Origin of the sequence: Pseudomonas sp. LH21 (assembly GCF_036549575.1) — a bacterium.
GTDB lineage: Bacteria > Pseudomonadota > Gammaproteobacteria > Pseudomonadales > Pseudomonadaceae > Aquipseudomonas > Aquipseudomonas peradeniyensis.
Genome location: NZ_CP144367.1, coordinates 1785143 through 1900485 on the forward strand (window position 1 = coordinate 1785143; position 115343 = coordinate 1900485).

General features: G+C 65.8%; 86 protein-coding genes, 1 other RNA gene and 1 pseudogene (2 of these 88 running past the window's edge). 34 read left to right on the forward strand and 54 right to left on the reverse strand.

Features of this window, described 5'->3' with window-relative positions; all coding sequences use genetic code 11:
• Positions 1-657, reverse strand: partial view of an ion transporter gene (locus VUG52_RS08345; protein WP_050706611.1) — the 5' portion only. The gene continues 165 nt to the left of window position 1, outside the view; only the first 657 of its 822 coding nucleotides appear in the window; the start codon lies at positions 655-657; its stop codon lies beyond the left edge, outside the window.
• A 165-nt stretch (positions 658-822) separates the two neighbouring features.
• Between VUG52_RS08345 and VUG52_RS08350 the strand changes: the two genes are divergently transcribed.
• Complete coding sequence (locus VUG52_RS08350; RefSeq protein ID WP_082337807.1) at positions 823-1596, forward strand: RHS repeat-associated core domain-containing protein; 774 nt, start codon at positions 823-825, stop codon at positions 1594-1596.
• Here the strand turns inward: VUG52_RS08350 and VUG52_RS08355 are convergent.
• From VUG52_RS08355 to gcl, 6 genes are all read right to left on the reverse strand, one after another.
• The gene (locus tag VUG52_RS08355) at positions 1589-2455 is read right to left on the reverse strand and encodes an urea transporter (RefSeq protein ID WP_050706610.1); all 867 of its coding nucleotides are present in this window, start codon (positions 2453-2455) and stop codon (positions 1589-1591) included. The two genes, VUG52_RS08350 and VUG52_RS08355, sit on opposite strands and share 8 nt — an antisense overlap.
• Before the next feature lie 183 nt (positions 2456-2638).
• Positions 2639-4054, reverse strand: a complete 1416-nt coding sequence (gene pyk, locus VUG52_RS08360) for a pyruvate kinase (RefSeq protein WP_062574708.1) — start codon at positions 4052-4054, stop codon at positions 2639-2641.
• Positions 4051-5325, reverse strand: coding sequence for a glycerate kinase type-2 family protein (locus VUG52_RS08365; RefSeq protein WP_028692834.1), 1275 nt, complete (start codon positions 5323-5325; stop codon positions 4051-4053). The genes pyk and VUG52_RS08365 overlap by 4 nt, the downstream gene beginning before the upstream one ends.
• A gap of 217 nt (positions 5326-5542) precedes the next feature.
• A complete protein-coding gene (locus tag VUG52_RS08370; RefSeq protein WP_050706606.1) occupies positions 5543-6436 on the reverse strand; it encodes a 2-hydroxy-3-oxopropionate reductase in 894 nt (297 codons plus the stop codon).
• A gap of 172 nt (positions 6437-6608) precedes the next feature.
• Positions 6609-7391, reverse strand: a complete 783-nt coding sequence (hyi, locus tag VUG52_RS08375) for a hydroxypyruvate isomerase (protein WP_236180593.1) — start codon at positions 7389-7391, stop codon at positions 6609-6611.
• Positions 7392-7445: 54 nt separating this feature from the next.
• Positions 7446-9221 (reverse strand): glyoxylate carboligase, encoded by a 1776-nt coding sequence (gene gcl / locus VUG52_RS08380; RefSeq protein ID WP_050706604.1) that lies wholly within the window; start codon positions 9219-9221, stop codon positions 7446-7448.
• 257 nt (positions 9222-9478) lie between these two features.
• Here gcl and VUG52_RS08385 point away from each other — a divergent pair, with 257 nt between their 5' ends.
• Positions 9479-9919, forward strand: coding sequence for a GlcG/HbpS family heme-binding protein (locus VUG52_RS08385; protein WP_028692837.1), 441 nt, complete (start codon positions 9479-9481; stop codon positions 9917-9919).
• A gap of 121 nt (positions 9920-10040) precedes the next feature.
• On the opposite strand, the gene VUG52_RS08390 is transcribed toward VUG52_RS08385, so the two are convergent.
• Positions 10041-10652 (reverse strand): TetR/AcrR family transcriptional regulator, encoded by a 612-nt coding sequence (locus tag VUG52_RS08390; RefSeq protein ID WP_331832696.1) that lies wholly within the window; start codon positions 10650-10652, stop codon positions 10041-10043.
• Positions 10653-10784: 132 nt separating this feature from the next.
• Here VUG52_RS08390 and VUG52_RS08395 point away from each other — a divergent pair, with 132 nt between their 5' ends.
• The gene (locus VUG52_RS08395; RefSeq protein WP_062574707.1) at positions 10785-11699 is read left to right on the forward strand and encodes a DUF808 domain-containing protein; all 915 of its coding nucleotides are present in this window, start codon (positions 10785-10787) and stop codon (positions 11697-11699) included.
• A gap of 92 nt (positions 11700-11791) precedes the next feature.
• Here the strand turns inward: VUG52_RS08395 and VUG52_RS08400 are convergent, their stop codons facing one another.
• The 7 genes from VUG52_RS08400 to puuE form a co-directional block, all read right to left on the reverse strand.
• On the reverse strand, positions 11792-12574 hold the full coding sequence (locus VUG52_RS08400) for an outer membrane protein OmpK (RefSeq protein ID WP_050706601.1): 783 nt from the start codon (positions 12572-12574) through the stop codon (positions 11792-11794).
• 350 nt (positions 12575-12924) lie between these two features.
• Positions 12925-13710 (reverse strand): outer membrane protein OmpK, encoded by a 786-nt coding sequence (locus VUG52_RS08405; protein WP_023629830.1) that lies wholly within the window; start codon positions 13708-13710, stop codon positions 12925-12927.
• Between the two features lie 141 nt (positions 13711-13851).
• The gene (locus VUG52_RS08410) at positions 13852-15207 is read right to left on the reverse strand and encodes a nucleobase:cation symporter-2 family protein (protein WP_028692843.1); all 1356 of its coding nucleotides are present in this window, start codon (positions 15205-15207) and stop codon (positions 13852-13854) included.
• Positions 15208-15401: 194 nt separating this feature from the next.
• The gene (locus tag VUG52_RS08415; RefSeq protein ID WP_050706599.1) at positions 15402-16721 is read right to left on the reverse strand and encodes a urate hydroxylase PuuD; all 1320 of its coding nucleotides are present in this window, start codon (positions 16719-16721) and stop codon (positions 15402-15404) included.
• Between the two features lie 56 nt (positions 16722-16777).
• Positions 16778-17281 (reverse strand): ureidoglycolate lyase, encoded by a 504-nt coding sequence (locus VUG52_RS08420; protein WP_050706598.1) that lies wholly within the window; start codon positions 17279-17281, stop codon positions 16778-16780.
• A 47-nt stretch (positions 17282-17328) separates the two neighbouring features.
• Complete coding sequence (gene uraD, locus VUG52_RS08425; RefSeq protein ID WP_028692845.1) at positions 17329-17844, reverse strand: 2-oxo-4-hydroxy-4-carboxy-5-ureidoimidazoline decarboxylase; 516 nt, start codon at positions 17842-17844, stop codon at positions 17329-17331.
• A complete protein-coding gene (puuE, locus tag VUG52_RS08430) occupies positions 17844-18770 on the reverse strand; it encodes an allantoinase PuuE (protein ID WP_028692846.1) in 927 nt (308 codons plus the stop codon). The genes uraD and puuE overlap by 1 nt, the downstream gene beginning before the upstream one ends.
• A 377-nt stretch (positions 18771-19147) precedes the next feature.
• Here puuE and uraH point away from each other — a divergent pair, with 377 nt between their 5' ends.
• A complete protein-coding gene (gene uraH / locus VUG52_RS08435) occupies positions 19148-19501 on the forward strand; it encodes a hydroxyisourate hydrolase (RefSeq protein ID WP_028692847.1) in 354 nt (117 codons plus the stop codon).
• A gap of 275 nt (positions 19502-19776) precedes the next feature.
• On the opposite strand, the gene VUG52_RS08440 is transcribed toward uraH, so the two are convergent.
• Positions 19777-21126: an NCS2 family permease gene (locus VUG52_RS08440; RefSeq protein ID WP_198742761.1), complete on the reverse strand. Its 1350-nt coding sequence runs from the start codon at positions 21124-21126 to the stop codon at positions 19777-19779.
• A gap of 358 nt (positions 21127-21484) precedes the next feature.
• On the opposite strand from VUG52_RS08440, the gene VUG52_RS08445 reads away from it, so the two are divergent.
• Entirely contained in the window at positions 21485-22240 is a 756-nt protein-coding gene (locus VUG52_RS08445; protein WP_028692849.1) for a GntR family transcriptional regulator, read from the forward strand.
• Between the two features lie 149 nt (positions 22241-22389).
• Entirely contained in the window at positions 22390-23088 is a 699-nt protein-coding gene (gene aqpZ, locus VUG52_RS08450; protein WP_050706595.1) for an aquaporin Z, read from the forward strand.
• A gap of 47 nt (positions 23089-23135) precedes the next feature.
• Here the strand turns inward: aqpZ and guaD are convergent, their stop codons facing one another.
• The 4 genes from guaD to xdhA form a co-directional block, all read right to left on the reverse strand.
• Positions 23136-24440, reverse strand: coding sequence for a guanine deaminase (gene guaD, locus VUG52_RS08455; RefSeq protein WP_050706594.1), 1305 nt, complete (start codon positions 24438-24440; stop codon positions 23136-23138).
• 10 nt (positions 24441-24450) lie between these two features.
• Entirely contained in the window at positions 24451-25296 is an 846-nt protein-coding gene (xdhC, locus tag VUG52_RS08460; protein ID WP_050706593.1) for a xanthine dehydrogenase accessory protein XdhC, read from the reverse strand.
• A 152-nt stretch (positions 25297-25448) separates the two neighbouring features.
• Complete coding sequence (gene xdhB, locus VUG52_RS08465; protein WP_050706592.1) at positions 25449-27848, reverse strand: xanthine dehydrogenase molybdopterin binding subunit; 2400 nt, start codon at positions 27846-27848, stop codon at positions 25449-25451.
• Complete coding sequence (xdhA, locus tag VUG52_RS08470) at positions 27841-29295, reverse strand: xanthine dehydrogenase small subunit (RefSeq protein WP_050706591.1); 1455 nt, start codon at positions 29293-29295, stop codon at positions 27841-27843. Before xdhA ends, xdhB begins: the two co-directional genes overlap by 8 nt.
• Positions 29296-29567: 272 nt before the next feature.
• On the opposite strand from xdhA, the gene VUG52_RS08475 reads away from it, so the two are divergent.
• The 7 genes from VUG52_RS08475 (at position 29568) to VUG52_RS08505 (ending at position 40406) form a co-directional block, all read left to right on the forward strand.
• Positions 29568-30227 (forward strand): GntR family transcriptional regulator, encoded by a 660-nt coding sequence (locus VUG52_RS08475; RefSeq protein ID WP_050706590.1) that lies wholly within the window; start codon positions 29568-29570, stop codon positions 30225-30227.
• Positions 30228-30230: 3 nt separating this feature from the next.
• A complete protein-coding gene (smc, locus tag VUG52_RS08480; RefSeq protein ID WP_262951128.1) occupies positions 30231-33719 on the forward strand; it encodes a chromosome segregation protein SMC in 3489 nt (1162 codons plus the stop codon).
• A gap of 348 nt (positions 33720-34067) precedes the next feature.
• Positions 34068-34958, forward strand: a complete 891-nt coding sequence (zipA, locus tag VUG52_RS08485; protein ID WP_262951129.1) for a cell division protein ZipA — start codon at positions 34068-34070, stop codon at positions 34956-34958.
• Between the two features lie 288 nt (positions 34959-35246).
• Positions 35247-37589 (forward strand): NAD-dependent DNA ligase LigA, encoded by a 2343-nt coding sequence (ligA, locus tag VUG52_RS08490; protein WP_262974320.1) that lies wholly within the window; start codon positions 35247-35249, stop codon positions 37587-37589.
• 188 nt (positions 37590-37777) lie between these two features.
• Positions 37778-37874: signal recognition particle sRNA small type (ffs, locus tag VUG52_RS08495), an RNA gene on the forward strand.
• Between the two features lie 163 nt (positions 37875-38037).
• A complete protein-coding gene (locus VUG52_RS08500) occupies positions 38038-38433 on the forward strand; it encodes a hypothetical protein (protein ID WP_050706586.1) in 396 nt (131 codons plus the stop codon).
• 23 nt (positions 38434-38456) lie between these two features.
• Positions 38457-40406, forward strand: coding sequence for a hypothetical protein (locus tag VUG52_RS08505; RefSeq protein WP_050706585.1), 1950 nt, complete (start codon positions 38457-38459; stop codon positions 40404-40406).
• Between the two features lie 30 nt (positions 40407-40436).
• Here VUG52_RS08505 and VUG52_RS08510 read toward each other — a convergent pair whose 3' ends face one another.
• Positions 40437-40841: a helix-turn-helix domain-containing protein gene (locus VUG52_RS08510; RefSeq protein WP_050706584.1), complete on the reverse strand. Its 405-nt coding sequence runs from the start codon at positions 40839-40841 to the stop codon at positions 40437-40439.
• Positions 40842-40925: 84 nt separating this feature from the next.
• On the opposite strand from VUG52_RS08510, the gene VUG52_RS08515 reads away from it, so the two are divergent.
• Positions 40926-41432, forward strand: coding sequence for a DUF2938 domain-containing protein (locus VUG52_RS08515; protein ID WP_050706602.1), 507 nt, complete (start codon positions 40926-40928; stop codon positions 41430-41432).
• A gap of 358 nt (positions 41433-41790) precedes the next feature.
• Here the strand turns inward: VUG52_RS08515 and VUG52_RS08520 are convergent, their stop codons facing one another.
• Positions 41791-42549 (reverse strand): substrate-binding periplasmic protein, encoded by a 759-nt coding sequence (locus VUG52_RS08520; protein WP_050706583.1) that lies wholly within the window; start codon positions 42547-42549, stop codon positions 41791-41793.
• Positions 42550-42680: 131 nt separating this feature from the next.
• On the opposite strand from VUG52_RS08520, the gene dnaX reads away from it, so the two are divergent.
• From dnaX to recR, 3 genes are all read left to right on the forward strand, one after another.
• Positions 42681-44747, forward strand: coding sequence for a DNA polymerase III subunit gamma/tau (gene dnaX / locus VUG52_RS08525; RefSeq protein ID WP_050706582.1), 2067 nt, complete (start codon positions 42681-42683; stop codon positions 44745-44747).
• A gap of 64 nt (positions 44748-44811) precedes the next feature.
• The gene (locus VUG52_RS08530; protein ID WP_011533041.1) at positions 44812-45147 is read left to right on the forward strand and encodes a YbaB/EbfC family nucleoid-associated protein; all 336 of its coding nucleotides are present in this window, start codon (positions 44812-44814) and stop codon (positions 45145-45147) included.
• A gap of 88 nt (positions 45148-45235) precedes the next feature.
• On the forward strand, positions 45236-45838 hold the full coding sequence (gene recR / locus VUG52_RS08535) for a recombination mediator RecR (protein ID WP_050706581.1): 603 nt from the start codon (positions 45236-45238) through the stop codon (positions 45836-45838).
• A 242-nt stretch (positions 45839-46080) separates the two neighbouring features.
• On the opposite strand, the gene VUG52_RS08540 is transcribed toward recR, so the two are convergent.
• From VUG52_RS08540 to ccoN (VUG52_RS08615), 16 genes are all read right to left on the reverse strand, one after another.
• Complete coding sequence (locus tag VUG52_RS08540) at positions 46081-46629, reverse strand: adenine phosphoribosyltransferase (protein WP_050706580.1); 549 nt, start codon at positions 46627-46629, stop codon at positions 46081-46083.
• 52 nt (positions 46630-46681) lie between these two features.
• Positions 46682-47416 (reverse strand): Crp/Fnr family transcriptional regulator FnrA, encoded by a 735-nt coding sequence (fnrA, locus tag VUG52_RS08545; RefSeq protein ID WP_011533044.1) that lies wholly within the window; start codon positions 47414-47416, stop codon positions 46682-46684.
• Positions 47417-47603: 187 nt separating this feature from the next.
• The gene (gene hemN / locus VUG52_RS08550) at positions 47604-48986 is read right to left on the reverse strand and encodes an oxygen-independent coproporphyrinogen III oxidase (protein WP_050706579.1); all 1383 of its coding nucleotides are present in this window, start codon (positions 48984-48986) and stop codon (positions 47604-47606) included.
• A 160-nt stretch (positions 48987-49146) separates the two neighbouring features.
• The gene (locus tag VUG52_RS08555; protein WP_050706578.1) at positions 49147-49830 is read right to left on the reverse strand and encodes a sulfite exporter TauE/SafE family protein; all 684 of its coding nucleotides are present in this window, start codon (positions 49828-49830) and stop codon (positions 49147-49149) included.
• Positions 49823-50035, reverse strand: a complete 213-nt coding sequence (ccoS, locus tag VUG52_RS08560) for a cbb3-type cytochrome oxidase assembly protein CcoS (RefSeq protein ID WP_050706577.1) — start codon at positions 50033-50035, stop codon at positions 49823-49825. Before ccoS ends, VUG52_RS08555 begins: the two co-directional genes overlap by 8 nt.
• Positions 50017-52488: a heavy metal translocating P-type ATPase gene (locus tag VUG52_RS08565; RefSeq protein WP_220689987.1), complete on the reverse strand. Its 2472-nt coding sequence runs from the start codon at positions 52486-52488 to the stop codon at positions 50017-50019. Before VUG52_RS08565 ends, ccoS begins: the two co-directional genes overlap by 19 nt.
• Positions 52489-52636: 148 nt before the next feature.
• Entirely contained in the window at positions 52637-53167 is a 531-nt protein-coding gene (locus VUG52_RS08570) for a FixH family protein (RefSeq protein ID WP_050706575.1), read from the reverse strand.
• Between the two features lie 15 nt (positions 53168-53182).
• Positions 53183-54598 carry a cytochrome c oxidase accessory protein CcoG gene (gene ccoG, locus VUG52_RS08575; RefSeq protein WP_050706574.1) on the reverse strand — a complete coding sequence of 472 codons (1416 nt, stop codon included), beginning with the start codon at positions 54596-54598 and terminating at the stop codon, positions 53183-53185.
• A 304-nt stretch (positions 54599-54902) separates the two neighbouring features.
• A complete protein-coding gene (gene ccoP, locus VUG52_RS08580; RefSeq protein WP_050706573.1) occupies positions 54903-55880 on the reverse strand; it encodes a cytochrome-c oxidase, cbb3-type subunit III in 978 nt (325 codons plus the stop codon).
• Positions 55877-56068: a CcoQ/FixQ family Cbb3-type cytochrome c oxidase assembly chaperone gene (locus VUG52_RS08585; RefSeq protein WP_031315534.1), complete on the reverse strand. Its 192-nt coding sequence runs from the start codon at positions 56066-56068 to the stop codon at positions 55877-55879. The genes ccoP (VUG52_RS08580) and VUG52_RS08585 overlap by 4 nt, the downstream gene beginning before the upstream one ends.
• 5 nt (positions 56069-56073) lie before the next feature.
• Positions 56074-56682, reverse strand: coding sequence for a cytochrome-c oxidase, cbb3-type subunit II (gene ccoO / locus VUG52_RS08590; protein WP_023631369.1), 609 nt, complete (start codon positions 56680-56682; stop codon positions 56074-56076).
• Positions 56682-58124 carry a cytochrome-c oxidase, cbb3-type subunit I gene (gene ccoN, locus VUG52_RS08595; protein ID WP_050706572.1) on the reverse strand — a complete coding sequence of 481 codons (1443 nt, stop codon included), beginning with the start codon at positions 58122-58124 and terminating at the stop codon, positions 56682-56684. The genes ccoO (VUG52_RS08590) and ccoN (VUG52_RS08595) overlap by 1 nt, the downstream gene beginning before the upstream one ends.
• A 558-nt stretch (positions 58125-58682) precedes the next feature.
• Positions 58683-59624 carry a cytochrome-c oxidase, cbb3-type subunit III gene (gene ccoP / locus VUG52_RS08600; RefSeq protein ID WP_050706571.1) on the reverse strand — a complete coding sequence of 314 codons (942 nt, stop codon included), beginning with the start codon at positions 59622-59624 and terminating at the stop codon, positions 58683-58685.
• Entirely contained in the window at positions 59621-59815 is a 195-nt protein-coding gene (locus tag VUG52_RS08605) for a cbb3-type cytochrome oxidase subunit 3 (RefSeq protein WP_011533056.1), read from the reverse strand. Before VUG52_RS08605 ends, ccoP (VUG52_RS08600) begins: the two co-directional genes overlap by 4 nt.
• Before the next feature lie 5 nt (positions 59816-59820).
• The gene (gene ccoO, locus VUG52_RS08610) at positions 59821-60429 is read right to left on the reverse strand and encodes a cytochrome-c oxidase, cbb3-type subunit II (RefSeq protein ID WP_028692880.1); all 609 of its coding nucleotides are present in this window, start codon (positions 60427-60429) and stop codon (positions 59821-59823) included.
• A gap of 13 nt (positions 60430-60442) precedes the next feature.
• Positions 60443-61867, reverse strand: a complete 1425-nt coding sequence (ccoN, locus tag VUG52_RS08615) for a cytochrome-c oxidase, cbb3-type subunit I (RefSeq protein ID WP_050706570.1) — start codon at positions 61865-61867, stop codon at positions 60443-60445.
• A gap of 49 nt (positions 61868-61916) precedes the next feature.
• Here ccoN (VUG52_RS08615) and VUG52_RS08620 point away from each other — a divergent pair, with 49 nt between their 5' ends.
• Positions 61917-62609 (forward strand): alpha/beta family hydrolase, encoded by a 693-nt coding sequence (locus VUG52_RS08620; protein ID WP_331832701.1) that lies wholly within the window; start codon positions 61917-61919, stop codon positions 62607-62609.
• A gap of 102 nt (positions 62610-62711) precedes the next feature.
• On the opposite strand, the gene ppnP is transcribed toward VUG52_RS08620, so the two are convergent.
• Together ppnP and VUG52_RS08630 are read right to left on the reverse strand one after the other, a co-directional pair.
• Positions 62712-62996 carry a pyrimidine/purine nucleoside phosphorylase gene (gene ppnP, locus VUG52_RS08625; RefSeq protein ID WP_050706568.1) on the reverse strand — a complete coding sequence of 95 codons (285 nt, stop codon included), beginning with the start codon at positions 62994-62996 and terminating at the stop codon, positions 62712-62714.
• A 73-nt stretch (positions 62997-63069) separates the two neighbouring features.
• Positions 63070-63621 carry an exonuclease domain-containing protein gene (locus VUG52_RS08630; protein WP_050706567.1) on the reverse strand — a complete coding sequence of 184 codons (552 nt, stop codon included), beginning with the start codon at positions 63619-63621 and terminating at the stop codon, positions 63070-63072.
• A 188-nt stretch (positions 63622-63809) separates the two neighbouring features.
• Between VUG52_RS08630 and VUG52_RS08635 the strand changes: the two genes are divergently transcribed.
• Positions 63810-64610 (forward strand): substrate-binding periplasmic protein, encoded by an 801-nt coding sequence (locus tag VUG52_RS08635; protein ID WP_050706566.1) that lies wholly within the window; start codon positions 63810-63812, stop codon positions 64608-64610.
• A gap of 187 nt (positions 64611-64797) precedes the next feature.
• Here VUG52_RS08635 and VUG52_RS08640 read toward each other — a convergent pair whose 3' ends face one another.
• The gene (locus VUG52_RS08640) at positions 64798-65325 is read right to left on the reverse strand and encodes an RNA polymerase factor sigma-70 (RefSeq protein ID WP_050706565.1); all 528 of its coding nucleotides are present in this window, start codon (positions 65323-65325) and stop codon (positions 64798-64800) included.
• Between the two features lie 319 nt (positions 65326-65644).
• Between VUG52_RS08640 and VUG52_RS08645 the strand changes: the two genes are divergently transcribed.
• The 3 genes from VUG52_RS08645 to VUG52_RS08655 all read left to right on the forward strand — a co-directional run bounded on the left by VUG52_RS08645 (position 65645) and on the right by VUG52_RS08655 (position 83731).
• Positions 65645-78592, forward strand: coding sequence for a non-ribosomal peptide synthetase (locus VUG52_RS08645; RefSeq protein ID WP_262951147.1), 12948 nt, complete (start codon positions 65645-65647; stop codon positions 78590-78592).
• 148 nt (positions 78593-78740) lie between these two features.
• A complete protein-coding gene (locus VUG52_RS08650; protein WP_331832702.1) occupies positions 78741-83300 on the forward strand; it encodes an RHS repeat-associated core domain-containing protein in 4560 nt (1519 codons plus the stop codon).
• A gap of 11 nt (positions 83301-83311) precedes the next feature.
• Positions 83312-83731 (forward strand): hypothetical protein, encoded by a 420-nt coding sequence (locus tag VUG52_RS08655; protein ID WP_262951150.1) that lies wholly within the window; start codon positions 83312-83314, stop codon positions 83729-83731.
• Positions 83732-83970: 239 nt separating this feature from the next.
• Here VUG52_RS08655 and dsbG read toward each other — a convergent pair whose 3' ends face one another.
• Genes dsbG through dsbD form a run of 3 tightly spaced genes read right to left on the reverse strand, consistent with a single transcriptional unit; the run spans position 83971 to position 87279 of the window.
• Positions 83971-84729, reverse strand: a complete 759-nt coding sequence (gene dsbG, locus VUG52_RS08660; protein WP_050706562.1) for a thiol:disulfide interchange protein DsbG — start codon at positions 84727-84729, stop codon at positions 83971-83973.
• Between the two features lies 1 nt (position 84730).
• Positions 84731-85561 carry a TlpA family protein disulfide reductase gene (locus VUG52_RS08665; RefSeq protein WP_050706561.1) on the reverse strand — a complete coding sequence of 277 codons (831 nt, stop codon included), beginning with the start codon at positions 85559-85561 and terminating at the stop codon, positions 84731-84733.
• Complete coding sequence (gene dsbD, locus VUG52_RS08670) at positions 85561-87279, reverse strand: protein-disulfide reductase DsbD (protein WP_262951152.1); 1719 nt, start codon at positions 87277-87279, stop codon at positions 85561-85563. The genes VUG52_RS08665 and dsbD overlap by 1 nt, the downstream gene beginning before the upstream one ends.
• Positions 87280-87479: 200 nt before the next feature.
• On the opposite strand from dsbD, the gene VUG52_RS08675 reads away from it, so the two are divergent.
• The 3 genes from VUG52_RS08675 to VUG52_RS08685 all read left to right on the forward strand — a co-directional run bounded on the left by VUG52_RS08675 (position 87480) and on the right by VUG52_RS08685 (position 91111).
• On the forward strand, positions 87480-88163 hold the full coding sequence (locus VUG52_RS08675; protein ID WP_050706559.1) for a response regulator: 684 nt from the start codon (positions 87480-87482) through the stop codon (positions 88161-88163).
• A complete protein-coding gene (locus VUG52_RS08680; RefSeq protein WP_050706558.1) occupies positions 88160-89482 on the forward strand; it encodes an ATP-binding protein in 1323 nt (440 codons plus the stop codon). Before VUG52_RS08675 ends, VUG52_RS08680 begins: the two co-directional genes overlap by 4 nt.
• A 228-nt stretch (positions 89483-89710) precedes the next feature.
• The gene (locus VUG52_RS08685; protein WP_050706557.1) at positions 89711-91111 is read left to right on the forward strand and encodes an aspartate aminotransferase family protein; all 1401 of its coding nucleotides are present in this window, start codon (positions 89711-89713) and stop codon (positions 91109-91111) included.
• Positions 91112-91289: 178 nt separating this feature from the next.
• Here the strand turns inward: VUG52_RS08685 and VUG52_RS08690 are convergent, their stop codons facing one another.
• Positions 91290-92222, reverse strand: a complete 933-nt coding sequence (locus VUG52_RS08690; RefSeq protein ID WP_050706556.1) for a siderophore-interacting protein — start codon at positions 92220-92222, stop codon at positions 91290-91292.
• A gap of 135 nt (positions 92223-92357) precedes the next feature.
• Between VUG52_RS08690 and pvdP the strand changes: the two genes are divergently transcribed.
• From pvdP to VUG52_RS08720, 6 genes are all read left to right on the forward strand, one after another.
• On the forward strand, positions 92358-93980 hold the full coding sequence (gene pvdP, locus VUG52_RS08695) for a pyoverdine maturation tyrosinase PvdP (protein WP_050706555.1): 1623 nt from the start codon (positions 92358-92360) through the stop codon (positions 93978-93980).
• A gap of 248 nt (positions 93981-94228) precedes the next feature.
• Positions 94229-95245, forward strand: a complete 1017-nt coding sequence (locus VUG52_RS08700; RefSeq protein WP_050706554.1) for a WD40/YVTN/BNR-like repeat-containing protein — start codon at positions 94229-94231, stop codon at positions 95243-95245.
• Positions 95242-97635: an efflux RND transporter permease subunit gene (locus tag VUG52_RS08705; protein WP_050706553.1), complete on the forward strand. Its 2394-nt coding sequence runs from the start codon at positions 95242-95244 to the stop codon at positions 97633-97635. The genes VUG52_RS08700 and VUG52_RS08705 overlap by 4 nt, the downstream gene beginning before the upstream one ends.
• 108 nt (positions 97636-97743) lie before the next feature.
• Positions 97744-98034, forward strand: coding sequence for a DUF5629 family protein (locus tag VUG52_RS08710; RefSeq protein ID WP_050706552.1), 291 nt, complete (start codon positions 97744-97746; stop codon positions 98032-98034).
• Positions 98000-99130, forward strand: a complete 1131-nt coding sequence (locus VUG52_RS08715; RefSeq protein WP_052896053.1) for a lactonase family protein — start codon at positions 98000-98002, stop codon at positions 99128-99130. Before VUG52_RS08710 ends, VUG52_RS08715 begins: the two co-directional genes overlap by 35 nt.
• 270 nt (positions 99131-99400) lie before the next feature.
• The gene (locus VUG52_RS08720; protein WP_167388412.1) at positions 99401-99577 is read left to right on the forward strand and encodes a hypothetical protein; all 177 of its coding nucleotides are present in this window, start codon (positions 99401-99403) and stop codon (positions 99575-99577) included.
• 157 nt (positions 99578-99734) lie between these two features.
• Here VUG52_RS08720 and VUG52_RS08725 read toward each other — a convergent pair whose 3' ends face one another.
• From VUG52_RS08725 to VUG52_RS08765, 9 genes are all read right to left on the reverse strand, one after another.
• The gene (locus tag VUG52_RS08725; protein ID WP_262951157.1) at positions 99735-100328 is read right to left on the reverse strand and encodes a glutathione S-transferase; all 594 of its coding nucleotides are present in this window, start codon (positions 100326-100328) and stop codon (positions 99735-99737) included.
• The gene (locus tag VUG52_RS08730; RefSeq protein WP_331832704.1) at positions 100325-103969 is read right to left on the reverse strand and encodes an AAA family ATPase; all 3645 of its coding nucleotides are present in this window, start codon (positions 103967-103969) and stop codon (positions 100325-100327) included. Before VUG52_RS08730 ends, VUG52_RS08725 begins: the two co-directional genes overlap by 4 nt.
• Complete coding sequence (locus VUG52_RS08735; protein WP_262974330.1) at positions 103966-105204, reverse strand: exonuclease SbcCD subunit D C-terminal domain-containing protein; 1239 nt, start codon at positions 105202-105204, stop codon at positions 103966-103968. The genes VUG52_RS08730 and VUG52_RS08735 overlap by 4 nt, the downstream gene beginning before the upstream one ends.
• A gap of 96 nt (positions 105205-105300) precedes the next feature.
• A complete protein-coding gene (locus VUG52_RS08740) occupies positions 105301-106926 on the reverse strand; it encodes a BatD family protein (protein WP_262974331.1) in 1626 nt (541 codons plus the stop codon).
• Complete coding sequence (locus VUG52_RS08745) at positions 106923-108641, reverse strand: vWA domain-containing protein (RefSeq protein WP_262974332.1); 1719 nt, start codon at positions 108639-108641, stop codon at positions 106923-106925. The genes VUG52_RS08740 and VUG52_RS08745 overlap by 4 nt, the downstream gene beginning before the upstream one ends.
• The gene (locus VUG52_RS08750; RefSeq protein ID WP_050706545.1) at positions 108638-109714 is read right to left on the reverse strand and encodes a vWA domain-containing protein; all 1077 of its coding nucleotides are present in this window, start codon (positions 109712-109714) and stop codon (positions 108638-108640) included. Before VUG52_RS08750 ends, VUG52_RS08745 begins: the two co-directional genes overlap by 4 nt.
• Complete coding sequence (locus VUG52_RS08755; RefSeq protein ID WP_186714802.1) at positions 109707-110201, reverse strand: DUF4381 domain-containing protein; 495 nt, start codon at positions 110199-110201, stop codon at positions 109707-109709. The genes VUG52_RS08750 and VUG52_RS08755 overlap by 8 nt, the downstream gene beginning before the upstream one ends.
• Positions 110198-111142 (reverse strand): DUF58 domain-containing protein, encoded by a 945-nt coding sequence (locus tag VUG52_RS08760; RefSeq protein ID WP_050706543.1) that lies wholly within the window; start codon positions 111140-111142, stop codon positions 110198-110200. The genes VUG52_RS08755 and VUG52_RS08760 overlap by 4 nt, the downstream gene beginning before the upstream one ends.
• Before the next feature lie 3 nt (positions 111143-111145).
• Positions 111146-112105: an AAA family ATPase gene (locus VUG52_RS08765; RefSeq protein WP_050706542.1), complete on the reverse strand. Its 960-nt coding sequence runs from the start codon at positions 112103-112105 to the stop codon at positions 111146-111148.
• A 599-nt stretch (positions 112106-112704) separates the two neighbouring features.
• On the opposite strand from VUG52_RS08765, the pseudogene VUG52_RS27230 reads away from it, so the two are divergent.
• From VUG52_RS27230 to VUG52_RS08780, 3 genes and pseudogenes are all read left to right on the forward strand, one after another.
• Positions 112705-112804, forward strand: a pseudogene (locus VUG52_RS27230) (transposase); the annotation flags it as partial.
• 292 nt (positions 112805-113096) lie between these two features.
• Complete coding sequence (locus VUG52_RS08775) at positions 113097-114635, forward strand: ShlB/FhaC/HecB family hemolysin secretion/activation protein (protein WP_276556390.1); 1539 nt, start codon at positions 113097-113099, stop codon at positions 114633-114635.
• A gap of 33 nt (positions 114636-114668) precedes the next feature.
• On the forward strand, positions 114669-115343 hold the start of the coding sequence (locus VUG52_RS08780; protein WP_262974334.1) for a DUF2341 domain-containing protein. It continues 1131 nt past the right edge of the window; only the first 675 of its 1806 coding nucleotides appear in the window; its start codon is at positions 114669-114671; the stop codon falls past the right edge of the window.

The window sequence follows — 115343 nt, forward strand, 5'->3', positions numbered from 1 at the left end:
ACCGGTGATCATCACCAGCGATGACAGCACCTGCCCCAGCGGCGTCTTCGGCACGATATCGCCGAAGCCCACGGTGGTCAGGGTGACGATGGCCCAGTAGATCCCTTTGGGGATACTGGTAAAGCCGTGCTCCGGCCCTTCGATCACGTACATCAATGTGCCGAATACCGTGACCAGGGTCGACACGCTGACCAGGAACACGATGATCTTCTGCTTGCTGCCCTGCAGCGCCGCCAGCAGGTAGTGGGCTTGCTTCAGGTAGGGGCTGAGCTTGAGCACGCGGAAGATCCGCAGCATGCGGATAACGCGGATCATCAGCAGGTACTGGGCGTCGCTGTAGTACAGGGCGATGATCCCGGGCACGATCGCCAGCAGGTCGACCAGCCCGTAGAAGCTGAAGGCATAGCGCAGCGGCTTGGGCGAGCAGTACAGGCGGGTGATGTACTCGGCGAGGAAGATCGCCGTGAAACCCCACTCGATGCCGGCCAGCAGCCCGGCGTAGTTCTGGTGAACATCGTCGATGCTGTCGAGGATCACCGTGACCAGGCTGGCGAGGATGATCAGCAGGAGGATCTTGTCGAAGCGACGCCCGGCGACGGTGTCGGTCTGGAAGACGATGATGTAGAGGCGTTCGCGCAGGGAGGGCGGGGTGGACATGGGGCGGGTTCCGAAAGCGTGAACAGCAAGCGTAGAAGGTTGCTGCCGTTGGTTGCAACGTCTTGAGCCGCCAGGGCGGCCTGGTAGAAATGCCAGTTTTGCGACTTGCCGGGTTGGCGCACCATGGGCCTGAAAAGCAACCTACCTGGAGATGGAGTTCTTGGCATGTCTGAGCGGATCAATGATTTGAAGGTGCCCGCCTGCGCGCTGCTTCAGTGTGATCTGGCAGGTTCAGTGTTGAGCGCACACGGAACGGCGCAGCGAATGCTGAGCTACACGGCCTATGGATACTTGGCTGACCCGGTGCGCAAGGGCGCGGTTGGTTTCAATGGGCAGTTGCTGGAAGGTGACGTGCACGGCTATCTGCTGGGGAATGGACACAGGCTCTATTATCTACCGTTTATGCGTTTTTCAAGCCCAGACGCCCTCAGTCCATTTGGAGAAGGGGGGCTAAATGCTTATGCCTATTGTGAAGGTGAGCCGGTTAACAACTTTGATCCTGATGGGAAATTCAGTATCAAGAAATTGTTTTTTGGGAAAACAGATCTTACTAAGAAGATGAAATATGCCGGGATTTCAAGCGATTTGAAACCTTACCTGAAAGCACGCTTGAATCTAGGTGAAACAGTCGAGTTCTATCACGCGGGCAAGGATAGAAAAGGTGGGGTGGACTTCAGAATGATCGGGGGCAAGGCCATCACTAGGCTGCGACCTAAGGAGGTTTCTGGTTCTGAGGAGTTTTATCGGAAGGGGGATTTATTTATCATTAATCCTACCGATCAAACATATGGGTTGATGCGCGGCCTTGGGTTTAAACCGGCCCCGGAAGGACCGATTCCAGAAGTAACTGGTACTGCTTCAAAACAAGATTTTGTATATTCGCGCGATTTGACCTATGTTCAGGATAAAATGGGGGCGAATCGTAATAATTCTAAGTGATTTGAGGTATGCGCTTACTTGTCTTTATGAGTGTCATGATTAGGTTCAGGAGCCAGCAAGCAATCACGAACGGTGCAGTCAACCCGGCAATGGGCAACAACTTGAACAGCGGCTGCAACAGCAGCGCCAGTGCAATCGCCAGTAGGGGTACCCAAGGCTTCTCACCCTGGCGACTGAAGGCCAGCGCGGCCAGCGTCGCATTGAAGCCATACAGTCCCAGCCAGGCCCCTTGTGCCTCGCCCGCCAGCAACGCGACACCACCACCGATGGCCGAGCCGATCAGCGCCCAGGTGGCGGCATAGGGATTGGCGAAGTACATGCCGATGACAATCAGCAGGCCGGCCATGGGCTTGTCGAGCAGGAAGATCTGCCCCACGCCGCGCAGCAGGGCGTACACCGGATCGGCCTCGACATAGCTATTGGCCGACGGCTCGGCCAGCAGCAAGGTGGCCCAGCCCAGCAGCACGAAGGGCGCGGTGTAGGCGACCAGCAGCTTGCCGCCGCGCTTGCGCCACTGGTGGGTGAGCATGCTCGACAGGCCGCCGACGGCGATGATTAGCGGCGGCAGGATCGCCGACCAAGGCAGCACGGCGCTGATCAGGATGCCGATCAGCACGCCGTTGTAGCAGTACAGCCCGGCCTGGCGGTCGGCGCGGTCGTAGCCACGACGCTGGGCGGTGAGCAGGCCGGCGAGGGCGCCGAGCAGGGCGCCGCCGACCAGGTTCGGCGCGGTCAGCAGGATGGCCAGCAGGCAGCACAGGCCGCACAGGGGATTGCGCAGCAGCAGCACCTGGCTGAAGCCGTTGAGCAAGGCCGTGGCCCAGTCGGGGCACGGGTTAACGAAATTCTTGGTGTACATGGGCAGTCGGCAAGGTGAGTGGGGGAGCGGTGGGCCTCTTTGGGCCTCGGTTTTCCGCAGGTTCGGTGCATCGGGAGGGCTTTGCCCTCCTTTCGCGGCACAAGGCCGCTCCTACAAGGGATCGCGGTCTCCTGTAGGAGCGGCCTTGTGCCGCGAAAGGGGCGCAGAGCGCCCCCGGCGATCTCAAACCAAGGTCTCGATCCGCAAGGTGTTAGTCGAACCCGGCTTGCCGAAAGGCACACCGGCGGTGATCAGCAGCGTGTCGCCACGGCTGGCCATGCCTTGTGCCTGGGCGATCTCCAGCGCCGTGGAGACCACTTCGTCGACCTGGCGCAGACGGTCGTTGACCACCGAATGCACGCCCCAGGTCACGCTCAGGCGGCGCGCGGTGTTGAGGTTCGGCGTCAGGTTGAGGATCGGCGCCCGTGGCCGCTCGCGGGCGGCGCGCAGGGTCGAGGCGCCCGACTCGCTGTAGTTGACCAGCACCGCCACCGGCAGGATGCCGCTGATGCGACGGATCGCGCAGCTGATGGCATCGGACACCGTGGCTTCGGCCTTGGGCCGGCCGACGTCGAGCTGGGCCTGGTAGTCCGGGCCGTTTTCAACCTGGCGGATGATCTTGCTCATCATCTGCACCGCTTCCAGCGGATAGTCGCCCGAGGCGGTCTCGGCCGACAGCATCACCGCATCCGCGCCTTCGGCCACGGCGTTGGCCACGTCGGTGACTTCGGCGCGGGTCGGGGCCGGGGAGAAGCGCATCGATTCGAGCATCTGGGTGGCCACCACCACCGGCTTGCCCAGCTGGCGGCAGGTGCCGATGATGCCTTTCTGGATCTGCGGCACGCTCTCGGCCGGCACTTCCACACCCAGGTCGCCACGGGCGACCATGATCGCGTCGGACAGCTCGGCGATGGCCTGCAGCTGCTCGACCGCCGAGGGCTTCTCGATCTTGGCCATCAGGTAGGCGCGCTCGCCAATCAGCTGGCGCGCCTCGACGATGTCTTCAGGACGCTGGACGAACGACAGCGCTACCCAGTCCACGCCAAGCTCCAGGCCGAAGGCCAGGTCGCGGCGGTCCTTTTCGGTCAGCGGGGAGAGGTCCAGCACCGCCTGGGGCACGTTGACGCCCTTGCGGTCGGACAGCTCGCCACCGGCCAGCACTTCGGTGTCGATGGCGTCGCCGTGCTTGGCGGTGACGCGCAGGCGCAGCTTGCCGTCATCCAGCAGCAGGTCCATGCCCGGCTCCAGCGCGGCGATGATCTCCGGGTGCGGGAGGTTGACCCGGCGGCTGTCGCCCGGGGTCTTGTCCAGGTCCAGGCGCAGGGCCTGGCCGCGTTGCAGCTGGACCTTGCCGTCGGCGAAACGACCGACCCGCAGCTTCGGACCCTGCAGGTCCATGAGGATGCCCAGCGGGTAGTTGAGCTGCTGCTCGACTTCGCGGATCCACTGGTAGCGCAGGGCGTGGTCGGCGTGCTCGCCGTGACTGAAGTTGAGGCGGAAGATGTTCACCCCGGCCTCGACCAGTTGGCGGATGTCATCGATGCCTTTGATCGCAGGCCCTAGGGTGGCGAGGATTTTGACTTTTTTATCAGGCGTCATGATTGCGGAGTCTCGAGGATCAGGATGGCACGGAAGTCGTTGACGTTGGTGCGGGTCGGCTCGGTGACGATCAGCGCGTCGAGCGCGGCGAAGTAGCCATAGCCATTGTTGTTGTCCAGCTCATCGCTGGCCGACAGGCCCAGGGCCTCGGCGCGAGCAAAGCTGTCCGGGGTCATGAAGGCGCCGGCGTTATCCTCCGAGCCGTCGATGCCGTCGGTGTCGCCGGCCAGGGCGTACACGCCCGGCAGGCCCTTGAGGCTTTCGGTAAGGCTGAGCAGGAACTCGGCGTTGCGTCCGCCACGGCCATTGCCGCGCACGGTGACGGTGGTCTCGCCGCCGGAGAGGATCACGCAGGGGGCCTTGAGCGGTTGGCCGTGCAGGACGATCTGCCGGGCGATGCCGGCATGCACCTTGGCCACCTCGCGCGACTCGCCCTCCAGGTCGCCGAGGATCAGCGGGCTGAAGCCGGCCTGGCGGGCTTTCACCGCGGCGGCCTCCAGCGACTGCTGGGGCCTGGCGATCAGCTGGAAGTGGCTGCGGGCCAGGGCCGGATCATCGGCCTTGACGGTTTCGGAGGCCGGGTTGTTGAGCCAGTCGATGACGGCCTTGGGCGCGTCGATGTTGTAACGCTTGATGATCGCCAGGGCGTCGGCCGAGGTGCTTGGGTCGGCCACGGTGGGGCCGGAGGCGATGACCGTGGCGAGATCGCCCGGCACGTCGGAAATCGCGTAGGTGTAGACGGTGGCTGGCCAGCAGGCCTTGGCCAGGCGGCCGCCCTTGATCGCCGAGAGGTGCTTGCGCACGCAGTTCATCTCGCCGATGGTGGCGCCGGATTTCAGCAGGGCCTTGTTGATCTGCTGCTTGTCGGCCAGGGTCAGGCCTTCGGCGGGCAGGGCCAGCAGGGCCGAGCCGCCGCCGGACAGCAGAAAGATGACGCGGTCGTCTTCGCTCAGGTTGCTGACCAGGTCGAGCACGCGCTTGGCCACGGCCAGGCCTGCGGCATCGGGGACCGGATGGGCGGCTTCGACCACCTCGATCTTCTGGCAGCTAGCGCCATGGCCGTAGCGGGTGACCACCAGGCCGGAGACTTCGCCTTGCCAGCTTTTCTCGACCACTTCGGCCATGGCCGCGGCAGCCTTGCCGGCGCCGATGACGATGACCCGACCGCTGCGGTCGGCGGGCAGGTGGGGTTCGAGGACCTGGCGGGGGTGGGCGGCGGCGATGGCTGTGTCGAACAGCTCGCGCAGGAGTTTTTGTGGATCGACCGACATGGCAGGCTCCCAGATTCTTGTTGTTTTGCACAATCGAAAACGCCCCTGGAACTGCCTCCGTGCAGGCTGAACCAGGGGCGGGTGTTGCTCGGTTTCACCTGATGGGCCTGTGGTTGCAGGTTCATCGGTGTTGGCTTCTTCGCGGGGCAAGCCCGCTCCTACACGGACCACGCATTTCTGTAGGAGCGGGCTTGCCCCGCGAAGAGGCCGGTACAGGTTATTTCTCGTCGCGGATCGAGAAGTTGGCCATGTGCTCCAGGCCCTTGATCAGCGCCGAGTGGTCCCAGTTGCCGCCGCCCAGCGCCACGCAGGTGCTGAACACTTGCTGGGCGTTGGAGGTGTTGGGCAGGTTGATGCCCAGTTCCTTGGCGCCTTGCAGGGCCAGGTTCAGGTCCTTCTGGTGCAGGTTGATGCGGAAGCCCGGGTCGAAGGTGCCCTTGATCATGCGCTCGGCGTGCACTTCGAGGATCTTCGACGAGGCGAAGCCGCCCATCAGCGCTTCACGCACCTTGGCCGGGTCTGCGCCGTTCTTGGCGGCGAACAGCAGCGCCTCGCCGACGGCCTGGATGTTCAAAGCGACGATGATCTGGTTGGCCACCTTGGCGGTCTGGCCGTCGCCGTTGCCGCCGACGCGGGTGATGTTCTTGCCCATGGCTTCGAACAGCGGCAGGGCGCGCTCGAAGGCTTTCGGGCAGCCGCCGACCATGATGCTCAGGGTCGCGGCCTTGGCGCCGACTTCGCCGCCGGACACCGGGGCGTCCAGGTAGGCGGCGCCGGTGGCCTTGATCTTCTCGGCGAAGGCCTTGGTGGCGGTGGGGGAGATCGAGCTCATGTCGATCACCACCTTGTTCGGGCCGACGCCTTCGACGACGCCGTTCTCACCGAACAGGACGCTCTCGACCTGCGGGGTGTCCGGGACCATGACGATGATGAACTCGGCTTCCTGGGCCACTTCCTTCGGGTTGGCCAGGGCCACGGCGCCGGCGGCGATCAGGTCGGCCGGTGCTGCGTCGTGGTGGGTGGAAACGAAGATGCTGTGACCTGCCTTTTGCAGGTTCTGCGCCATGGGCTTGCCCATGATGCCGGTGCCGAGGAAACCGATTTTAGCCATGAGAGTTCTGCCTCTTTGTATTTGTATGAACAGGCGACCAGGCCCCTGTAGGAGCGGCCTTGTGCCGCGAAAGGGGCGCGTAGCGGCCCCACGATCTCAATCACGCTGGACGATTGCCGGGGCTGCTGCGCAGCCCTTTCGCGGCACAAGGCCGCTCCCACAGCGTGCCGTCTTAAATTGCGTTATGGGTCTTCAGCCAGCCCAGGCCCGCCTCGGTGGTGGTCTTGGGCTTGTACTCCGCGCCCACCCAGCCCTGGTAGCCGATGCGGTCCAGGTGCTCGAACAGGAAGCGGTAGTTGATCTCGCCGGTGCCCGGCTCGTGGCGGCCCGGGTTGTCGGCCAGCTGCACGTGGTTGATCAGCTTCAGGTTGGTTTCCAGGGTGCGCGCCAGGTCACCTTCCATGATTTGCATGTGGTAGATGTCGTACTGCAGGAACAGGTTGTCGCTGCCCACCTCGGCCTGAATTTCCAGGGCCTGTTTCGTGGTGTTCAGGTAGAAGCCCGGGATGTCGCGGGTGTTGATCATTTCCATGACCAGGCGGATCCCGGCGCCCTTGAGCTTGTCGGCGGCGTAGCGCAGGTTGTCGACGAAGGTCTTGCGCACGGTAGCGCAGTCCAGGCCTTCGGGGCGGATGCCGGCCAGGGCGTTGACCTGGGTGTTGCCCAGCACCTTGGCGTACTCGATGGCCTTGTCGACGCCGGCGCGGAACTCTGCGACGCGGTCCGGGTGGCAGGTGATGCCGCGCTCACCTTTGGCCCAGTCGCCGGCGGGGAGGTTGAACAGCACCTGGGTCAGGCCGTGGGCGTCGAGCTGCTGCTTGATCTCGGCGGCGCTGAAATCGTACGGGAAAAGGTATTCGACACCGCTGAAACCAGCGTCGGCGGCGGCCTTGAAGCGGGCCAGGAAGTCCTGTTCGGTGAACAGCATGGACAGGTTGGCGGCGAAGCGAGGCATAAGTCGTCTCCTTGCGTTGAAGACCCCCGCGCAAGGCGCGGGGGCGTCAGGCGATCAGTCCAGCAGCGAGATGGCGGTCGGCGCGTCGTTGCCGACCAGGGCGAGGTCTTCGAACTCGTTGACCGCGTTGATCTCGGTGCCCATGGAAATGTTGGTCACGCGCTCGAGAATCACTTCGACCACCACCGGCACGCGGAACTCTTCGGCCATCTTCTGCGCCTTGAGCAGGGCAGGGGCGATGTCGGCCGGTTCGAACACGCGGATGGCCTTGCAGCCCAGGCCTTCGACCACGGCGACGTGGTCGACACCGTAGGTGGCGGCGTCGGTGGCGTTGATGTTCTCGAATGCCAGTTGTACACAGTAATCCATGTCGAAACCACGCTGGGCCTGGCGGATCAGGCCGAGGTAGGCGTTGTTCACCAGCACGTGGACGTACGGCAGGTTGAACTGCGCGCCCACCGCCAGTTCTTCGATCATGAACTGGAAGTCGTAGTCACCGGACAGCGCGACGACCTTGCGCTTCGGATCGGCCTTGACCACACCGAGGGCGGCCGGGATGGTCCAGCCCAGTGGGCCGGCCTGGCCGCAGTTGATCCAGTGGCGTGGCTTGTACACGTGCAGGAACTGCGCGCCGGCGATCTGCGACAGGCCAATGGTGCTGACGTAGCAGGTGTCCTTGCCGAACACCTGGTTCATCTCTTCATACACGCGCTGCGGCTTGACCGGCACGTTGTCGAAGTGGGTCTTGCGCTGCAGGGTGGCCTTGCGCTGCTGGCAGTCTTCCAGCCAGGCCTTGCGGCACTTGAGCAGGCCTGCGGCTTTCCACTCGCGGGCTACTTCCAGGAACACGTCCAGTGCCTTGCCGGCGTCGGAAACGATACCCAGGTCCGGGGTGAATACGCGGCCGATCTGGGTCGGCTCGATGTCCACATGCACGAACTTGCGGCCTTCGGTGTAGACGTCGACGGAACCGGTGTGGCGGTTGGCCCAGCGGTTGCCGATGCCGAACACCAGGTCGGACTTGAGCAGGGTGGCGTTGCCGTAGCGGTGCGAGGTCTGCAGGCCGACCATGCCGACCATCAGTTCGTGGTCGTCCGGGATGGTGCCCCAGCCCATCAGGGTCGGGATTACCGGCACGCCGGTCAGTTCGGCGAACTCGACCAGCTTGTCGCTGGCGTCGGCGTTGATGATGCCGCCACCGGCCACCAGCAGTGGGCGCTCGGCGTCATTGAGCAGGGCCAGGGCTTTCTCGGCCTGTACGCGGCTGGCTTGTGGCTTGTGTACTGGCAGCGGCTCGTAGGCGTCGATGTCGAATTCGATCTCGGCCATCTGTACGTCGAACGGCAGGTCGATCAGCACTGGGCCCGGGCGGCCGGTGCGCATTTCATAGAAGGCTTTCTGGAAGGCGTAGGGCACCTGGCCTGGTTCCAGGACGGTGGTTGCCCACTTGGTCACCGGCTTGACGATGCTGGTGATGTCGACGGCCTGGAAGTCTTCCTTGTGCAGGCGTGCGCGCGGTGCCTGGCCGGTGATGCAGAGGATCGGGATGGAGTCGGCAGAGGCGCTGTACAGGCCGGTGACCATGTCGGTGCCGGCAGGGCCGGAGGTGCCGATGCACACACCGATGTTGCCCGGGTTGGCGCGGGTGTAGCCCTCGGCCATGTGCGAGGCACCTTCGACGTGGCGAGCGAGGACGTGATCGATGCCACCGACTTTCTTCAGGGCCGAATACAGCGGGTTGATGGCAGCCCCCGGAATGCCGAACGCGGTATCTACACCTTCACGGCGCATGACCAGAACGGCTGCATCGATTGCTCTCATTTTGCTCATGGTTTGTGCCTCATCGATTTTGTAATTGTATACAACTTGTGTTGCGGCAGAGTGTATTCATGCTCGGCGCAAAAGGTCAATCCATTTTCGTCGGCGGCGTTGACTGAGCGGTCATTGGGCGATGAGGCGGCATTTCGTCGCACTTGGCAGGACTGATTCAAATAATTGTATACAAAGCGTGTCTTCGTTGTGTTCTATTCTGTCTACTGGTTTTCAACTGCCCTCAGGGCTTCTCACAACAAGAAGAGGACCTTTTCATGAACGCATTGACCCTCAAAGACGCTGTCGGCGTGGTGAACGCCGCGCTGGCCGCGGGCCGCAAGATCAACGCCGCGCCGCTGACCGTGGCGGTGCTGGATGCCGGCGGGCACTTGCTGGCGCTGCAGCGCGAGGATGGCGCCACCCTGCTGCGTCCGCAGGTGGCCATCGGCAAGGCCTGGGGCGCGGTGGCCCTGGGCAAGGGCTCGCGCCTGCTGGCGCTGGATTCGCAGCAGCGGCCGGCGTTCTATGCCGCGCTGAACGGGCTGGGCGAGCGGCCGGTGGTGCCGGTGCCGGGCGGGGTGCTGATCCGTGATCGGGACGGCAAGGTGCTGGGGGCTGTCGGGATCAGCGGGGATACCTCGGATATCGACGAGCAGTGCGCGATCAGTGCGATCGAAGAGGTGGGGCTGACGGCGGATGCGGGGGTGGCCGCCTGATTCTCTATTGACGCTGCTGGCCCTTTCGCGGGTAAACCCGCTCCACAGGTTCATCACAATGTCGAAGGTTGTGGTGATCCTGTGGGAGCGGGTTTACCCGCGAAGGGGCAAGCGCGTTGGTTCAGGCCGTCTCGGGCTCGCAGCCCTTCAACACCAGGCGGATGATGGTCTCCGCCGCCGCGTCATAGTCGCTGTCGGCCAGCTTGGCCTTGCCGGTCACCACGGCGATCTGCCAGTCGAAATCCGCGTAGGTCTGCGTCGCCGCCCAGATGCTGAACATCAGGTGGTGCGGATCGACGTGGGCGATCTGGCCGCGCTCGATCCAGCGCTGGATGCACTCGATGTTGTGGCGGGCCTGCTCGTTGAGCTGCTCGACCTGGTGCGGCGACAGGTGCGGCGCGCCATGCATGATCTCGCTGGCGAACACCTTGGAGGCGTGGGGCAGGTCGCGGGAGATGCGGATCTTCGAGCGGATGTAGGCGCTGAGCACCTCTTTCGGATCGCCGTCGGCGTTGAACGGCGTCGAGGCCTGCATGATCGGCGCGATGATGCTCTCGAGCACCTCGCGGTAGAGGTTTTCCTTCGACTTGAAGTAGTAATACACGTTCGGCTTGGGCAGGCCGGCCTTGGCCGCGATGTCGCTGGTCTTGGTGGCGGCGAAGCCCTTGTCGGCGAATTCTTCACTGGCCGCGCGCAGGATCAGTTCCTTGTTGCGCTCGCGAATGGTGCTCATTGTCAGGGGTCTTCCTGTTGTCTGGCCCCCTGCAATGGGGTCCGGCATGGTAGCACCCGCCCGGACGAGCGCTCAAGGCAGCGTCTTTGGGCTAGAATCCCGGCCATACGAACCTACTGGAAACATTTTGACATGGCAGGAAGCAGCTTACTGGTATTGATCGACGATATCGCTACGGTACTCGACGATGTCTCGTTAATGACCAAGGTCGCGGCAAAGAAGACCGCAGGGGTGCTGGGTGATGACCTGGCGCTCAACGCCCAGCAGGTCACCGGCGTGCGCGCCGAGCGCGAGATCCCGGTGGTGTGGGCGGTGGCCAAGGGCTCGCTGGTGAACAAGGCGATCCTGGTGCCGGCGGCGCTGTTGATCAGTGCGTTCATTCCCTGGGCGGTGATTCCGCTGCTGATGGTCGGTGGCGCCTACCTGTGCTTCGAGGGCTTCGAGAAGCTGGCGCACAAGTTCCTGCACAGCAAGGCCGAGGATGAGGCGCAGCACGAGGCGCGCAAGGCGGCTGTGGCGGACGAGCAGGTCGACCTTGTGGCTTTTGAGAAGAGCAAGATCAAGGGCGCGGTGCGCACCGATTTCATCCTCTCCGCCGAGATCATCGCCATTACCCTGGGCACCGTGGCCGATGCGCCGTTGAGCCAGCAGATCATCGTGCTGTCAGGGATCGCGATCGTCATGACCCTGGGGGTGTATGGCCTGGTGGCCGGCATCGTCAAGCTCGATGACCTGGGGCTGTGGATGACCAAGAAAGCCTCGGCGCTGAGCCAGGCGGTGGGCAACGGCATCCTGCGCGCCGCGCCGTACATGATGAAGAGCCTGTCGGTGATCGGCACCGCGGCGATGTTCCTGGTCGGCGGCGGCATCCTGGTGCACGGCATCGCGCCGCTGCATCACGCCATCGAGGCGTTCAGCGAAGGGCGGGGCGGGGCGTTGACCGGGGCGCTGCTCAATGGTGTGGCAGGGGTGATTGCGGGGGCGGTGGTGCTGGCGGTGGTGAGCGTCGTCGGCAAGCTGTGGCAGGCGCTACGCCCTGCGCATTGAGTAGCGCAGGGGCGTGGGAGCGGGCTTGCCCCGCGATAGCGATCGCGGGGCAAGCCCGCTCCCACGTCAGACAGAGCCTGAGCGCTGTGTGATCAGAAGTGCACTTTCACCAGGAAGCTCATGGTGTTCTGATCGGTGGTAAAGGCATCGCTGTCCTTGATGCCGTACTTGTTCTTCCAGTAGTCGTACTCGATACCCACGTACAACTGCTTCTCGCCCAGGTGCAGCGCCTTGCCCAGGTCGTACTTGACCTGCGGGTTGAAGTGCAGGTTGGCCTGATAGGTGCCGCGACGGTTCTCGTCGTTGTCGACCACCCAATCCATGAAACCGTCGATCAGGATGTCGGACGAGCCCACGGGGATGGTGTAGGACCAGACCGGGGTGATCTGCCAGACATTGTCGCCCGGACGGCTGCCGTCGGTGGTGCGCTGGTAGAAGTTCAGCTGGAAGTAGTCGAAGCCGGGGATGGCCAGGTCGAAGCCGGGGCCGATCAGGTACGACTCGGTGTCACCTTCGCCGAACTCGTAGGTCATCGCCAGCAGCACGTCCTTCACCGGGCCGAACTCAATCTTCTGGTCGAAGATCTTGCCGAACGACAGGCGTGGGCTGAACTCGCCGTAGTAGGTGTTGGGGCCGTTGTTGGCGTCCTTCTTGCCCTGGTAGAAGATCTTGTCGAGGAAGAAGAAGTTGTCGCCGTACTTCCACGCATCGGCGTGCTCGAAGGTCACGGTCTGCTGGATCTCGGGGTTGACCTTGAAGTTCTTGCCCCACAGGTAGGTCAGGCTGTTGTTCTGCCATTGCAGCAGGTCGCCGGCTTGGCTGGCGCCGCAGGCCAGCAGGCCACCGGCGAGGATCAGGCTATTAACGGTACGCATTGCGAGTGTCGCTCCCTTGATTGGATCTGTTGTCAGCGCTCGGGCGCTGTTCTTGTCTTTTGGGTCAGCTTTTTTCAATTGGCCACAGCTGTTTGGCAAGAGCTGCGCCAACTTTTCCACGTTGGGCACAACCATCCTGCTCGACGTCTTTCTGAACGGATGAAATGGGTATTTCACGCTGGCAACACGTTGGCCAACCGCCCGGAAACATTGACTGAGCGGTCAGCAAACGCGGGCGGGATCCTTCCCGCCCCGATCGAGGGGGCGCGCAGATTACTCACTTGCGCGCCGGGCCTCAAGTGCTCCGTCCTGGAGCACGGTGGTGAAAATTTGGGCGTTCGGTCAGTTTTTCAGAAGTGCACCTTCACCAGGGCGCTGGCCACGCTCTGGTTGCTGTCCACGTTGCCGTGGCTGTCGATGCCGTACTTGTCCTTCCAGTAGCTGTATTCGAAGCCGACGTAGAGCTGCTTGGCACCCAGGTTCAGGGCCTTGCCCAGGTCGTACTTGACCTGCGGGTTGAACTGCAGGTTGGCGTGGTAGGTGCCGCGACGGGTCTGGTCGTTGTCGACCACCCAGTCGATGTAGCCGTCGATCAGGATGTCGGACTTGCCCACCGGGATGGTGTACGACCAGGCCGGGGTGATCTGCCAGACGTTGTCGCCGGGGCGGCTGCCTTCGGTGTTGCGCAGGTAGAAGTTCAGGGTGAAGTAGTTGAAGCCGGGCACGTTCAGGTCGAAGCCGGGGCCGATCAGGTAGGCCTCGTTGTCGCCCTCGCCTCGTTCGTAGGTCATGGCCAGCAGCACGTCCTTGATCGGACCGAAGGCCAGGTTGCGCTCGAAGATCTTGCCGAACGACAGGCGCGGGCTGAATTCGCCGTAGTAGGTGGTCACGCCTTTGCCGGGGTCGGCCTTGCCGTTGTAGAAGATCTTGTCGACGAACAGGAAGGTGTCGCCGTACTTCCACTTGTTGGCATGTTCGAAGGTGATGGTCTGCTGGATGTCGGGGTTGACCTTGAAGTCCTTGCCGTACAGGTAGGACAGGCTTTCGCCGTGCCATTGCAGCCATTCGCCGGCGTGGGCGGGGAGGGTGGCCAGCAGGCTGCTGCCCAGCAGGACGGACGTGGTGATGCGCTTCATGTTGTGATTCCCGGACTTATTGTTTTTGTAAGGGCTTTTTCGGCGCGCAAGCGCCCCGGGCGGCCCATTCCGGCGGGCCGACGGTCCAGCGTTACCGCGTGGTTGGAACGGGGCGGCCGGCACGGCGCCGCCCCTGGTCACTCAATGCTGGTGACAGGCATCGTTGTGCGCGGCGCGGTCGGCGCCGCCGAGGATGTTGAACAGCAGGTTCAACACCAGGGCGCTGAGGGTGGCCATGGCGATGCCACTGTGGGTGATGGGCTCCATCCACTGTGGCATCTGCGCGAAGAACTCCGGCCGCACCACCGGGATCAGGCCGAAACCGACGCTGACCGCGACCAGCAGCTGGTTGCGCCGGTCGGCGATATCCGCTTCCTGGAGGATCTTGATCCCGGTGGCGGTGACCATGCCGAACATGGCGATGGACGCGCCGCCCAGTACCGCAGGTGGGATCGAGGCGATCAGGAAGGCCGCCTTGGGCAGCAGGCTGAGCAGGATCAGCAGCGCGCCGGCCATCACCGTGACGTAGCGGCAGCGAACCCCGGTCATCTGCACCAGGCCGATGTTCTGGGCGAACGAGGAGTGGGTGAAGGTGTTGAAGAAACCGGCGATGAACGACGCGCCAGCGTCGCACAGCAGGCCGCGTCGCAGCATACCCGGCGTGACTTCACGATCGGTCACCTTGCCCAGGGCGAGGAACATGCCCGTGGACTCGACGAAGATGATCACCACCACCAGGCACATCGACAGGATCGGCGCCAGGCTGAAGGTCGGCATGCCGAAGTGCAGGGGGGTGACCACCTGCAACCACGGCGCCTCGCTCAGGCCAGACAGGTCGACCATGCCGATGGAACCGGCGAGCACATAGCCCAGGCCCATGCCCACCAGTACCGACACATTGACCCAGAAACCGCGCATGAAGCGGTTGATCAGCAGGATCACCGCCAGAACCAGGCCGGCGACCATCAGGTAGATCGGCGCGCCGAAGGCTTGCGCCTCATGGCCGCCGCCGGCCCAGTTGACCGCCACCGGGAACAGCGACAGGCCGATGGAGGTGATGACCGTGCCGGTCACCAGCGGCGGGAAGAAACGCACGACCTTGGACATGAACGGCGCGATCAGCATGCCGAAGAACCCGGCGGCGATGGTCGCGCCGAAGATCCCCTGCAGGCCGACACCGGGCATGCCGGCCATGGCCACCATGCTGCCGACCGCGGCGAAGCTGGCGCCCATCATGACGGGCATGCGGATGCCCACGGGGCCGATACCGAAGGATTGGATGATGGTGGCAACGCCGGCGACCAGCAGGTCGGCGTTGATCAGGAAGGCGACTTCTTCGCGGGACAGGCCCGCCGCCTGGCCGATGATCAGCGGCACCGCGATGGCGCCCCCGTACATCAGCAGAACGTGTTGCAGACCCACCAGGATCAGCTGGAACAAGGGCAGGGGCTGTCGTGGCGGCGCAACAGGGATGTACGCCTTGGGTGACTCGGACATGCAGCACCTCGAGTTTTGTTTTTATTCTCGGATCCAAGCGGGCGGCTTCATGTGGCAGGCTCCGGTGAAGGAGGCTGGGGACCCGCGTGAAGCCGAACGCTCGATGCTTGCTTGTTACGTAGAGCTTGGAAGCGAGGCCGGGAGTACCGGCCTCATCGCGGGGCAAGCCCGCGCCCACGCAGTCGTGGGGTGTATCAGTTGACCCGCGCGCCGTTGGCGATCCAGTCGCCGACCAGCTTGCGCTCCTCGACGGTCATCTGGGTGATGTTGCCTAGCGGCATGATCTGGCTGGCGACGGCCTGCGCCTGGATGCGCGCGGCCTGGGCCTGGATCTGCTGCGGGGTGTCGAACATCACGCCGCCAGGAGCGGCGCTGAACAGCGGGCTGGTCGGCTTGGCCGAGTGGCACACGGTGCAGCGTTCCTGGATGACGGTGTGGATCTTGTCGAAGCTGCCGGTGGCCGCCTGGGCCGTGGCCTGGGCTGGTTCCGCAGCCGGTGCCTGGGCAGGCTTGGCGGCCTCCTCGGCGCGCAGCTCGGCGGCGGTCTTGCCACCGACGGCGGTGGCTGGCAGCGGCTGGTACTCGACCTTGGCGGCGGCTTGTTCCGGGGCGGTCGGCAGCGGCTTGGGACCGGTCACGTAGGCCAGGCAGATCATCGCCAGGGCACCGACGGGGAGGGTCCAGGCGTACTTGTTGCTGTCGTGGCGGGTGTTGAAGTAGTGACGGATCAGTACCGCGGCCACCGCGATCCCGGCCAGGATCAGCCAGTTGTACTGGCTGCCGTAGGTGCTCGGGAAGTGGTTGCTGATCATGATGAACAGCACCGGCAGGGTGAAGTAGTTGTTGTGGCGCGAACGCAGCAGGCCCTTGGCCGGTAGCACCGGGTCGGGGGTCTGGTTGTTCTCGATCGCCGCCACCAGCTGGCGCTGGGCCGGCATGATGATGCGGAACACGTTGCCGACCATGATGGTGCCGATGATCGCGCCGGTGTGCAGGTAGGCGCCACGGCCGCTGAACACCAGGCTGAAGCCCCAGCAGGCGGCGATGATCAGCACGAACAGCACGGCGCCCAGCAGGGCCGGCTGCTTGCCCAGGGGCGAGTCGCACAGGAAGTCGTAGATGAACCAGCCGGCAACCAGCGAACCGATACCGATGGCCACGCCTTCGGCACCGCTCAGGGTACTGCCGGGCGCCAGCAGGTAGAGGCTCGGGTTCCAGTAGAACACCACGCACAGCAGGGCGATCCCGGACATCCAGGTGAAGTAGGCTTCCCATTTGAACCAGTGCAGGTTCTCGGGCATTTTCGGCGGCGCGAGCTTGTATTTCTCCAGGTGGTAGATACCACCGCCGTGGATGGCCCAGAGGTCACCCGACAACCCATCGCGCGGGTTGCTTCGGTTCAGGTGGTTCTCCAGCCAGACAAAGTAGAACGATGCACCGATCCAGGCGACACCGGTGATCATGTGAACCCAGCGAATGCTCAGGTTCAGCCATTCGTGAAGGTGTGCTTCCACAGTATGTACCTCTCGCCGGCCACCCTCAGGGCGGACCTTGGATGACCGACCTTTTCTTATTGGTGGGGATTGAGGATCAACATCTGTTCCTCGGGGAAGTAATGCTCATCGCAGTTGTTGCCAGAACCACTGCGATCAACCACCAGGAAGTCATCCCGCTTTTCGATCGTCAGCACCGGGTGGTGCCAGACGCCGCGATGGTAATTAACGCCCTGCCTGCCATTGCTGCGGAAGGCTCGGACCAAGCCTGATACAGGTGCATCGCCAACTGGCGCGACCACGATCAGAAAGGGGTTGCCGAGCAGCGGGATGAAAGCCTGGCTGCCCAGCGGATGGCGTTCCAGCATGCGTACGGTCAGCGGCATGTCCAGCGCGTCGGCGCGGAAGATGCTGATGATCGCCTTGTCCTCGGGCTCGGCGGTCTCGACCGTGGCGAGCTTGTGGAAGCGCATGGTCGAGCCGTTGTTGATCATGAAGTGGTCGCTGCCGTCGGTTTCGATCACGTCACCGAAGGGGGCGAAGGCTTCTTTGCTCAGGGGCTCGATCATCAGGGTGCGCATGCGGGTCTCTCTTATATGTTCGTTGTACTGAAAAGTTCGGCTGTCGCTTACAGCTGCAGCAGGCGGAACAGGGCGATCAGGTTGATCTGCGCCAGGGCTTCCTTGAACTCGGCATCCTGGTCGTTGTGGATGCGCTTTTCGAAGGCGGCGAGGATCTGGTGCCGGTTGCTGCCCTTGACCGCCATGATGAACGGGAACTGGAACTTGGCCTTGTAGGCGTCGTTCAGCTCGGTGAAGCGGGCGAACTCCTCGGCGGTGCACTGGTGGATGCCGGCGCCGGCCTGTTCATTGGTGCTCGACTCGGTCAGCTCGCCCTGGATGGCGGCCTTGCCGGCCAGGTCCGGGTGAGCGTTGATCAGTGCCAGTTGCTCGGCATGGCTGGCGCTGAGCAGGATGTCGCTCATGCGCTGATGCAGCGCCTCGATCTCGTCCAGCTCGGCCAGCTGGCCCAGGTCGTAGGCTTTCTCGGCGACCCACGGCGAGTGCTCGTAGATGTCGGCGAAGGCAGCGACGAAGGCGGCGCGCTCGAGGGTGGAAGGCTTGAGGGTCTTGAAGGCGGTCATCAGGCGTTCTCTTTCTTGTACGGGTGGGTGGCGTGCCAGTGGCGGGCGATGTCCGCGCGACGGGCGAACCAGACCTGCTCGTGGCTCTTGGCGTAGTCGACGAAGCGCTTGAGCGCGGCCAGGCGCGCCGGGCGGCCGACCAGGCGGCAGTGCAGGCCGATCGATAGCATCTTCGGTGCCTCGGCGCCTTCGGCGTAGAGCACGTCGAAGGCGTCCTTCAGGTACTGGAAGAACTGCTCGCCGCAGTTGAAACCCTGGACCTGGGTGAAGCGCATGTCGTTGGTGTCCAGGGTGTAGGGGATCACCAGGTGCGGCTTGTCGGTGGGGTTGTTCGGTTCCCAGTAGGGCAGGTCGTCGTCGTAGGTGTCGCTGTCGTAGAGGAAGCCGCCTTCCTCCATCACCAGGCGCCGGGTGTTCGGGCCGGTGCGGCCGGTGTACCAGCCCACCGGGCGCTCGCCGGTGATCTCGGTGAGGATGCGGATGGCCTCGAGCATGTGCTCGCGCTCCTGGGCCTCGTCCATGTACTGGTAGTCGATCCAGCGGTAGCCGTGGCTGCAGATCTCGTGGCCGGCCTCGGCCATGGCGCGGATCACGTCGGGGTGGCGCTGGGCGGCCATGGCCACGGCGAAGATGGTCAGTGGCACGCCGCTGTCCTTGAACAGCTTGAGCAGGCGCCAGACCCCGGCGCGGCTGCCGTATTCGTAGAGCGACTCCATGCTCATGTTGCGCACGCCCTGCAGCGGCTGGGCGGCGACCATTTCGGAAAGGAACGCTTCGGACTCCTTGTCGCCGTGCAGGATGTTGCGCTCGCCACCTTCTTCGTAGTTGAGCACGAAGGACAGTGCAATGCGGGCATTCCCCGGCCATTGCGGATGAGGTGGGTTGTTGCCGTAACCGATCAGGTCGCGTGGGTAGTCAGCGCTCACTGCAGTCTTCCTTCTTGTTCGTTAATGCGGTGGGTGGGCGGGCCGCGTCGGGATGTCGCACCACCGGATGGGCTGATTGTATACAACTTCTGAAATCTTTTGTAAGCCTGTTTTTCCGCATTTCTTCCCATTTGTCGCGTGAGAATGGCTTGCAAGAAACCTGCCCGATTGGTCAGTTAATGATGTGGGGTGCGTGATGGCGCGTGTCTTTGCGACTGGCGGCCTGTTCTGTAGAGGTTGCGCGGGAGGGGATAAAAAATTGTGTACAATCTATCGGTAAACTGTCTTAATGACGTCATTCCCGCACGCCGCAGGCCCCGTGCCCGGTGATTGCCGTGTATTTTTTGCCCACGCATACGACAAGAGGCGACAAGCAAATGGGACGATTGACCACACACGTACTGGACGCCGCGCATGGCTGCCCGGGCAGCTCGATCAAGGTCGAGCTGTACCGCGTCGAAGGCCAGCAGCTGGAGCTGGTGAACACCGCCCTGACCAACAGCGATGGCCGCGTCGACGCGCCGCTGCTGCAGGGCGACGACTACCGCACCGGCGTCTATCAACTGCAGTTCAGCGCCGGTGACTACTACCGCGCCAAGGGCGTGAAGCTGCCGGACACCGCGTTCCTCGACGTGGTCGTGCTGCGCTTTGGTATCGACGAGCAGCAGGAGCACTACCACGTGCCGCTGCTGATCTCGCCGTACAGCTATTCGACCTATCGTGGAAGCTAGTTGGTCGCTAGAAGAATCTTCGTAGGTCCTTGGCCCGCTCTCACACTGGCGGGCTTTTTTTCGCCTGCTTTTTTACATCTCGGGTGCGACCTGCCCTGTAGGAGCGGCCTTGCGCCGCGAATGGGCTGCGTAGCAGCCCCGGCAATGTTGCATGATGCCCAGATCCTGGGGCCGCTGCGCAGCCCATTCGCGGCGCAAGGCCGCTCCTACAGGGGGATCGTCATTAACAGGCAAAAAGAAAGGGCGCCGAGGCGCCCTTGGTTGTTGCTGTGGGGTCAGAGGAATACGAACTTGGCAATGAAGATCAGGCATAGCACCCACAGGCTCGCCGAGATCTCCTTGTACTTGCCGGTACCCGCCTTCAGCGCCACGTAGCTGATGAAGCCCAGGGCAATGCCGTCCGCCACCGAGAAGGTCAGCGGCATCATGATCACCGTGACGATCGCCGGAATGCTGTCGGTGGCTTCGTCCCACTCGATATGCGCCATGCTGCCCATCATCAGCATCGCCACGTAGATCAACGCGCCGGCGGTGGCATAGGCCGGGATCATCCCGGCCAGCGGGGCGAAGAACATCGCGGCAACGAACAGCAGGCCGACCACCACGGCCGTCAGGCCGGTACGCCCACCCGCCGCCACGCCCGCGGCACTTTCCACGTAGCTGGTCACCGGCGGCACGCCGACCACCGCGCCGAACACGCTGGAGGTACTGTCGGCCTTCAGCGCCCGCGACAGGTTCTCGATGCGCCCGTCCGGCGCCACCAGGTTGGCACGCTGGGCCACGCCCATCAGCGTGCCGGCGGTGTCGAACATGTGCACGAACAGGAACGCCAGCACCACGCTGATCATGCTAACGTTGAACACCCCGGCCACGTCCATGGCCATCCAGGTCGGCGCCAGGCTCGGCGGCATCGACATCACCCCGCCGAACTTGACCAGGCCCAGGCCCCAGCCGGCCAGGGTGACGCCGATGATGCTGATCAGGATCGCACCGAACACCCGCTTGTAGCTGAGAATGGCGATCGACAGGAAGCACACGGCCGCCAGCAGCGGGCCGGGCTCATGCAGCGAGCCCAGCTTGACCAGGGTGGCCGGGCTGTCGACGATGATGCCGGCGGTCTTCAGGCCGATCAGCCCGAGGAACAATCCGACGCCGGCCCCCATGGCATGGCGCAGGCTTACCGGGATGCTGTTGAGCAGCCACTCGCGCACCCGCGAAACGGTCAGGAACATGAACAGCACGCCCGAGACGAACACCGCCCCCAGCGCCGTTTCCCAGTTGTAGCCCATGGTGCCGACCACGGTGTAGGTGAAAAAGGCGTTGAGGCCCATGCCCGGCGCCAGGCCCACCGGCCAGTTGGCGTACAGGCCCATCAGCAGGCAGCCGAGGGCGGCGGCGATGCAGGTGGCGACGAAGGCTGCACCGTGGTCGATGCCGGCGTCGGCCATGATGTTGGGGTTGACGAAGATGATGTAGGCCATGGTGATGAAGGTGGTCACCCCGGCGATCAGTTCGGTCCTGACGGTCGTGCCGTGTCGCTTGAGTTTGAAAATCCGCTCCAGCCAGCCCGATTCGAGCGGTGGGGCGAGATCCAGCGTAGGTGCTTCGGATTTGCGGCTTTCCACAGCGAGTACTCCTCAAGTCTTTCTTGTTGTTCGAAGCCTGGTCCTGAGCCGATGCACTTGGGGGCTTCGCGAGGGAGGGTGTGGCAGACGTCCGACCATTTTGTTGACTTCTGGGTCAGGAAGTTGCTCGCAGGATTATGCTTTTGTGTACAAATAAAGCAAATAATGTTTTATCTTTTGTGCGTACAAACGGTCGTACAACGGCTATATAGGTAAAAGGCCACCTGCAGAAACGGGTCAGCCTGTGTACAATGGCGCCATACCTTGGCCCATTATCTTCTTTCCGGACTTGCCATCCCCCCGTCGACGGGCATTACAGTCACGGTCCGACTGGCAGATCCCTTGTGCTCGAGCGCCCATGAACGAACAGCTGCAACCTCTGAAAAAACCTGCGCGTACCGGCAAGGCCGGTCGCAGCGGTACCCAGGACGACATCGTCTACGCGCACATCTTCGAGGCGATCCTCGAGCAGCGCCTGGCCCCGGGCACCAAGTTGAGCGAGGAAGCACTGGGCGAGATCTTCGGCGTCAGCCGCACCATCATCCGCCGCGCGCTGTCGCGCCTGGCTCATGAAAGCGTGGTGCTGCTGCGGCCGAACCGCGGCGCGGTGGTGGCCAGCCCTACGGTGGAAGAGGCGCGCCAGGTGTTCTTCTCTCGGCGCATGGTCGAGCGCGCCATCACCGAACTGGCCGTGCAGCACGCCACCGCCGAGCAGCTCAACGAACTGCGCCAGATGGTCCGCGAGGAGCGCGACAGCTTCTCCCGCGGGGACCGCGGCGCCGGTATCCGCCTGTCCGGCGAGTTCCACCTCAAGCTGGCCGAGGCCGCAGGCAATGCGCCGCTGGTGAGCTTCCAGCGCAGCCTGGTGTCGCAGACCTCGCTGATCATCGCCCAGTACGAAAGTGGCAACCGCTCGCACTGCTCGTACGACGAGCACATGCAACTGATCGACGCCATCGAGGCCCGTGACGCCGAACAGGCGGTGAGCCTGATGATGCACCACATGGACCATATCGACAGCAAGCTCAACCTCGACGAGGAGAGCGCCTCGGACGATCTGCACGCGGTGTTCTCGCACCTGCTGAAAAAGCCCAAGGCCACCGCCAAGGGTTGATCGTTTGCCTGCATGAACCAGGGGCCGCTTTGCGGCCCCTGGTCGTTTCTGGCCACCGGCCAAAGCTCTGCTAGATTTCTCTTCAGCAAACCTTCATCAAGCAGTTGGGCTTGCGCAGTCGTTGCGTCCAATTACTTGAGGAATGCTCCATGAGTTCGTCCCTGGGTGTGCGCATGGGTGCCGAGTTGGTCGGCACGTTCTGGTTGGTCCTCGGCGGGTGCGGCAGCGCGGTGCTGGCCGCAAGCTCCCCGGTCGGCATCGGTGTCCTCGGTGTCGCCTTCGCCTTCGGCCTGACGGTCCTGACCATGGCTTTCGCCATCGGTCATATCTCCGGTTGTCATCTCAACCCCGCCGTGTCGTTCGGCCTAGTGGTGGGCGGGCGCTTCCCGGCCAAAGAGTTGCTGCCCTATGTGATCGCCCAGGTGATCGGCGCGATCCTCGCCGCGGCGGTGATCTACTTCATCGCCAGTGGCAAGGCCGGTTTCGAGCTGGCCAACGGCTTGGCATCGAACGGCTACGGCGAGCACTCGCCCGGCGGCTACACCTTGGCGGCAGGCTTCACCAGCGAAGTGGTGATGACCGCGATGTTCCTGGTGATCATCATGGGCGCCACGGACGCACGGGCACCGGCGGGGTTCGCGCCGATCGCCATCGGCCTGGCGCTGACCTTGATTCACCTGATCTCGATCCCGGTGACCAATACTTCGGTGAACCCGGCGCGCAGCACGGGGCCGGCGTTGTTCGTCGGTGGCTGGGCCGTGCAGCAGCTGTGGCTGTTCTGGGTGGCACCGCTGATCGGCGCGGCGATTGGCGGGGCTTTGTACCGCGGGTTGGCGAAGCAGCCCTAGCCGCTTATCGCGGGGCAAGCCCGCTCCCACGGAGCCCCGCGATCTTGTCAGCGCTGGTGCACGCAACGCCCGGCGGCGTAGGTCTCGCGTACGGTGCGGTCGTCGCCCAGGGTGGTGAGCACGAACAAGGTCTCCTCGATGTTCTTCGACTGCTGCAGACGGTAGTCCAGCAGCGGCGTGGCCTTGTAGTCGAGCACCACGAAGTCGGCGTCATTGCCCGGGCGCAGGCTGCCGATGCGGTCGTCCAGGCGCAGGGCGCGGGCGCCGCCGAGGGTGGCCAGGTACAGCGACTTGTACGGGTGCAGGCGCGCGCCTTGCAACTGCATCACCTTGTATGCCTCGTTCAAGGTATTGAGCAGCGAGAAACTGGTGCCGGCGCCGACGTCGGTGCCCAAGCCCACGTTGACCTTGAAACGCTCGGCCTGGGGCAGGTTGAACAGGCCGCTGCCCAGGAACAGGTTGGAGGTCGGGCAGAAGGCGATGGCCGAGCCGGTCTCGGCCAGGCGCTGGCACTCGTCGTCGCACAGGTGCACGCCGTGGGCGAACACCGAGCGCTCGCCGAGCAGCTCGAAATGGTCGTAGACGTCCAGGTAGCCTTTCTGCTCGGGGAACAGCGACTTGACCCAGTCGATCTCCTTGAGGTTCTCCGACAGGTGGGTGTGCATGTACACGCCCGGGTGCTCCTTGAGCAACTGGCCGGCCACGCTCAACTGCTCCGGCGTGCTGGTCGGCGCGAAGCGCGGGGTGACCGCGTAGTGCAGGCGGCCCTTGCCGTGCCAGCGCTCGATCAGCGCCTTGCTGTCGCGGTAGCTGGATTCGGCGGTGTCGGTCAGGTAGTCGGGGGCGTTGCGGTCCATCATCACCTTGCCGGCGATCATGCGCAGGTCGAGGCGCTCGGCCTCCTCGAACAGGGCATTGACCGACTCCGGGTGCACGCTGCCGAACACCAGGGCGGTGGTGGTGCCGTTGCGCAGCAGCTCCTTGAGGAAGATCTTCGCCACCTGGTCGGCGTGGGCCTTGTCGGCGAACTGCTTCTCGCAGGGGAAGGTGTAGGTGTTCAGCCAGTCCAGCAGTTGCTCGCCGTAGGAGCCGATCATGCCGGTCTGCGGGAAGTGGATGTGGGTGTCGATGAAGCCCGGGGTGATCAGGGCGTCCTGGTAGTGCTGCACCGGGATGTCGGCGTCGAGGGTCGGCAGCAGCTCGCTGGCATGGCCCAGGGCGCTGATGCGGCCGTTGTCGACCACCAGCAGGCCATCTCCATAGTATTCGCAGGACGCCTCCAGGCCGACTTCGGCAGGATCGGCGATGCTGTGCAGGATGGCGGCTCGGTAGGCTTTGCGGGTTGCGCTCATGGGGCTCTCGTCAAAGTGTCTGGCTGCGTCGCGAGGATGGCAGCAACTGGGCGATGGGGCCTGAGTTGGCGGCAGCGTCGTGCTGGCCGAAGCAGGCGTTGTAGGTGGCAATGATCTCGGCGGCGATGGACACGGCGATCTCGATCGGCAGCTTGCCCTTGACCTCGGCCAGGCCCATCGGGCAGCGCATTCGCGCCATCAGGGCGTCGTCGAAACCGCGCTCGCGCAGGCGGTGCTCGAACTTGACGCGCTTGGTCTTCGAGCCGATCAGGCCGAACCAGGTGAAATCGTTGCGCTTGAGGATCGCGGCGGTCAGTTCCAGGTCCAGCTGGTGATTGTGGGTCATGACGATGCAGTAGCTGCCGGCGGGCAGGTCGGCGACTTCGTCGACCGGCTCTTCGCTGACGATCCGGCTCACCCCGTTGGGGATGACGTCGGGGAACTCCTGCTCGCGCGAGTCGATCCAGCGCACCCGGCAGGGCAGCGCGGCGAGCAAGGGTACCAGAGCGCGGCCGACATGGCCCGCGCCGAATACCGCGATCTCGGCCTGCACGCCGGTCATCGGCTCGAACAGCAGCACGGTGGCGCCGCCGCAGCACTGACCGAGGCTGGCGCCAAGGCTGAAGCGCTCCAGGTGTGGGGTGCTGCGGTGTTCCTCGAGCATCTGCCGGGCAATGTGCAGGGCCTTGAATTCCAGGTGGCCGCCGCCGATGGTGTCGTACAACGCGCTGGCGCTGACCACCATTTTCGAGCCGGCGTTGCGCGGCGTGGAGCCGCGTTCCTCGATGATGGTCACCAGGACGCAGGGTTCGCCGCGGGCTTGATGGTCGGCGAGGGCGTTGATCCATTGGTGCATGTCTTCAATCCTCCTCTGTCCCCAGTGTAGGAGCGGCCTTGTGCCGCGAAAGGGCTGCGTAGCAGCCCCAAAATCTTCATTGCGGCACAGATCCAGGGGCCGCTGCGCGACCCTTTCGCGGCACAAGGCCGCTCCTACACAGTGGCGCGGCGTCAGTGCGTCACCGGTTCCAATTCCTGTTCGGCAGGCTGCTGCGCAGCCACCGCCTTGCGCATCTGTTCGCACCCCCACAGCACCCGCTCCGGCGTCGACGGCGCGTCGATGTTCGGCTGCACGCGGTAGTCGGCGATGCTCGCCACCGCGTCCTTGATCGCGCACCAGGCGGCGATGCCGAGCATGAACGGCGGCTCGCCCACGGCCTTGGAATGGAACACCGTGTCCTCGGGGTTCTTGCGGTTCTCCACCAGCTTGACGCGCATGTCGATCGGCATGTCGGCCACCGCCGGAATCTTGTAGCTGGCCGGGCCGTTGGTCATCAGCTTGCCCTTGGCGTTCCACACCAGCTCCTCGGTGGTCAGCCAGCCCATGCCCTGGACGAAGCCGCCCTCGACCTGGCCGATATCGATGGCCGGGTTCAGCGAGTCGCCGACGTCGTGCAGGATGTCGGCGCGCAGCATCTTGTACTCGCCGGTCAGGGTGTCGACGATCACTTCCACACAGGCGGCGCCGAAGGCGAAGTAGTAGAACGGCCGGCCACGGGCCTGGGAGCGGTCGTAGAAGATCTTCGGCGTGCGGTAGAAACCGGTGGTCGACAGCGACACCTGGGCGAAGTAGGCCTGCTGCACCAGTTGCTCGAAGCTGACGATCTGGTCGCGCACGCGCACATGGCCGTTGCGGAACTCGACGTCTTCCTCGGTGACGTTGTAGTGCCGGGCAGCGAACTCGGTCAGACGCTTCTTGAGGATCTCGGCGGCATTCTGCGCTGCCTTGCCGTTCAGGTCGGCGCCGCTGGAGGCGGCGGTCGGCGAGGTGTTGGGTACCTTGTCGGTGTTGGTGGCGGTGATCTGGATACGGTTGAAGTCGACCTGGAACACCTGGGCCACCACCTGGGCCACCTTGGTGTTCAGGCCCTGGCCCATCTCGGTGCCGCCGTGGTTGAGGTGGATGCTGCCGTCGGTGTAGATGTGGATCAAGGCACCGGCCTGGTTGAGGAAGGTGGCGGTGAACGAGATGCCGAACTTCACCGGGGTCAGTGCCAGGCCCTTTTTCAGTACCGGGCTGTTGGCGTTGAAGCGGCGGATCGATTCGCGGCGCTCGTGGTAGTCGCTGCTCGCCTCGATCTCGGCGGTCATCTCCTCGAGCATGTTGTGCTCGACGGTCTGGTAGTAGTGGGTGACGTTGCGCTCGGTCTTGCCGTAGTAGTTGGCCTTGCGCACCGCCAGCGGGTCCAGCGCCAGGTGGCGGGCGATATGGTCCATCACCTGTTCGATGGCAACCATGCCTTGCGGGCCGCCAAAGCCACGGTAGGCGGTGTTGGACGCGGTGTTGGTCTTGCAGCGGTGGCCGTGCACCGTGGCGTCGCCCAGGTAGTAGGCGTTGTCGGAGTGGAACATGGCGCGGTCGACGATCGAGCCGGACAGGTCAGGCGAGTAGCCGCAGTTGCCGGCCAGGTCGAAATTGATGCCGTGCAGGCGACCGCTGTCGTCGAAGCCGACGTCGTACTCGACGTAGAACGGGTGGCGCTTGCCGGTCATCATCATGTCTTCGACGCGGGGCAGGCGCATCTTGGTCGGCTGGCCGGTCAGGCGCGCGATCACCGCGCACAGGCAGGCGGGGCTGGCGGCCTGGGTTTCCTTGCCACCGAAACCACCGCCCATGCGGCGCATGTCGACGACGATCTTGTGCATCGGCACGTCGAGCACCTCGGCGACCAGCTTCTGCACCTCGGTGGGGTTCTGCGTGGAGCAGTAGACGATCATGCCGCCGTCTTCGCTGGGCATCACCGAACTGATCTGGGTCTCCAGGTAGAAGTGCTCCTGGCCGCCGATGTGCAGGCTGCCCTGGATGCGGTGCGGGGCACTGGCCAGGGCCGCGTCCGAATCACCGCGCTTGTGGGTGTGGCTGTCGAGCACGAAGTGTTTCTTGCGCAGCGCCTCGACCACATCGAGCACCGGTTCCAGGTCCTCGTATTCGACGATCGCCGCCATCGCCGCACGGCGGGCGGTGTCCAGGTCGCGGGCGGCCACGGCGAGCACCGGCTGGCCGAAGAACTCGACCTTGTCGATGGCCAGCAGCGGGTCGCCGGCTACCACCGGACCGATGTCCTTGAGCCCCGGGATGTCTTCGTGGGTGATGGCGATGCGTACGCCTTCGAACTGGTAGCAGGGCGTGGTGTCGATGCGCAGGATGCGCGCATGGGCGCGGTCTGCGGTGCGCGCATAGACGTGCAGCTGGTTGGGGAATTCCAGGCGGTCATCGATGTACACCGCCTCGCCCGCCACGTGTTTGTCGGCGCTGTCGTGCTTGAGGCTGCGGCCGACCCCGGTGGTCAGGTCCTGGCTGAACAGTGCGGCCATCTCGGCCTGGCTCTTGACGGCGTGATGGTTAGACATAGGCGGTCACCCGGGTTTCGATGTGCGGCGTTTGCAGTTCGATGAAGTACTTGCGCAGCAGGTTCTGCGCGGTCAGCAGGCGGTACTCGCGGCTGGCGCGGAAGTCGCTGAGCGGGGTGAAGTCCTCGGCCAGGGCCTGGCAGGCGCGCTCGACGCTGGCCTGGTTCCACGGCTTGCCGCGTAGCGCGGCCTCGCAGGCGCGGGCGCGTTTGGGGATCGCCGCCATGCCGCCGAAGGCGATGCGCACGCCGCTGACCGCGCCGTTCTCGATGCTCAGGTTGAACGCCGCGCACACGGCGGAGATATCGTCGTCCAGGCGCTTGGACACTTTATAGGCGCGGAACGCCCAGTCGTTGCTCGCGCGTGGCACGATGATCTTCTCGATGAACTCGCTGTCCTGGCGCGCCGTGATGCGGTAGTCGATGAAGTAGTCTTCCAGGGCCAGGGTGCGCTGGCGCTCACCCTGGCGCAGGACGATCTGCGCGTCCAGGGCGATCAGCAGGGGCGGCGAGTCGCCGATCGGCGAGGCGTTGCCGATGTTGCCGCCCAGGGTGCCCTGGTTGCGGATCTGCAGCGAGGCGAAGCGGTGCAGCAGGTCGCCGAAGTCGGGGTATTCCTCGTTGAGCGCGGTGTAGCAGTCGGTCAGCGGGGTGGCGGCGCCGATCTCCAGGTGGGTGGCGGTCTTGTCGATGCGCTTGAGCTCGGCGACATGGCCGACGTAGATCATCACCGGCAGGGTGCGGTGGAACTGGGTGACCTCCAGCGCCAGGTCGGTGCCGCCGGCCAGCAGACGCGCCTCGGGGTGCGAGCTGTAGAGGTCGGCCAGGTCGGCCACGGTCAGCGGCACCAGGCAGCGCTTGTCGCCGCTGTTGAGCTCGCCGGTCTGTTGCGGGGCGATGGCCTTGAGGCGGGCGATGGTCTGCGCCTGCTGGGCGTCGAACTGGTCGCGGCAGGGGCGGGCGCAGCTCTGCTCGGCGGCTTCGAGGATCGGCCGGTAGCCGGTGCAGCGGCACAGGTTGCCGGCCAGGGCCTCCTGGGCCTGGTGCAGGTCGTGGCCCTCGCTGTTCTTCTGCAGGGCGAACAGCGACATGACGAAACCGGGGGTGCAGAAGCCGCACTGCGAACCATGGCAGTCGGCCATGGCTTTCTGCACGCTGTGCAGCTCGCCCTGGTGTTTGAGGCCCTCGACGCTGATCAGCTGCTTGCCGTGCAGGGAGGACACGAACGTCAGGCACGAGTTGAGGCTGCGGTAGCGGATAGTGTCGCAGCCCTGGTCGTCCTCGACGAGTTCGCCGACGACCACGGTGCAGGCGCCGCAGTCGCCGCTGGCGCAGCCTTCCTTGGTGCCGGGTTTGCCCAGGTGCTCACGCAGGTATTGCAGCACCGTCATGTTCGGGTCCAGGGCGTGCTCGCTGCGCAGCTCCTGGTTGACGAGAAACTGGATCACGGGGGAGGGCCTCGCAATGGTTTTATTGTTGTTCGGGCGGACTCTAAGCAACGCTTGACCCTGAGGTCAATAATTTTCTGACTCAAAGGTCAAGATTTCGCCCAGAGGCCTTCCGAACCGCTTCATCGAGCCTTTCTCCAAGCATAGTTCGCGCCGAGTGGGAAAGTTGACCCGCCAGTCGCACAAAGCGCGTCGCGCCGCTGCGCGGGCACGGGACAAGTGCGCTACAATCGCGCCCTTGTGCACAGCTACCCAGATCGCGAAGGAAAACCATGACGTTCAAGGCGCCGGACAGCCTCTCCGAGCAAATTGCCCACTACCTGGCCGAGCGGATCATCCGCGGCGAACTCGCACCCGGCGAGCGCATCCAGGAGCAGAAGGTCACCCAGGCCCTCAACGTCAGCCGTGGCTCGGTGCGCGAGGCGCTGCTCATCCTCGAACGCCGCCACCTGGTGGCGATCCTGCCGCGCCGCGGCGCCCATGTGACCGAGCTGGACGAGAACAGCGTGCGCAGCCTGTGTACCCTGATGGGCGAGTTCTACATCCTGCTGGGCAACGCCGTTGCCCAACATTGGCGCAGCGACAGCGACCTGCGCCCGTTCCTGGACATCCAGCAGCGCCTCAAGCAGGCCCACGCCGCCAAGGACATCAAGGCCTTCGTCGGCGACAGCTTCGCGGTGATGCGCGCCGCCTATCCGTTCGCCAACAACCCGTACCTGCAGGAAACCGTCGAGAACCTGCAGCCGGCCATGAGCCGTGCCTACTACCTGGCCCTGGACCAGCGTCAGGCCAACATGGTCGATTACCTGGAGCTGTTCGCCCGCCTGCTCGAAGCCGTGGTCGCCCGCGACCTGCCGCGCATCCGCGAGGTGCTCACCGCCTATTGCCAGCGCAGTTGCGAACTGGTGCTGGCGGCGCTGGCGCGGGTCTGATCGATGCGCCTGAAGTGCATCCGCCTGGCCGGGTTCAAGTCCTTCGTCGACCCGACCACGGTCAACTTCCCCAGCAACATGGCGGCCGTGGTCGGCCCCAATGGCTGCGGCAAGTCCAACATCATCGACGCGGTGCGCTGGGTGATGGGCGAAAGCTCGGCCAAGAACCTGCGCGGCGAGTCGATGACCGATGTCATCTTCAACGGCTCCACCAGCCGCAAGCCGGTCAGCCAGGCCAGCATCGAGCTGGTGTTCGACAACAGCGACAACTCGCTGGTCGGCGAGTATGCCGCCTATGCCGAGATCTCGATCCGTCGCAAGGTCACCCGCGACGGGCAGAACACCTATTACCTCAACGGCACCAAGTGCCGGCGCCGTGATATCACCGATATCTTCCTCGGCACGGGCCTGGGGCCGCGCAGCTACTCGATCATCGAACAGGGCATGATCTCCAAGCTGATCGAGGCCAAGCCCGAGGAGCTGCGTAACTTCATCGAGGAGGCGGCGGGTATCTCCAAGTACAAGGAGCGCCGCCGCGAGACCGAGAACCGCATCCGCCGCACCCAGGAGAACCTGGCGCGCCTGACCGACCTGCGCGAAGAGCTGGAACGCCAGCTCGAACGCCTGCACCGCCAGGCCCAGGCCGCCGAGAAGTACCGCGAGTACAAGGCCGAGGAACGCCAGCTCAAGGCGCGCCTGGCGGCCCTGCGCTGGCGCGACCTGGATGAGCGGGTACGCCAGCGCGAGACGGTCATCGGCGACCAGGAGATCGCCTTCGAGGCGCTGGTGGCCGAGCAGCGCAACGCCGATGCCAGCATCGAGCGCCTGCGCGACGGCCATCATGAGCTGTCCGAACGCTTCAACCAGGTGCAGGGCCGCTTCTATTCGGTGGCCGGCGATATCGCCCGGGTCGAGCAGAGCATCCAGCACGGCCAGCAGCGCCTGCGCCAGTTGCAGGACGACCTCAAGGAGGCCGAGCGCAGCCGCCTGGAAACCGAATCGCACCTGGGGCACGACCGCACCTTGCTGGCGACCCTCGGTGAAGAGCTGGCGATGCTCGAGCCCGAGCAGGAGCTGACCCTGGCCTCGGCCGAGGAGGCCGCCGCGACCCTGGAAGAGGCCGAGCTGGGCATGCACGGCTGGCAGGAACAGTGGGACAGCTTCAACACCCGCTCCGCCGAGCCGCGTCGCCAGGCCGAAGTGCAGCAGGCGCGCCTGGCGCAGCTGGAGGCCAGCCTGGAACGCCTGGCCGAGCGCCAGCGCAAACTGGGTGAAGAGCGTGACCAGCTCGGCGAGGATACGCAGGATACCGAGACCAGCGACCTGGGCGAACAGCTGGCCGGCAGCGAGTTGCTGCTCGAAGACCTCCAGTTGCAGGAGCAACAGGTGGTCGAGCAGCTGGAAACGTTGCGCGAGCAGATGCAGCAGGCCAGCCAGGTGCAGCAACAGCAGCAGGGTGACCTGCAGCGCCTGGGCGGGCGCCTGGCGTCCCTCGAAGCCTTGCAGCAGGCCGCGCTGGAGCCGGGTGTCGGGGCCGCCGACTGGCTGCGCGCCCAGGGCCTGGAACAGCGCCCACGGCTGGCCGAGGGGCTGCGGGTCGAGCCCGGCTGGGAGCTGGCGGTGGAAACGGTGCTGGGCGCCGATCTGCAGGCGGTGCTGCTGGATGACTTCACCGGCCTGGAGTTCGCCGCGCTGGAGCAGGGCGAGCTGCGCCTGCTGATGGCGGGGGGAGAGGGCACGGCCGTCGCCGGCAGCCTTCTAGACAAGGTAGAAGGACGCGTCGACCTGTCGCCCTGGTTGGGCCAGGTCATGCCGGTGGAAACCCTGGAGCAGGCCCTGGCCCGGCGGGCCTCGCTGGGCGCCGGGCAGAGCCTGGTCAGCCGCGACGGCTATTGGGTCGGTCGGCATTTCCTGCGGGTCAGTCGAGGAGGCGAGGCCCAGGGGGGCGTGCTGGCCCGTGGCCAGGAGATCGAGCGCCTGGGCCAGGAGCAGCTGGAGCAGGAGGCCTTGCTCGAGCAGCTCGACGAGCAGTTGCAACGCCTGCGCGAGCAGCAGCTCGACCTGGAGGAGCAGCGTGAGCAACTGCGCCGTCGAAGCCAGGACGAAAGCCGTCAGCACGGCGAGCTCAAGGCGCGCCTGTCCGCCGGCCGCGCCCGTGCCGAACAGCTGGAGCTGCGCCGCCGGCGCCTGCAGGAAGAACTGGCCGAGCTGCAGGAGCAGCGCGCCCTGGAGCACGAGCAACTGGGCGAGGCGCGCCTGTTGCTGCAGGAAGCCCTGGAACTGATGGCCCAGGACACCGAACAGCGCGAGCTGCTGATGGCGCGCCGCGACACCCTGCGCGAAGGCCTCGACCGCATCCGCCAGGAAGCCCGCCAGCACAAGGATCACGCCCACCAGCTGGCCGTGCGCCTGGGCTCGCTGCGCGCCCAGCACGACTCGACCCGCCAGGCCCTCGAACGCCTGGAACAGCAGGCCGCACGTCTGAGCGAGCGCCAGGAACAGTTGAACCTGAACCTGGAGGAGGGCGAGGCACCACTGGAAGAATTGCGCCTCAAGCTCGAGGAGCTGCTGGAACGACGCATGAGCGTCGACGAGGAAATGCGCCAGGCGCGCCTGCACATGGACGAGGCCGACCGTGAGCTGCGCGATGCCGAACGGCGCCGCACCCAGGCCGAGCAGCAGTCGCAATTGCTGCGCGGCCAGCTGGAACAGCAGCGCCTGGAGTCCCAGGGGCTGGACGTGCGACGCAAGACCTTGCAGGAACAACTGCTCGCCGACGGCTACGATCTTCAGGGCGTGCTCGCCACGCTCGAGGTCGATGCCAGCGAGCAGGGCACCGAGCAGGCGCTGGAGCAGCTCGAGGCGCGGATCCAGCGCCTGGGCGCGATCAACCTGGCGGCCATCGAGGAATATGAACAGCAGTCCGAGCGCAAGCGTTACCTGGACGCCCAGGACGCCGACCTGGTCGAGGCGCTGGAGACCCTGGAAAACGTCATCCGCAAGATCGACAAGGAAACCCGCAATCGCTTCAAGGATACCTTTGATCAGATAAATGCCGGATTACAGGCACTTTTCCCAAAAGTTTTCGGTGGCGGCAGCGCTTATCTGGAACTGACGGGCGAAGATCTACTCGATACAGGGGTGACGATCATGGCGCGCCCGCCGGGCAAGAAGAACAGCACTATCCATCTGCTGTCCGGCGGCGAGAAGGCACTCACGGCCCTGGCCCTGGTGTTCGCCATCTTCAAGCTGAACCCGGCGCCGTTCTGCATGCTCGACGAGGTCGACGCGCCGCTGGACGACGCCAACGTCGGGCGCTATGCCCGTTTGGTGAAGGAAATGAGCGAGACCGTGCAGTTCATCTACATCACCCACAACAAGATCGCCATGGAAATGGCCGACCAGCTGATGGGGGTGACCATGCACGAGCCGGGCTGTTCACGTCTTGTAGCAGTCGATGTGGAAGAGGCGATGGCCATGGTCGATGCCTAGGGTCTGTACGAAATGTGTCTGCGCGAAGGTCAGACAAGGCGAAACGGGGGGAGGAAGCGGAGTGTACTGGAGTACATGAGCATTCCGAGCCCCGTTTCAACGCAGTATGGGCGAGTGCAGATACATTTCGGACAGAGCCTAAGGGGTAAAGAAAGGGTGTGAACGTGTAGGCAAAAGCCTCAGCAGACGCGACAGACGGTGTAAAGTTGCCTTTGGTCGTGCTAGCTTAATGTCACTTGTTTTTTGCGTGGGTAAAACGCCTGTCAGAACATAGAGTTGGCGCCACGTGTTAAAGGCCTTTGAAGCCTTTGTTTTCAAGCATATTTTTTTATAGAGGCACGGGATTACATGGAAATCGGTCTGCGCGAGTGGCTGATCGTCATCGGCATCATTGTCATCGCCGGTATTCTTTTCGACGGCTGGCGCCGCATGCGCGGCGGCAAGGGCAAGTTGAAGTTCCGTCTGGACCGTAGCTACGCCAACGCCCCGGACGATGACAGCGGCAGCGCCGAGGTGCTCGGCCCTGCGCGTGTGCTGGAAACCCACAAAGAACCCGAGCTGGACGAGTCCGACCTGCCGTCGGTGAGCGCCCCTGCGCGCGAACGGGAGCGCGAGCGCGAACCCAAGCCGGCCAAGGCCAAGCGCGGCAAGCGCAACCACAGCGAGCCGCAGCAGGGTGACCTGAACCTGGCCGCCGAGCCCCGCGAGCCCGACCTGTTCGAGGGTGGCGACGACGATTTCGCCGCCGACAATAACCGCGCCAACGGTTTCACCGCGCCGAGCACGCCGGCCAAGGAGCTGCCGCCGGCCGAGGAAGTGCTGGTGATCAGCGTCATTTCCCGTGACGAGGGTGGCTTCAAGGGCCCGGCGCTGCTGCAGAACATTCTCGAAAGCGGCCTGCGCTTCGGCGAGATGGACATCTTCCACCGTCACGAGAGCATGGCCGGTCACGGCGAAGTGCTGTTCTCCATGGCCAACGCGGTCAAGCCCGGCGTGTTCGACCTGGACGACATCGACCACTTCAGCACCCGTGCGGTGAGCTTCTTCCTCGGTCTGCCTGGCCCGCGTCATCCCAAGCAGGCCTTTGACGTGATGGTGGCCGCCGCCCGCAAGCTGGCCCACGAGCTCAACGGTGAACTCAAGGACGACCAGCGCAGCGTGCTGACCGCCCAGACCATCGAGCACTACCGCCAGCGCATCGTCGAGTTCGAGCGCCGCGCCCTGACCCAGAAACGCTGATGTGTACGAGCGGGTGGATCCAGCCTCGATCCGCGCCGCGATGATTCAAGCAAAAGAGCAGCCAGGGGCTTAATGCCAGTCAGTTAAGCCAATTGGGGTCGCTGCGCGACCCTTCGCGGGTAAACCCGCTCCCACAGGTACAGCGCTCGATTCAGCGTTTGCGCGATCCTGTGGGAGCGGGTTTACCCGCGAAGGGCTGCAAAGCAGCCCCAATAAGTGCGATGAAGCGCTAACTGACTGGCATTAAGCCAGGGGCTGCTCTTTTGCTTTGCAAGAGAAGACGACCCCATGAACGCCGAATCCCGAATCCATGCCCTGCGCGCCGAACTTGACCAGCACAACTACCGCTACTACGTGCTCGACGAACCCAGCGTGCCCGATGCCGAGTACGACCGCCTGTTCAACGAGCTCAAGGCGCTGGAGGCCGAGCACCCGCACCTGGTGACCCCGGACTCGCCGACCCAGCGCGTCGGTGGCGCGGCGTTGGCGGCGTTCAGCCAGGTCCGTCACGAAGTGCCCATGCTCAGCCTGGGCAACGCCTTCGAGGAAGACGACCTGCGCGATTTCGGTCGCCGCGTGGTGGAAGGCCTGGACCTGCCGGGCGGCGACCAGGCGGCGGTGGACTACAGCTGCGAGCCGAAGCTCGACGGCCTGGCGGTGAGCCTGCTGTACCGTGATGGCCAACTGGTGCAGGGCGCCACCCGCGGCGACGGTACCACCGGCGAGGACATCAGCGCCAACGTGCGCACGGTGCGCAACATCCCGCTCAAGCTGCAGGGCGAGGGCTGGCCGGCGGTGCTGGAGGTGCGTGGCGAGGTGTACATGAGCAAGGCCGGTTTCGACCGGCTCAACGCCGCCCAGGCCGAGGCCGGCGGCAAGACTTTCGCCAACCCGCGCAACGCCGCGGCCGGCAGTCTGCGCCAGCTGGACTCGAAGATCACCGCCAGCCGCCCGCTGGAGTTCTGCTGCTATGGCGTCGGCCAGGTGTCGGAAGCCTTTGGCGACAGTCATATCGGCATCCTCGAGAAGCTCAAGACCTGGGGGCTGCCGATCAGCCGCGAGCTGCGCCATGCCTCCGGTATCGATGAGTGCCTGGCCTACTACCGCGATATCGGCGCCCGCCGCAACGGCCTGCCCTATGAAATCGATGGCGTGGTGTTCAAGGTCAACAGCCTGGCCTCCCAGCGTGAACTGGGCTTCCGCGCCCGTGAGCCGCGCTGGGCGATCGCCCACAAGTTCCCGGCCATGGAAGAGCTCACCGAGGTGCTCGACGTCGAGTTCCAGGTCGGGCGCACCGGCGCCGTGACTCCGGTGGCGCGGCTCAAGCCGGTCAAGGTGGCCGGCGTGACCGTGTCCAACGCCACCCTGCACAACATGGACGAGATCGCCCGGCTGGGCCTGCGCATCGGCGACACGGTGATCATTCGCCGCGCCGGCGATGTGATCCCTCAGGTGATGCAGGTGGTGCTCGACCGCCGTCCGCAGGACGCCCGGCCGGTCGAGGTGCCCACGCAGTGCCCGGTGTGCGGCTCGCAGGTCGAGCGCACCCAGCTGGTCAAGCGCAGCAAGGGCAAGGAAACCACCAGCGAAGGCGCGGTGTACCGCTGCGTGGGGCGCCTGAGCTGCGCCGCCCAGCTCAAGCAGGCGATCATCCACTACGTGTCGCGCCGGGCCATGGACATCGACGGCCTGGGCGAGAAGAGCGTCGAGCAGCTGGTCGACGAGAACCTGATCCGCTCGCCGGCCGATCTCTACCACCTGACCTTCGACCAGGTGGTGGCGCTGGAAGGCTTTGCCGAGGTGTCGAGCAACAAGTTGCTGGCTGCTATCGAGGCGAGCAAGCGCCCGAGCCTGGCGCGCTTCATCTATGCGCTGGGCATCCCCGATGTCGGCGAGGAGACCGCCAAGGTGCTGGCCCGCTCCCTGGGCAGCCTGGCGCGGGTGCAGGTGGCGTTGCCGCAGGTGCTGACCTACCTGCCGGATATCGGCCTGGAAGTCGCCCACGAGATCCACAACTTCTTCGAGGACGCGCACAACCGCGAAGTCATCGCGCAGTTGCTGGCCTGCGGCATGCAGTTGCAGGACGAGGGTGAGCTGGCCGCCGAGTTCGCCGCCAGCACCACGCTGGCCGGCATGCTCGCCAAGCTCGACATCCCTTCGGTCGGGCCGACCGGTGCCGAGAAGCTGGTAGACAAGCTGGGCACCCTGGACAAGATCATCGCCGCCGATGGCATCGACTTGCGCCAGGCCCTGAATACCAAGGCCGCTGACAGCGTGCGCGAGTTCTTCAAGGTCGAGGCCAACCAGCAGCTGGCCCGTGCCATCGAAGCCCAGTTGCTGGAATTCGGCATGCACTGGTCGTGCGAGAAGAAGTCCGCCGAGGGATTGCCGCTGGCCGGCCAGACCTGGGTGCTGACCGGCACCCTGGAGCGCATGAGCCGCGATATCGCCAAGGAGAAGCTGGAAAGCCTGGGGGCCAAGGTGGCGGGTTCCGTGTCCGGCAAGACCCACTGCGTGGTCGCCGGCCCCGGCGCTGGCTCCAAGCTGGCCAAGGCCGCCGAGCTGGGCGTTGAGGTGATGGACGAGGAGGCGTTCGTGGGCTTCCTGGCGGAGCGTGGTATCAGCGTCTGAACCCGCAGGCCTTATCGCGGGGCAAGCCCGCTCCCACGGGTGATGATGCGTGGGAGCGGGCTTGCCCCGCGATAGTTTTGCCACAAGTCCTTGAGAAATGATGGTTTTTTCACGATCAAAGGTTGTAACTTCGCCCCGGCGCTGTACAATGGCGCGGCTCGTCAGCTGACGAGCCGTCGTGGTGGCCCCATCGGTCCCCCCGCATTGATTACCCGTTAACCTGGTCAGGCCCGGAAGGGAGCAGCCATAGCGGGAACATCGAGTGCCGGGGTGTGGCTGGTGGGGCCGCCTCCATTTTGGGCGCAGGGATTTTCCGGCGTACCTGTCAGGCGTCACCCATCAGACGCGTTTCTTTACACCCTCGCACTGTTTTCCGCCTGCACGATTCCGCGCAGCGCCTTATCATGCATCCCATCGTGTCAGCACATTCGGCCAGGAGATAGCGACCGTGGAACATGTCGACGACCTCACCCGCCAGAAGATCCGCGAGTGGCAGCTGCGCCGCCTGGAAATCAAGGACCAGATGGCCGCCAGCCCCGAGCGTGTGCTGGAGCTGTCGCAGGTGCTCGACCAGATGGAAGAAGAGCATGAGCGCATCCTCGAGGCAGCGGTCGTGCCGGTGGCAGCAACGGCTGACGCGGCGGCCTTCGAGCTGCAGGTGCAGGTGTCGGCGCACTCGGTGCGTGACTTGCGCAAGCTGCTGGAACTGGCCCTGCATGAGCTCGATGGCGTACTCGACGCACCGCAGGCGGGTGTCAGCTATCCCGGCGACATGGCCGGGTCGTTGGGGGCCTACCGCTTCGAACTGGTGGTGGGGCAGGCCGCTGAATCCGACAAACCTTGAGTGATCCCCGGACCCGTACCGACATGCAGCCCGAGCACTTCGACTTTTCCCATCCGGTGTACCTGCCGGTCAGCGCAGAGGTATGCCAGGCCTTGCTGCAGGCCGAGGGCGCGCCTGCGCTCGATGCCTTGGGCGACCCTGAGCTGGCGGCCGTGCTGGTGATCCAGAACCTGGCCCAGGCACCGGGCCAGGTCGATGCGCGGGCGGCGGAAAAGGTGCTCGGCAAGCTGTTGGCGTGGGCGGTCGATGGCAGGCACTCGCCTGGCGTGGACTTGCTGTCCGAGGCCCGTCGGCTGTTCGATGCGCGCAAGCTCTATTTCGGCCTCGAGGTGATCAAGGGTTCCAAGCTGCGCCTGCTCGATGCCGAACAAGTGCAGGCGCGGGAGTACCTGCTGGCGGACGGCAAGTGGGATTTCGACTACCGCATTCGCCTGCATCACAGTGACAACCCGTTCAGCCAGCGGGTGACCACCGGCTTCGACACCGAGCGCTGGCTGACCGTCGAGCAGGACAAGCTGCTCAAGGTCATCCAGGCCAATCTCGATGAGGACATCCATGTGCAGGGCTATGCCGGGATAGGCAAGAGCTACCTGCTCGGCGCGCTGATGGAATGCCTGCCCCGTGGCCGGGTGCTGGCCCTGGCGCGCACGCCGGCCAAGCTCGGTACCCTGCGTCGGCGCATGGGGCTGGATACCCAGGCCAAGGTCGGCATGACCTTCGGCCAGTTCGCCCGGGCCCTGCTCAAGGATACCCGGCCGGTTCCCGCCCGGACGGCACAGCGCGGTCCTGGCAAGCGCCGGCTGGCCGAAGAGCTGGGGATCGTCGGGCTGCGCCAGTACGACGCCGAGCACGCCCTGGATATCTGCCTGGAAGTGCTGCGCAACTATTGCGAGTCGCGGGACTACAGCCTGTCCAGCCGCCACCTGCCGCATTTTCGCCAGGCGCTGTCCGGCCTCGATGCCCAGGTGCTGCTCGAGTACGCCAGCCGCCTGTGGCGCTACCTGGAGGCGCAGCCGACCTGGGGCGCGCAGACCGGGTTCGAGGCGTTGCTGCTGCTCAAACGTGCCAGCCTGGGCGGTTGCAGCGTGCCCGGGCGTTTCAGCCACGTGATCATCGACGAAAGCCAGGACGTGCCGGCCTCGTTGCTGCAGGTAATCGAGCGTGGCCGCCAGGTGCTGATCACCCTGGGTGACGAATACCAGAAGGCCACCGGCGAGGTGGTCAGGCGCGAGCGTCAGGTACGGCAGAAGGACATGGCCTTCGCCGTGCGCTCCGGGCCCAAGGTGGAGCGCCTGATCAACCCGTTGATCGGTGTGCACTCGAAAAAATCCAAGGTCGCGTTCGAGGCGGCGCGGCATGTCGATGTCGGCATCGAGCACTTCCCCGAAGGTTTTGTCCCGCCCGAGGGCTGCGTGGTGCTGACCGCCTCGCGCTGGGACACGATGCGCTGGGCGATGGAGATGGCCGAGTCCAACTGCCTGCTGAACTTCCCCGACTGGCCGGACATGCGGCGCTTCATGGTTACCGCGATTGGCCTGTTCAGGGCGGGGTTCTACGCGCCGGGGCAGGACGCCGAAGGGCCGCATGGGTATTTCGCGCACCTGCTCGACTGGCAGCAGGTGCGCGAGTCCGAGCGCTTCGATGCCGCGTTCCAGTGGGTCGAGGCGCGGCTGGAGGCGGGTTTCAAGCTTGCCGACCTGACCGGTCTGGATGCGCGCGTCGCCACGCAGCCCGCCAGTCTCACGCTGTTGATGGCCGAGGAGGCCGGTGGCCTGGAGTTCGATCAGGTGCTGTTGACGCCGGAGCTGATGACCACCCAGCGCTTCAAGGACGCCTACGCCTTCGATGCGCGGATCTGCGCGGTATACATCGCCCTGTCGCGGGCGCGTCGGCAGTTGTACCTGCCCTATGACGTGGAAGAGTGGATCAACTACCACAAGGGCCAGCCGTTCCGCGAGTTGCACGGCTACTGAGCCCGCTGTCGTACTTTGGGCTGGCGGGCCTCATCGCGGGGCAGGGCGACTCCCGCGCTTGCCCTTGCTGGCTGACACCTGCATCAATCGCTGGAAAGTCGGGCATTGCAGGTGGTTCTCCTCGGGGCACACTGCCGCATGCCGCAGCCCTTTGCTCATCGCCTGCAGGCGCTTGATCCTCTGCTCGATCTCGTCGGCCTTGGCCAGCAGCAGCGCTCGATCGACCCGTTGCTCGTCCAGCATCGCCGCCACTTCGTCCAGCGAAAAGCCCGCCGCCTGGCCCAGGGCGATCAGGGCCAGGCGTTCTGGCGTATCCGCCGGAAATTGCCGGCGCTGGCCATGGCCGGCGAGCGATGTGAGCAGGCCCTTGTTCGCGTAGTAACGCAATGTCGACGCCGGCACTCCGGTGCGCCTGGCGACATCGGCAATGTCCATCGCGGCTCCCTTGACTTGAAGTTGACTTCAACTTGCATGCTGCTCGGCATCGATCTTTCCGTCAATCTGCCAAGGGCTTTCGACATGAGCGTTACTTCTCTCGCATTTTCCATTTTGCTTGTCGGCATCGGCGCCACCCTGGTCATGGACCTGTGGACCCTGCTGCTCAGGCGCCTGGGCATCACCACCCTGAACTACGCGATGGTCGGGCGCTGGGTTGGCCACCTGTTCGCGGGGCGCTGGCGGCATGCGGCAATCGGCAAGGCCGCGTCGGTGAGGGGGGAGCTGGCGTGGGGCTGGTTGCTCCATTACGCCACGGGGCTGGTGTTTGCGGCGCTGCTGGTGGCTATTGCAGGGGAGGGGTGGTTGCTGGCGCCGGTCCTGTGGCCCGCGTTGCTGTTCGGGGTGGTCTCGGTGCTGGTGCCGTTGTGTGTGGTGCAGCCCGCGTTTGGGGCGGGGTATTTTGCCACCCGTACCCCGACACCGCTCAGGAGCGGCCTGCGTAGCTTGGCCACGCATGGGGTGTTCGGTTTTGGGTTGTTCCTGAGTGCGGTAGTGTTGGGAGGGGTTCGGGGAGGGCTGACAGGTTAAACAGGTGTGTTTGGACCAATGGAGCCTGCATCATGCTTGTCTTGGGTGAGGGCCTCCAGGTGTCCGCCACAACCCCTGCAGCGCCTGTCAGATCGAGCGCCGCCCGCGCGGCGCATCGCGGGACAAGCCCGCTCCTACATTTGTTGCAACGTGCCGAACCTGTTAGGCCATGGTTGTCCGCCTTGGTGCCTGTCTTGAGACAGGTGAAGCGGCTGTGGTGCACACGCTGGAACCGTGTCGGACGAACAAGGCGGACCAGGTAATGGCACAGGATTGACTGGCCCGAAACAGATGTAGGAGCGGGCTTGTCCCGCGATGCGCCGCGCGGGCGGCGCTCGATCTGATAGGCGCCACAACTCTAGCGTCGAGCACTTTGAAAGACCTGGTCATCGGTATACCGCTCGACAATCCGCTGCATCTCCCCGGACTCCTTGATCCGCACCAGCGCCCTGAGCACACCTTGGGTCGGTAGTTGGGGATCGTTGCGCACCATGCAGCCCAGCGCTTGCTCTTCCAGCACGGCCAAGGCCTGCAGGCGTTGCCCTGGCGGCAGGGAGCGGTTGTACCACTGCAATGACAGCTGGTTGCTGATCGCGTGGCGAAAGCGTCCGGCCTGGAGCTTCTGCAGGGCCAGTAGCTGGTTGCGGCTGTCCTCGCGCTGCAGGCGGTCCTGGCTGAACAGGGGTTCCAGGGTGGGGTAGGTGTAGCCGAGCACGGTGCCGATGGCCTGGGGCGACAGTGCTTCCGGGCGGGTGGGCCCGCTGTCGCCGGGGCGGCCAATCAGCAGGTCGCGCTGTTCGATGATGGGGATGCTCCACAGGTAGTCGCCCGGCCGGTCGGTCAGCCACTGGGTGGAGACATAGCAGCGCACGTCGATTTCACCGGCCTGCATCGCCTCCTGCAGGCGCAGGCGAGCCATCACGTGGTACTGCGGGCGGGCGTCGGTCTCCCGGGCAATGGCCTGCATCAGCTCGAAAAGGATGCCTTCCACCGGTTGCTGGTCCTCGGTGCGCATCAACGGCATGCTCCAGCTTTCGGCGACGGAAAAGCGCAGCACCGGCGGTTGCGCCAGGCCGTGGGTGGTCCACAGCAACAGGATGGCCAGGACTCGCCGCACGCCTCATCCTCCCTGATCCGCCGCCGGTGTGCCCGTTACTGAGCTTAGACGAGATCGGCAGGGTGCAATTTCGGCCCCGCTCCGCTAGCATTAGCGCTCTTTCCGCCCGCTCCGGTCACGATGGTTTTTTGATGAGTTATCAGGTTCTTGCACGTAAATGGCGTCCGCGCTCGTTCCGCGAAATGGTCGGCCAGACCCATGTGCTCAAGGCTTTGATCAACGCCCTGGACAACCAGCGCCTGCACCACGCCTACCTGTTCACCGGTACCCGGGGCGTGGGCAAGACCACCATCGCGCGGATCATCGCCAAGTGCCTGAACTGCGAGACCGGCATCACCTCTACCCCGTGCGGCACCTGTTCGGTGTGCCGGGAGATCGACGAAGGCCGTTTCGTCGACCTGATCGAGATCGACGCCGCCAGCCGCACCAAGGTCGAGGACACCCGCGAACTGCTCGACAACGTGCAGTACGCGCCGAGCCGCGGGCGCTTCAAGGTCTACCTGATCGACGAAGTGCACATGCTCTCCACCCACTCGTTCAACGCCTTGTTGAAGACGCTGGAAGAGCCGCCGCCCTACGTCAAGTTCATCCTCGCCACCACCGACCCGCAGAAGCTGCCGGCGACCATCCTGTCGCGCTGCCTGCAGTTCTCGCTGAAGAACATGAGCCCGGAGCGGGTGGTCGAGCACCTGACCCATGTGCTGGGCGCCGAGAACGTACCGTTCGAGGAAGACGCCCTGTGGCTGCTCGGTCGCGCCGCCGATGGCTCGATGCGCGACGCCATGAGCCTGACCGACCAGGCCATCGCCTTTGGCGAGGGCAAGGTGCTGGCCGCCGATGTGCGGGCGATGCTCGGCACCCTCGACCATGGTCAGGTGTACGGGGTGCTGCAGGCGTTGCTCGAGGGTGATGCCCGGGCGTTGCTGGAGGCGGTGCGCGACCTGGCCGAGCAAGGGCCGGACTGGAACGGCGTGCTGTCGGAAATGCTCAATGTGCTGCACCGGGTGGCCATCGCCCAGGCGCTGCCCGAGGCGGTCGACAACGGCCAGGGCGACCGTGAGCGCGTGCTGGCGCTGGCCCAGGCCCTTCCGGCTGAGGATGTGCAGTTCTATTACCAGATGGGCCTGATCGGTCGTCGCGATCTACCGTTGGCGCCGGACCCGCGTGGCGGCTTCGAAATGGTCCTGCTGCGCATGCTGGCGTTCCGTCCGGCTGACACCGACGATGCGCCGAAGCCGGTACTAAAGCCGGTGGGGATCAGCCAGGCCACAGCTGATCCGGCCCAACCGGTGGCAGCGGCGGCTGTGGCCGTGGCGCCGCCCGTTGTCGCCAGCCCTGTCGCTGAAGCGGTCGCGCCGGTGCCCGTGGCTGAGCCACCTGTACAGCCGGAGCCGCCAGTCATCGAAGTGCCGGTCGTTGCCGAGGTTGTCGAGGCAGCGCAATCGGAGCCAGAGCCCGAGCCTGAGCCGCAGCCCGTCGAGGAGGTCATCGACCTGCCGTGGGAGGAGCCCGTTGCCGCGCCGGCGCCGGTCGCGCCCGAGCAGCCGCCCGAGCCTGCACCTGTGGTCGAGGCCGCCAGCCCGCAGCCAGACTACGACGAGCCGCCGTTCGATCCGTCGGCCTACAACCCAGCGGGCATGGAGCGCGACGACGAGCCGCCGGCGGACGAGGACTACTACGCGCCCGACAGCGATCCGGCTGGCTTCAGCTACCTGGACGAACTGGCCGAGCACGTACAGGAAGAGGCGCCCGCCCAGGCACCGGAGCCGCTGCCGGCGGCCATGCCCGCGACCGGGCTGGCCCTGCAATGGCTGGAATTATTCCCACAGTTGCCTGTCTCCGGTATGACAGGCAACATCGCCGCAAACTGTACGCTGATCGCCGCCGATGGCGATGACTGGCTGTTGCACCTGGACCCGGGGCAGGGCGCGTTGTTCAACTCGACGCAGCAGCGCCGGCTGAACGACGCGCTCAACCAGCAGCTGGGTCGCGAGATCCGCCTGAAGATCGAGCTGATCCGCCCCGAGCAGGAAACCCCGGCCCAGGCCGCCTCGCGTAAGCGGGCCGAGCGCCAGCATGACGCCGTGGTGTCGATCGAGCAGGATCCGCTCATCCAGCAGATGATCCGGCAGTTCGGCGCGACGGTCAGGCAGGATACTATTGAGCCTGTAGACGCCCTGGCCAGCCAGAGCCAATGAACGGATAACCATGCGGCCCGCCTGTGCCGGGCCGCATCACATGACCCAATCGAGGTATACCCCCATGATGAAAGGTGGCATGGCCGGCCTGATGAAGCAGGCCCAGCAGATGCAGGAAAAGATGCAGAAGATGCAGGAAGAGCTGGCCAACGCGGAAGTCACCGGCCAGTCCGGCGGTGGCCTGGTGAGCGTGGTGATGACCGGTCGCCACGACGTCAAGCGCGTCAGCATCGACCAGAGCCTGATGTCGACCGACGCCGACGACAAGGAAGTGCTCGAGGACCTGATCGCCGCCGCGCTGAATGACGCCGTGCGCAAGATCGAGCAGAACAGCCAGGACAAGATGGGCAGCATGACTGCCGGCATGCAACTGCCGCCTGGTTTCAAGATGCCGTTCTGATCCGGCTCACGCTGCACAATGGGGAGCAACGGCCAAGCGGTCGTTGCTCCCTTCTTCGTTCTGTTTACCGACTGACAGGCCTGCCTAGATGAGCTTCAGCCCCCTGATCCGCCAACTGATCGACGCCCTGCGCATTTTGCCCGGTGTAGGCCAGAAAACCGCCCAGCGCATGGCCCTGCAGTTGCTCGAGCGCGACCGTAGCGGCGGCACGCGCCTGGCCCAGGCCCTGAGCCAGGCCATGGAAGGCGTTGGCCACTGCCGCCAGTGCCGGACCCTCACCGAGCAGGAGTTGTGTCCGCAGTGCTCTGATCCACGCCGTGACGATACCCAGCTGTGCGTGGTGGAAGGCCCGATGGATGTATACGCGGTAGAGCAGACCGGCTATCGCGGCCGCTACTTCGTGCTCAAGGGGCACTTGTCGCCGCTCGATGGCCTGGGGCCTGAGGCCATCGGTATTCCGCAGCTGATGGCGCGGATCGAGGAGCAGGGCACCTTCAGCGAGGTGATCCTGGCCACCAACCCCACGGTGGAGGGGGAGGCGACTGCCCACTACATCGCCCAGCTGCTGGCCGAGAAGGGCCTGGCCGCCACGCGCATCGCCCATGGCGTGCCGTTGGGCGGGGAGCTGGAGCTGGTGGACGGCGGGACGCTGGCCCACGCCTTTGCGGGGCGCAGGCCGATTTCGCTGTAAGACCCAGCCCTTTCAAGGTTTTGATAATTGGCGCCAGGCTTGGATTTGCCGGGGCTGCTTTGCAGCCCTTTCGCGGCACAAGGCCGCTCCTACAGGCGACTGCGCGCCCCTGTAGGAGCGGCCTTGTGCCGCGAAAGGGTCGCAAAGCGACCCCGGCAATCCTGAGTTGGAACGGTCATATCGAAAAATCGCAGAACCTTGACGGGGGCTGGAAGCCCACGCAAAGCATCGCGAACGCGAACTCAATATTCGCTGAGGGAAAACTCGGTCAGGCAGAAGGTCGGCACCCCGGCTGCCTGCAGCCGGCGCGAACCTTCGAGCTCCGGCAGGTCGATGATCGCCGCCGCCTCGAACACCTGGGCGCCGGTGCGGCGCACCAGGTTGGCCGCGGCCAGCAGGGTGCCGCCGGTGGCGATCAGGTCATCGAAGATCAATACCGAGTCGCCATCGCACAGGCTGTCGGCGTGCACTTCCAGGAAGGCCTCGCCGTATTCGGTCTGGTAACCCTCCGACAGCACGTCGGCCGGCAGCTTGCCCTGCTTGCGGAACAGGATAAGTGGTTTGTTCAGCTGGTGGGCGATGATCGAGCCGATCAGGAAGCCCCGTGCGTCCATGGCGCCGATATGGCTGAAATCGGCCTCGACATAGCGCTCGATGAACTGGTCGGCGACATAGCGCAGCCCGCGCGGCGACTGGAACAGCGGTGTGATGTCGCGGAAGATCACGCCCGGCTTGGGGAAGTCCACTACCGGGCGGATCAGGGCTTTGAGGTCGAAGGTGTCGCTGTGCATGGGCGGGTATCCTGGAAAAACTCGGCGCCAGTATACCCTGTTCACGGGGCGATCAGGCTTCGAGCGCACCACCGGCCAGCGCGCACAGCTGGATCGGGTCGAGGATGTGCACTTCCTTGCCCTCGGCCTTGAGCAGGCCGTTCTGCTGGAAGCGGGTGAACACCCGCGACACGGTTTCCACCGCCAGGCCCAGGTAGTTGCCGATCTCGTTGCGCGACATGCTCAGGCGGAACTGGTTGGCCGAGTAGCCGCGGGCACGGAAGCGTGCCGACAGGTTGACCAGGAAGGTGGCGATGCGCTCGTCGGCGGTCTTCTTCGACAGCAGCAGCATCATCTGCTGGTCGTCGCGGATCTCGCGGCTCATCACCCGCATCAGCTGGCGGCGCAGCTGCGGCAGTTGTACCGAGAGTTCGTCGAGGCGCTCGAAGGGAATCTCGCACACCGAGGTGGTTTCCTGGGCCTGGGCCGACACCGGGTAGGCCTCGGTGTCCATGCCCGACAGGCCGACCAGCTCGCTGGGCAGGTGGAAGCCGGTGATCTGCTCTTCGCCGGCATCGCTGAGGCTGAAGGTTTTCAGGGCGCCAGAGCGGACCGCATAGACCGAGCCGAAATTGTCACCCTGGCGGAACAGGAACTCGCCTTTCTTCAACGGGCGGCCGCGTTTGACGATTTCATCCAGTGCATCCATGTCCTCCAGGTTCAGGGACAGGGGCAGGCACAGGGGGGCCAGGCTGCAATCCTTGCAGTGGGCCTGGTTGTGTGGGCGCAGTTTTACTGGCTCGGACATTTCTTTCGATCCTTGTGGGAAAGCACACATAAGCCGTAAGGATAACCTGCGGCATGGGCTGTAGGCCAGTGTGCGCATTTTTGGTGCACGCTAGCGGCGGCAGGGAAGGGGTGTTCCGCTACCGTTCAACTGTCCATAGTGTGCCTCGAAAGGCGGGCTGTCCATGCGGTGAAACGCCTCAATCGCCTCAGATCACCCGCGAGAAACGCTGGCGATTCTGCTGCGCGAGGTAGGCGTCGAACACCATGCATACCGAGCGCGCCAGCAGGCGGCCGGCCGGCAGGATACGGATGCCTTTGCTGTCCAGGCTGATCAGGCCGTCGCGCTGCATGGCTTGCAGCTGCGGCCACAGCTCCTTGAAGTAGCCGCGAAAATCGATGGTGAAGGCCTGCTCGAACGCCTCGAAATCCAGTTCGAAGTGGCAGATCAGTTGCTGGATCACTGCACGGCGCAGGCGGTCGTCCTGGTTGCACAAAAGGCCGCGCTGGGTCGCCAGCTGGGCGGTGGAAAGGGTGTCCTGGTAGGTGTTGAGGTCGCTGCTGTTCTGGCAGTACAGGTCGCCGATCTGGCTGATCGCCGACACGCCCAGGCCGATCAGGTCGCAGTGGCCGTGGGTGGTGTAGCCCTGGAAGTTGCGCTGCAGAGTGCCTTCCTCCTGGGCGATGGCCAGTTCGTCGTCGGGCAGGGCGAAGTGGTCCATGCCGATGTAGCGGTAGCCGGCTGCGGTCAGTTGGTCGATGGTGGCGTGGAGCATTTCCAGCTTGGCCGCCGGCGCCGGCAGGTCGGCGCTGTCGATGCGCCGCTGGGGCATGAAGCGCTCGGGCAGGTGTGCGTAGTTGAATACCGACAGACGGTCGGGCTGCAGGCGGATCACTTCCTCGACAGTGCGGGCGAAGCCTTCCGGGGTCTGCTTGGGCAGGCCGTAGATCAGGTCGAGGTTGATCGAACGGAACTGCAGGGTGCGCGCCGCCTCGATCAGGGTGCGGGTCTGCTCCAGGCTCTGCAGGCGGTTGACCGCGCGCTGCACGGCCGGATCGAGGTCCTGCACGCCGAGACTGACGCGGTTGAAGCCCAGCTCGCGCAGCAGGCCCATGGTCGACCAGTCGGCCTCGCGCGGGTCGATCTCGATGCCGTAGTCGCCGGAGTCGTCGTCCAGCAGGTGGAAGTGCTGGCGCAGGGTGGCCATCAGCTGGCGCAGTTCCACATGGCTGAGGAAGGTCGGCGTGCCGCCGCCGAAGTGCAGCTGCTCGACCACCTGTTTCGGGTCGAGGTGGCAGGCGATCAGCTGGATCTCCTGCTCCAGGCGCTGCAGGTAGGGCGCGGCGCGGCCACGGTCCTTGGTGATGACCTTGTTGCAGGCGCAGTAGTAGCAGATGTTGGCGCAGAACGGCACGTGCACGTACAGCGACAGCGGGCGCGTGGCGCGGCGGCTTTCGCGCAGGGCGTGAAGCAGGTCGAACGAGCCCACTTCGCCGTGCAGTTGCACGGCGGTCGGATAGGAGGTGTAGCGTGGCCCGGCCAGATCGTAGCGACGAATCAGGTCGGCGTCCCAGCGTAGGTCGTCGAGCATGTGGGTGGTCCCCGGATAGAGCTGCAGTGTCCGGAGTCTAGGGGCGGATGTAAGAAGTCGTGTTGATTTGTATCAAGGTGAGTTGGCGACCGTCGCGGGGCAAGCCAGCTCCCACCCGTTGGCGCGCCCCTAGCAGGCGTGGGAGCGGCTTGCCCCGCGATCAGTGTCCCATCAACCAGTGCTGGTGCGGCCCAGGCAATGTCCAGAGACCAAAGAGGATCACCAGTACACCGCCGGCCATGCGCACCCCGCGTTTGCGCAGCAGGCGACCCACGCGCTCGGCGGCAAGCCCCGTGGCCAGCAGCACCGGCCAGGTGCCGACGCCGAACGCCAGCATCAGTGCCGCGCTGTGCAGCGCATCGCCCTGGCTCGCCGCCCACAGCAGTGTGCTATACACCAGCCCGCACGGCAGCCAGCCCCACAGGGCGCCCAGCAGCAGGGCGCGAGGCAGGCTGGACACCGGCAACAGGCGGGTGGCAACGGGTTGTACATGGCGCCACAGGCCGCGGCCGAGCGCTTCGATACGGGTCAGGCCGCTCCACCAGCCGGCCAGGTACAGGCCCATGGCGATCAGCAGCAGCGCCGCGATGACGCGCAGGCCGATGGCCAGTGGGCTGCTGGCCAGCGCCACGCCGGCAAGACCCAGCAGCAGGCCGGCGGCGGCATAGCTGAGGATGCGCCCGAGGTTGTAGGCCAGCAGCAGGCGCAGGCGTCGACCGCGCTGCTCGGGTGGGATGGCCAGGGTCAGGGCGCCCATCAGGCCGCCGCACATGCCCAGGCAGTGGCCGCCACCGAGCAGGCCCAGGACCAGCGCCGAGCCCAGGAGCGGAATCAGTTCAGGCACGTGGCGCGGGGTCCTTGTCGTCGGGCTGTTCGTCCCCGGGCTTCACGGCGGCCTGGTGGCGCGGGTCCTGGTCATCGAACAGGATGCTGTGGGCCGGGCCTTCGAGGTCGTCGTACTGGCCGCTGTCCACCGCCCAGAAGAAGATGTAAACGGCGACGCCGACCAGCAGCAGGGCGGCGGGGATCATCACGTAGAGGGCGGGCATAGCGGTTTCCTTTCGAGCGACGCCGGCTCGCGCCCGGCCGGCGCCGCATCGGCGGGCAGCCGGGTCAGGCGCAGGGCGTTGAGCACCACGATCAGCGAACTGACCGACATGCCGATCGCCGCCCACACCGGGGTGATCCAGCCGAGCGCGGCGAACGGCAGCATGAGGCCATTGTACAGCGTCGCCCAGAGCAGGTTCTCGACAATGTTGCGGCGGGTTCGGCGGGCGAGGTCGAAGGCCTGCACCAGCGCTTGCAGGCGATTGGAAAGCAGCACCGCGTCGGCGCTGGTCTTGGCAAGGTCGGTGGCGCTGCCCATGGCGATGCTGATGTCGGCGGCGGCCAGCACCGGCACGTCGTTGACGCCGTCGCCGATCATCAGCACCTTGCGGCCCTGGCCTTGCAGGGTCTTGAGGCGGGCGAGCTTGTCGTCCGGGCGCAGGCCGCCGACGGCCTGGTCGATGCCCAGTTGCGCGGCCACTTCGGCGACCATCGGCGAGCTGTCGCCGGACAGCAGCAGCGTTTGCCAGCCCCGGGCCTTGCAGGCGGTCACCAGGTCCTGGGCGTCGTCGCGCAGGCGGTCGTCCAGCCCGAACCAGGCCAGCGGGCCTTGGCGGTCGCCCAGCAGCAGCCATTGTCCGCGTGGCTCCGGCACGCCGGGCACTTCGGCGCCGCTGAGGGCGCAGACGAAGGCGGCCTGACCGATACGCAGGCGTTGGCCGGCCAACTCGCCTTCCAGGCCCAGCCCCGGCATGCTGCTGACGCTTTCGGCGGCCTGGGCGGCGCGGCCGAAAGCGCGGGCGATGGGATGCTCGGAGCGGTTTTCCAGGGCGGCGGCCAGCGCCAGGCATTGGTCGCCGTCCAGCCGACCCATCGGGCGCACGCTGCGCAAGGCCAGGCGGCCCTCGGTGAGGGTGCCGGTCTTGTCGAAGATCACCGTGTCGATCTGGTTCAGCCCTTCCAACACATGGCCGCGGGTGATCAGCAGGCCGAGCTTGTGCAGGCTGCCGGTGGCCGCGGTGAGGGCGGTCGGCGTGGCCAGTGACAGGGCGCAGGGGCAGGTGGCGACCAGCATGGCCAGGACGATCCAGAACGCCCGTGGCGCATCCAGTTGCCACCAGATCACGCCGATCACGGCGGCGGCCACCAAGGTAAACAGCAGGAACCACTGCGAGGCGCGGTCGGCGATTTCCGCCAGGCGTGGTTTTTCCGACTGGGCGCGCTCCAGCAGGCGGACGATGGCTGACAGCCGCGAGTCCTGGCCCAGGGCCTGGACTTCGACGGTGAGGGTGCTTTCGACGTTGAGGGTGCCGCCGGTCACCCGGTCGCCGACGCGGCGCGCCAGGGGCAGGTATTCGCCGGTCAACAGCGATTCGTCGACGCTGGAGCGGCCGTCGAGGATCAGCCCGTCGGCCGGGATCACCGCACCGGGCAGCACCTGCACCCGGTCGCCGCACTGCAGTTCGCCAAGCAGGATGCGCTCGCCCTGGCCGTTGGCGTCCAGGCGCAGGCACGAGGCCGGCAACAGGTTGACCAGCTGCGCGGTGGCCGCCGCGGTGCGCTCGCGGGCGCGGCGTTCGAGGTAGCGGCCGGTGAGCAGGAACAGGGCGAACATGCCGACGGTGTCGAAGTACAGCTCGCCACTGCCGGTGATCGCGGTCCAGATCCCGGCGCAGTAGGCCAGGGCGATGGCCAGCGACACCGAGACGTCCATGGTCAGGTGGCGGGTGCGCAGGTCGCGGGCCGCGCCCTTGAAGAACGGCGCGCAGCTGTAGAACACGATGGGGGTGGTGAGGAACAGCGCGACCCAGCGCAGGATGGTGTGCAGCTCGGGCGACAGGTCGATGTTGAATTCCGGCCAGGTGGCCATGGTCGCCATCATCGCCTGGAACCACAGCAGCCCGGCCACGCCCAGGCGGCGCAGGGCGCTGCGGTTTTCCCGGGCCAGCTGTTCGGCAGCCTGGTCGGGCTGGTAGGGGTGGGCGGCGTAGCCGATCTGGCGCAGCTCGGCCAGCAGTTTGGACAGTGGCAGTTGCTGGTCGTCCCAACTGACCAGCAGGCGGTGGTTGGACAGGTTCAAGCGGGCGTCGTCGACGCCGGGCAGGTTGCGCAGGTGCTTCTCGATCAGCCAGCCGCAGGCGGCGCAGCTGATGCCCTCGACCATCAGGATGGTCGAGGCCAGTTCGCCTTCGTGGCGCACGAACGTCTGTTGCACGTCGCTGCGGTCGTACAGCGCCAGTTCATCCTGGAGCTGGCGGGGCAGGGCCTCGGGGTTGGCGCTGGTGTCGCTGCGGTGCTGGTAGTAGTGCTCCAGGCCACCGGCGACGATGGACTCGGCCACTGCCTGGCAGCCGGGGCAGCAGAATTGCCGCGGCGCGCCGAGGACCACGGCGGTGAAGCGGCTGCCGGCGGGGACGGGCAGGGCGCAGTGGTAGCAGGGGGTGGGGTGGGTCATTTTGAGTCTATCTTTTGGCTTGGGATTGCCGGGGCCGCCTTGCGGCCCTTTCGCGGCACAAGGCCGCTCCTACAGAAGCATGCGTTCCCCTGTAGGAGCGGCCTTGTGCCGCGAAAGGGCTGCAGGGCAGCCCCAGCGGTATCGCGGTTCATTGCTGGTGCTCGGCACCTTGCAACGCCTCGTCCCCCAGCTGCAAGGTCAGCCCATGCTCGACCTTCTCCTCCTCGAACAACCGCCACACATGCTCATCCTGGCTGCCCAGCAACTCGACGAAGCGCCGCCCCTGGACCTTGTCGTCGAGCTGGCCGACATAGCGGCCTTGCTCGGTACGGGTCAGCGGCACCTTGCGGTCCTTGTCCGGCTGGGTCGGCGAGATCAGGTTCAGTTCCAGCGTCTGCGGGTCGCTGTTGCCGGTCAGGCGCACTTCCACCTCGCCGGTCAGCTCGTCCAGGTGCACGCTGGCCTTGAGGTTGAGGGTCTGGGCCAGCAGCTCGCGGTCCAGCGAGCGGTTGATGCCCTTGCCGGCCTCGTAGTAGTTGTCGTTGACCAGGTTGTCCGGGTTGCGCACGGCAATGCTGACCATGGTCAGGCTCAGGCACACCGAGGTGGCCAGGATGCCGATGATGATCCAGGGCCAGAGGTGCTTGTACCAGGGGCTGGCGGCGGTGGCTGCAGGCATTGTTGGTGTTCTCTCTCAGCGGATCTGTGGGCCGATGAAACGGCTCTTGGCTTCAACCTGGCTGGCGCTGTCGTCGGCGTCCTTGAGGATGAAGGTGACTTCGTTGGTGGTCGAGGGCAGTTGTTCGGGAGCGACCGACAACTGCACCGGCAGGTTGACGATGTCGCCGGCGGCCACGCGGATCTCGCGCTGGCCTTCGAGCTTGAGGTCGGGCAGGCCGGCGGCGTCGAGCACGTAGACGTGGTCGCGCTGGTCCTTGTTCATCACTTTCAGGCTGTAGACGTTCTCGATCCGCCCCTGTGCGTTCTCGCGGTACAGCACGCGGTCCTTGGCCACGTCGAAGCCGACCAGTGAGCGGGTGGCGAAGGCGGTGATCAGGGCGCCAATCATCACCAGCAGCACCAGGGCGTAGCCGATCAGACGCGGGCGCAGCATGTGGGTCTTCTGCCCGGACAGGTTGTGCTCGGTGGTGTAGCTGATCAGGCCCTTGGGGTAGTTCATCTTGTCCATGATGCTGTCGCAGGCGTCGATGCAGGCGGCGCAGCCGATACACTCGATCTGCAGGCCGTCACGGATGTCGATGCCGGTGGGGCAGACCTGCACGCACATGGTGCAGTCGATGCAGTCGCCCAGGCCCTTGGCCTTGTAGTCGATGTCTTTCTTGCGCGGGCCGCGGGTCTCGCCGCGGCGTGGGTCGTAGGAGACGATCAGGGTGTCTTTGTCGAACATCACGCTCTGGAAGCGCGCGTACGGGCACATGTAGATGCACACCTGCTCGCGCAGCCAGCCGGCGTTGCCGTAGGTGGCCAGGGTGAAGAAGCCGACCCAGAAGTAGGCCCAGCCATCGGCCTGCCCGGTAAAGAACTCGATGGCCAGTTCGCGGATCGGCGCGAAGTAGCCGACGAAGGTCATGCCGGTGACGAAGCCGATCAGCAGCCACAGGCTGTGCTTGGCCAGCTTGCGCAGGAACTTGTTGGCGCTCATGGGCGCCTTGTCCAGCTTCATGCGCTGGTTGCGGTCGCCTTCGGTGACTTTCTCGCACCACATGAACACCCAGGTCCACACGCTTTGCGGGCAGGTGTAGCCGCACCAGACCCGGCCGGCGTAGACGGTGATGAAGAACAGGCCGAAGGCGGCGACGATCAGGATGCCCGAGAGCAGGATGAAGTCCTGGGGCCAGATGGTGGCGCCAAAGATGTAGAACTTGCGTTCGGGCAGGTTCCACCAGACGGCCTGGTGGCCGCCCCAGTTCAGCCAGACGGTGCCGAAGTACAGCAGGAACAACACCGCGCCACCGACCATCCGCAGCCTGCGGAAGATGCCGGTGAAGGCGCGGGTGTAGATTTTTTCGCGCGAGGCGTAGAGGTCGACGGAATCCTTCCCTTTGCTGGCAGGCGGGGTGACGTCATGTACCGGAATTTGCTTGCTCATCATCAAGTCCCACGGCAGTGGAGAAATGCCGCGGCCAGTGCGTGCCGGCCGCAGTCTCGCGCGTTCTGCTAGCGCTCTGCGGCCCATGATACGCCTGAGTTGGCGCGTGCGGGGCGCGCTGCGACCTTTAGTCGCGTTGGGTTCGTGGTGTGAATCGTGTTATGGCGGGTGTCAATTGATTCAGGTCATGAGGCCTGCAGGAATTGTGCTGTCAGTGCCGGCCTCTTCGCGGGTAAACCCGCTCCCACAGGTTCAGTGAAGTACCTGTGGGAGCGGGTTTACCCGCGAAGAGGCCAGGCCTGCCTTACTCGGTCTTGGCCGGTTCCGCCTGATGCGACAAGCTGTACACATAAGCGGCCAGCAAGTGCACCTTGTCGTTGCCCTGCATTTGCGCCTGGGCCGGCATCTGCCCCTGGCGGCCATAGCGAATGGTCTGCTGCAGCTGGGCGAAGCTCGAGCCGTAGATGAACGCCTGCGGGTGGGTCAGGTTCGGCGCGCCCATGGCCGGGGTGCCCTTGCCTTCAGGCCCGTGGCAGGCCACGCAGTTGGTGGCGAAGATCTGCTGGCCCTTGGCCGGGTCGGCCTTGGCGTCCTCGGGCAGCTTGCGTCCGTCCAGGTTGGTCAGCACGAAGGCCGCCACATCCGCCACGCCCTGCTCGCCGATCACAGTGGCCCAGCCCGGCATCACGCCGTGGCGACCATTCATGATGGTGGTCTTGATGGTCTCCGGCTCACCGCCCCAGCGCCAGTCGTTGTCGGTCAGGTTGGGGAAGCCGTAGGCGCCGCGGGCGTCGGAGCCGTGGCACACCGAGCAGTTGGAGGCGAACAGGCGCGCGCCCATCTTCAGAGCCTGCGGGTCCTTGGCCACATCCTCCAGCGGCATGGCGGCGAACTTGGCGAAGATTGGCCCGAAACGGGCGTCGGCCTTGGCCATTTCCTTTTCCCACTCGTGCACGCCGGTCCAGCCGGCCTGGCCGTTGGAAAACTCGGTCTTCTTGTCGTTGTCGACGTAGGCATAGCCCGGCAGGAGGCCTTTCCAGTTGCCCAGGCCCGGGTACAGCACCAGGTAGCCGAGGGCGAAGACCACGGTGCCGATGAACAGCCAGAACCACCATTTCGGCAGCGGGTTGTCGTACTCCTCGATGCCGTCGAAGGCGTGGCCGACGACTTCGTCGGTGATTTCCTCGCGCTGGCCCTTGCGGGTCGACAGCAGCAGCCAGGTCAAGGCGAAGATGGTGCCCAGGGTCAGGACGGTGACGTACAGACTCCAGAAGGTTGTCATTGTTTTTTGCTCCTAGAAGCTTGTGCTTGCTCGACGTGACGGGTGGCTTCGGGGTCGTCCGCGAACGGCAATTGCGTTGCCTCGTCGAATTCCCGCTTGCGCCGTGGGCTGAACACCCACAGCGCAAGGCCCACGAAGGCCACCAGCACCACGACGGTGCCCAGGCCGCGAATCATCCCGATATCCATCACGGTCACCGTTTGCTCTTGATGAGGGTGCCAAGGCCTTGCAGGTACGCGACCAGGGCGTCCATCTCGGTCTTGCCCTTGACCGCGTCGGCGGCGCCGGCGATGTCTTCATCGGTGTAGGGGGTGCCCAGGGTGCGCAGCACTTCCATCTTCTTGGCAGTGTCCTTGCCGTCGAGCTTGTGCTCGACCAGCCACGGGTAGGACGGCATCTTCGACTCAGGCACCACGTTGCGCGGGTTGTACAGGTGGGCGCGGTGCCAGTCGTCCGAGTAGCGGCCGCCGACCCGGGCCAGGTCCGGGCCGGTACGCTTGGAGCCCCACAGGAACGGGTGGTCCCACACGCTCTCGCCGGCCACCGAGTAGTGGCCGTAGCGCTCGGTCTCGGCACGGAACGGCCGGATCATCTGCGAGTGGCAGCCCACGCAGCCTTCGCGGATGTAGATGTCGCGGCCTTCGAGCTCCAGCGCGGTACGCGGCTTCATGCCCTCGACCGGCTTGTTGGTGACGTCCTGGAAGAACAGCGGGACGATCTGGGTGAGGCCACCGACGCTGACGGCGATGACCATGAAGAAGGCCATCAGGCCAATGTTCTTCTCGACTGCTTCATGCTTCATCAGTGGGCTCCCACGACGACGATCTTGGCGGCTTCCTCAGCCTGAACCGGGTTGGCGGCGCGCACGGTACGCAGCACGTTGTAGGCCATCAGCAGCATGCCGGAGGCGAAGAACGCACCGCCCAGGGCGCGGACGATGAAGCCCGGGTGGCTGGCCTGCAGGGCTTCGACGAAGGAGTAGGTGAGGGTGCCGTCGTCGTTGATGGCGCGCCACATCAGGCCCTGGGTGATGCCGTTGACCCACATCGAGGCGATGTACAGCACGGTGCCGATGGTGGCCAGCCAGAAGTGTGCGTTGATCAGGCCGACGCTGTGCATCTGATCGCGGCCGTAGAGTTTCGGGATCATGTGGTAGACCGCGCCGATCGAAATCATCGCCACCCAGCCGAGGGCGCCGGCGTGGACGTGGCCGATGGTCCAGTCGGTGTAGTGCGACAGCGAGTTGACCGTCTTGATGGCCATCATCGGGCCTTCGAAGGTGGACATGCCGTAGAACGCCAGCGAGACGACCAGGAAGCGCAGGATCGGGTCGGTGCGCAGCTTATGCCAGGCGCCCGAGAGGGTCATCATGCCGTTGATCATGCCGCCCCAGCTCGGCGCCAGGAGGATGATCGACATCACCATGCCCAGCGACTGCGCCCAGTCCGGCAGCGCGGTGTAGTGCAGGTGGTGGGGACCTGCCCAGATGTACAAGGTGATCAGCGCCCAGAAGTGCACGATCGACAGGCGATAGGAGTAGATCGGGCGTTCGGCCTGCTTGGGCACGAAGTAGTACATCATCCCGAGGAAGCCGGTGGTGAGGAAGAAGCCCACGGCGTTGTGCCCGTACCACCACTGGATCATCGCGTCGGTGGCGCCGGCGTAGGCCGAGTAGGACTTGAACAGGCTCACCGGCAGGGAGATGTGGTTGACGATGTGCAGCATCGCGGTGACCACGATGAACGCGCCGTAGAACCAGTTGCCGACATAGATGTGCTTGGTCTTGCGCTTGACGATGGTGCCGAAGAACACCAGGGCATAGGTGACCCAGACGATGGCCAGCAGGATCGCCAGCGGCCACTCGAGCTCGGCGTACTCCTTGGTGGTGGTGAAGCCCATCGGCAGGGTGATCAGCGCGCCGACGATCACCGCCTGCCAACCCCAGAAGGTGAAGGCGGCCATGCTGTCGGAGATCAGCCGGGTCTGGCAGGTGCGCTGCACCACGTAGTAGCTGGTGCCGAACAGGGCACAGCCACCGAAGGCGAAGATCACCAGGTTGGTGTGCAGTGGGCGCAGGCGGCCGAAGCTCGTCCATGGCAGGTCCAGGTTGAGCTGGGGCCATACCAGTTGCGAGGCGATGAAGACGCCGAGCCCCATGCCAAGGATCCCCCAGACCACCGTCATGATGGCGAACTGGCGGACGACCTTATAGTTATAAGCAGTCGGACTGATTGCAGTGCTCATTCTAAGGTTCCACGGTTTGGGTGTTCTTGTTGGTTGGTAAATCGGCGCCAGTATCGATAACCACCAGGGTTATGGCAACGCAAGGAAACCTGCGCCGACCCGTGTCCAGACCCTTTTCACCGCCGTCCCGCGGCTTCTGGGCTGGATGATTGTACACAAATAAATATTTGTAATGTGTACCGTTTTCCATGTTTTTCTGATCGTTCGGTCAAGCTTTTTAAACGGGGACGGGCACGCAAGGCGTCATCCCAAAGCCGCAGGCTCGTGAGCGTGGAGTCGATGCGTGATGTCAGGCTGTGCACCACGTCTGTTCCGGTCGCTGCGAGCGGAGCCACTGTGGCAACAAGCTTAGTTGTGTTCGGAGGGGGTGCAAGGCGGGAGGGGAGAGGGGGAGGTCTGTAGGAGATCACCAAACCCTTTGGGGCTGCACTCTCGCGCAGGGAGCGGAGTTGCAGGCTTTTACAGCGTGGGAGCGGGCTTGCCCCGCGATGGCGTCGGCCCGGGCGATGAGGTCGTCAGGTCTGGCGCCATCGCGGGGCAAGCCCGCTCCCACGAGTGTTACTTGGCAGTCACTGTTTCAGTGGCCTGCTCCTGCGACAGGCTGTACACATAGGCCGCCAGCAGGTGGACCTTGTCGTTGCCCTGGATGTCGTGCTGCGCCGGCATCTGGCCCTGACGGCCATAACGGATGGTCTGCTGCAGCTGGGCGAAGCTCGAGCCGTAGATGAACGCCTGCGGATGGGTCAGGTTCGGCGCGCCCATGGCCGGGGTGCCCTTGCCTTCGGGCCCGTGGCAGGCCACGCAGTTGGTGGCGAACAGCTCCTTGCCCTTGGCCGGGTCGGCCTTGGCATCAGCCGGCAGGGTGCGACCGTCGAGATTGGTCAGCACGAACGCGGCCACATCGGCCACGCCCTGCTCGCCGATCACCGTGGACCAGCCCGGCATGATGCCGTGGCGGCCGTTCATGATCGAGGCCTTGATGGTCTCCGGCTCGCCGCCCCAGCGCCAGTCGCTGTCGGTCAGGTTGGGGAAGCCGTAGGAGCCCTTGGCGTCGGAGCCGTGGCACACCGAGCAGTTGGAGGCGAACAGCCGGCTGCCCATCTTCAGTGCCTGCGGGTCCTTGGCCACTTCCTCCACCGGCATGGCGGCATACTTGGCGAAGATCGGGCCGAACTTGGCGTCGGCCTTGTCCATCTCTTTCTGCCACTCGTCCACCTGGGTCCAGCCATTCTCGTAGCCGGGCAGGATGCCTTTCCAGTTGCCCAGGCCCGGGTAGAGGATCAGGTAGCCGACCGAGAACACCAGGGTGCCGACGAACAGCCAGAACCACCATTTCGGCAGCGGGTTGTCGTACTCCTCGATGCCATCGAAGCTGTGGCCCATGGTCTGGTCGGTGGTGTCGCTGCTCTGGCCCTTGCGGGTGGCGAGCAGCAGCCAGGTCAGGCCGATCAGGCTGCCGAGGGTCAGTACGCTGATGTACGTACTCCAGAAGGTGGTCATTGCCGGGTACTCCTCATTGCAGCAGGTTCCTGCCCGGCGGGGGGCAGGCGGTCGTCGACGAAGGGCAGCAGGCGCGCTTCGGCGAAATCACGGTCGCGGCGACGGTTGAACACCCAGAGCGAGAGGCCGATGAAGGCGATCATCACCACCAGGGTGCCCAGGCCACGGATCATGCCGATGTCGATGTCCATCGCACTCACCTCTTGTTCTTGATCGCGGTGCCGAGCACCTGCAGGTAGGCGACCAGCGCGTCCATCTCGGTCTTGCCCTTGACCGCGTCCTTGGCGCCGGCGATGTCGTCGTCGCTGTACGGCACGCCGAGGCCGCGCAGGACGCGCATCTTGACGTCGGTGTGGCTGTTGTCGACCTGCGCGGCCACCAGCCATGGGTACGACGGCATCTTCGATTCCGGTACCACGTTGCGCGGGTTGTACAGGTGCGCGCGGTGCCAGTCATCCGAGTAGCGGCCGCCGACCCGGGCCAGGTCCGGACCGGTACGCTTGGAACCCCACAGGAACGGGTGGTCCCACACGCTCTCGCCGGCCACCGAGTAGTGGCCGTAGCGCTCGGTCTCGGCACGGAACGGCCGGACCATCTGCGAGTGGCAGCCCACGCAGCCTTCGCGGATGTAGATGTCGCGGCCTTCGAGCTGCAGGGCGGTGTAGGGCTTCATGCCCTCGACCGGCTTGTTGGTGACGTCCTGGAAGAACAGCGGGACGATCTGGGTCAGGCCGCCGATGCTGACGGCGAACACCATCAGCAGGGCCATCAGGCCTATGTTTTTCTCAACGACTTCATGGTTCATCAGGCTCTACTCCTCAAGCCAGCTGGGCGTTGGCGGTGGCTTGCTCGGCGGCCGGGGCGCGCACGGTGCGCCAGGTGTTCCAGGCCATCAGGAACATGCCGCTGAGGAAGATCACGCCGCCGACGAAGCGCACGACGAAGCCTGGGTGGCTGGCCACCAGGGTTTCGACGAACGAGTAGGTCAGCGTGCCGTCGCTGTTGACCGCGCGCCACATCAGGCCCTGGGCGATGCCGTTGACCCACATCGAGGCGATGTAGAGCACGGTGCCGATGGTGGCCAGCCAGAAGTGCGCGTTGATCAGCCCGAGGCTGTACATGCGTTCCTTGCCGAACACTTTCGGGATGGTGTGGTACAGCGCGCCGATGGAGATCATCGCCACCCAGCCGAGGGCGCCGGCGTGGACGTGGCCGATGGTCCAGTCGGTGTAGTGGGACAGGGCGTTGACCGTCTTGATGGCCATCATCGGGCCTTCGAAGGTGGACATGCCGTAGAACGCCAGGGAGACGACCAGGAAGCGCAGGATCGGGTCGCTGCGCAGCTTATGCCAGGCGCCCGAGAGGGTCATCATGCCGTTGATCATGCCACCCCAGCTTGGCGCCAGCAGGATCAGCGACATGATCATGCCCAGCGACTGCGCCCAGTCCGGCAGCGCGGTGTAGTGCAGGTGGTGCGGGCCGGCCCAGATGTACAGGGTGATCAGGGCCCAGAAGTGGACGATCGACAGGCGATACGAATACACCGGGCGCTCGGCCTGCTTGGGCACGTAGTAGTACATCATCCCCAGGAAGCCGGCGGTGAGGAAGAAGCCCACGGCGTTGTGGCCGTACCACCACTGCACCATGGCATCGGTCGCACCGGCGTACAGCGAGTAGGACTTGGTCAGGCTGACCGGAACTTCCAGGTTGTTGACGATGTGCAGGATCGCCACGGTGAGGATGAAGGCGCCGAAGAACCAGTTGCCCACGTAGATGTGCTTGGTATTGCGCTTCATCAGCGTGCCGAAGAACACCACGGCATAGGCCACCCAGACGATGGTGATCAGGATGTCGATCGGCCATTCCAGTTCGGCGTATTCCTTGGTGCTGGTGTAGCCCAGCGGCAGGCTGATCGCCGCCAGCAGGATCACCAGTTGCCAGCCCCAGAAGGTGAACGCGGCCAGGCGTGGCGCGAACAGGGTGGTCTGGCAGGTGCGTTGCACCGAATAATAGGAGGTGGCGAACAGGGCACAGCCGCCGAAGGCGAAGATCACCGCGTTGGTGTGCAAGGGTCGCAGGCGGCCGAAGCTGGTCCACGGCAGGTCGAGGTTGAAGGCGGGCCAGGCGAGCTGGGCGGCAATGAAGACGCCGAGCCCCATCCCGACGATGCCCCACACCACCGTCATGATGGCGAATTGGCGGACCACCTGATAGTTGTAGGCGGTACTGCTGGTTGTGTTCATGTATGGGTTCCCATCCACGGTTATAGGCAGGCTAAACAGCGAGGCAAGCATGATTAATGGGCAAAGTGCCGGTATTGACGGGGATCAATGGGCGAAGATCGCAAATGTCCCAGGCTTGCGCTGCGATCCTTCGAAAATGGCGGAGGATCGCGGCATTTCCAGCTGCCTGATCCTGGCCCATGGCGCCGGTGCGCCAATGGACAGCGGGTTCATGGAGGACATGGCGCAAAGGCTGGCGGGGCAAGGGGTAGGGGTGGTGCGCTTCGAGTTCCCGTACATGGCCGAGCGGCGCCTGAACGGCGGCAAGCGGCCGCCCAATCCGCAGAAGGTGTTGCTCGAATGCTGGCGGACTGTATACGACCAGCTGCGACCATTGGTCGCAGGTCGGTTGGCCGTTGGCGGCAAGTCCATGGGCGGGCGCATGGCCAGCCTGCTGGCGGACGAACTGGGCGCCGATGCGCTGGTGTGCCTGGGGTATCCGTTCTATGCGGTGGGCAAGCCTGAGAAGCCACGGGTGGAGCACCTGGCCGGGCTGCGCACGCGCACGCTGATCGTGCAGGGCGAGCGGGATGCCCTGGGCAATCGTGAGGCGGTGGCGGGGTATGCGCTATCGCCGGCGATCGAGGTGAGCTGGCTGGTGGCGGCGGATCATGACCTCAAGCCGTTGAAGGCGTCGGGGTTCAGTCATGAGCAGCACATGCAGGCGGCGGCGGAGCGGGTGGCGGCTTTCCTGAAAGATTGATGCAGGTTTCTTCGCGGGTAAACCCGCTCCCACAGGGACGGTGCAATCCTTGAACCCTGTGGGAGCGGGTTTACCCGCGAAGAGGCCGGTGCAGGCCGGCGCTCAGTCGCGATACTCGCACAGATAGGCGGTATCCACGGCGACCTTCAGCTGGAACTTGCTGTCGGCCGGCACGTTGAACTGGCTGCCGGCGTCGAACTTCTCCCAGTTGTCGCTGCCCGGCAGCTTGACGCTCAGGGCGCCGGAGACCACGTGCATGATCTCGCGCTTGGCGGTGCCGAACTCGTATTCGCCCGGGGCCATCACGCCCACGGTAGCCGGACCTTCCTTGCCTTCGAAGGCGATCGACTTGACGGTGCCATCGAAGTATTCATTGACCTTGAACATCGGGCGACTCCTGAAAAAGGACTGAAAAAAGGGCTGGCCAGTATGCCCAAGGCCCGCCCTTGCGTCATCTGTTTCAGGTGCTGCCCGGCGGCAGGCTCAGGGGCAGCAGGCGCGCGGTGTTGCGGGCGTCTTCCAGGGCCCGGTGCTGTTGCCCGGTAAACTGCAGGCCGGCCAGTTGCAGGGCACTGTTCAGGCCCGCCGGGCGCTGCAGGTGGCGGGCCTTGGCGAAGCGCTGCTTGAGGTTGATGTGCGGCAGTTGCTCCAGCAGGCTACGCACATGATGTGCCTGCCACTCCTGCAGCAGTTGCTTGCGGTCGTAGTCGCCCCAGCTGACCCAGGCCTGCAACTGCGCCTGGTGATGGCCCAGCCAGCGTTCGAACGCGGCCCAGACCTCGGGGAAGGGCGCGGCGGCATCGACCTCGGCCTGGCCGATGTGGGTCAGCTCGCGACAGAAGGGGGTCAGCTGCGGCCGCCGCCGAGGCCGCACGAAGCGCTGGAAGTGGTCGACCTCGCGCCCGTCGCGGGTGACCAGGCTTGCGCCGATTTCAATGATTTCCATCTCCGTGACCGGCCAGCCGCCGTCGTCGGTGGTGGCTTCCAGGTCGATCACCAACCAGTGGCCCATGCCAGGCTCCCTATCAATGCAAAAAAGCCTGCGCGCTCGCCGCGGCGCGTGCGCAGGCCAGTAGAGCGTAGCCAAACTCGAGGCCCACGACATCCCCTGGCACTTTGGCATATTCGGCGGTTGTGCCTGTGCGGGAAAACGCCTAGCTTAGGTGCATTCAGGCCTTTACCCGTGATGAGTGCCCCGACTTGATTCCACTGCCCAATGCCAAGCTGTCGTCCTCCCTGTTGCTGCTCGCGACGGTTTTGCTGAGTGCCGGGGCGCAGGCCGAGGTGGTGCGGGAAGTGAAGATCGGAGCGGCGCATTTCCCACCCTACACCGTGCGTCCGGAGCAGGGGGCCGATACCGGTCTGCTGCCGCAACTGGTGGAGTCGCTGAACCGCTCGCAGTCCTTGTACCGTTTCGTCCTGGTACCCACCTCGATTCCCCGGCGCTTCGGCGATTTCCAGCAGGGCCGCACCGACATGGCGATCTTCGAGAATCCGCAGTGGGGCTGGCAGGAGATCGAGCACAAGGCGGTGGACATGGGGCTGGAGGATGCCGAGATCTTCGTCAGTCGCCAGCAGGCCGGGCGTGACCAGCATTACTTCGACGACCTCGAGGGCAAGCGCCTGGCGCTGTTCAATGGCTATCACTACGCCTTTGCCGATTTCAACTCGGACCCGGCCTGGTTGAAGAAGCGCTACCGTGCGACGCTGACTTATTCCCACGACAGCAACTTGAACATGGTCGAGCGTGGGCGTGCCGACATCGCCCTGGTCACCCGCTCGTACCTGAGCGACTTCCTCCAGCGCAACCCGGACAGCGCCGGCCAGTTGCTGGCCTCGCAACGGGTCGACCAGGTCTATCATCACTACGCGCTGCTGCGCCCGGGTGCGGCCATCAGCCCCGAGGCTTTCGCCAGCCTGTTGCGCCAGTTGCGGGAGAATGGCGAGCTGCTGCGCATCTTCCAACCCTACAAGATCACCGTCGAAGCGCCGCACGACTAAAGTTCGGCGAAGTTGCTGCGTATTCAGTAATGAGCGTGCAGGATTCTGCAGTGCCCTAGGCAAACGCGTGCCACTGTGGGAGCGGCTTTAGCCGCGAACACCGGCGCAGCCGGTGCCAGGCACGGCGTTGGATTCTTCGCGGGTAAACCCGCTCCCACAGGGCCAAGCTGAATCAATGGAGAGCAGCTCAGCGCAGGCGGCTGCTCTTGCGGCAATGGATCAGCGCATCGCGGATCATGAAGTTGACCAGCGTCGGCGATACGCCCAGCTCCTTGGCGATGTCCTTCTGCGGCACGCCGTGCAGGCGGTACATCTCGAAGGCGTAGCGGGTGCGCTTGGGCAGCTCGTCGAGGGCGTCGGCGATGTGTTCCAGGGTGGCGAGATTGATGTGGGTGGCTTCGGGCGAGGCATTCTGGATGACCACATTCATCCCTTCCTCTTCGCTGCCGGTGTATTTCAGCTCCATGGCCTGCTTGCGGTAGTGATCGATGGCCAGGTTGCGCACGATCTGGAACAGGTAGCTGAGCTGGGCCTTGAAGGAAGAGGTGATCTGCGGGGCGGCGCTGAGCCTGAAGAAGGCGTCCTGCACCACATCCTCGGCGCGGGAGCGGCAACCGGTGATGCGCGCGGCGATCTTTACCAGGATGCTGCGGTTGTCGACGAATGCCTGGAGTAATGGTGAATCGCACTTACTTGTGGATAGTTGTTCCGCCATGGAAATCACCTTGTCTCGAAGAGGAGTGGGAGCGCACCCCTGGGGGAGGCTTCCTACGACGTGCGACAAACTATGCGTAATGATAATGATTGTCAAATACGAAAGTTAATGAGTTTTGATCCATTTTGGTTCTAAGCTCCAGGCTGTGAACTGCTTCACTCCATCCCTCTGCGCCCGGCCTTCCCGGGCCGTCCGACAGGCCTAATTTCTTCCCCGGCCCATCCGTTCCCCTGTGTACATCTCGGCTGCCGAACACTGCCCGCCTGTCGTGCGCGGGTCAGTCAGGCGCGACTCACCCAGACACTGGCAGGAACAATCCATGACGGACGCCTTCGAACTCCCGCACTCGCTGGTCCAGGCCCTGGCGCAGCGCGCCGCCCAGACCCCAGAGCGCATCGCCTTGCGCTTCCTGGCCGATGCGCCCGGCGAGCAGGCGGTGCTCAGCTACCGGGACCTCGACCAACGCGCGCGGACCATCGCCGCAGCGTTGCAGGCCCGGGCCGGATTCGGCGAGCGTGCCGTGCTGCTGTTCCCCAGCGGCCCGGACTATGTCGCGGCCTTCTTCGGCTGCCTGTATGCCGGGGTGATCGCCGTGCCGGCCTATCCGCCGGAGTCTTCGCGCCAGCATCATCAGGAGCGCTTGCTATCGATCATCGACGACGCCGAGCCGCGGCTGCTGCTGACGGTAGAAGCGCTGTGTGACAGTTTGCAGGGTCTCGAAGCCCTGGCTGGCGCCAGCGCTCCGGGCCTGCTGGCCGTGGATCGTCTGGACCCGCAGTTGGCCGGGCAGTGGCGCGAGCCCGAGCTCGCGGGCAATGACATCGCCTTCCTGCAGTACACCTCCGGCTCCACCGCGCTGCCCAAGGGCGTGCAGGTCAGCCACGGCAACCTGGTGGCCAACGAGCAACTGATCCGCCAGGGTTTCGGCATCGACCTGAACCCGGACGACGTGATCGTCAGCTGGCTGCCGCTGTACCACGACATGGGCCTGATCGGTGGCCTGCTGCAGCCGATCTTCAGCGGCGTGCCTTGCGTGCTGATGTCGCCGGGCTATTTCCTCGCTCGGCCGCTGCGTTGGCTGCAGGCGATCAGCGAATACGGCGGCACCATCAGCGGCGGTCCAGACTTCGCCTATAGGCTGTGCAGCGAGCGGGTCAGCGAGGCCGCGCTCGCCGGCCTGGACCTGAGCCGCTGGCGCGTGGCCTATTCCGGTTCCGAGCCGATACGCCAGGACAGCCTGGACACCTTCGCCGAAAAATTTGCCGCCTGTGGCTTCGACACCAGCAGCTTCTTCGCCAGCTACGGCCTGGCCGAGGCCACCCTGTTCGTCAGCGGCAGCCGCCGTGGCCAGGGCATCGGCGCCCTGGAACTGGATGCCGAGGCCTTCGCCGCCAACCGTGCCGAGCCGGGCAAGGGCAGCGTGCTGATGAGTTGCGGCTATCCGCAGCCGGACCACGCGGTGCGCATCGTCGAGCCGCAGCAGCTGCAGGTGCTGGCTGACAACCAGGTGGGCGAGATCTGGGCCGGCGGCCCGAGCATCGCCCTGGGCTACTGGCGCAACCCCGAGGCCAGCGCCCGTACGTTCGTCGAGATGGACGGCCAGACCTGGCTGCGCACCGGCGACCTGGGTTTCATGCGCGATGGCGAGGTGTTCGTCACCGGGCGCCTGAAGGACATGCTCATCGTCCGAGGCCAGAACATCTACCCGCAGGACCTGGAAAAGACCCTGGAGCGTGAGGTCGAGGTGCTGCGCAAGGGCCGGGTGGCGGTATTCGCCGTCGACGACCAGGGCGAGGAGGGCATCGGCGTGGCGGTGGAGATCAGCCGCAATGTGCAGAAGGCGCACACGCCCGAGGCGCTGATCAACACCCTGCGTCGGGTCATCGCCGACGCCTGCCGCCAGGCCCCGGCCGTGGTCCTGCTGCTCAACCCCGGCGCGCTGCCCAAGACCTCCAGCGGCAAGCTGCAGCGCTCGGCCTGCCGCCTGCGCATGAACGACGGCAGCCTGGATATCTATGCGCGGTTCCCGACGGCGCAAACGGAGCAGGTTAATGGCGTGGCGGGTGACGACCTGCAGGCACGGATCGCCGGTATCTGGCGTGAACTGCTCAAGGTCGAGGCGGTGGCGGCGGACGATCACTTCCTGCTGCTGGGCGGCAACTCCATCGCCGCCACCCAGGTGACCGCGCGCCTGGGCGACGAGCTGGGCCTGCAACTGAGCCTGCGCACCCTGTTCGAAGCGCCGACCCTGGCCGACTACAGCGCCGCCGTGGCGGCCATTGTCGCCGAAGGCGGCACCGCAGCGGGCGTGATCCGCAACCAGGACCGCGACCAGGCGTTGCCGCAGTCACTGGCACAAAATCGCCTGTGGCTGTTGTGGCAACTGGAGCCGCAGTCCGCCGCCTACAACATCCCCGCCGGTCTGCACCTGCGCGGCGAGCTTGACGAGGCGGCGCTGCAGGCGAGCTTCCAGGCACTGGTCGCCCGCCATGAATCCTTGCGCACGCTGTTCGACGAGGTCGACGGCCAGGCCGTGCAGCGCATCCTGCCGAGCCAGTCGTTCAGCCTGCGTCATCTGGATCTCGAAGGGCTGTCGCCTGCCGAGGTGGCCGCGCGCCGCGAGGACGAGGCGCAGCAGCCGTTCGACCTGCGTCAGGGCCCGCTGCTGCGGGTGACCCTGGCCCGCCTGGACGATGAAGAGCACCAGCTGTGGGTGACCCTGCACCACATCGTTGCTGACGGCTGGTCGCTGAACATCCTGCTGGATGAGTTCGCCCGCCTGTACGCCGCCCAGGGCCAGGCCGTGCAACTGCCTGAACTGACACTGGGCTACGCCGACTACGGGCAGTGGCAGCGCCAGTGGCTGGCCGACGGCGAGAGCGCCCGTCAGCTCGACTACTGGAAGAACACGCTGGGTGATCAACTGCCGGTGCTCGACCTGTGCACCGACCAGCCTCGCGCCAGCCAGCAGCACACCCGCGCTGCGCGCCACAGCCTCAAGGTGCCGGCGGCGCTGACCAGCGCCCTCAAGGAACTGGCCCGCGACCAGCAGGCCAGCCTGTTCATGGTCCTGCTGGCCGGCTGGCAGGCCCTGCTGCACCGCTACAGCGGCCAGGTCGACATCCGCGTCGGCGTGCCCAACGCCAACCGCCCGCGCCTGGAAACCCAGGGCATGGTCGGCTTCTTCATCAACACCCAGGTGCTGCGCGCCGAGCTCGACGGCCGCCTGCCGTTCGCCGGGCTGCTGGCCCAGGCGCGCCAGGCCACCCTGGAGGCCCAGGCCCATCAGGACCTGCCGTTCGAGCAGTTGCTCGAAGCGCTGCCGCAGGCCCGTGAGCAGGGCCTGTTCCAGGTGATGTTCAACCACCAGCAGCGCGACCTGTCGGCCCTGCGTCGCCTGCCCGGGCTGCTGGCCGAAGAGCTGCCGTGGCACAGCCGCGAGGCCAAGTTCGACCTGCAGCTGCACAGCGAGGAAGACCACCAGGGCCGCCTGACGCTGGCCTTCGACTACGCCGCCGGGTTGTTCGAGGCGGCCACCGTCAAGCGCCTGGCCAGCCATCTGCTGGCCTTGCTCGAGCAGGTCTGCGCCGAACCGCAGCTGGCCCTTGGCGAAGTGCGCCTGCTCGACGAGCAGGGCCGCGCGCAACTGCTCGGCTGGGGGCAGGCACCGATGACGAGCGCGCCGCGGCTGCTGGTCGAGCAACTCAATGAACAGGCCCGCCTGACCCCCGAGCGCACCGCGCTGGTGTGGGAGGGCGGCCAGCTCAGCTATGCCGAGCTGCACCAGCAGGCCAACCGCCTGGCCCACTACCTGCGTGACAAGGGCGTCGGCCCGGACACCTGCGTGGCCATCGCCCTGGAGCGTTCGCCACAGCTGCTGGTCGGCCTGCTGGCCATCCTCAAGGCCGGCGGCGCCTATGTGCCGCTGGACACCGACTACCCGGCCGAGCGCCTGGCCTACATGTTGGCCGACTGCAAGGCCGGCCTGCTGCTCAGCCACGCCAGCCTGCTCGACAAGCTGCCGCAGGTGGACGGCGTCAGCGCCATTGCACTCGACCAGCTGCACCTGGACAGCTGGCCGAGCCAGGCTCCCGGTCTGCACCTGCACGGCGACAACCTTGCCTACGTGATCTACACCTCCGGCTCCACCGGCCAGCCCAAGGGCGTGGGCAACACCCACGCGGCCCTGGCCGAACGCTTGCAGTGGATGCAGCAAACCTACGCGCTGGACGACAGCGACGTGCTGATGCAGAAAGCGCCGATCAGCTTCGACGTGTCGGTGTGGGAGTGTTTCTGGCCGTTGGTCACCGGTTGCCGGCTGGTGCTGACCGGCCCCGGCGAGCACCGTGACCCGCAGCGCATCGCCCAGCTGATCCAGCAACACGGGGTGACCACGCTGCACTTCGTGCCGCCGCTGCTGCAGGTGTTTGTCCAGGAGCCGCTGGCCGCCGGCTGCACCAGCCTGCGCCGGTTGTTCTCCGGTGGCGAGGCGCTGTCCGCGGCCCTGCGCGACCGCGTGCTGCAACTGCTGCCGCAAGTGCAACTGCACAACCGCTACGGCCCGACCGAAACCGCCATCAACGTTACCCACTGGCACTGCCAGTCGGATGACGGTGCGCGCTCACCCATTGGCCGCCCGCTGGGCAACGTGCTGTGCCGGGTGCTGGACGACGAATTCGAGCTGAGCGCGCCGGGCGTACCCGGCGAGCTGTGCCTGGGAGGCGCGGGCCTGGCCCGTGGTTACCTCGGCCGTCCGGGGTTGACCGCCGAACGCTTCGTGCCCCAGCCCGATGGCGACGGCGCGCGCCTGTACCGCAGTGGCGACCGCGCCCGCTGGCAGGTGCAGAGCCAGGCCCTGGAGTACCTGGGCCGCCTCGACCAGCAGGTGAAGGTGCGCGGTTTCCGCGTCGAGCCCGAGGAAGTGCAGGCGGTGCTGCTGGCCCAGCCGGGTGTCGCCCAGGCGTTGGTGCTGATCCACCAGGACGCCGTCGGTGCCCAGCTGGTGGGCTACTACAGCGGCATCGAGCAGAGCGACGCGCTGCTGGCCGCGCTGGCCGAGCGCCTGCCGGCCTACATGGTGCCGGCGCAGCTCATCCACCTGGCGCAGATGCCCCTGGGGCCGAGCGGCAAGGTCGAGCGCAAGGCGCTGCCGGCGCCGGTCTGGCAGCAACGTGAACATGTCGAGCCGCAGAGCGCGCTGCAGCAGCAGGTCGCGGCGATCTGGCGCGAGGTGCTGAACCTGCCGCAGGTCGGTCTGCAGGACGACTTCTTCGCCCTCGGCGGCCACTCGCTGCTGGCCACCCAGATCGTCTCGCGCACCCGCCAGGCGCTGGATGTCGAGCTGCCACTCAAGGCCCTGTTCGACGCCAGCGAGCTGGGCGCGTTCTGCGCCGAAATCGCCCGCCTGCAGGGCAGCGGCGAGCGCAACCGCCAAGGCGCCATCGCCCGTGTCGACCGCCGCCAGGCCGTGCCGCTGTCGTACTCGCAGCAGCGCATGTGGTTCCTCTGGCAGATGGACCCGCGCAGCCCCGCCTACAACGTCGGCGGCATGGCCCGCTTCCAGGGACCGCTGCACGTGGACGCCTTCGAGCGCGCCCTGCAGGCGCTGATCGTGCGCCATGAAACCCTGCGCACCACCTTCCCCAGCATCGACGGCAAGCCGTACCAGTGCGTGGCCGACGACAGCCACCTGCAACTGCACTGGCACGACTTCAGCGCCCTGGCCGACGAGGCCCGCCAGCAACGCCTCCAGCAACTGGCCGACGACCAGGCGCACCAGCCGTTCGACCTGGAGCGCGGCCCGCTGCTGCGCGCCTGCCTGGTCAAGGCCGGCGAGCGCGAGCACTACTTCGTCCTGACCCTGCACCACATCGTCACCGAAGGCTGGGCCATGGACATCTTCGCCCGTGAGCTGGGCGAGCTGTACGAGGCCTTCGTCGACGAGCGCGAGTCGCCGCTGGCGCCGCTGCCGGTGCAGTACCTCGACTACAGCGTGTGGCAGCGCCAGTGGCTGGAAAGCGGCGAGGGCGCCCGTCAGCTGGCCTACTGGAAAGACCGCCTGGGCGACGAGCACCCGGTGCTGGCGCTGCCGGCCGACCGCCCGCGCCCGGCGGTGCAGAGCCACCAGGGTGAGCTCTACCGCTTCGATCTGGATCCGGCGCTGGTCAAGCGCGTGCATGCCTTCAACAGCCAGCGCGGCCTGACCCTGTTCATGACCATGACCGCCACCCTGGCCGCGCTGCTGCATCGCTACAGCGGCCAACGCGACCTGCGCATCGGCGCGCCGGTGGCCAACCGCATCCGCCCGGAAAGCGAGGGGCTGATCGGCGCCTTCCTCAACACCCAGGTGCTGCGCTGCGAGCTGGACGGGCAGATGAGCGCCGGCGCGCTGCTCGACCAGGTGCGCCAGACCATCATCGATGGCCAGTCGCACCAGGACCTGCCGTTCGAGCAACTGGTCGAGGCCCTGCAGCCGCCGCGCTCGAGCGCCTACAACCCCCTGTTCCAGGTGATGTGCAACGTGCAGCGCTGGGCCTTCCAGCAGAGCCGTGAGCTGGTGGGCATGCAGGTGGACTACCTGGTCAACGATGCCAGCGCCACCAAGTTCGACCTGTACCTGGAGGTCACCGACCTCGACGGCCGCCTGGGCTGCTGCTTCACCTACAGCCGCGACCTGTTCGACGAACCGCGCATCGCCCGCATGGCCGAGCACTGGCAGCAGCTGCTGGTGGCGCTGATCGATGACCCGCAGCAGCGCCTGTGCGAACTGCCGATGCTCGCCGAAGCCGAGCAGCAGGTGCTGATCGGCCAGCTTCAGGGCGAGCAGGACTTCGAGCTGAACCAGACGCTGCACGGGCTGTTCGCCGCCCAGGCCGAGCGCACCCCGCAGGCCCTGGCCCTGACCTTTGCCGGCAAGCACTTGAGCTATGCCGAGCTCGACCAGCAGGCCAATCGCCTGGCCCGCGCCCTGCGCGAACGTGGCGTCGGCCCGCAGGTGCGGGTGGGTTTGGCGCTGGAACGCTCGCTGGAGATGGTGGTGGGCCTGCTGGCCATTCTCAAGGCCGGTGGTGCCTATGTGCCGCTGGACCCGGAGTATCCCCTCGACCGCCTGCGCTACATGATCGAGGACAGCCGCCTCGGCCTGCTGATCGGCCAGCGCGACCTGCTCGACACCCTGGGCGAACTGCCGCCGGGCGTCGCGCGCTGGAGCCTGGAGGACGATGCCGCGAGCCTGTCCGCCTACAGCGACGCCGCCCTGGACAACTTCAACCTGGCGCAGCACCAGGCCTACCTGATCTACACCTCCGGCTCCACCGGCAAGCCCAAGGGCGTGGTGGTCAGCCACGGTGAAATCGCCATGCACTGCAAGGCGGTGATCGCCGAGTTCGGCATGCGCAGCGACGACTGCGAGCTGCATTTCTATTCGATCAACTTCGACGCCGCCAGCGAACGCCTGCTGGTGCCGCTGCTGTGCGGCGCCCGTGTGGTGCTGCGTGCCCAGGGGCAGTGGGGCGCAGAGGAAATCTGCCAGCTGGTGCGCGAGCAGCAGGTCAGCGTGCTCGGCTTTACCCCGAGCTACGGCAGCCAGCTGGCCCAGTACCTGGCCGGGCAAGGCGAGCAGCTGCCGGTGCGCCTGGTGATCACCGGTGGCGAGGCGCTGACCGGCGAACACCTGCAGCGCATCCGCCAGGCCTTTGCCCCGCAACAGTTCTTCAACGCCTACGGCCCAACCGAGACCGTGGTCATGCCGCTGGCGTGCCTGGCGCCGGACACGCTGCCCGTCGATGCCGGCAGCGTGCCGATCGGCCGGGTGATCGGTGCCCGCACGGCTTATATCCTCGACGACGACCTGGCCCTGCTGCCACAGGGCGGCATCGGTGAGCTGTACGTGGGTGGCGCGGGCCTGGCCCAGGGCTACCACGACCGTCCGGGCCTGAGCGCCGAGCGCTTCGTCGCCGACCCGTTCAGCCATGACGGTGGCCGTCTGTACCGCACCGGCGACCTGGTGCGCCTGCGCGCCGATGGCCTGGTGGAATATGTCGGGCGTGCCGACCAGCAGGTGAAAATTCGCGGTTTCCGTATCGAGCTGGGCGAGATCGAGAGCCGCCTGCAGGAGCATGCCGACGTCGAGGAGGCGGTGGTCCTGGCCCTCGACCTGCCGGGGGGCAAGCAACTGGTGGGCTACCTGGTGTGCCCGCAGGCCAGCGCCGACGGCGAGGCCCAGGCCCTGCTGCGCGAGGCGGTCAAGGCCGATGCCCGCCAGCACCTGCCGGACTACATGGTACCGGCGCACCTGGTGCTGCTCGACAGCCTGCCGCTGATGGGCAACGGCAAGCTCGACCGCCGCGCGCTGCCGGCGCCGGACCTGGAACAGGCGCGCCAGCACTACCAGGCTCCGGCCAACGAGCTGGAAAGCCAGCTGGCGCAGGTCTGGCGCGAAGTGCTCAACCTGTCGCGCATTGGCGTGCAGGACAACTTCTTCGAACTGGGTGGCGATTCGATCCTGTCGATCCAGGTGGTCAGCCGGGCCCGTCAGCTGGGGCTGCAGTTCACCCCGCGCGACCTGTTCCAGCACCAGACCATCCAGACCCTGGCTGCGGTGGTGACCCGCAGCGAAGCGCCGAGCAGCATTGAACAAGGGCCGCGCGAGGGCCGCAGCGGCCTGACGCCGATCCAGCACTGGTTCTTCGACAGCGAAGTGCCGCAACCACAGCACTGGAACCAGGCGGTGCTGCTGCAGGTGCGCCAGCCGCTGCAGGCCGAGGCGCTGGAGCGGGCCCTGGCCGCGCTGGTCGAACACCACGACAGCCTGCGCCTGCGCTTCGGCCAGGCCAGCGGTCGCTGGCAGGCCGAGTACGCCCAGCCGAGCAGCCAGCCGTTGCTGTGGACCGCGACCGTGAGCGATTTCGAGGACTGCCAGGCGCTCTATACCGATGTGCAGCGCAGCCTCGACCTTGCCGAGGGGCCGTTGCTGCGCGCCTTGCTGGTCAGCGACGAGCAGGGCGCCCAGCGCCTGCTGCTGGCGATCCATCACCTGGTGGTCGATGGCGTGTCCTGGCGTGTCCTGCTGGAAGACCTGCAGGCGCTGTACCGCGGTGAAACGCTGGCCGCCAAGACCCATGCCATGGGCGATTGGGCGGCGCGCCTGGCCAGCTATGCCGGCAGCGATTCACTGCGCGACGAGCTGGGCTGGTGGGAAGCGCAACTGGGCAACGCCCGTCGCGAACTGCCCTGTGACCATCCCCAGGGCGGCAACCTGCACTGCCATGCCCGCAGCATCGCCATCGAGCTGGACGTCGAGCAGACCCGCCAGCTGCTGCAACAGGCGCCGGCGGCCTACCACACCCAGGTCAATGACCTGCTGCTGACCGCCCTGGCGCGCACCCTGTGCCAGTGGAGCGGCGATCAACAGGTGCTGGTGCAGCTGGAAGGCCATGGTCGCGACGGCTTGTTCGAGGACATGGACCTGACCCGCAGCGTCGGCTGGTTCACCAATGCCTACCCGCTGAGCCTGAGCCCGGAGATGGGCGAGGGCGAATCGGCCCGTGCCGGCTCGATCAAGCGCATCAAGGAGCAACTGCGCCAGGTGCCGCACAAGGGGTTGGGTTATGGCGTGCTGCGTTACCTGGCCGATGAGGCCGGGCGCGAACGCATGGCCGCGCTGCCCCAGGCGCGCATCACCTTCAACTACCTGGGCCAGTTCGACCAGCAGTTCGACCAGGCGGCGTTGTTCCAGCCGCTCGACGCTCCCGCAGGCCTGGCCCATGACCTCGACGCGCCGCTGCCGAACTGGCTGAGCGTCGATGGCCAGGTGTACGGCGGCGCGCTGCAACTGCGCTGGAGCTTCAGCGCCGAGCGCTACGACGAAGCGACCATTGCCCGCCTGGCCGAAGCCTACCGCCAGGAGCTGCTGGCCCTGGTCGGCCACTGCCTGGCGGACGGCAACGGCAGCTTCACGCCGTCGGACTTCCCGCTGGCGCAACTGACCCAGGAGCAGATCGACGCGCTGCCGATCCTGGCCGCCGAGATCGAGGATGTCTACCCGCTGACGCCGATGCAGGAAGGCCTGCTGCTACACACCCTGCTCGAGCCGGGCACCGGCATCTACTACATGCAGGACCGCTACCGCATCAACAGCGCCCTCGACCCCGAGCGTTTCGCCCAGGCCTGGCAGGCCGTGGTGGCGCGTCACGAAGCGCTGCGCGCATCGTTCAGCTGGAACGCCGGCGAAGCGATGCTGCAGATCATCCACAAGCCTGGCAAGACGCCGGTGGACTACCAGGACTGGCGCGGCCTCGACGAGCACGCCCAGGAAGCGCGCCTGCAGGCCCTGCACAAGCAGGAGCGCGAGGCCGGCTTCGAACTGCTGCGCGAAGCGCCGTTCCACCTGCGCCTGGTGCGCGTCGACGACGCACGCTACTGGTTCATGATGAGCAACCACCACATCCTCATCGATGCCTGGTGCCGCTCGCTGCTGATGAACGACTTCTTCGAGATCTACCAGGCCCTGGGCGAGGGACGCCAGGCCCAGTTGCCGGTGCCGCCGCGCTACCGCGACTACATCGGCTGGCTGCAGCGCCAGGACCTCGACGAGGCGCGCCAGTGGTGGCAGGCCAACCTGGCCGGCTTCGAACGGGCCACGGCGATCCCCAGCGATCGGCCGCTGCGCCACGATCACGCCGGTGACGGCATGCTGGTGGGCGATTGCTACACCCGCCTCGAGCTGAGCGAGGGCGCGCGCCTGCGCGAACTGGCCCAGGCTCACCAGCTGACGGTCAACACCTTCGCCCAGGCGGCCTGGGCCCTGACCCTGGCCCGTTACAGCGGCGACCGCGACGTGGTGTTCGGCGTCACGGTGGCCGGGCGCCCGGTGAGTCTGCCGCAGATGCAGCGCACGGTCGGCCTGTTCATCAACAGCATCGCCCTGCGCGTGCAGATGCCGCAGCCCGGCGAGCGGCGTAGCGTGCGTGACTGGCTGCAAGGCCTGCTCGACCGCAACATGCAGTTGCGCGAGTACGAGTACCTGCCGCTGGTGGCGATCCAGGAATGCAGCGAACTGCCCAAGGGCCAGCCGCTGTTCGACAGCCTGTTCGTGTTCGAGAACGCCCCGGTGGAAACCGCCGTGCTCGACCACGCCCAGCACTTGGATGCCAGCTCCGACTCGGGCCGCACCCACACCAACTTCCCGCTGACCGCGGTATGCTACCCGGGCGACGACCTGGGCCTGCACCTGTCGTTCGACCAGCGCTACTTCGACTACCCGACCGTCGAGCGCCTGCTCGCCGAGTTCAAGCGCCTGCTGCTGGCGCTGGTCGAAGGCTTCGACGGCGAGGTGGATGAGCTGGCATTGCTGGGCGCCGACGAGCAGCGCTTCCTGCTCGACGACTGCAACCGCACTGAGCACAGCTACGCCCTGGAGCAGAGCTACGTCGAGCTGTTCGAGGCGCGGGTCGCCGCGCACCCGCAGCGCACTGTCGCCCGTTGCCTGGATGCCGCCTACGACTATGCCGGTTTGAACGTGGCGGCCAACCGCCTCGGCCATGCCCTGGTCGCGGCCGGCGTGGCCATCGACCAACCGGTGGCGCTGCTGGCCGAGCGCGGCCTGGCGCTGCTGGGCATGATCGTCGGCAGCTTCAAGGCCGGCGCCGGTTACCTGCCGCTGGATCCGGGCCTGCCGTCGGCGCGCCTGCAACGCATCGTCGAGCTCAGCCGCACGCCGGTACTGGTGTGCAGCGCGGCCTGCGCCGAGCAGGCGCGCCAGCTGCTCGACGAAGTGGCGGGCGCGGCACGGCCGAAGCTGCTGGTCTGGGAAGAGGTGCAGGCGAGCAACGTGGCCAGCCACAACCCCGGCATCCACAGCGCGCCGGACAACCTCGCCTACGTGATCTACACCTCCGGCTCCACCGGCCTGCCCAAGGGCGTGATGGTCGAGCAGCGCGGCATGCTCAACAACCAGCTGAGCAAGGTGCCGTACCTGGCCTTGGACGAGCAGGACGTGATCGCCCAGACCGCCTCGCAGAGCTTCGACATCTCGGTGTGGCAGTTCCTCGCCGCGCCGCTGTTCGGGGCCAAGGTGCAGATCGTGCCGAACGCCATCGCCCACGACCCGCAGGGCCTGCTGAGCCATGTGCAGGCCACCGGCATCACCGTGCTGGAGAGCGTGCCGTCGCTGATCCAGGGCATGCTGGCCAACGACCACCAGGCCCTCGACGGCCTGCGCTGGATGCTGCCGACCGGCGAGGCCATGCCGCCCGAGCTGGCCGCCCAGTGGCTGCAGCGCTACCCGGCCATCGGCCTGGTCAACGCCTATGGCCCGGCGGAGTGTTCGGATGACGTGGCGTTCTTCCGCGTCGATGCCGCCTCGACCCAGGGCAGCTACCTGCCGATCGGCACGCCGACCGACAACAACCGCCTGTACCTGCTCGGCGAGGACCAGACCCTGGTGCCGCTGGGCGCGGTGGGCGAGCTGTGCGTCGCCGGTACCGGCGTGGGCCGTGGCTATGTGGGCGATCCGCTGCGCACCGCCCAGGCATTCATCCCGCATCCGTACGGTGCACCGGGCGAGCGGCTGTACCGCACCGGCGACCTGGCCCGGCGCCGTCCCGATGGCGTGCTGGAGTACGTCGGGCGTATCGACCACCAGGTGAAGATCCGCGGCTACCGCATCGAGCTGGGCGAGATCGAGGCACGCCTGCACGAGCAAGCCGAGCTGCGCGATGCCGCGGTGGGCGTGCAGGAGGGCGTCAACGGCAAGCACCTGGTCGGCTACCTGGTGGCGCACCAGGGCGTCGCCGCCGACGCCGCGCTGCTCGACCAACTCAGGCAGCGCCTGCGCGCCGAACTGCCGGAGTACATGGTGCCGCTGCACTGGGGCTGGTTCGACAGCCTGCCGCACAACGCCAACGGCAAGCTCGACCGCAAGGCGCTGCCGGCCATCGAGATCGGCGGCCAGCACAGCCAGGCCTACCTGGCGCCGCGTGACGAACTGGAACAGGCCCTCGCCGGCATCTGGGCCGATGTGCTCAAGGCCGAACGGGTGGGCGTGCGCGACAACTTCTTCGAGCTGGGCGGGCATTCGTTGCTGGCGACGCAGATCGCCTCGCGGGTGCAGAAGGCCCTGCAGTTGAACGTGCCGTTGCGGGCGATGTTCGAGTGCAGCACGGTGGAGGAGTTGGCGGAGTACGTGCGCGGGCTGCAGGACAGCGCGCTGGATGACGCCAAGGTCGATCGGTTGAGCGACCTGATGGCGGAGCTGGAGGCGTTGTAACTGCATTGCCTTCAGCGCGGGGGCTGCCTGTTCCCAGAGGATCAGGCAGGCCCCGCGCTGACGCGCCGATATGGCGTATGGCCACCCTGTAATCCTCACCCTTGCCGGTGCTACGCTGCACACAGTGCGCAAGGATTTCACGGGTTTCATGGACGATAGCCTGCATGCCGCCCGCATGGGCGATCTCATTCTTCATCCCCCGCTGATGGCCGAGCTGGTCAGTGGCCTGGTCGAGGCCGCCGTCTATGCGGCGGCGGTCGCTGCGGTCGGTGCCGCCATTGGTGGCGCGGTGGTCGCGGTGGTCGGTACCGGCGGTGCCGCCGCCGTGCTCACGCCGTTGATCGCCGGGGTCATGGTCAGTGCTGCCGCCATGCTGCCGGCCGGTGAAGACAAGAGCATTGGCGAGCATATCAGCGACTTCAGCAACTGGGTCGGCAATTCGCTGTTTCCGCCCGAGCCGTACGGCTCGATCAGCAGTGGCTCGCATAATACCCGCATCAACGGCATCCTCGCGGCGCGCGCCGCCGGGGTGAGTGGTGGCCCGGTCGAGGCGCCGGGCCCAGCCGATGAACCGTCGATCCTCGAAAACATCGGGGCCTACGCCATGGTCGGCGCCTCGATGGTATTGCCGGTGATCGGCTTGGCGCAGGAGATCAACAGCATCTTCAACCCGCCGGTGACCACGCCGGCCGCGCCCGGATCGATTCCCAAGCCCGAGGACAAGGCGGTCTGCAGCAAGCACCCGCCAATGCCCGAACAGTTCGTTGCCCAAGGCTCGGACAAGGTGTTCATCAATGGCCAGCCGGCAGCGCGGGTCGGAGACAAGACCACCTGCGACGGGCCGATCGGCATGACCTATTCGCCCAATGTGCGCATCGGTGGCGGCACCACCACCGTGCGCGACATCCACGACGGCAAGAGCGCTGCGGCGAAGATCATTGGCCTGATTGCCGGGATGCTCATCAGTCGCCGGGGCATGCTCAAGGGTCGCCGCTGCGGGGTGGGCAACCCGGTGGCTCCAGCCATGGGCAGCAAATTCCAGGATGGCCCCGAGGATGTGGATTTCACACTCGCGGCGCTGGTCCCGATCACTTGGGCGCGGCGCTATGACAGCAACGACCGGCGTAGCGATGGCCTGTTCGGCATGGGTTGGAGTGTGCCCTATGAAGTGCGCCTGGAGCGTGTCGCGCACCCTGAGGGGGGCGAGTTGTGGATCTACGTCGATGATGAGGGCGCCAGGCTGGAGCTCGGGCGTCTGCAGGTCGGCAGTGCCTTCGTCAGTATTCTCGATGGCCTGGCGTTCTTTCATCAGGACAACGGTTTCACCATCGTCGAGGACATCAACAGCGGGTTGTACCAGGTGTTCCATACCGATCCATTGGACAGTCGGCGGTCGCGCCTGGTCAAGGTCGGTGATCGCAACCTCAATTGCCTGGAGCTGTTCTACGACGAACAAGGCCGATTGCAGTTCCTCGGCGACAGCTCGGCCCGGACCTTCATCGAACTGCGCTATGCCGACGGGCAACCGCGCCGGGTAGCCGAGATCCACAGACTGTACTTGCGGGCCGGTCAGGCCTTTGCCGTCGAGCAGCGCGAATGCCTGGTGCAGTATCGCTACACCTCGGCAGGGCAATTGGAGGTTGTCGCCGATGCCGAAGGGCAATTGCTGAGGCAGTTTACCTACACCGACCAAGGGTTGCTGGCCAGCCATACGCTGCCCATGGGGGCTACGCGGTACTACGAGTGGGCCCGCTTCACGCCACCGCCGGCGCGCCAACCGTGCAGTCTGGATGGCACGCCTTACGCCATGCCCGCGCTGTTGGAGCTACAGCCCGAGCATGAATGGCGCGTGGTTCGGCACTGGGGCAGCGACGGCGAGGACTATCGCTTCATCTATGACCTGGAGCATGGCCATACCCAGGTCATCGATGGCCTGGGGCGTGAGGAGCACTATCACTGGGGCGCGCTGAACGAGGTCCACACCTACATCGATGCGCTGGGATATTGCTGGCGGCACGACTATGTCGATGGCCTGTTGCGGCGCACCCTCGATCCACAAGGTGGCGAGTGGTCCTATAGCTACGATGCGCTCGGGCGCGTGGTTGCCACTGCCGACCCGTTGGGGCGTCGTGAAAGCATCGGTTACACCGAACATTGGGCCTTGCCCATCCGTATCGTCGACGGAGCAGGGCATGAGCGTCGTTATACCTATGATGCTCGGGGCAACCTGTTGTCCGAGGTCGATCCACTCGGGCAACTGACACATTACGACCACGATCGTCAGGGACGTATGGTGCGTAGTGTCGATGCCATAGGCAAGGAACGTTCGTTCAAGTGGAACGGGCGTGGCCAGCTGACTGCCTCACGCGATTGCTCGGGGCAACAGACTCACTATCGTTACGACCTGCGTGGGCACCTGAGCGAGGTGCACAATGCCGAGGGCGGCGCCACGCGCTATCGTTTCAATGTGCGTGGCCATCTGCAGCAGCGCGAATTGGCCGATGGCCGGGTCGAGCACTATCAGATCGATGCTGCCGGTCAGTTGGCCCGCCATGTCGACCCAGCGCAGCGCATGACCCAATGGCAATACGACGGCAGCGGCCGACTGCTGCAGCGTACTGATGCGCTGGGGCACATTGTGCGGTTGCACTGGGATGCCTACGGCCGCTTGCAGCAGTTGGAAAACGAGAACGGCGAGCACTATCGCTTCCAGTGGGATGCGCTAGACCGGTTGGTTGGTCAGCGTAACCTCGATGGTGGCGGTTTCAGTCTGCTTTATGATGCCCTGGATGCGATCACCCAACGCACCGTGCATCCATGCCGCGAAGCGGAGCCGGTGTTGCCGGGCAGCCCGGATGAGCCCGAAGTGTTTGCACAGGTCCACCACCATGAACACGATGCGGTCGGTCGTCTGCTGTGCAAGCGGACCGACGATGGCGAGACGACCTACCGCTACGATGCTGCTGACAATCTGCTGGCGATCCATTTCACTCACCGTAGTGGGCAGGTCCAGCAGTTGGACTTCACCTACGACGCCATGGGGCGATTGCTGAGCGAAAGCCAGGGTCCAGGGCAACTCGGTTACACCTATGATCCCCTAGGTAACCTGCAGACCTTGACGCTGCCTGACTCCCGCCGGATCAACTACCTGTGCTATGGCAGCGGACATCTGCACCAGATCAATCTCGACGGGCGGGTGATCAGCGACTTCGAGCGCGATGCGTTACACGACGAGGTCTTGCGCAGCCAGGGTGCATTGCTTACCAGAACCCGTTATGACAGTACGCGGCGCCTGCTGCGCAAGGCTGTGGAATATCAGGATGGCGAGCGCACCCGCATGCCCTTGCTGCAGAAGGACTATGAGTACGATGCGGCGGACAACCTTGTCGGCGAGGTACTGACCCAGACCCAGCGCGCTGGTAGCGGGCTGGGGGTGGAGCTTGAGCATCTGGTCGGTCGTTTCCAGGCCGGTGCCGGTGGGCGTGGCAGCTACCAGGGGCGCATTGGTTATGACTACGGGCCCACCGAGCGAATCCATGGCGCGTCACGCCAGTTGCCTCAGCAACAGCCGATGGTCGAGCACTTTGGCTACGACCTTGCCGGCAACCTGCTGGAGGGATATCAGGTCAACGGTCGGGTACGGCACAACCGGGTCAAGGTGTTCCAAGATAGACGCTATCGCTACGACCGCTTTGGTCGGCTCGAGGAGAAGCGCTCCGGCAATCGTCTGCTCCAGCGCTTTGAATACGATGCAGAGCATCGGCTGGTCTGTATCCGTCAGCGGCGCGGGCCGCTTCGCGAACGGATCGAGTTTGCTTACGACCCCTTGGGCAGGCGCATCGACAAACGAGTCTACCGTGACGACCTGGACGCGCCGGTCAGTCGAACCGAGTTTCAGTGGCAAGGCCTGCGTCTGTTGCGAGAAGTTCAGGACGGCAAACCGAGTCTCTATCTGTACGCAGACGCGGCGGGCCATGAGCCGCTGGCCAGGGTAGATGGGGTGCCTGGGCATGAGCAGGTTTTCCACTTCCATACGAATCTGGTCGGCCTGGTAGAGCAACTGACCGACGAACAGGGGATAACTGCCTGGCAAGGGCAGCACCAGGTATGGGGCAACAACTGCGAGGAATGGCATGCGCCGGAGCAGGTCAGTCGGCAGAATGTGCGTTTTCAGGGGCAGTATCTGGATCGGGAAACTGGGCTGCACTACAACACATTCAGATTCTATGACCCGGATATCGGGCGGTTTACCCAGCAAGACCCGCTAGGCTTGAGGGGCGGGATCAACCTCTATCAATATGCGCCCAATCCACTGTCATGGATCGATCCGTTAGGCTTGGAGGTGGTGCGTGTTTATCATTACACGAGCAAGGAAGGTTATAAGGGAATCATGGGGACAGGCGTGATTAATCAAAGTGACCCCGGCGCCAGGGGGCGAGGCGCTATTCAAGGCAAGCCCAAAGGTGTCTACGTGACGACACTAACGCCTGAGGAAATGGAGAGCACCAATGTAAGAGGTAAAATGGGGCTGACCAAAGAGAAAAGTACCCATTTTGTTTCATTTGAAGTTGATAGCGGGAAAGTTAAAAAAGTGGATCGGCAGAATGCTTATCTAAGGCTCTATATACAAGAAGATATTCAGCTCAGGGACGCTAATAGAAGACTTCGTGCTGATGTCAGTCACGGCGCTTCCGGATGCAAGCTATAGGAGACAGTGGGATGGCTGATTGGTCGGGTGTCATGTATGGCTTTTATACCGACATGTCGCTGGAACTGGTGCTCGCGGCATTGACGGAAAAAGCAGCACGTCTGGGGTTTCAGTCGCAGCAGGAGTGCATTCGGGGAGAGGAGTTTATTCTTTTCTATAAAGATGAGGGGATGCTGAAGGCCCACCTTGAGCAAGGTTACAATCTGGGGGCGACGGGCGAGGGGTGCTTTGGCGTTGAGGCAAAGCCAGCAGCGTTGAACGGGATCGCTACGCTATTCGAGTTTGAAGGTGATTCGGATTTCGAACCGTACGATATCAATTTGCGCTTCAATCGAATTTTTTACTATGTATTGGTGTTGCCGGACAGTGTCGATGAATCAGATTTCTGCCGGCGTATACACACTATGTTTTCCGAGACCTTGATGGCTTGAGCCACGATCAAGGTCGAGGGTGAGGCGGGCGTATCAATGAGCCTGAAAAGGACGGCTCCGGTCTGGCGACCGTATCTCCTTGTCTACGACATGGCTTTGCGTACAGTGCCTAAGCGAACGCAAAGCGCCCTGTGACCCATCAGGATCGCTGGGCTTGAAGCGCTATCTGCTGGTTGGTACGACAGCCATGTCGAGGTATTCGCCAAAGGCTATCGTTGTACCTTCAGATAGACTGCGGTTTAACGCTTGCCGAGTATCTTCCCCAGCATCTCCGGCCGCGGCGCCCCTTGCTGGCTCTGCAACTGCCCCTTTTCATCCTGATAGAAGATCGCCGGGGTTGCGGCCAGGCCCAGTTCTTCCATCAGCGCCAGATTCGCCTCGAGCTTCTTCTGAACCGCCTCCGGCACCTTGTCCAGCGCCTTGAGCGTGCTGGCCTTGCCGGCCTTCTCATGTTCTTGCAAGGCCTTGGCCGGGTCTTTGGCGGCGAGCAGCGCGGCGGACTTGCCCGGGCTGTCCTCGCGGATGATGCCGACCATGATGTGACGCAGCTGCACCTTGCCCGACTCGACCCAGGGCCGGGCCTGCTGCCAGAACATGTTGCAGTAGGGGCAGTTGGGGTCGCTGAACAGGTACACGGTGCGTGGGGCGTCCACCTTGCCGTCCTGGATCCAGGCGGATTTTTCCATCTTCGCCCAGACAGCCTTGCTCATCGGTGCGTACACCAGTTTTTCCAGTGGTTCGGCGCTGAGATCCTTGCCTTGCTCGTCGAACAGGCTGCCCACCAGCACGTGCTTGCCGTCGGGCGTCAGGTACAGGGCGATGCCGTTGTTGTGGTACTCGGCGGCATAGCCGCGCAGGCCGTTGGGGGCGTCGAAGCTGCCCTTGATCACGGCGCCCTTGGCCTGCAGTTGCTGGATCGCCTTGGGGAGCTCTTCAGCGTGCAACAGCGGGGCGGCGAGCAAGGTGAGGGTCAGCGGCAGCAGCGCATTCAATCGCATGTCAGTTTCCTTGTGGGGCGGGCGCATCGGCGCGTTCGAAGGGTTCCAGGGCGTGGCGCAGGCTGGCGCGCGACAGTTCGCCCAGGTGGCTGCCGACCAGCCGCCCTTCGGCGTTGTAGAACAGGGTGGTGGGCAGGGCCATGGAGCCGACCTTGCGGGCCAGCTCGCCGGTGCCGTCGAACAGCACGTGGGACAGGGTCAGGCCGGTGGTGGCCATGAAGGTGCTGACGTTCTCCGGGGTTTCTCCCTGGTTGACGAACAGGAAGGTCACGTGGGGGTAGTCGTCCTCGGCCTGTTGCAACACTGGCATTTCGCGCCGGCAGGGCGGGCACCAGGTGGCCCAGATGTTGATCACCAGCGGCCGCCCGCGGTAGCTGTGCAGGGCCACCGCCTGGCCACGGTTGTCGCGCAGGCTCATGTCCGGCAGTTCGGTACCCTTGCTGTAGAGGTGGCTGGCCAGGCTGCCGAGGCCCCAGAACAGCGCGCCGCTGAACAACGCCCAGCCCAGGGGGCGGCGCAGGCCGGGGCGCCGCCAGCCCTGCCACAGGGTGCCGAGGACGATGCCCAGCAGGCCGCCCCAGAGCAGGAAGCCGCCGTCGCGGATGTCGATGACCTGCAGCGGGTCGTCGCGGTACATCGGCCAGTAGGCCAGGACGAAGCCCAGGCGGGCGAACAGCAGGCCCAGCAGGAACAGATTGAACAGCGCAGATTCCGGGTTTTCACCGCCGCGCCTGGCCACCCGCCAGCCGACCAGGCTGGCGATGCCCAGCGCCGCGAGCAGCAGCAGGTGGTTCAGGGCCATGGTCAGTGGCCCGAGGGTGACGGTCAGCATCAGCCTTGGCTCCTGGTCTGGGCCCAGTGTTGCAGGAACCCGGCGGCGTCGATCTCCCCGGTGATGCGGCGAGCGCGGCGCTCGTCGCCTTCCGGGCCGATCCAGATCAGGCTGGGCGGGCCTGGCACCTGGTAACGCTGCAGCAGTTCGCGGCTGGCCGGGGAGTCGGCGGTCACGTCCAGGCGCAGCAGGTGCACGCCGGCCAGGCTGGCCTGGACATCGCCACGGCCGAACACCTGCTTTTCCATGACCTTGCACGACACGCACCAGTCGGCATAGTAGTCCACCAGCACCCACTGGCCACGTGCCTTGGCGGCGTCGAGCTCACGCTGCAGGTCGGCCGGCGCGTTCACGGTGACGAAGGCGTCGTGGGCGTTGGCCGGAGCTTGCGCGGTGCCCTTGCCGGCGAAGGGCTGCAGGGGTTGCCACAGGTCGTTGCCCCCGGCTGCGGCGCCCACCAGCAGCAGGCCCCCCCACAAGGCGCCGAGCAGGGGAATGGCGCGCAAGGCGGGCAGGCGCTGCAGGGCCGGCCAGGCGGCCCAGCCCAGGGCGATCAGCCAGGCGCCGGCCAGGGCCAGCACCAGGGTTTCCGCCAGCAGGCCACGCACCGTGTACAGGGCCATGGCCAGGAACACGAAGCCGAACAAGCCCTTGACCAGGTTCATCCAGGCGCCCGGGCGTGGCAGGTAGCGGTTGCCCAGGGTGACCAGCAACAGCAGGGGAACGCCCATACCCAGCCCGAGGGTGAACAGCACCAGCGCCCCTTGCAGCACGTCACCGCTCTGGGCGATGAACAAGAGCGCGCCGGCCAGCGGCGCGGTCATGCACGGGCCCAGCAGCAGGCCCGAAAGGGCGCCCAGCAACGCCGCGCCGTACAGGTTGCCGCCACGGGTGCCTTGCCCGGCGCGGTCCAGGCGGTCGCGCAGGGCGGTCGGCAATTGCAGTTCGAAGGCGCCGAACATCGGCAGGGCCAGGAGTATGAACAGGCCGGCCAGGCTGCCCAGCAGCCAGGGCTGTTGCAGCCAGGCCTGCAGGCTGGCGCCCAGCAGCGCGGCGATCACGCCGAGGGCGGCGTAGACCAGTGCCATGCTCAGTACGTAGACGCCGGCCAGCCACCAGCCGCGGCGGGCGTTGGCACCGTTGCCCAGGACCAGTCCGGCGAGGATCGGCAGCATCGGCAGCGAACACGGGGTGAAGGCCAGCAGCAGGCCCAGGCCGAAGAACGCCAGCAGGCTCCAGGCCAGGCTGTCCTGTTGCAGGGTGCCGGCCAGGGCCTGGTCGCTGGCTTGGTCGGCAGCGGCGGCTGGCGCGGTGCTGCCGCCCAGGGCTATTGGCGTGGTCTGCGGTGGGTAGCACAGGCCGGCGTCGGCGCAGCCTTGCCAGCCTAGGCGCAGCTCACCGCTGGTGTTAGCCGGCAGCAGCAGCTCCAGTTCGGTGCGGTATACCGCACTGTCGCCGAAGAACTCGTCGTGGTGGTTTTCGGCCTGGGGCAGGGACGGGTGCTGTTCGGCGGGTAGGCCGTCGAATTTCAGGCGCTTCTGGTAGAGGTAGTAGCCATCCTTGATCAGGAAATGCAGGCGCATCTGGCCGTTTTCCAGGCGATCGTGAGTCAGGACGAAGGCCTCGTTGACCGGCAGGAAGTCCGGCTTTACCGCAAAGGGGTTGGCCTGGAGGGGGCCGGCGAGCAGGAATGTCAGGAAGAGCAGGAGAACACGCATGTCGGCGCCTTGGCAGAGCTTTGAAGAGGGCCATGCTGGCCTGGGGTTATTAACTGAAGGTTAAGTTGGTCCTAGGACCGGCGGCAGCCTTGTCTGTCCCGATGCTATCAGCCCGACGAAATCCTCCAAACCCGTTCATAATCCCCCCTTAATCGCCACCCTGTGCAATGCCAGCTTCCCCACCCAGGAGAGACCCCCTCATGCACGTTCTGCTCTGCGAGGACGACGACCTGATCGCCAGCGGCATCTGCGCCGGCCTTTCGGCCCAGGGCCTGACCGTGGACCGGGTGGCCAGCGCCTCGCAGGCCCGGCAGATGCTCGGGACGGCGAAGTTCGACGTGATGATCCTCGACCTGGGCCTGCCCGACGAGGACGGCCTCAAGCTGCTGCGCCGCCTGCGCCAGCAGGGCGAGACCCTGCCGGTGCTGGTGCTCACCGCCCGCGACGCGGTCACCGATCGGGTCGATGGCCTGCAGGCGGGCGCCGACGACTACCTGCTCAAGCCCTTCGACCTGCGCGAACTGGCCGCGCGCCTGCACACCCTGCTGCGTCGTGTGGCCGGGCGGGCGGTGAATGTCATCGAGCACGGCCCGCTGCGCTACGACCCCAGCAGTTGCGCGGCCACCCTGGCCGGCCAGGCGGTGGACCTGTCGCGTCGAGAGCAGGCATTGCTTCAGGCCTTGCTGCAGAACCCGGGGCGCGTGCTGTCCAGCGAACAGCTCAAGGACTGCGTCTACGGTTTCAGCGATGAGGTCGAAAGCAACGCGCTGAACGTGCATATCCATCACCTGCGGCGCAAACTGGGCAACGGCATCGTCGAGACCGTGCGCGGCCTTGGCTACCGCCTGGGGCCGGCCCAGGCGCCGGAGGAGGGCGCGTCATGAGCCTGCGGGTTCGCCTTTCACTGATTCTCGGCAGTGTGTTCATCGTCATCTGGGTGCTGGCGGCGGCATGGATGCTGCGCGACCTGCGCCAGCAGATGATGTTTTCCCTCGACCAGCGCCTGGTGGCGTCGGCGCGCATGGTCGCGGGGCTGATCGACCAGTTGCCGCAACCGTTGACTGCCAAGGGCCAGGACGCGCACTTTTCCGCCGACCAGTTCAGCGTGCCGGACGGCATGGCCTGCCAGGTCAGCTCGCTGCGCGGCGAAATCCTCGCCAGCAACCACAAGCACGATGGCACCATGGACGACGAGCGCAGCGGCTTCCGTGACCAGACCATCGACGGCGCTTCCTGGCGCACCTTCACCTACAACCATGGCGATGTGCGCATTACCACCGCCGATCGTCACCAGGAGCGCGAGGCGCTGAACCAGTCGATCCTGCTGGCGGCCTCGGCGCCGGTGCTGATGGCATTGCTGGGCAGCCTGGGGCTGTTGTGGATCGGCCTTGGCAAGGGGCTGGAGCCGCTCAATCGCATGCGTGATGCCTTGCGCAGGCGCCGTGCCGACAGCGTCGAGCCGTTGCAGGTGGCCGGCCTGCCCAGCGAGCTGCAACCGCTGCTCGACACCCAGAACCAGCTGTTTTTGCGCATCGCCCAGACCATTGAACGCGAACGCCGCCTGACCGACGACGCCGCCCATGAGCTGCGCAGCCCGCTGACTGCCATCAAGACCCACCTTCAGGTGGCGCGGATGACCGATGGCACCGTGCGTGAACAAGCGCTGGAGCATGCCGAGCAGGGGACCGATCGCATGCACCGTACCTTGGAGCAACTGCTGATGCTGGCGCGGGTCGAGGGCAGCCTGTCCTTCGACGATGGCGTGCAGTGCAGCGCCGAGCAGGTTGCCCGGCAGGCCATCGAGGACGCCGGCGGTGGCGACAACCGGCGCATCCACCTGCGCCTGCCCGAGGCGGCGGCCAAGGTCTACCTGAGCATGCCGGCGCCGCTGGCGGTGGCGGCGCTGCGCAACCTGCTGGACAACGCCCTGCGCCATGGCGGCGATGCCGCCGTTGAGCTTGAGGTGCAGGCGCAGGACGGGCAGGTGGACTTCCTGGTGCGCGATCATGGACCGGGGATTGCCCAGGAAGACCTTGAACATCTGACCGAACGTTTCTGGCGCAACGGCCAGAGCGGTGGCTGCGGCCTGGGGCTGGCGATCGTCCAGGCCATCGTCCAGCGCTGCGCCGGCAACCTGCGGTTCGACAGTCGGGCCGATGGTTTGCGGGTAAGCCTGCAGGTACCGGCGCGTTCGGGGAGTTGAGTTCGGCGTTGTACCCATCGCGGGGCAAGCCCGCTCCCACGCAGCTTGGCGCATGAGTCTGTGGGAGCGGGCTTGCCCCGCGATGCAGGTCGTACATTCACAACAAATCCCACGGCAACCGCTAAATCCGCACCTCGCTGAAGCGTTTTTCAAACGATAAGAACCCGACACACATCCGGTTACAGGGCGCGTGGCGGGCACATTCGCTTGCTTGCGAGGGATTTTCCGATGTCGACCGCTTCCAGCCTTGCCCAGGTGCTGCCGGCCACCACGCCGCGCCCCCTGTACGAATTCGAGGATTCGCCCCTGCTGTTGCGCCAGCAGCAGCAGGAGTCCAACGCCCGCAGCTACCCGCGGCGCATCCCCCTGGCGCTCAAACGCGCCCGTGGCCTGTACGTCGAGGACGTCGAGGGCCGCCAGTTCATCGACTGCCTGGCCGGCGCTGGCACCCTGGCCCTGGGGCACAACCATCCGGTGGTGATCGACGCGATCCAGCGCGTGCTGGCCGATGAGTTGCCGCTGCACACCCTGGACCTGACCACGCCGGTCAAGGATCAGTTCGTCCAGGACCTGTTCGCTCTGCTGCCTGAAGGTTTGCGCGGGGAGGCGAAGATCCAGTTCTGCGGCCCGACCGGTACCGACGCGGTCGAAGCGGCGCTCAAACTGGTGCGCACGGTGACCGGGCGCAGCACCGTGCTGGCGTTCCAGGGGGCCTACCATGGCATGACCCAGGGCGCGCTGAGCCTGATGGGCAGCCTGGGGCCGAAAAAGCCGCTCGGCGCACTGTTGAACAATGGCGTGCAGTTCCTGCCGTATCCCTATGACTACCGCTGCCCGTTCGGCCTCGGTGGCGAGGCGGGCGTGCGCGCCAACCTGCACTACCTGGAAAACCTGCTGTGCGATCCGGAGGCCGGCGTGGCGCTGCCGGCGGCGGTGATCGTCGAGGTGGTGCAGGGCGAGGGTGGTGTGATTCCTGCCGACATCGAGTGGCTGCGCGGGCTGCGCCGGATTACCGAGCAGGCCGGGGTGGCGCTGATCGTTGACGAGATCCAGAGTGGCTTTGCCCGCACCGGCAAGATGTTTGCCTTCGAGCACGCCGGCATCGTGCCCGACGTGGTAACCCTGTCCAAGGCCATTGGTGGCAGCCTGCCGCTGGCGGTGATGGTCTATCGCGACTGGCTCGACCAGTGGTCGCCGGGCGCCCACGCCGGAACCTTCCGTGGCAACCAGATGGCCATGGCCGCAGGCTCCGCGGTGATGAAGTACCTGGTGGAGCACCGCCTGTGCGAGCACGCCGAGGCCATGGGGCAGCGTCTGCGCGGGCATCTGCAGCGCTTGCAGCAGGACTATCCGCAGCTTGGCGACATCCGTGGCCGTGGCCTGATGCTGGGCGTGGAGCTGGTGGATCCGACGGGCAAGCGCGACGTCCAGGGGCACCCTCCGGCCTGCCGCAAGCTGGCGCCGAAGGTACAGCGCGAATGCCTGCGCCGTGGCCTGATCCTCGAATTGGGCGGTCGCCATGGTGCGGTGGTGCGCTTTTTGCCGCCGCTGATCATCAGCGCCGAGCAGGTCGATGAGGTGGCGGCAAGGTTTGCCGAGGCGGTTGCGGCGGCGGTACTGGCTGGCTAAGGCCTTCCCATGGAGCAATACGTAACTTGCTGACTTGACTGGAACGGCGTGGGAGCGGGCTTGCCCCGCGATCACCGGCAAAGCCGGTGCCATAAACCGCATCGCGGGGCAAGCCCGCTCCCACGTTGGTGATGCTTACTCTTCTGTTCCGTAAGTGATCTTCTACAGGGCGCAGGTATCAGTCGAAGGTACGCCCGGCGCGCCAGTAGCCCATCAGCGTCAGGCTTTCCCTCGGCAAGCCGCGCTCCTTGATCAGGTATCGGCGGATATCCATCACAGTCCCCGATTCCCCGGCGATCCAGGCATGGAAGTCGCCGTGCTCGCCGCTGGCCTGTTCCCACAGGATGCGCTCGTCGATATCCACGTCCTCCAGCTCGACCGTCGACGCGCCACGCACGGCCGGCAGGCTGGCCAGCTCGCGCACGGCGTGCAGCATGCCCTGGCCATGTTCGCTACGCAGCAGATCGCGCGGCAGCCAATGCAGGCGGGTGGCCGGGCTGTGGCGCAGGTCGAGGCAGTCGGCTTCCAGCGGCACTTCGATATAGGCCTCCGCCAGCAGTTCCGGTGCCCTCGCGGCCAACTGTTCGAGGATGCCGGCGATGGCTGGCAAGGCGGTTTCGTCACCGACCAGCAGGATGCGCCGGGCGCTGTGCGGCGGCTTCCACTCGTAGCCGCCGGGGTCGTCCGCATAGGCCAGGTTGGGCGCGACCATCTGCAGGCGGTCACCCGGGCGGGCATGGGTGGCCCAGGCCGAGGCCGGGCCATTGACGCCGTGCAGGACGAAGTCCACATCCACTTCGAGGGCATCGCGGCGCAGGGCGCGAATGGTGTAGGTGCGCATCGGTGGCATGTCCTGAGCTGCCAGCTCGCGCCGCGCCTGTTGCCACTGCTCGTGCTTGGGCAGGCTCGGCGGCGCTCCGGCGGGCGTCGGGAACAGCAGCTTGACGCGCTGGTCGGGGGCCAGGGTGGTCATCTGCGCCACGTCTTCGCCGGTGAAGACGAAGCGGCTCAGCGACGGGCTCAGGGGTTCGATGGCTTTGAGGTCGAGGTCGAAGACCCGGTAGGGCGTGGCCTTGATCGGTTGGGTCAGGCGATCGAGCAGGGAGGTCATGGGTATGCCTCTGTCAGCGGGAGATACCCAACAGACGAGCATGCCGGTTGGTTAATTAGAAGGCTAAATTTCCTCGGCCCACCTACGTCCTAGCTTGGATAGAAGTCGCGGCACGCGAAGACGGATTGAGGCGCAATGACAATTTCCCGACGAGGATTCATCGCTGGCCTGGCTGTGGCGGGCGCCACAGGCACGGCGGCCTATTACGCGCACAAGCAACTGACCCACGACCCTGAAGACGATATCGTCACGCCCGGCGAAGCCAGCGTGGAGCTGGCCGATTATGCCGGGCAGGTCCTGGCGGACCAACTGCGTGGCGTGTGGGAGATCCGCTTCGACGGTGCCGAACGAGGACTGGACGGGCTGCCTCAGGAGGGCGTCGAGATGTTCCTCGATGTCGCCACCAAAGGTCGTGGCCTGCGCGGATTCGTCGATACCGGTCAGGGTCTGCGCGGCGTTGCCGAGCCGGCCTATCGTGTGCTCGGTGATCTGGTCGGTGCCAGCAGCACCGAGGTGCGTTGGCGCCTGCTCAGCCAGCACGGCGGGCCAAGCTATGAGTGCGTGGCGAGTCTCGACGAGGTCTGGGCCGAGTTCGCCAATGCCGGCAGCGGCACGTTGAGCGGCCGCGTCCAGCGCCTGGATCGACCACTGACCCTGCCGGTGCCCGACAGCCGTTTTGTCGCGGTCAAGCGTCTGTTCCCCGAAGCCCGTGAGCGTCTGCCTTATACTCCCGAAATGCGTGAGTGGGTGGTCAGCGCTGAACATCGCCTGTTCCACCAGCTCTGGCACGCCACCCGCGACAAGTGGCACAAGCTGCCGGAGAAAAAGCAGGATGCCCTGCGTGGCCTGGGCTGGCAGCCGGGGCCACGGGACCGTGAGCGCGATGCCCGTGGCCCGCGCAAGCACCGCAATGGCTCTGGTATCGATTTCCTGTTCATGCACCGGCACATGCTGATGTATGCGCGCACCTTGCAGGACCTGCCTTCCTGGCAGCGCTTCCCGCTGCCGCAGCCGAGCGTCGAGTTCGATCGAGCAGGTTTCGCCCGCTACTTCGATAACCACGACGGCTGCTGCGTGCCGCCAGGCTGGCAGGCCCCGGGCGATGAAGCCTATGGGCAGTGGGTCGGGGCGATCAAGGCAGGTGAGACCTATTGCAGCAACTTCCAGGTGTGGGAGTCGCAATACCAGGACCCGGTGTACCTGTCGAAACTGACCCTGGGCGCCTTCGGCTCGGAACTGGAGATGAACCTGCACGACTGGCTGCACATGTGCTGGGCGTCGGTGCCGCGTGATCCGAACAATGGCGCGCCAGTGCCATTCGCCCGCGACCAGGCGGATTTCGCCGCGCGCTGGTTCGAGCCTGAGAACGACTTCCTCGGCGATCCGTTCTCCTCCCATGTGCACCCGGTGTTCTGGGGCTTCCATGGCTGGATCGACGACCGCATCGACGACTGGTTCCGTGCTCATGAGCGTCACCATCCCGGCCAGGTGCGGCGCCTGGAGGTCAACGGTGTACCGTGGTTCGCTCCAGGCCGGTGGGTAGAAGTCGACGACCCCTGGCTGGGGCCGGACACCCATGGCTGCAGCACGCAACCGGGGATGCGTCTGGGCAAGTCGGTAGAGATGGACGTGGAGACCATGAAGCTTGCCTTGCGCATCACCTTCGGTGCCGACGACAAGATCGAGAACCTGCTGCGCAAGGTGCCGCAACGGCCCTGGTATGCGCGGCACCTGTCATTGAAGAATATTGTTTCCTGAGTGAACACGCCCACCTGAGGGGATAGCCCGTCCCTTGGAGGTGTTGTCACGGGACAGGCCCTTCAGGGAAAGGGCCGCGCAGCGGCCCCGATTGTTCTTCTGGTTAACAAAACATAACGTCCCGCTCGTTGTGTTCCGCCGAACAACCCCGATACGATGGCCAGAAGCTATTCCAGGGCTCTGGAACAGGGTTTTTACAGTACCTGGCAATAGATTGACCCAGCACAAGAACACAACAGGGGGCAGTCATGAGAGAGCGGGCAAGGGCACGCTACAGCCTGGCGACCAGCGCGATGCTGGCGCTGACGCTGAGTATCGGGGCCGGGCAAGTCCTGGCGGCGGTGGCCGCCGAGCAATACTCGGTGGAGTCGGCCAAGGCCAGCCAGAGCCTGTTGATCGGCGCCACCCACGCCGGGCAGCGCCTGGTGGTGGTCGGCGACCGCGGCCACATTCTGTTCTCCGACGACCAGGGCAAGACCTGGACCCAGGCCCGGGTCCCCACCCGGCAACTGCTCACCGCCGTGTTCTTCCTCGACGACAAGCGCGGCTGGGCCGTCGGCCACGACGCGCAGATCCTCGCCAGCAGCGACGGCGGCGCGACCTGGAGCAAGCAGTTCGAAGACCTGTCCCGCGAGGCCCCCTTGCTCGATGTGCGCTTCCTCGACCCGCAGCACGGCTTCGCCGTGGGCGCCTACGGTGCCCTGCTGGAGACCCTCGATGGCGGCCAGCATTGGCAGGACGTCGCCGAGCGCCTGGACAACCCCGACCAGTTGCACCTCAACGCCATCACCCTGGTGAAGGACGCCGGCCTGTTCATCGTCGGCGAGCAGGGCGGCATGTTCCGCTCCAGCGACGCCGGCCAGAGCTGGACCAAGGTCCAGGGTCCCTACGAGGGCTCGCTGTTCGGCGTGATCGGCACCGCCCAGCCCAACACCCTGCTGGCCTACGGCCTGCGCGGCAACCTGTTCCGTTCCACCGACTTCGGCGACAGCTGGCAGCCGATCGAGCTCAAGGCCGAACGCGGCCCGCTCGAATTCGGCCTGGCAAGCGCTACGCTTCTCGAAGACGGCAGCCTGGTGCTGGTCGGCAACGGCGGCAGCGTGCTGCGCAGCCATGATGACGGGCAGACCTTCAGCGTGCGCAACCGCGCCGATCGCATTGCCCTGTCGGGCGTCAGCGGCCTGGGCGGTGGCGGTCTGCTGCTGGTCGGGCAGGGGGGCGTGCACCTGGCCTCGGCCGACGGTACCCAGGAGGCGCGTCCATGACCAGCCGGGAGAGTTTCGACATGCAGCACAAGGACAAGGCCACCCTGCTGGAACGCCTGATCTTCAACAATCGTCCCATCGTCATCGCCATCTGCGTGCTGGTGAGCATCTTCCTGTTCTGGCAGGCCACGCAGATCCGCCCCTCCACCAGCTTCGAGAAAATGATTCCGCTGCAGCATCCGTTCATCGAACAGATGCTCGAGCACCGCAACGACCTGGCCAACCTCGGCAACACCGTGCGTGTGTCGGTGGAGTCGACCAAGGGTGACATCTTCGACAAGGACTACATGGAGACCCTGCGCCAGATCCATGACGAGGTGTTCTACATCCCCGGCGTCGACCGCGCGGGGCTGAAGTCGCTGTGGAGCCCCAGCGTGCGCTGGAGCGAGGTCACCGAAGAAGGCTTCTCTGGCGGCGAGGTGATCCCCAACACCTACAACGGCTCCCAGGACAGCCTCGACACCTTGCGCGACAACGTGCTCAAGTCCGGCCAGGTCGGGCGCCTGGTGGCCAACAACTTCAAGTCCAGCATCATCGACATCCCGTTGCTGGAAAGCTACCCCGACCCGCAGGACCCGGGGCGCCAGGTCAAGCTCGACTACCAGCAGTTCTCGCACCAGCTGGAGGAGAAGATCCGCGACAAGTTCCAGGCGCAGAACCCCAACGTCAAGATCCATATCGTCGGCTTCGCCAAGAAGGTCGGCGACCTGATCGACGGCCTGGTGATGGTGGCGATGTTCTTCGGCGTGGCGCTGGTGATCACCTGGGCGCTGCTGTACTGGTTCACCTGGTGTATCCGCAGCACCATCGCCGTGCTCATCACCACCCTGGTGGCGGTGGTCTGGCAGCTGGGCCTGATGCACGCGGTGGGCTTCGGCCTGGACCCGTACTCGATGCTGGTGCCGTTCCTGATCTTCGCCATCGGCATCTCCCACGGGGTGCAGAAGATCAACGGCATCGCCCTGCAATCCAGCGACGCCGACAACGCCCTGACCGCGGCGCGGCGCACCTTCCGCCAGCTGTTCCTGCCGGGGATGATCGCCATCCTCGCCGATGCCGTGGGCTTCATCACCCTGCTGATCATCGACATCGGGGTGATCCGCGAGCTGGCCATCGGCGCCTCGATCGGCGTGGCGGTGATCGTCTTCACCAACCTGATCCTGCTGCCGGTGGCGATCAGCTACGTCGGCATCAGCCAGAAGGCCATCGCCCGCAGCAAGAAGGACGCCACCCGCGAGCACCCGTTCTGGCGCCTGCTGTCCAACTTCGCCAGCGCCAAGGTGGCGCCGGTGTCGGTGGTGCTGGCGCTGCTGGCCTTCGCCGGCGGCCTCTGGTACAGCCAGAACCTGAAGATCGGCGACCTCGACCAGGGCGCGCCGGAGCTGCGCCCGGACTCGCGCTACAACCAGGACAACAGCTTCATCATCAGCAACTACTCGACCAGTTCCGACGTGCTGGTGATCATGGTCAAGACCCCGGCCGAGAGCTGCTCGATCCACTCGACCATGGCGCCGATCGACGAGTTGATGTGGACCATGGACAACACCCCGGGGGTGCAGTCGACCATCTCCCTGGTGACCGTGTCGAAACAGGTCATCAAGGGCATGAACGAGGGCAGCCTGAAATGGGAGACCCTGTCGCGCAACCCGGACATCCTCAACAACTCGATCGCCCGCGCCGACGGCCTGTACAACGCCGACTGCTCGCTGGCGCCGGTACTGGTGTTCCTCAACGACCACAAGGCCGAGACCCTGGAGCGGGTCACCGCCGCGGCCAAGGCCTTTGCCGACAGCCACAACAAGGACGACCTGCAGTTCCTTCTGGCGGCGGGTAACGCCGGCATCGAGGCGGCCACCAACGAGGTGATCAAGTCGGCCGAGCTGACCATCCTCATCCTGGTCTACATCTGCGTGGCGGTGATGTGCATGATCACCTTCCGCTCGTTCGCCGCGACGCTGTGCATCGTCCTGCCGCTGGTGCTGACCTCGGTGCTGGGCAACGCGCTGATGGCGTTCATGGGCATCGGCGTGAAGGTCGCCACGCTGCCGGTGGTGGCGCTGGGCGTGGGCATCGGCGTGGACTACGGCATCTACATCTACAGCCGCCTGGAGAGCTTCCTGCGTGCCGGCCTGCCGTTGCAGGAGGCCTACTACGAGACCCTGCGCTCCACCGGCAAGGCGGTGCTGTTCACCGGCCTGTGCCTGGCCATCGGCGTGTGCACCTGGATCTTCTCGGCCATCAAGTTCCAGGCCGACATGGGCCTGATGCTGACCTTCATGCTGCTGTGGAACATGTTCGGCGCCCTGTGGCTGCTGCCGGCGCTGGCGCGGTTCCTGATCAAACCGGAGAAACTGGCGGGCAAGGAGGGTGGTTCGATCTTCGCTCACTGATCGAGGCCTGATCGCGGGGCAAGCCCGCTCCCACGACCTACCTGGCGTGGGAGCGGGCTTGCCCCGCGATGCGTATAATGGTGGCCATTTTTCTCAATCGGTGCCTCCATGACCACCCTCGCCACCGCCCTCGCATCCTGCGACATGCTCCTGATCGACGGCCTGCACGCCTTCGACTTCACCTTCGACGCATCCGGCCTCACCATCGAATGCATGGACGGCCGCCAGCTGCGTCGCTGGTCTTTCACCCCCGACCAGGTCGCCGCCGCCACTGGCGCGGGCGACGACTGGATCCTGGCCAGTGACGAAGGCGAGCATCGTCTAGTCTGTATGAGTGCTTTTCGTGTCCCGGATGAAGAAGACGATGAACAGGAAATGGACCCACCTGCTGACCGCTAGCCTCATGGCGTTTTCAGTCAACGCCCAGGCCGCCACGTTGCTGGTGGGCAGCTACACCGACAATGGCAGCGAAGGGATCTACCGCTACGACTTCAATTCCCGCACGGGGCAGATCGACACCACGCCCCGGCAGGTGGTCAAGAGCGTCAGCCCCTCGTGGCTGGTGCTGTCCGCCGACCAGCGCCAGTTGTTCGCGGTCAATGAAACGCCCAAGGGCCAGGTCAGCAGTTTCTCGCTGGGCAAGCAGGGCGAGATCAAGCTGTTGAACCAGGTGCCTAGCCAGGGCGATGAGCCGACCCACGCCAGCCTCAGCCACGACCAGCGCTACCTGTTCGTTGCCAACTACGCCGTTGCCCCCGACCCCGGTGGCAGCCTGGTGGTGTTCCCGGTGGCCCGGGACGGCAAGCTCAAGCCGGTGGTGCAGCAGGCTCGGCATGCGCCGAGCAAGGTCAACCTCGAGCGCCAGGCTGGTGCCCATGTGCATTCGCTGGTGCTGTCGCCCGATGGTCGGCACTTGTACGCTAGCGACCTGGGCGCCGACAAGGTGTTCATCTACCGCTACGACGGCGCCAGCCCCGAGCACCCGCTGAGCCCGGCGATCCCGCCTGCGGTCGAGTTGCCGCCTGGCAGCGGCCCACGTCACCTGCTGTTCGACGCCAAGGGGCGGCATGCCTACCTGACCCTGGAGATGAGCGCCGAGGTGGTGATGTTCGATGTGCAGGACGGTGCGCTGACCGAGCGCCAGCGCCTGCCGCTGACCGAAAGCACGGACGCTGCGGCTAAGGCAGCTGGCGGCCTGCACCTGTCGGCCGATGGGCGTTTCCTCTATGTCAGCAACCGTGGTACCGCCAACGAGATCGTGGTGTATGCCGTGGGCAAGGACGATGGCCGGCTCACCCTGCTGCAGCGCCGTTCGGTGGAGGGTGACCATCCCCGGGAGTTTGCCCTCGATCCGGATGGCAACTACCTGCTGGTGGCTAACCAGAAGAGCAACCAGATCGTGGTCATGCGCCGCGATCCGCGCAGCGGCAAGTTGGGTGAAACGGTGCAGAAGCTGCCCCAGCAGGCGCCTTCGGATCTCAAGTTTTTGGAATGAACCTGCGTTTGCCCTGTAGGAGCGGCCTTGTGCCGCGAAAGGGCCGCAGAGCGGCCCCAGGATTTCAGCGTTAATGCATCAATCGCCGGGGCCGCTGCGCGGCCCTTTCGCGGCACAAGGCCGCTCCTACAGGGGGCGCGTGTCCAATTATCGATAGGCGTGATAATCGCTACTGCTGCAATGAATTTCAGTGGTCGAGTCCATCGGCGTAAGTTTTGACCCAAGGCCCCGACGGGCCAACGTCAACCACCGAAGTCGAGGTCAGCCCACATGAACTTCAATCTCTTCCCGGTTATCGCCGCATCCGCCATCTCCGCCTCCGTCGTACTGCCGGCCCACGCCCAGCTGGAGCAAAGCGCCAAGGCGTCCAACACCCACAGCTACACCCAGAAGTACCTGCAGCAGAGCGCGCATTTCCACGCCGCCCTGAGCAAGCATGCCAATTGAGTGTGTAAAGCCATTGGTAATAGCACAACGCCATGTGATTTAATTTGACGCTAATTTTTTGACTCGCCAAAGGGGCAGAGCATGATGTGGCGTATCACGGCGGTAGTGCTGTTGTTGATGTCCGCGCCGATCCTGGCGCTTTGAGCGACACGCTGTCTCACTTGGCCATCACGGCCTTGAACAGCGGCGATGCCAGCCAGCCCTGCAACCAGCTCCGCAGCCGCGGATAAGCCGCCTCGGCGAACCATTCGGGTTCGACCCCGGCAAACTGGCGCATCAGGGGCAGCAAGGCGGCGTCGGCCAGGCTTGGGTGAGCGGCCAGCAGGTAAGGCCTGCCTTCGAGCAGGCGTTCCAACTCGGCCAGCCAGGGCTCGGCCTGGGCGCGGTAGTGCGCCCGGGTGTGCTCGGGGTAGCGCTCGGCGTACTTGTACCGGTTCACCTGCGCCTTGAAGGTGCCGTCGTTGCGCGCGATCAGCGTTTCGGCCTGCTGCGCCGCGGCGGGATCGGCCTGCAGGCGCCAGTCCTCGGGGTCATGTCGGGCCAGCGCCCAGCGCATGATGTCCAGGCTTTCCTCCAGCACCGCATCCCCGGTATCGAGCACCGGCACCGTGCCCTTGGGCGACAGTGCCAGCAGCTCGGCCGGCTTTTCCTTCATCTTCACCTCGTGGACCTGCACTTCGCAGCTGGCGTAGCGCAGGGCCAGGCGCGCGCGCATGGCCCAGGGACAGCGGCGGAACGAGTAGAGGATCACCCGCACACCTCCACGTCGCTCAGGCCATTGCCCTGGCGGCGCACCTGGATCTGCACCGGAATGCGCTCGTGCATTTCCTGCACGTGGGAGATCACCGCCACCTTGCGGCCCTGGGCCTGCAGACCATCGAGGGCGTCCATGGCCAGTTGCAGCGACTCGGGGTCGAGGCTGCCGAAGCCTTCGTCGATGAACAGCGATTCGATACGCAGGGTGCTCGACGCCATGGATGCCAGGCCCAGGGCAAGGGCCAGCGACACCAGGAAGGTCTCGCCACCCGACAGCGAATGCACCGAACGCAGCTCGTCGCCCATCTCGGTGTCCAGCACCAGCAGGCCCAGGGCACTGCCGCCGCGCTTGAGGCGATAACGCCGGGCCAGCTGGCGCAACTGGCTGTTGGCGTGATGCAGCAGCAGGTCGAGGTTGTAGCCCTGGGCGATCTTGCGGAACACATCGCCCGAGGCCGAGCCGATCAACGCATTCAGGCGTGCCCAACGTTGCCATTGCTGGTAGGCCTGGTCGATCTGTTCGGCCAGGGCCTGGCTGGCCTGTTGCCGGCGCTGGTCCTCGGCCTGTTGGGCGCGCAGCTCGGCGCATTGCTGCTCTTGGGCCGCCAGCTGCGCGGCCAGCTCGGCGAGTGCGGTTTCCAACGCGTCGACGGGCAGCTCGCCATGGGCCTGGGCAGTGTGTTGCTGCAGTCGCTGCTCACGTTCTCCTAGTAACACGCGGCCTTGCTCGACGGCTTTTTCCGCGGCCTGCAGGCGTTGGCGCAGTTCGCTCACCTGGCTGTCGTCAATCGCCAGCAGGCGGTCGAGGCCGGCGTCGTCCAGCTCCGGGTGTTCGCTGCGCCACTGGGCGATTTCGCCCTGCAACTGCTGGTGTTCCTGCTCCAGTGCCTGCTGGCGCTGCTGGTTGGCCTTGAGCTCGCCGGCCAGCTGCACACCCTGGGTATGCAGCGCCTGCAGTTGCCGGGCGCTGTCTGCCTCGGCGGTGCGGGCTTGCTCCAGCTGGGTGTCCATGTGCTGCTGCCAGGCTTCGGCGCTGGGCTGTTCGCCGAGCAGTTCGTCCAGGGTGGCCTGGGCCTGGCGGCGTTGTTCGTCCAGCACGGCGAGCTTCTGTTGCAGCTGCTGCTGGCTGTGCAGGCGTGCCTGTTGCTGATCGCGCAGTTTGTCCAGTTGGACCTGGCGAGCCTGTTGCTCTTCCAGCTCGTCCTTGCGCAGGTCGAGTTGTTGACGGCGTTGGGCTATCTGCTGGTCGAGGCCGAGGAACGCATTGGCCGGGTCGTCGCGCAGGGCCTGGAGAATCTCCGGGGGCAGCACGCTTTCGAGGCTTTCGAGGGCCTGCGCGAGTTGCTGCTCGTCGGCGGCCAGGGCCTGGTGCTGCTGGTCGAGGTGGCGCTGGGCCTGTTGCTGGGCTTCGCCGGCGGCCTGCAATTGCTGGGTGAGGCGGGCGGCATCTTTTTGCAGGGCGAGCAGGGCGCCCTGGCGTTTCTCGTCGCGGTCGATCTCGTCGCCGAGGCGGCGCAGCTGGCCGTCCAGCCACTTGCCACGGGCGCTGTCGTCCTGCGGCGCCAGCGCTGGCCACAGGGCATGGGCCTGGACCTGCTCGAGCACGGGCTGCAACTGCTCGCCCAACTGCTGCTGTTGCTGCTGGTAGTCCTTTAGCTGGGCGTTGACCACGCCCAGCTGGGTGCGCAGCTCCACCAACCTGGTATTGAGCTGTTCGACCTGCTGCTGCGCCGCCGCTTCCTCGGCCTGGTCGTGGCGCCCGAGGCTGTGCAGCAACGCCTCGGGTTGATGGAACGGGTGCTCGGCGCTGCCGCACACCGGGCAGGGCTCGCCATCGCGCAGCTGGGCGCGCAGTTCCTCGACGCTGGTGTTGCGCGCCAGGCGCTGGCGCTCGAGCAACTGGCGGGTCAGGGTCAGCGCCTGCTCGGCGCTTTCCAGTTCGGCCTTGGCCGCCGTGCCTTCGCCGATCAGTTGCTGGCGCTGCTGCATGGCCTGTTGCTGGCGCTCGCGCTGCGCATCGAGGCCGTTGCGCAGTTCCATTTCGCGGCCATGCAGGCGCGACAGCTCCTCGACCGCGCGTTGCTGCTTGCGGTTGTCCTGGAGCATGGCGCCGAGCAGGTCGATCTGTTCGGCCAGCGCCTGGGGCTCGGCCCCCGCCTCGCGGAACAGCAACTCGAAATGCTCGCGCTGGGCTTGCAGCTGGGCGTTGGCCTGACTGGCCTGGGCCTGCAGGCCGGGCAGCTCTTCGCGACCCTTGGCCAGGCGGCCGCCGATCAGCATCACCTGCTTGAGTTGTGGCAGGTAGGCCTGCCAGGCGTCGGCCAGGCTGCCGAGCGGTTCGCTTTCGGCGAGGGCGCTGTCGATCCGGGCCAGTTGCTGCTGGCTGCGCTGCTGGTTGTCTTCCAGCTGCTGCAATTGCTGCTGGGCTGCACCGACTTCCTGTTCGGCCTGGTTGCAGGCTTCCCGTTGTTCGGCAAGCTCCTTGTCCAGGCGCGCCAGGTCGCCCTGGGCGGCGAAGGCCTGGCGCAGGCGCGGGGCGTTTTCACCGTGCAGGGCCTGGTGCTGGACCAGGTGCTGGCGGGCCGTTTCCAGGGCCTGCTGCAGTGCGTCGGTGTGTTGCTGCAGTTCGGTTTGCTGGCGCAGTTGCTGGTCGATATCGGCCAGCACCGGGGCCAGTTGCCCGGCCAGGTGCTGCTGGCGGTGGAACTGGTGGCGCTGGGGCGCCAGGCGCTCCAGGCGTTGCAGGTCGACGCGCTGTTCGGCCAGTTGCTGCCATTCGTGTTCGGCGTTTTGCAGGGCCGTGCCGGCTTCACTGTGCTGGGCCTGCAGGCGCTGTTGTTCGGCAAACCAGGTGCGTTGCTGTTCCAGCTTGCGCTGGCGCGTCTGCTCGGCCTTGAACTGTTGCTGGGCCTGTTCCAGGGCCTGGTCGAGGGCGGCGCGGGCCTCAGTGTCCATCGGCAGCAGGTGCTCGGCCTGCTTCTTCAGGTCGTTGTGAACTTCGCCGGTTTCCCGCGCCTTGCTGAAGGCGCGTTGGCCCAGGCGGGTGTAGATCGCGGTGTTGGTGAGTTTTTCCAGCAGTTCGCTGCGCTCACGGTCGTCGGCCTTGAGGAAAGCACCGAACTCGCTCTGGGCCAGCATCACCGCGCGGGTGAACTGCTCGAAGTTCAGGCCCAGGCGGGCCTCGACCAGTTGTTTGTACTCGTTCTTGCCGCTGCCCAGCAGTTGCTCGCTGTCCAGGTCGTAAAGGCTCTGGCGGCTGTTCTGCAGTTTGCCGGTGGCCTTTTCGCGGGCGCGGTTGGCTTCCCAGCGGGCGCGGTAGCGGCCGCCGTCGATGCCGACGAAATCGACCTCGGCGAAGCCGCTGCCGGTGCCGCGACGCAGCAGGTTACGCGGATCCGAGGTGGGGATCTCGCCGTCGGCGTCCGGCACCTTGGCTTCCCGGGCGATGTCGTTCAGCCGTGGCACGCTGCCGAACAGGGCCAGGCACAGGGCGTCGAGCAGGGTGCTCTTGCCGGCGCCGGTGGGCCCGGTGATGGCGAACAGGCCGGCGCTGGCCAGGGGCTCGGCGGTGAAGTCGATATCGATCGGGCCGGCCAGCGAGGCCAGGTTCTTCAGGCGGATGGCGAGGATCTTCATGCCTGCTCCTCCTCTTGTAGGACGTCCTGCAGCAATTCGGCGAAATCGGCCAGGGCCTGGTCGTCGGCGGGGTTGCCGTAGGCCTGCTCCCAGGCGCGGCCGAACAGGTCCTGCGGGGTCATCTGGGCCAGCTCGACGAAGGCTTGTTCGTCGTCCTCGGCACGGCCGCTGCCGGCGTATTCGGCGCTGATGCGCACCAGGCGCACGGCCTTGCCCTGCAGGGCGCCTTCGATCTGCTGGCGCAGGTCGGGCTGCGGCTCGTCCAGGTGTACCCGCACTTCCAGCCAGGGCTGGCGGTTGGGGTCTTCGAGCAGGTCGATCACCGGCAGTTGCCCGAGCTGTTCGAGCAATTCGCCCAGTGGCGCCGGGCCGACCCGTTGCAGGGCCACCGCGCGGGGCACCGGACGCGGCTCGACGCTGACCAGCTCGGCGCCGTCCAGCTCCACTTCCAGGACCTGGTGCGGGTAGTTGATCTCGGCGAACGACAACGGGATCGGCGCGCCGCTGTAGCGGATGCGGTTCTCGCGGTTGACCTTCTGCGGCTTGTGCAGGTGGCCAAGGGCGACGTAGCTGATGGCCTTGTCGAACAGTTTGGCCGGCAGGGCTTCGGCGTTGCCGATGATCAGGCTGCGCTCGGAGTCCTCCGAGATGCTGCCGCCGGCCATGTGCGCGTGGCTGATGGCGACCAGCGCCTGGTCTTTCTTGCGCTTCTTGCGCGCTGCGGCGATCAGTTGCTCATGGACCTGGTTGATGCCCTGCAGGTAGTCGTCGCCCAGCGCGGGGCCGGTGACTTCGGCCGGACGCAGGAAGGGCAGGGCCAGGCACCAGGCGCCGACCTTGCCACGGGCGTTGGTCAACGGGATCAGCAGCCGCTCGGTGTCCAGCTGGCCCTCGTCGAGCCAGTGCACCCGGCCCAGGGCGTGGGTGCGCAGGCGGCGCATCAGTGGCGCCGGCAGCTCGATGCGCGAGCCTGAGTCGTGGTTGCCGGCGATCATCACGATATCCAGCTTGGGCTGTTGCTCGTGGGCCTGGACAATGAAGTCGTAGAGACGCTCCTGGGCTTTGACCGGCGGGTTGACCGTGTCGAAGATGTCGCCGGCGATCAGCAGCGCGTCGGGTTGGCGCAGGCGCAGCTGGCCGAGCAGCCAGTCGATGAAGCAGGCGTGTTCGAAATCGCGTTCCTGGCCATGCAGGCTCTGGCCCAGGTGCCAGTCGGAGGTGTGAAACAGACGCATGGAAGATCCGTTGGGTGGGCGGCAGGGGGCGTTTGGATTAGGGCGCTATGGTAACTCATCGCGGGGCCGTGGGAGCGGGCTGGCCCCGCGATGAGGCTACTTGGGATACAGCGGCGGCAGGCTACCTGCTTCGCCCGACGGCGCCAGCACCTGCTCGACCGGCGGAATCGCGCCGATCGCGCGCCACAGCTCGTCGCCGTGCCAGTACTGGCCACTCTCGCTGTACAGCGCGCCATTCAACCCGTCCAGCGCATCGGACAACGGCACGAAGCGCGCCGCCATCTCGGCCAGGGTTTCCGGCTGCTGCCGGGCCCAGGCGTCCAGCGCCTGGCGGGTGGCCTGCGGGTCGTTGGCCTGGCAGGCGCGCTTGAGGTCGTCGAGCAGCGTGCGCGGGCTCGGGCCGGTCTGTGCCGCGCGCAGCACCGCCGGTTGCGAGCGGGCCCGCCACCACAGGGTGAAGCCGAGCAGGGTGGTCAGGGCCAGGACCAGCGTGGCCAACTGCCAGGGCCAGAGCGGGCCGGGGCTCAGGTTGCCGTCGCCGACGGGCGTGTCGGCGCTCAGCGCCGGGTTGTCCTGCACGTTCAGGGTGCGGGCCGGCAGGCTGCTGTGCTCCAGGTGGTCTTCGCGGGTGTTCCACCAGGTCACCTCCAGCGCCGGCAAGGCCAGGTCGCCAGCGTGGGTCGGCACCAGCGCCTCGCGTTCCTCGCGGTTGGCGACCATGCCGCGCTCGCCGATCTCGTTGCGTAGCAACGGCTGGTCGGGGTAGCGGCGCAGGCCGGTGACCTCGGTGGCCGGCAGTGGTGGCAACTGGGTGCTCGACAGGCCCTCGGCACGCACGGTGATGTTGCGCGTCAGCGAGTCGCCTATTTGTGTCGGTTGACGCTCCGGGTCGGGGTTCCAGTGCTCTTCCAGGGTCAGGCTGCGGGCCGGCAGCCAGGGGCGGTCGGCCGGGTAGCTGGCCGGGATCGGCTTGACCGTCAGGCGCAGCGGCAGCGAGCTGACCTGCACCTGGCGGCCGACCCGCGGCGTGCCGGCCGGCTGTTCGCCATTGTCGGCGGCGGTGGCGGTGAAGCGCAGCGGCGGCACTTCAAGGCTGCCGCTCTGTTGCGGATAGATCGCATAACGGGTCTCGATCACCCCGTGGCGCACGCCGTTGATGTCCTTCTCAAAGGTGCGCGACTCGCCCAGCGGGTCGACCTTGGCGTTTTCCAGCTGCAGCGCGCTGAGGCTGCTGTCGTCGTACAGCGCCACCGAATGGTAGATGCGCAGGGTCAGCACGGCCTGGGCCTGGACATAGACCTCGCTGCTGTCCAGGGTGGCCTCGACGAACACCTGCGCCGCCGCGTCCGGGCGCTGGCTGTCGGCTTGCTGTACCTGCAGTTCGATGGCCTGGCTGCGCGACTGGCCCAGTTGCAGCTCGGGGATGCGCAGGCTGCCGCTGCGCCGGGGCAGCAGCGTGATGATCCAGCGGGTGCTGGCGCGGGTCTCGCCGTCCAGGGTGTGCAGGCTGTTGAGCTGGCGCGTGCCGCGCACCTCGAAGTCGGGCTCGAGGGTGCGCAGGTCGGGCTTGCCGAACTGGGTGACGTCCTGGCTCTCGAGGGTGAGCTCCAGGGTTTCGCCGGCTTCCAGGCGCGTGCGGTCGACGCTGGCCTGCAGGATCGGTTCGGCCTGGGCCGCGAGGCTCCATAGCAGGCCTAGGAGAAAGACGCCGAGGCGACTCATCGTGGGGTTTCCTGATGCAATTGCTGTTCGTACCAGAATTTGCGCCGCAGCAGTTCCGCCGGATTGTCGGGGATCTCCCGCAGCCATTGCTCCAGGGCCTGGCGCTGCTCGGCGTCGAGGCTGGTGGAGAGCGGCCGCTGGGGCGGCTGGGTGAGACTGTCATCATCGCCGCCGGCAGCGCCGGGCGGGGCCTGGGTGTTGCCCTGGCTTTCGCCGTTCTGCTGGCCTTGGGCCTGTTCGTCGCTGCCGGGCGTGCCTTGGGCCTGGCTGCTGGTCGAGCTGCTGTTGCCTTCGGTCTCGTTGCCGGGGGTGCCTTGGGCATCGGCGTTGTTCGGTTGTGTCTCGGCGCTGGCCTGGCGCTGTTGCAGCAGTTGCTGGACCAGGGCCTGGTTGTCCAGTGCCGCCTTCAGGTCGGGCCGGCGTTCCAGCGCCTGCTCATAGGCGTCCAGCGCCGCCTCCAGTTCGCCGGCGCGGGCCAGGGCGTTACCCCGATTGTAGTGGGCGGCCGCGGTGCCGGCCTGGGCGAAGGCGGCGGCGGCGCCTTCGAAGTCGCCGGCCTGGTACAGGGCCATGCCGCGCCACTGGCTGTCCTCGAAGTGGCGTGCCGCCTCGGCCGGGCGTTGCCGCTCCAGCAGGCGCTGGCCCTGCTGGTCGGGACGCAACCACAGGTCGTTGAACTCGAAGGCCTGGCTCGGTTGCGGCAAGGCCAGCAGCAGCGGCAGGCAGAACAGCCAGCCGCGCCGGCCGGCGCAGGCGGCGAGCAGCAGCAGGGGCAGCAGCAGCCAGTAGCCCTGGTCGGCCCAGCTGTCCAGTTGCAGGGTCTGGCCATCGTTGTGCAGCAGCCGTGGGTTGTCGAACAGGCCCAGGCCGCGCAGGTCGAGGTCGTCGATGCGGGCGTGGCGGTAGCGCCCGCCGGTCGAGCCGATGAAGCTCTTCAGCGAGGCGCTGTCCAGGCGCGGCAGGAGGATGCCGCCCTGGTCGTCTTTCAGGTACTCGCCATTGGCCTGGCGCACCGGCGCGCCTTCGCCGCTACCGACGCCCAGCATCAGCAGGCTCGGGCCCTGGCGCCCGAGGGCTTGGCGAATGCCTTCGCGCTCCGGCTCGCTCAATGACGAACCGATCAGCAGCAGCCGGCCCTGGCCGAGGCCGCTCTGGGCGAGCAGGGCCAGGCCCTTGTGCACGGCGAGGTCGGCGCGTTGGCCGGGCTGCGGCATGATCGACGGGTCGACGGCCTCGAGCAGGTTGCGCGTGGTGCCCAGGTCATCGGACAGCGGCACCAGGGTGTGGGCGGAGCCTGCGTAGACGATCAGCGCGGTCTGGCTGTCGCGGCGGTGCTCGAGCAGGTCGAGGATCTTGCGCCGGGCCTGTTCCAGGCGGTTCGGCGTGCTGTCCTCGGCGAGCATCTGCGGCGTCAGTTCGAGCAGGATCACCAGCGGGTCGGCCGGGCGTTGGCGGGTTTCCTCCAGACGCTGCCAGCTGGGTCCGAGCAAGGCCAGGACGATCAGCAGCCAGGCCAGGCCCAGGGCGATCCACGGCAGCTTGCTGGTGCTGCCGCTGCCGCCGCCGAGCAGGACCGCATGGAACGGCTGCGGCAGGATCAGCTGCCAGCGCCCGGCGCGTTTGCGCCGGTGCCAGAGCTTGAACAGCAGCCAGCCGAGCAGGGGCAGCACCAGCAGCCAGAGCGGGCGCAGCCATTGGGGCCAGAGTTCGATCATCGCCTCCTCCTCAGGCGCAGGCGCTTGAGGCGCTGGCGCCATTCCGGGTGGGGCTGCAGGAAGCGTGGCTTGCGCAGCAAGCGTTGCAGCAGGTTGTCCGGCCACTGCACGGCCACCACCAGCAGCACGCTGAGCAGCAGCGCCAGGGCCAGTGGCCAGGCGTACAACGCGTGGGCGGTGCGCGCCTGGGTCGGCTGCTGGGCCACCGGTTCCAGCTGGTCGAGGGTGTCGCCGATGGCGCCCAGCTCGGCGCCGTCGTGGGCGCGGAAGTAGGTGCCGTGGGTGATCTCGGCGATCTCCTTGAGCGAGGCTTCGTCCAGGTCCAGGCTCGGGTTCAGCCCGAGCAGGCCCGGCGTGCCGCTGGCCTCGGGGTTGGCGCCGATGCCGATGGTGTAGATGCGCACGCCTTCCTGGGCGGCCAGGCGTGCGGCGGTCAGCGGGTGGATCTGCCCGCCGTTGTTGGCGCCGTCGGTGATCAGGATCAGCACCCGGCTCTGCGCCGGGCGCTGGCGCAGGCGCTTGACCGCCAGGCCGATGGCGTCGCCTATGGCGGTGTTCTTGCCGGCGATGCCGATCTGCGCCTCGTCGAGGAAGGTGCGCACGGTGCGCCGGTCGAAGGTCAGCGGGGCCTGCAGGTAGGCCTGGCTGCCGAACAGGATCAGGCCGACGCGGTCGCCCTGGCGGTCCTGGAGAAAGTCGCCCATCAGCGCCTTGACCAGGTCCAGGCGGCTGATCTCGTCGTCCTTCCACTGCATGTCGGGGAAGTCCATGGACCCCGACACGTCCACCGCCACCAGCAGGTCGCGGCCACTGGCCGACACCGGCAGCGGATCGCCCAGCCACTGCGGGCGGGCGGCGGCCAGCAACAGCAGCAGCCAGATCAGGATGAACGGCGCCTGCTGGCGCCAGGTTGGCAGATTAAGCCGTGCGCGGCGCCCGGCCAGGCCTTCGAGTTCATCAAGGAAGCCTACCTTGAGCACCGGCTCACCGCTGTCGGCGGCAGGCAGCAACAGGCGCGCCAGCCAGGGCAGCGGCAACAGCAGGAAGATCCACGGCCAGGCCAGTTCAAACATGCTTGCGGATCCAGGTTTCGACCGCCTGGGCGAGCCCGGCGATGGCCTTGTCGTCGAGCTTGCACTCGGGCTTGTAGGTGCCTTCGACCAGCACCATCCAGCGGGTCAGGCCTGCGGCCGGGCAGCGGTTGTCGAGAAACGCCAGCCACTGCCGGCCATTGAGCGTGTGGCTGTTGGCACCGGGATAGTCGTTGCGGCACAGGCGCTTGAGCAGGGCGTTGATCTGCTGCAGCCAGGCGCCGGCCGGCGCGCCGTCGTAGGGGCGCGGCAGGCGTGCCAGTTCCGCCAGCGCCTCGACTCGGATCGGGTCCAGCGGCAGTTCGGCGCGCACCACCTTGCGCTTGCCCGGGCGCCAGTGGCGCAGACGCCACAGGCCCCAGCCGAGCAATGGCAGCAAGGCCAGCAACAGCCACCAGCCTGGGGCCGGCGGCCACAGGCCGATGGCGGGCGGAGCGATCAGCGGCTGCAGCTGGTCCAGCGGATTCATCGGGCACTCCCGGGGCGCTGCGCGTTCAAGTACTCGCGCAGTTGCTCGATCATCTCGCTCTGGGTGCTCAATGGCATCAGCACCACCCGCAGTTTCTGCGCCAGCAGCTCCCAACGCTCGATGCGCGCTTCGGCCTGCTGGCGGTAGGCCTGGCGCAGGTTGGCATCCAGCGTGTCGAGTTCCAGTTGCGCGCCGCGCTGGGCGAAGCGCAGCAGGCCGGCGGCGGGCAGGGCATGGTCGAGCGGGTCGCTGACCGGCATCAGCAGCACGTCGCAATGCCGTGAGAGCATGGCCAGGTGCTGCTCGACGCCGGCACTGAGGGCGCGCTCGTCGCAGATGACGATGGCCAGGCTGCCCGGGCGCAGCACTTCACGCGCCCGGCGCAGGGCCAGGCCCAGGCTGTCGGGCTGCGGCACGGCCTCGGTGTGCAGGGCCTGGTTGACCTTGGCCAGGCGGTTGAGCAGTTGCAGCAGGCTCTGCTTGCTGCGCCGTGGCTTGATCTCGTGGGGCTCGCTGTCGCCGAACACCAGCCCGCCGATGCGGTCGTTGTGGCCCAGCGCCGCCCAGCCGAACAGGGCTGCGGCCTGCGCTGCCAGCACCGACTTGAACATCAGCCCGGAGCCGAAGAACAGCCGCTGGCTCTGCTCGACCATGATGAAGATCGGTCGCTCGCGCTCTTCGTGGAAGAGTTTGGTGTGCGGTTCCTGGGTGCGCGCGGTGACGCGCCAGTCGATGTTGCGCACATCGTCGCCGGCCTGATAGACCCGCACCTGGTCGAAGTCCACCCCGCGGCCACGCAGCTTGGAGTGGTGCAGGCCCACCAGCGGGCTGCGCTGGCCGGGCCGGGAGAACAGCTGGATCTCGCGCACGCGGTGGCGCATGTCGATCAGGTCGGCCAGGCCGATGCGGATGCCGGGTTCTGCCAGCTGCGTGGTGGGCATGGGTCAGGCGACGGCGACGACGTCGAGGATGCGCTGGACCACGCGGTCCTGGTCGACCCCGGCCGCCTCGGCCTCGAACGAGAGGATGATGCGGTGGCGCAGCACGTCGAACAGCACCGCCTGGATATCCTCGGGGCTGACGAAGTCGCGTCCGGCCAGCCAGGCGTGGGCGCGCGCGCAGCGGTCCAGGGCGATCGAGCCGCGGGGGCTGGCGCCGTAGGCGATCCAGTCGGCCAGCTCGCTGTCGAACTTGGCCGGGGTGCGGGTGGCCATGACCAGCTGCACCAGGTACTCCTCCACCGCATCGGCCATGTACAGGCCGAGGATTTCCTTGCGCGCGGCAAAGATCGCCTGCTGGCTGACCCGGCGCTCGGGCTTCACTTCGCCGCCCAGGGCTTCGCCGCGGGCCTGCAGGAGAATGCGCCGCTCGACGGTGGCATCCGGGAAACCGATCTTCACGTGCATCAGGAACCGGTCGAGCTGGGCCTCGGGCAGCGGGTAGGTGCCTTCCTGCTCGATCGGGTTCTGCGTGGCCATCACCAGGAACAGCGGCGACAGCTCGTAGGTGCTGCGCCCGACGCTGACCTGGCGCTCGGCCATGGCTTCGAGCAGCGCCGACTGCACCTTGGCCGGGGCGCGGTTGATTTCGTCGGCCAGCACCAGGTTGTGGAAGATCGGCCCTTGCTGGAACACGAAGCTGCCGGTTTCCGGGCGGTAGATCTCGGTACCGGTGATGTCGGCCGGGAGCAGGTCGGGGGTGAACTGGATGCGATGGAATTGCGCCTCGATGCCTTCGGCGAGCTCCTTGATGGCCTTGGTCTTGGCCAGCCCCGGGGCGCCCTCGACCAGCATGTGGCCGTCGGCCAGGAGCACGATCAGCAGGCGCTCCACCAGTTTTTCCTGGCCGAGGATCTGGGAGGAGAGAAAGGTGCGCAGCGCGATCAGCGCTTCACGGTGTTCCATCGTTGGCGGTTCCTGGGGATGGGCCCTGGCGCGCTGCGAGCGGTGACCGGGCGGGGGTGGATACTTTAATCCATCCGGGGGTGCGGGGACCAATGGCGGTTTGCAAAATTAGTGTAAAGCAGCGAACGGGGGCCGAAGACGTTGCGACCCGTTCGCCCGCAAACCTGGCCCGCTGATGAACCTTTCATGACAAAACGTCGGTAGCAAAGCGCCACCCCCGTCAAAGCCATGGATACCGACAAGGCATCTGGCCATCAGGCCGGTCGAGCCTTGGGGAACGGCCTGGGAGCGGGGCGATGGGGACTATGGAACGCTACACGAAGGTGGGAATGCAGGAGCTCGACCAGCGCCTGGCGAAGATCGTCGAGGCCGCGCGCAAGCAGCCGGTCTCGGTCTACCGCTACGGCGCGCCCTGGGTCTGGATCGTCTCCCAGGAAGACTGGCAGGGCGCCCTGCGCGAGGTGGCCAGTTGCGTGCCGCCCGGGCATTCGCTGGCGCAGCTGAAGCCGCGCATCGAGGCCTTGCTGGACGAGCACCGGCCTGCGCTGGCGCTGCTGGCCGAACAGCAGGGCATGATCATCGCCCCGCACACGCTGATGCACGTGCTGCTGCTGCAGCTGCTGTATTCGGTGCCCAGTGAGAAACAGCTCTACGAGCAACTCAACTACAACCTGCTGTTCCGCTGGTTTGCCGGCCTGGAACTGAAGTCGCGGGTGTGGAACTTCAGCCTGTTCAGCCATGACCTCGGTGTGCTGCTGGGCAGCGCCATGGCCGTGTCGCTGCTGCAGCGCATGGTCGACGAGGTGCTCGGCGCAAGCTTGCAGGCGATGCCCGAGTTCAGCCTCAACCTGGCCCTGCTGCACAGCTGGCTGGCACGTCACCAAGGTCAGGCCGCGCCTGACGCAAACCACTAGAAACCCAACGAATTCCTGGCGCTCAAGGGGGCGGTGTGGAGCATTTTTTCTTCAAGCGATGCGCCATCGGCGCAGGGCTGCTGTCGTGCCTGCTGGCGCTCGAGGTGGTCGCGGACGAGGCGCAGCGCCGGGTCGAGATCAATGAATACGTGGTGCGCGGCAATACGGTGCTCGACGCCCAGGCCATCGAAGAGGCGGTCTATCCCTACCTGGGGCCGGACAAGACCCTGGCCGACCTCGAAGGCGCCCGCGAGGCCCTGCAGAAAAGCTACCAGGCCCGAGGCTACCAGTCGGTGTTCGTCGAGCTGCCCGAGCAGAAGGTCGAGGGCGGCGTGGTCTACCTGCAGGTGAGCGAAACCAAGGTCGGCCGCGTGCGGGTGGTGGGCGCCAAGCATTACTCGCCGCTGGAGATCCGTGAGCAGGTCCCGGCGCTGGAGGAGGGCAAGGTGCCCGACTTTGCCCAGGTGCAGGACGAACTGGCCACGCTCAACCGCACCCCGGGCCGGCAGGTCATGCCGCTGGTGCGTGAAGGCCAGCGGCCAGGCACCATGGACGTCGACCTGCAGGTCGAGGACAAGCAGCCCTGGAACCTGAGCCTGGGCCTGAACAACGACCACAGCGCCGATACCGAGAAGCTGCGCAGCGTCGTCAGCCTGGGCTACAACAATCTCTGGCAGGCCGGCCACAGCGTCTCGCTGACCTGGTTCACCGCGCCCCAGGACCGTGACAACGCCGAGGTCTGGTCCGGTTCCTACGCCGCGCCCCTCAACGAGCGCTGGACCGTGCAGTTCTCCGGCTACCACTCCGACAGCAACGTCGCCACGGTGGGCGGCACCAACGTTTTGGGCAAGGGCCATTCCTATGGCGTTTCGGCAATCTACAACCTGCCGGGCGTCGGCGCCTGGGCCAACGCCCTGTCGATCGGCGTGGACTTCAAGGACTTCGACGAGCAGGTCGGTCTGGGCGGCAGCAGCGACAAGGTCCCGCTCAAGTACGCCCCGATCACCCTGGGCTACACCGGCTACCGCTTCACCGAACAGGACCAGCTGAGCATGGGCCTGAGCCTGGTGGCCGGTACCCGCAGCCTGCTGGGCTACGGCAGCGATGACGCCGAGTTCGACTACAAGCGCTACCGCGCCGATTCCAGCTTCGCCGCGCTCAAGGGCGACGGCAGCTACACCTTCGACTTCGCAGGCTCCTGGCAGAGCGCCTCGAAGCTGGCCTTCCAGCTGGCCTCGGGGCCGCTGGTGTCGAACGAGCAGTTCGCCGCCGGCGGTGCCACCTCGGTGCGCGGTTACCTGGCCGCCGAGCGCACCGGGGACGACGGCCTGCTGTTCTCCCAGGAGCTGCGCACCCCGTCCATCGGCCGCTACGTCGGCAGCTACATCAGCGACTGGCGCTTCTACCTGTTCGCCGAAGGCGCCCAGCTGCGCCTGCAGGACGCGCTGCCCGAGCAGGACGACCGCTACAGCCTGGCCAGTGTCGGCGTCGGCACCCGCGCCACGCTCAATGACTGGCTGTCCGGCAGCGTCGACTGGGCCGTGCCGCTCAAGGATGGCCCCAACACCGACAAGAACGCTTCCCGTGTGCACTTCAGCGTGCAGGCGACTTTCTGAACTCACTGACCGGCATCGACCTGGAGACCTCTCATGCAACGCCTGATATTGACCTTGCTGCTGTGCCTGGGCTTCGCCCTGCCGGGCAGCGCCAGCGCCTGGTGGCAGGACGACTGGATGTACCGCAAGCAGATTGCCGTGGACACCACCCCCCAGGGCGCCGGCCTGACCCAGGCGCTGGGCCGCACCGCGCTGCTGGTACGCCTGCATACCGGCAACTTCAGCTTCGACGGCGTCAGCGAGACCGGCGCCGACATCCGCTTTGTCGGCGCCGATGACAAGACCGTCTTCAACCACCACGTCGAGCAGTTCGATCCGCTGATGGGCATGGCGCTGATCTGGGTGGACGTGCCTCGCATAGAGGCGGGCCAGCGCCAGGACCTGTGGATGTACTACGGCAACCCGAAAGCCCAGGCGCCTGTTGGCCAGCCCAGCTTCGACGCCGACTACACCGCGCTCTACCACTTCGACGGTGCCACCGCACGTGATGCCAGCCCCTATGGCAATCAGTTGCAAGGCCCGACGGTCAGCGTCGATGGAGTGATCGGCCGGGCCATCCAGCTCGGCGGCCAGGGCCTGCAACTGCCGGCCAGCGCCTCGCTGCAGCTGCCGGCAGGCGCGGCGTTCACCTTCAGCACCTGGTTGCGCCAGGACCAGGCGGTGGGCGAGCAGTTGCTGCTGGCCCGTCGCGAGGCCGGCCACAGCCTG

Bases quoted from the DNA above. Each gene is read 5' to 3' on its own strand.
- VUG52_RS08565 (WP_220689987.1), bottom strand. From the start codon at position 52,488: ATGACCCACCCCACCCCCTGCTACCACTGCGCCCTGCCCGTCCCCGCC.
- zipA (WP_262951129.1), top strand. From the start codon at position 34,068: ATGGAAATCGGTCTGCGCGAGTGGCTGATCGTCATCGGCATCATTGTC.
- ccoS (WP_050706577.1), bottom strand. From the start codon at position 50,035: ATGCCCGCCCTCTACGTGATGATCCCCGCCGCCCTGCTGCTGGTCGGC.
- ligA (WP_262974320.1), top strand. From the start codon at position 35,247: ATGAACGCCGAATCCCGAATCCATGCCCTGCGCGCCGAACTTGACCAG.
- VUG52_RS08750 (WP_050706545.1), bottom strand. From the start codon at position 109,714: ATGTTTGAACTGGCCTGGCCGTGGATCTTCCTGCTGTTGCCGCTGCCC.
- VUG52_RS08680 (WP_050706558.1), top strand. From the start codon at position 88,160: ATGAGCCTGCGGGTTCGCCTTTCACTGATTCTCGGCAGTGTGTTCATC.
- VUG52_RS08385 (WP_028692837.1), top strand. From the start codon at position 9,479: ATGAACGCATTGACCCTCAAAGACGCTGTCGGCGTGGTGAACGCCGCG.
- guaD (WP_050706594.1), bottom strand. From the start codon at position 24,440: ATGAGCGCAACCCGCAAAGCCTACCGAGCCGCCATCCTGCACAGCATC.
- VUG52_RS08655 (WP_262951150.1), top strand. From the start codon at position 83,312: ATGGCTGATTGGTCGGGTGTCATGTATGGCTTTTATACCGACATGTCG.
- VUG52_RS08760 (WP_050706543.1), bottom strand. From the start codon at position 111,142: ATGCCCACCACGCAGCTGGCAGAACCCGGCATCCGCATCGGCCTGGCC.
- uraD (WP_028692845.1), bottom strand. From the start codon at position 17,844: ATGACCGCCTTCAAGACCCTCAAGCCTTCCACCCTCGAGCGCGCCGCC.
- VUG52_RS08355 (WP_050706610.1), bottom strand. From the start codon at position 2,455: ATGTACACCAAGAATTTCGTTAACCCGTGCCCCGACTGGGCCACGGCC.
- dsbG (WP_050706562.1), bottom strand. From the start codon at position 84,729: ATGCGATTGAATGCGCTGCTGCCGCTGACCCTCACCTTGCTCGCCGCC.
- VUG52_RS08410 (WP_028692843.1), bottom strand. From the start codon at position 15,207: ATGTCCGAGTCACCCAAGGCGTACATCCCTGTTGCGCCGCCACGACAG.
- ccoN (WP_050706572.1), bottom strand. From the start codon at position 58,124: ATGAGCACTGCAATCAGTCCGACTGCTTATAACTATAAGGTCGTCCGC.
- VUG52_RS08365 (WP_028692834.1), bottom strand. From the start codon at position 5,325: ATGTCGGTCGATCCACAAAAACTCCTGCGCGAGCTGTTCGACACAGCC.
- VUG52_RS08540 (WP_050706580.1), bottom strand. From the start codon at position 46,629: ATGCACAGCGACACCTTCGACCTCAAAGCCCTGATCCGCCCGGTAGTG.
- VUG52_RS08715 (WP_052896053.1), top strand. From the start codon at position 98,000: ATGAACAGGAAATGGACCCACCTGCTGACCGCTAGCCTCATGGCGTTT.
- VUG52_RS08710 (WP_050706552.1), top strand. From the start codon at position 97,744: ATGACCACCCTCGCCACCGCCCTCGCATCCTGCGACATGCTCCTGATC.
- hemN (WP_050706579.1), bottom strand. From the start codon at position 48,986: ATGCTCGACGACCTACGCTGGGACGCCGACCTGATTCGTCGCTACGAT.
- pvdP (WP_050706555.1), top strand. From the start codon at position 92,358: ATGACAATTTCCCGACGAGGATTCATCGCTGGCCTGGCTGTGGCGGGC.
- xdhB (WP_050706592.1), bottom strand. From the start codon at position 27,848: ATGTCTAACCATCACGCCGTCAAGAGCCAGGCCGAGATGGCCGCACTG.
- VUG52_RS08665 (WP_050706561.1), bottom strand. From the start codon at position 85,561: ATGCTGACCGTCACCCTCGGGCCACTGACCATGGCCCTGAACCACCTG.
- ccoG (WP_050706574.1), bottom strand. From the start codon at position 54,598: ATGAGCAAGCAAATTCCGGTACATGACGTCACCCCGCCTGCCAGCAAA.
- VUG52_RS08650 (WP_331832702.1), top strand. From the start codon at position 78,741: ATGGACGATAGCCTGCATGCCGCCCGCATGGGCGATCTCATTCTTCAT.
- VUG52_RS08620 (WP_331832701.1), top strand. From the start codon at position 61,917: ATGATTAATGGGCAAAGTGCCGGTATTGACGGGGATCAATGGGCGAAG.
- dsbD (WP_262951152.1), bottom strand. From the start codon at position 87,279: ATGCGTGTTCTCCTGCTCTTCCTGACATTCCTGCTCGCCGGCCCCCTC.
- fnrA (WP_011533044.1), bottom strand. From the start codon at position 47,416: ATGTCCGAGCCAGTAAAACTGCGCCCACACAACCAGGCCCACTGCAAG.
- gcl (WP_050706604.1), bottom strand. From the start codon at position 9,221: ATGAGCAAAATGAGAGCAATCGATGCAGCCGTTCTGGTCATGCGCCGT.
- VUG52_RS08570 (WP_050706575.1), bottom strand. From the start codon at position 53,167: ATGCCTGCAGCCACCGCCGCCAGCCCCTGGTACAAGCACCTCTGGCCC.
- VUG52_RS08420 (WP_050706598.1), bottom strand. From the start codon at position 17,281: ATGCGCACCCTGATGATCGAGCCCCTGAGCAAAGAAGCCTTCGCCCCC.
- aqpZ (WP_050706595.1), top strand. From the start codon at position 22,390: ATGAGTTCGTCCCTGGGTGTGCGCATGGGTGCCGAGTTGGTCGGCACG.
- VUG52_RS08630 (WP_050706567.1), bottom strand. From the start codon at position 63,621: ATGGGCCACTGGTTGGTGATCGACCTGGAAGCCACCACCGACGACGGC.
- ccoP (WP_050706573.1), bottom strand. From the start codon at position 55,880: ATGACAACCTTCTGGAGTCTGTACGTCACCGTCCTGACCCTGGGCACC.
- VUG52_RS08745 (WP_262974332.1), bottom strand. From the start codon at position 108,641: ATGATCGAACTCTGGCCCCAATGGCTGCGCCCGCTCTGGCTGCTGGTG.
- xdhC (WP_050706593.1), bottom strand. From the start codon at position 25,296: ATGCACCAATGGATCAACGCCCTCGCCGACCATCAAGCCCGCGGCGAA.
- VUG52_RS08405 (WP_023629830.1), bottom strand. From the start codon at position 13,710: ATGAAGCGCATCACCACGTCCGTCCTGCTGGGCAGCAGCCTGCTGGCC.
- VUG52_RS08675 (WP_050706559.1), top strand. From the start codon at position 87,480: ATGCACGTTCTGCTCTGCGAGGACGACGACCTGATCGCCAGCGGCATC.
- hyi (WP_236180593.1), bottom strand. From the start codon at position 7,391: ATGCCTCGCTTCGCCGCCAACCTGTCCATGCTGTTCACCGAACAGGAC.
- VUG52_RS08510 (WP_050706584.1), bottom strand. From the start codon at position 40,841: ATGGACATTGCCGATGTCGCCAGGCGCACCGGAGTGCCGGCGTCGACA.
- VUG52_RS08645 (WP_262951147.1), top strand. From the start codon at position 65,645: ATGACGGACGCCTTCGAACTCCCGCACTCGCTGGTCCAGGCCCTGGCG.
- VUG52_RS08445 (WP_028692849.1), top strand. From the start codon at position 21,485: ATGAACGAACAGCTGCAACCTCTGAAAAAACCTGCGCGTACCGGCAAG.
- VUG52_RS08730 (WP_331832704.1), bottom strand. From the start codon at position 103,969: ATGAAGATCCTCGCCATCCGCCTGAAGAACCTGGCCTCGCTGGCCGGC.
- VUG52_RS08530 (WP_011533041.1), top strand. From the start codon at position 44,812: ATGATGAAAGGTGGCATGGCCGGCCTGATGAAGCAGGCCCAGCAGATG.
- VUG52_RS08475 (WP_050706590.1), top strand. From the start codon at position 29,568: ATGACGTTCAAGGCGCCGGACAGCCTCTCCGAGCAAATTGCCCACTAC.
- VUG52_RS08700 (WP_050706554.1), top strand. From the start codon at position 94,229: ATGAGAGAGCGGGCAAGGGCACGCTACAGCCTGGCGACCAGCGCGATG.
- VUG52_RS08400 (WP_050706601.1), bottom strand. From the start codon at position 12,574: ATGCGTACCGTTAATAGCCTGATCCTCGCCGGTGGCCTGCTGGCCTGC.
- VUG52_RS08370 (WP_050706606.1), bottom strand. From the start codon at position 6,436: ATGGCTAAAATCGGTTTCCTCGGCACCGGCATCATGGGCAAGCCCATG.
- VUG52_RS08515 (WP_050706602.1), top strand. From the start codon at position 40,926: ATGAGCGTTACTTCTCTCGCATTTTCCATTTTGCTTGTCGGCATCGGC.
- VUG52_RS08765 (WP_050706542.1), bottom strand. From the start codon at position 112,105: ATGGAACACCGTGAAGCGCTGATCGCGCTGCGCACCTTTCTCTCCTCC.
- VUG52_RS08720 (WP_167388412.1), top strand. From the start codon at position 99,401: ATGAACTTCAATCTCTTCCCGGTTATCGCCGCATCCGCCATCTCCGCC.
- recR (WP_050706581.1), top strand. From the start codon at position 45,236: ATGAGCTTCAGCCCCCTGATCCGCCAACTGATCGACGCCCTGCGCATT.
- VUG52_RS08505 (WP_050706585.1), top strand. From the start codon at position 38,457: ATGCAGCCCGAGCACTTCGACTTTTCCCATCCGGTGTACCTGCCGGTC.
- VUG52_RS08685 (WP_050706557.1), top strand. From the start codon at position 89,711: ATGTCGACCGCTTCCAGCCTTGCCCAGGTGCTGCCGGCCACCACGCCG.
- ccoN (WP_050706570.1), bottom strand. From the start codon at position 61,867: ATGAACACAACCAGCAGTACCGCCTACAACTATCAGGTGGTCCGCCAA.
- VUG52_RS08585 (WP_031315534.1), bottom strand. From the start codon at position 56,068: ATGGATATCGGGATGATTCGCGGCCTGGGCACCGTCGTGGTGCTGGTG.
- ccoO (WP_023631369.1), bottom strand. From the start codon at position 56,682: ATGAAGCATGAAGCAGTCGAGAAGAACATTGGCCTGATGGCCTTCTTC.
- ccoO (WP_028692880.1), bottom strand. From the start codon at position 60,429: ATGAACCATGAAGTCGTTGAGAAAAACATAGGCCTGATGGCCCTGCTG.
- VUG52_RS08755 (WP_186714802.1), bottom strand. From the start codon at position 110,201: ATGAATCCGCTGGACCAGCTGCAGCCGCTGATCGCTCCGCCCGCCATC.
- VUG52_RS08395 (WP_062574707.1), top strand. From the start codon at position 10,785: ATGGCAGGAAGCAGCTTACTGGTATTGATCGACGATATCGCTACGGTA.
- VUG52_RS08605 (WP_011533056.1), bottom strand. From the start codon at position 59,815: ATGGACATCGACATCGGCATGATCCGTGGCCTGGGCACCCTGGTGGTG.
- pyk (WP_062574708.1), bottom strand. From the start codon at position 4,054: ATGACGCCTGATAAAAAAGTCAAAATCCTCGCCACCCTAGGGCCTGCG.
- dnaX (WP_050706582.1), top strand. From the start codon at position 42,681: ATGAGTTATCAGGTTCTTGCACGTAAATGGCGTCCGCGCTCGTTCCGC.
- VUG52_RS08350 (WP_082337807.1), top strand. From the start codon at position 823: ATGTCTGAGCGGATCAATGATTTGAAGGTGCCCGCCTGCGCGCTGCTT.
- VUG52_RS08705 (WP_050706553.1), top strand. From the start codon at position 95,242: ATGACCAGCCGGGAGAGTTTCGACATGCAGCACAAGGACAAGGCCACC.
- uraH (WP_028692847.1), top strand. From the start codon at position 19,148: ATGGGACGATTGACCACACACGTACTGGACGCCGCGCATGGCTGCCCG.
- VUG52_RS08690 (WP_050706556.1), bottom strand. From the start codon at position 92,222: ATGACCTCCCTGCTCGATCGCCTGACCCAACCGATCAAGGCCACGCCC.
- VUG52_RS08390 (WP_331832696.1), bottom strand. From the start codon at position 10,652: ATGAGCACCATTCGCGAGCGCAACAAGGAACTGATCCTGCGCGCGGCC.
- ccoP (WP_050706571.1), bottom strand. From the start codon at position 59,624: ATGACCACCTTCTGGAGTACGTACATCAGCGTACTGACCCTCGGCAGC.
- smc (WP_262951128.1), top strand. From the start codon at position 30,231: ATGCGCCTGAAGTGCATCCGCCTGGCCGGGTTCAAGTCCTTCGTCGAC.
- ppnP (WP_050706568.1), bottom strand. From the start codon at position 62,996: ATGTTCAAGGTCAATGAATACTTCGATGGCACCGTCAAGTCGATCGCC.
- VUG52_RS08740 (WP_262974331.1), bottom strand. From the start codon at position 106,926: ATGAGTCGCCTCGGCGTCTTTCTCCTAGGCCTGCTATGGAGCCTCGCG.
- VUG52_RS08735 (WP_262974330.1), bottom strand. From the start codon at position 105,204: ATGCGTCTGTTTCACACCTCCGACTGGCACCTGGGCCAGAGCCTGCAT.
- VUG52_RS08640 (WP_050706565.1), bottom strand. From the start codon at position 65,325: ATGGCGGAACAACTATCCACAAGTAAGTGCGATTCACCATTACTCCAG.